Genomic DNA, 114,065 nt, shown 5'->3' with positions numbered 1-114,065 from the left:
TCGGTGCTGTCGCTGGACGACCTGGTGGCCATGATCCGCTACCTCGTTGCACTGCACGCAGGCGAGAAGACTGTCCAGGGTACCCGCAAGGGCGAGATCGTCGATATTCCTGTGAACGTCGACGACATCGACCACTTCGGCAACCGCCGCATCCGCGCCGTGGGCGAACTGATCGAGAACCAGGTCCGCACCGGCCTGTCCCGCATGGAGCGTGTTGTGCGCGAGCGCATGACCACGCAGGACGTCGAGGCGATCACACCGCAGACCCTGATCAACATCCGCCCTGTCGTGGCTGCGATCAAGGAGTTCTTCGGTACTTCGCAGCTCTCGCAGTTCATGGACCAGAACAACCCGCTGGCCGGCCTGACCCACAAGCGCCGCCTGTCGGCTCTGGGCCCGGGCGGCCTGTCCCGCGACCGCGCAGGCATGGAAGTCCGAGACGTGCACCCTTCGCACTACGGACGCATGTGCCCGATTGAAACCCCCGAAGGCCCGAACATCGGCCTGATCGGTTCGTTGGCTACCTACGGCCGCATCAACGCCTTCGGCTTCATCGAGACCCCGTACCGCAAGGTTTCCAACGGCCTGGTGTCCAATGAGGTCGAATACCTGACCGCGGACGACGAGCTGCAGCACTACATCGCGCAGGCCAACGCGCCGCTGGATGAGAACGGCCGCTTCGTTGAAGAGACCGTACTGGTTCGCGAAAAGGGCGGTGGCGGCGAGCCTGTCATCGTCGACGCCGCTGAAGTGACCTTCATGGACGTTTCGCCTCGCCAGATGGTGTCGGTTGCAACTGCGCTGATTCCATTCCTCGAGCACGACGACGCCAACCGAGCACTGATGGGCGCCAACATGCAGCGCCAGGCTGTGCCGCTGCTGAAGTCCGAGCGCCCGCTGGTGGGTACCGGCATGGAGAAGTTCGCCGCAGTTGACGCCGGCGACTCCGTGGTCGCATCCAAGCCTGGCGTGGTCACCGAGGTTTCGGCTGACCTGGTTGTCGTCATGAACGATGACGGCACCGAGTCGATGTACCCGATCATGAAGTTCGCCCGCTCCAACCAGGGCAACGCCTACAACCAGCGCGTGCGCGTTTCGGAAGGCGACCGCCTGGAGTACCAGTCGATCATCGCCGACGGTCCGTCGACCGACTCGGGCGAGCTCTCGCTGGGCAAGAACCTGCTCGTGGCATTCATGTCCTGGGAAGGCTACAACTACGAGGATGCGATCATCCTCTCCCAGCGCATGATCTTCGACGACGTGCTCACCTCGATCCACATCGAAGAGCACGAGGTCGACGCCCGCGATACCAAGCTGGGTGCCGAGGAAATCACCCGCGACATCCCGAATGTCTCGGAAGACATCCTCTCCCAGCTCGATGACCGCGGCATCGTCTACATCGGTGCAGAGGTCGAGGCCGGCGACGTGCTGGTTGGCCGTGTCACCCCTAAGGGCGAGACCGAGCTGACCCCGGAAGAACGCCTGCTGCGTGCCATCTTCGGCGAGAAGTCCCGCGAAGTGCGCGACACCTCGCTGAAGGTTCCGCACGGCGAGTCCGGCACCGTGATCGGCGTGCGCATCTTCGACCGCGACAACGACGACGACCTGTCGCCTGGTGTCAACCAGCTGGTCCGCGTTTACGTTGCGCAGAAGCGCAAGATCTCCATTGGCGACAAGCTTGCAGGCCGCCACGGCAACAAGGGCGTCATCTCGCGCATCATGCCGCTGGAGGACATGCCATTCCTCGAAGACGGCACCCCGCTGGATGTCATCCTGAACCCGCTGGGTGTTCCAGGCCGCATGAACGTCGGCCAGGTAATGGAAATCCACCTGGGCTGGGCTGCCAAGCAGGGCTGGAAGATCGAGGGCGAGCCTGAATGGGTCAGCGCGCTGCCGAACCTGCCTCGCGAAACCGGTTCCACCACCGTGGCAACCCCGGTCTTCGATGGCGCTTCGGAAGAAGAGATCCGCGGCATCCTGGATTCGACCAACAAGACCCGTGACGGCGTGCGCCTGATTGGCAACTCCGGCAAGGCGAAGTTGTTCGACGGCCGCTCCGGCGACCCGCTGCCGGATCCGGTATCCGTGGGCTACATGTACATCTTGAAGCTGCACCACCTGGTGGACGACAAGATCCACGCCCGTTCCACCGGTCCATACTCCATGATCACCCAGCAGCCGCTGGGCGGTAAGGCCCAGTTCGGTGGCCAGCGCTTCGGTGAAATGGAAGTTTGGGCACTGGAAGCATACGGTGCCGCTTACACGCTGCAGGAAATCCTGACCATCAAGTCGGATGACATCCACGGCCGCGTGAAGGTCTACGAAGCTATCGTCAAGGGCGAGAACGTTCCAGAGCCTGGTGTTCCAGAATCGTTCAAGGTGCTCATCAAGGAAATGCAGTCGCTGTGCTTGAACGTCGAGGTACTCGGTACCGACGGCAACACTATCGAAATGCGTGAGTCGGACGAGGAATCGTTCCGCGCCGCTGAAGAGCTGGGCATCGACCTTTCACGGTCGGAGCCGAACTCCGTAGAGGAAGTGTAATCTGGCGCCCTGCCTGCAGGACCTGCAGGCAGCGGCGGCACATTTCCAACCTCATTCGTATCGACTTCAGACACCACAGAAGAGAGAAAAGGACCATATGTCCAGCGATTCCTCATTCGGCCTCATGCGAATCAACCTTGCCACCGCGGATGAAATCCGTGGCTGGAGCTACGGCGAGGTCAAGAAGCCGGAAACCATCAACTACCGCACCCTGAAGCCGGAGAAGGACGGTCTTTTCTGCGAAAAGATCTTCGGCCCTTCCCGCGACTGGGAATGCTACTGCGGCAAGTACAAGCGCGTGCGCTTCAAGGGCATCATCTGCGAGCGTTGCGGCGTCGAGGTGACCCGCGCGAACGTACGCCGTGAGCGCATGGGCCACATCGAGCTTGCAGCCCCAGTGACCCACATCTGGTACTTCAAGGGCGTTCCATCGCGCTTGGGCTACCTGCTTGATCTGGCTCCGAAGGACCTCGAAAAGGTCATCTACTTCGCTGCCTACATGATCACCAGCGTGAACGAGGAACGTCGTCACGCCGAGATGCCGAACCTGCAGGCCCAGCACGACCTGGAGCTGCGCAACCTTGCGAACAACGCGGAAGCCGACAAGAAGGCTGTTGCAGCCGACCTGGAAGCCGAGCTGGAGCGCATGGAAGCAGAAGGCGCCAAGAACGCCGAGCTGAACAAGGCACGCACCCTGGCCGAGAAGACTGTTCTGCAGATCGACAAGCGCGCCAAGGCCGAGGCCGAGCGCCTGCGTGCGGTTTGGGAGCGCTTCAAGAACCTGAAGGTCGCCGACCTGGAAGGCGACGAAGGCCTGTACCGCACCATGCGTGAGAAGTACGGACTGTTCTTCGAGGGCTCCATGGGTGCAGAAGCCATCCAGAAGCGCCTGGAGAACTTCGACCTGGCGGCCGAAGCTGAAGAGCTGAAGACCGTGATCGAGAACGGCAAGGGCCAGAAGAAGGCCCGCGCCCTCAAGCGACTCAAGGTCGTCAACGCGTTCCTGGCCAACGGCAACTCGCCCAAGGGCATGGTCCTCGACGCTGTTCCGGTGATCCCGCCAGAACTGCGCCCAATGGTCCAGCTCGACGGTGGCCGTTTCGCCACCTCGGACCTGAACGACCTGTACCGCCGCGTGATCAACCGCAACAACCGCCTCAAGCGCCTGCTTGATCTCGGCGCGCCTGAGATCATCGTGAACAACGAAAAGCGCATGATGCAGGAAGCTGTTGACTCGCTGTTCGACAACGGCCGCCGCGGCCGTCCGGTCACCGGTCCAGGCAACCGTCCGCTCAAGTCCCTGAGCGACATGCTCAAGGGCAAGCAGGGCCGCTTCCGCCAGAACCTGCTGGGCAAGCGCGTCGACTACTCGGGCCGTTCGGTCATCGTGGTCGGCCCGCAGCTGAAGCTGCACCAGTGCGGCCTGCCGAAGCAGATGGCGCTGGAGCTGTTCAAGCCGTTCGTGATGAAGCGCCTGGTTGACCTCAACCACGCACAGAACATCAAGTCGGCCAAGCGCATGGTTGAGCGCTACCGTCCGCAGGTGTGGGATGTCCTTGAAGAGATCATCACCGAGCACCCGGTACTGCTGAACCGTGCACCGACCCTGCACCGCTTGGGCATCCAGGCCTTCGAACCACAGCTGATCGAAGGCAAGGCCCTGCAGCTGCACCCATTGGTCTGCGGCGCGTTCAACGCCGACTTCGACGGCGACCAGATGGCAGTGCACCTGCCGCTGAGCCCAGAAGCCCAGGCTGAAGCACGCATCTTGATGCTGTCCTCGCACAACATCTTGAAGCCTTCCGATGGCCGCCCAGTGGCACAGCCTTCGCAGGATATGATCATCGGCTTGCACCACTTGACCACCAAGCGTCCAAACGAAAAGGGCGCCGGCCGAGTATTCGCCACCGTTTCCGAGGCCATCATGGCCAAGGATCTGGGCGAGCTGCACCTGAACGCACCGATCAAGGTCCGCGTGGAGAACTTCGTTCCTTCCGCAGACCAGCCAGCCCCTGAGGGTTGGGAGCCAGGTACCCCGGCACTGCTGGAGACCTCGCTCGGCCAGGTGCTGTTCAACGACACCCTGCCTGCGGACTACCCATGGGTTGCCACCGTGGCCGGCAAGGATGCGCTTTCGGAGATCGTGAACGATTTGGCAGAGCGCTACCCGAAGATCGTTGCAGCTGCCACCCTGGACAACCTGAAGGACGCCGGTTTCTACTGGTCGACCCGTTCGGGTGTCACCGTGGCGATCTCGGACATCACCTCGAACATGGACAAGACCGCAATTCTTGCTCCATACGAGGAGAAGGCCGCCAAGGTCCAGGCTTCCTACGACAAGGGCCTGATTGCCGATACCGAACGCCGCCAGGACCTGATCGACATCTGGACCAAGGCTACCGACGAGGTTGCCGAGGCGATGAAGAACGGCATGGAAGAGCTGAACACCATTAACCGAATGGTGACTTCCAAGGCTCGCGGTAACTACCTGCAGCTGCGTCAGATCGCGGGTATCCGTGGTCTGGTGTCCAACCCCAAGGGCGAGATCATCCCGCGCCCGATCAAGTCCTCGTACCGCGAAGGCTTGTCGGTTCTGGAGTACTTCATCGCTACCCACGGCGCCCGCAAGGGCCTGGCGGATACCGCGCTGAAGACCGCGAACTCGGGCTACCTGACCCGTCGCCTGGTCGACGTTTCGCAGGATGTCATCGTTCGCGAAGAGGACTGCGGCACCAAGCGCGGCCTGACCGTTGCCATCGCGGACAACTCCGCCGGCATCCGTGTCAAGCACGAGACCGTGGAGAACTCGGCGTACACCCGTACGCTGGCTGCCGACGTGAAGGACGCCGAAGGCAACGTGCTGGCTACCGCCGGCTCGGATGTCGGAGACGTGCTGATCGACGAGCTGTACGCTGCAGGCGTGGACGAGATCCGCGTCCGCTCCGTGCTGACCTGCGACTCGGCTGTTGGAACGTGCGCGCTGTGCTACGGCCGTTCGCTGGCCAGCGGCAAGACCGTGGACATCGGCGAGGCTGTGGGCATCATCGCCGCGCAGTCCATCGGCGAGCCTGGTACCCAGCTGACCATGCGTACCTTCCACACCGGTGGTGTGGCATCGGCTGACGACATCACCCAGGGTCTGCCTCGTATCCAGGAATTGTTCGAAGCCCGTACCCCTAAGGGTGTGGCTCCGATGTCCGAGGTCGCCGGTCGCGTGTCGATCGAAGACGACGAGAAGCAGCTGCGTGTTGTGGTCACCCCGGACAACGGCGACGAGAAGCAGGCCTACCCGGTTCTGCGTCGAGCCCGCCTACTGGTTGAAGAGGGCGAAAGCATTGCTGCCGGTACCCAGCTGACCAGCGGTACCCTGGATCCGAAGCAGGTTCTTCGAGTCCTCGGCCCGCGTGAGGCACAGAAGTTCCTGGTCCGCGAGGTCCAGGATGTGTACCAGTCGCAGGGTGTAGGCATCCACGATAAGCACGTGGAAGTCATCGTCCGCCAGATGCTGCGCCGCGTCACCGTCATCGAGTCCGGCGACACCGACCTGCTTCCAGCCGAGCTGGCCGATCGTTCGCGCTTCACCGCTGCGAACCGCAAGGCTGTCTCGGAAGGCAAGCGTCCTGCTGCCGGCCGTGACGAGATGATGGGCATTACCAAGGCCTCGCTGGCCACCGATTCGTGGCTGTCGGCTGCTTCCTTCCAGGAAACCACTCGCGTCCTCACCCAGGCCGCGATGGAAGGCAAGGAAGATCCGCTGCGCGGCCTGAAGGAGAACGTGATCATCGGTAAGCTGATCCCGGCCGGTACCGGTCTGGACCGCTACACCCAGGTCAACGTCGAGCCAACCGATGAAGCAAAGGCAACTTTGTTCACCGGCACCTCGGCCTTCTCCTCCGGCCTGTACGACGATGCACTGGAAGGCGGGCTGTCGCCTGAATTCCGTGCCATCTCGATGGACGACTACGACCACGGCTCGGACTTCCGCTAAGCCGGAAGCCGGGACGCCGTAAGGTAGCCTGAACCAATGCCTGCCCGCACACTGTGCGGGCAGGCATTGGGCGTTTAACCGAGACTGCAGCCGTCTACTGGGGGAGAAGTGGTGGGCTGCTGGCAGCGCAGATAATCAGGTGATGAATCTTCTGGATGATTTGACTACCGGTTTACCGTGACGATAAAACCGGCGGCCGGTAGCAGGTGGTCAACAAGCAGTGGCCAGCGCCGGGTTCAGGTAGTTTTCACCTGGCGGCCCAGTGGCGTTCAGCTACGGCAGATAGCGTGGTCACTGCCCAAACAGGCTCGATGGCGTAAGGGCGAGCGGGGCCTTCGCGGTGAGTTAGCTTACTGTACATGGTGGCTCGGTGGATTAATGCTAGACTGAGATCAATTGTTTTATGTGTGGCAAAATGGACTCCGTCCGGGTTGCGGGTAGGTTGCGCAACGAATGCCACACTTTCGCACGCCTAGGGACTTTTGATTCTGAGTGCGCGGTAAAGCAAGCAGCTAGCTACATTGCGAAGCGCTAAAACTTTTCTAGGCTTAGGCGTTTTCGTCGTGTTGCCGAAGAACTTAGACAATGGAAGGACACGAAAGTGCCTACTATTCAGCAGCTGGTCCGCAAGGGCCGCTCGCCTAAGGTCGTCAAGACCAAGGCCCCTGCCCTTAAGGGCAACCCAATGCGCCGTGGCGTGTGCACCCGTGTGTACACCACCACCCCGAAGAAGCCAAACTCGGCTCTGCGTAAGGTCGCACGTGTGCGCCTTGCCGGTGGCGTCGAAGTTACCGCTTACATTCCAGGTGTCGGACACAACCTGCAGGAACACTCCATCGTGCTCGTTCGCGGTGGTCGTGTGAAGGACCTTCCAGGTGTCCGCTACAAGATTGTTCGTGGTGCTCTGGATACCCAGGGTGTGAAGGATCGTAAGCAGGCTCGTTCCCGCTACGGTGCAAAGAAGGATGGTAAGTAATGCCTCGTAAGGGTCCGGCGCCAAAGCGCCCACTAGTTTCTGATCCAGTCTTCGATTCCCCATTGGTCACCCAGTTGATCAACAAGGTTCTCGTAGACGGCAAGAAGTCCACTGCAGAGCGCATTGTTTATGGTGCACTCGAAGGTGCCGCGGCAAAGTCCGGCACCGATGCTGTTTCGACCCTCAAGAAGGCCATGGACAACATCCGTCCAGCCCTCGAGGTTCGTTCCCGCCGTGTCGGTGGCGCTACCTACCAGGTTCCTGTTGAGGTCAAGCCAGGCCGTGCAACCGCACTGGCTCTGCGCTGGCTGGTTGGCTACTCGAAGGCTCGCCGCGAGAAGACCATGATCGAACGTTTGATGAACGAGATCCTGGACGCATCGAACGGTCTGGGTGCCGCTGTGAAGCGTCGCGAAGACACTCACAAGATGGCTGAGTCCAACAAGGCCTTCGCCCACTACCGCTGGTAAGAACCGCTCGGAAAAGCTGGGCATCAACCGATGCCCAGCGATTCCGGCCTCACCTTATAGGGAGACAACGTGGCACAGGACGTGCTTACTGACCTTAACAAGGTCCGCAATATCGGCATCATGGCTCACATTGACGCCGGTAAGACCACTACCACTGAGCGCATCCTTTTCTACACGGGTGTGAACCACAAGCTCGGTGAAACCCACGACGGTGCTTCGACCACCGACTGGATGGAGCAGGAAAAGGAACGCGGTATCACCATTACCTCCGCGGCCGTGACCTGCTTCTGGAACAAGAACCAGATCAACATCATCGATACCCCGGGCCACGTTGACTTCACCGTTGAGGTGGAGCGCTCGCTGCGCGTGCTCGATGGCGCCGTTGCCGTCTTCGATGGCAAGGAAGGCGTTGAGCCTCAGTCCGAGACCGTTTGGCGCCAGGCTGACAAGTACAACGTTCCACGTATCTGCTTCGTCAACAAGATGGACAAGCTGGGTGCTGACTTCTACTTCACCGTAGACACCATCATCAACCGCCTGGGTGCCAAGCCGCTGGTCATGCAGCTGCCAATCGGTTCCGAGTCGGACTTCATCGGTGTTGTCGACCTGCTGACCATGAAGGCTTTCGTTTGGGAAGGCGACGCCAAGGGCGACGTTTCGCTGGGCGCCGCTTACGAGACCCGCGAAATCCCTGCAGACCTGCAGGAAAAGGCTGAAGAGTACCGCGCCAAGCTGGTTGAAGATGTCGCTGAGGCATCCGAAGAGCTCATGGAGAAGTACCTCGAAGGCGAAGAGATCTCCCTCGAGGAACTGAAGGCTGGCATCCGCAAGCTGACCGTGAACTCGGAAGCTTACCCGGTATTCTGTGGTTCGGCGTTCAAGAACCGCGGCGTGCAGCCAATGCTCGACGCTGTTGTCGACTTCCTGCCAAGCCCGCTCGACGTGGGCGCAATGGTCGGTCACGATCCTAAGAACGAAGAAATCGAGCTCACTCGCGAGCCTTCCGAGGATGCACCATTCTCGGCACTGGCATTCAAGATTGCCGCTCACCCATTCTTCGGCCAGTTGAACTTCATCCGCGTTTACTCCGGCAAGGTAGAGTCCGGCGCGCAGCTGCTGAACTCCACCAAGCAGAAGAAGGAGCGCGTTGGCAAGCTCTTCCAGATGCACTCCAACAAGGAGCAGCCGGTAGATGAGATCCACGCAGGTCACATCTACGCTGTGATCGGCCTGAAGGACACCACCACCGGTGACACCCTGTGCGATCCGCAGAACCCAATCGTCCTCGAATCGATGACCTTCCCGGATCCAGTGATCTTCGTGGCCATCGAACCAAAGACCAAGGGTGACCAGGAAAAGCTGTCGACCGCTATCCAGAAGCTGTCCGCAGAAGACCCAACCTTCACCGTGTCCCTGAACGAAGACACCGGCCAGACCGAAATCGGCGGCATGGGCGAGCTTCACCTGGACATCCTCGTTGACCGCATGAAGCGCGAATTCCGCGTTGAGGCCAACGTTGGCAAGCCGCAGGTTGCATACCGCGAAACCATCAAGAAGGCTGTGGAGAAGGTCGACTTCACCCACAAGAAGCAGACCGGTGGTTCGGGCCAGTTCGCAAAGGTCCAGGTCTCGTTCGAGCCTCTGGAAGTTGTCGACGGCGTAACCTACGAGTTCAAGAACGCTGTTACCGGTGGTCGCGTTCCTCGCGAGTACATTCCTTCGGTCGACGCAGGTATCCAGGACGCAATGCAGTACGGTATCCTCGCAGGCTACCCACTGGTTGGCGTCAAGGCTACCCTCATCGATGGTGCTTACCACGATGTCGACTCCTCGGAAATGGCCTTCAAGATCGCTGGTTCCCAGGTATTCAAGGAAGGCGCACGCCGCGCTAACCCTGTTCTGCTTGAACCACTGATGAGCGTTGAAGTCCGTACCCCAGAAGAGTACATGGGCGACGTTATCGGTGACTTGAACTCCCGCCGTGGTTCCATCCAGGAGATGTCCGACGCTGCTGGCGTCAAGGTCATCCGCGCTGGTGTGCCGCTGTCCGAGATGTTCGGTTACATTGGTGACCTGCGTTCCAAGACCCAGGGTCGCGCAGTTTACTCGATGACCTTCGACAGCTACTCTGAGGTTCCGAAGGCAGTAGCCGACGAGATCATCCAGAAGTCCCGCGGCGAGTAATCGTCTCGGAATAAAACCTGGCCGTGACCCCCATTGCGGGGAAGTGGCCGATCGCGGGCCGGTTCCGTTGGGAAACGGAGCCGGCGCCGCAAACGGCCAACGAGGGATTTGCATCACAATGCAGGTCCCGCAGAGGACCGGAATTTCCTAAATTATCCAAGCCCCCAGTAGACTATTTCTAGTTCGTTTGCGAACCGCGCAGACGAAGAATGTCTTCTGTAAATGTTTCTAGGAGGAACTTGTGGCAAAGGCAAAGTTCGAGCGCAACAAGCCGCACGTCAACATTGGTACCATCGGTCACGTTGACCACGGTAAGACCACTCTGACCGCGGCTATCTCCAAGGTTCTGGCTGACAAGTACCCAGACCTGAACGAACAGCGCGACTTCGCTAACATCGACTCGGCACCGGAAGAGCGCCAGCGCGGTATTACCATCAACATCTCGCACATCGAGTACCAGACCGAGAAGCGCCACTACGCACACGTAGACGCTCCAGGTCACGCTGACTATGTCAAGAACATGATCACCGGTGCTGCACAGATGGACGGCGCAATCCTCGTTGTTGCCGCCACCGATGGCCCAATGGCTCAGACCCGCGAGCACGTTCTGCTGGCCCGCCAGGTTGGTGTTCCAACCCTGATGGTCGCACTGAACAAGTCGGACATGGTTGAGGACGAAGAGCTGCTCGAGCTCGTGGAGATGGAAGTTCGCGAACTTCTGTCCTCGCAGGGCTTCGATGGCGACGACGCTCCAGTGATCCGCGTTTCGGGCCTGAAGGCTCTGGAAGGCGATCCAAAGTGGGTTGCAGCAGTTGAGGAACTGATGGACGCTGCTGACAGCTTCATCCCGGATCCAGTTCGCGACCGCGACAAGCCATTCCTGATGCCAATTGAAGATGTCTTCACCATCACCGGCCGCGGTACCGTTGTTACCGGTCGCGCCGAGCGTGGCACCCTGGCAATCAACTCGGAAGTTGAGATTGTCGGCATCCGCCCAATCCAGAAGACCACCGTTACCGGTATCGAGATGTTCCACAAGCAGCTCGACGAAGCATGGGCAGGCGAGAACTGTGGTCTGCTGCTTCGCGGTCTGAAGCGCGACGATGTTGAGCGCGGCCAGGTTGTCGTAGCCCCAGGCTCGATCACCCCGCACACCAACTTCGAAGCTAACGTCTACATCCTGTCGAAGGACGAAGGCGGACGTCACAACCCGTTCTACTCGAACTACCGTCCGCAGTTCTACTTCCGCACCACCGACGTTACCGGCGTTATCACCCTCCCAGAGGGCACCGAAATGGTTATGCCAGGCGACAACACCGAAATGTCGGTTGAGCTGATCCAGCCAATCGCTATGGAAGAGGGCCTCGGCTTCGCAATTCGCGAAGGCGGCCGCACCGTTGGTTCGGGCAAGGTTACCTCCATCACCAAGTAGTCATTACTTGACGGTGTAGTTCCCTAGCGGACTGAGAAAATCCCCCAGCACTTATGTGCTGGGGGATTTTTTTGGTTAATTGAGAGCGTCAGCTAGTGAATATATCTAGAAGGTGGTCTAATTGGAGAGCGCACCAATTCATTAACTGGGGGAGTGGCTTCAATGATCGGCTGGGTCATCGTATCTATCATCTTGATCCTGCTGGCCTTCGGCCTTGGCCGACGCCGAGGAAAACGGGCTGCTTCGCACAGCCCGCAACAGCTGGATGCTCTGGGTGAAGCCTGGCAGAGAGGCTACGACGAGGCCGTCAGATACTTGGGGCAATCCGGTGGGAAGGCTCCCGCGGAGCCAGCCGTCGACGAAGCCCTGGGGGCCCCGGGGGGCCCGGTACCGCCGGATAATGCGCAACCCGCGCAGCCGCAACCAGCAGCCGTCAACGACGCCGCGCCGGTCGTATCAGGGGCCGAGGCGGTTCGTGGCAGCCAGCCGTACCTCCAGCGAGTTCCTGCTAATGCAGCTTCCGCCTACCGCGCTCCTGCCCCCGCGGCGGCGACCGGGTCTGCGGTGCCGGCAAAGCCGATGAAGGCCCTGACCAAGCGCGAGCGCGAATTGCGCAATATCAATATCACGCTCTACGTCGCGGCTCTGATGATCGTTGCTGCCGGCGCGCTATTCCTGAGCTTCGCGTTGCCACCGCTCTCCAAGCTCATTGCCCTCTTCCTGCTCTCGGCTGCGTTCTACGGCGGCGGTCTGATCACCTATTCTGTAAAGCCTTCCTTGCGGCCAGCGGGTGCCGCTTTCGCCGGCACCGGTTTGGCCTTGCTGCCGTTGTGCGCCATCGCCACGCATAGCACGCTGGAGCTCTCCGGGCCAGCGACCTGGCTGATATTCTCGGCCATCGGCACGGTAGCAGTGGGCTATGCGACGCTGGCGCTCAAGTCCCGTGTTTTGGCCTGGGTGGCCGTGCTGATTCTGGTCAGCACCGCCATGGCAGGCGCGGCCACCATGCAGCGCGGAGTCCTCTACTACATGCTGATCCTGCTGGTGCTCTCGATCGTGCTGATGCTTCTCGCCGCACGCAGCGAAAGGATCCGCGCGTCGATCTTCTTCCAAGCGCTGATCGGCACCGCGCAGCTGCTGCCTGCGTTCGTCTTCGTGCTGGCGGCGATCCTTGTCGAGATGCTCACCAGCCGGGATCTGTTCTGGATCTTCGCCTTGCTCACCGCCCAGTTGCTGATCAGTGTCAGGCTGCTCGCCAACCGGCGTTTGCTTCGCACGTATGCTGCCCGCGCCTCGTTCATGGCCATGCTCGTGTCCGGCTGCAACTATCTTGGCTTGACCGCAACGAGCACCTGGCTGGTGCTTGCCTGCGCATTGGGACTCCAGGCCGTGGCAGTCCTGCGCTGGGCTACCGGCTATCGGCAGAGATTGGGATTGGCACTCAAGCACTTGCAAATTGAACGCGCGGTGCTGTGGAGCGCCGGGATTGCGTCCGTCTTCTTCGCGTACTTTGCCGCAGAGGGCTTCGAAGCCTTCATGCTCAGCTGCATCGCGGTCCCCGTCTTCATGGCGTTGGCAGTCCCGGGCCTGCTGCGCGGAACCAAGCTGGAAATTGGTGCCATTGCGGTACTTCCGCTCGTGACGCTGGTGGATCTGCAGAATTACAGCTGGCGTCCGCTGCCGGCTTTCGTGCTGGCACTGGTCGGTCTTTCGCTGGCGCATCGCCGCACACGCAGCCTGCTTAAGGAAATCACCGGCCACGTGCGCTGGGTACTGGAGCTGATTGGCGCAGGAGTGCTCGGCGCGGCGCTCCAGGAGCTCACGACCGATGGTGACGGATCTGCGAATGGCACCGCCTCGTTGATTGCAGTGCTCCTGGTGATGTTCATCTTGTGGGTGGCGAATCTGGCGAGCCGATCCTTGCTGGAAGGAGGATTGGCGCAGGCGCACCGGCTGGGGCGTGTGGGTGCTTCGGCGCTGCTCGGCGTGGTACTGCTGCTCGGCCTGAGAATCCTGTCAACCAGGGGCGAAGACGGCTACGGTGCAAGTTCCATGGCGTTCCTCGGGCTCAGCTCGCTGGCTTGGTTCATCGTCGGCTTGGTGGTTGCAGCGGGCCTGGTCATTGCCTCGGGGTGGCGGCTTCGAGACCTTGCTGTCCAGCGACCCGAGCTGGGACAGTCGATCAGCCTGGGGGCAGCAGGACTGCTGCTGGGGCTCTATGCGCTCAGCTTCGGCAGGCATTTCTGGCCGCTGGCGATTTTCATCGGGGCGGCTTCCTTGGGTTACTTCATCTGGTGCCTGCGCCGTAGCATCAATCAGCGGTGGAAGGTCATCTACGCCGCGTTGGCCCAAGTGCTCTTCAGCTCCATGGTGTGGTGGCTTGCCTACAGCATGGAATTCGATATCCACGGCCGGTTCTGCCTGCTGCTGGTTTCGGTGGCCATCCCGCAATTGGTCCGGTTGCTGGCCAGCATCCGCAGAGGCAATGCGCTGCGTAGCGAATTGCGGTGGATGGCAGTTGGCCTGCTGGCGGGCATTCCAGCGGCAACGTTGGCTTACGGGCAGCTCGCCGGCGGCTTGGATCGGGGAGCGGTTCTCCTTGCCTGCTTGTTCTTCGGGCTGCACGGACTGGCTGCATTCAAGGCTGAGACCGGTCTGGCGATAGTGAAGCGGCAGCTCTATCTGCTGGCCCCGATTCTGTCGCTGATCCTGCTGATCAGCATTCCGGCGCTGGCGATGCCCGATGCGACCGGGTGGGTCCGCACCATCTGGTGGAGTTCGCAAGCTGCTTGCGCCATGCTGCTGGCGGTGGGCCTCGGCGCCCTCATCCTTGAATGGCGTTTGCGTGCCAAGAAGCAGTATTCGCTGGCCGTGGCGCTGGCAATCTTCCTTCCTGCGGTATGGGCCGCCGCATGGCAGGCAGGTTCTTGGTGGGCAGTTGCTGCGCACTTGTTAATGGCTTGCGCGCTCATCCTCATGGTGCACACGCGTTCGAGTGCCTGGTATGCCGCCGGATCGAGCATCATGCTGGCTGTGGCAATCCTGCGTGCGGTCTTCGAAGTGCGGCAAGCTGGTGGCGCCTTGATGATGGAACTGATGGATGCCGCATGGGCGCTGGCGGGCACGGGCATGGTGCTGTATCTGCTTGCCATCTTCCATGGGCGAATGAAGGAACCAACACCGGGATATCCTCGCTTCGGCTGCCTTCATGCGGATCCGCCCGGTGCTGCTTCGCGATTGTATTTTGCTGGCATGCTCTTCGCGTTGCTGCTGGCAGGTGGGATCGGCCACCTCGACGCTGGCGCAACATGGCAGGTGGTCGGCGGTGCGCTGCTCATCTTCGGTGTTGCGGTGCTGGTGCGGCTCTACGAGCTTCCCCAGGCGCTGGTGATTTTCGGAGTGGACGGCTTCATTCTCCTCGGGGCCCTGCTCTCGCTCAGCAGCTATGCGCAGATCGCCGGCGCACCGCGGGCCAGCAGCGTGGCAGCCTATGCCTGCATTGTTGCAGTAGTGCTGGTGGTGTGGCGCAATGTCAGAGCCGATGCGCGATTGCAGAAGATCTACCTGCTGGCTGCATCGGCCGCCGGCAGCCTGGCTTTGCTGACGGCGCTGGTCGAATCCAATGGTGCAGCCCAGGTGATCGGCCTGGTCTTCTTCGGCGCACTGGTGGCGTGGGGGCTGAAGCTGGGGGAGCGGCTATTCATCTGGTGGGGTGCGGCAGCCATCACCCTGGCAGTCTTGTGGTTCCTGCGTGACCTGGCGTTCCTCTGGCTGGTGGTCATCGGCCTGGGGCTGATTGCCGCCGCGGTCTTCAAGCTGGTGAAGGTTGACAAGCAGGAATCCGTGCCGGCGAAGCAGGGGAGCCTGGCAGATCCACCGATGCCTGCGGGGCCGGAGCGGACCGGACAGGATGGGCCAGAGCCGTCGTGAGGTCAAGATCACGGGCACGGATAGGCATAAAAGATTTGCGCGATCGTGGCCGACCTGTCAGACTAGATAAGTTGCTTCAGTGCAACCCGGTCCCCATTTATGGGGTAACCGGATCTGGTTTGAACGACCGGGATCGACTCTCACGCAGGATAATGCCTGGGGTTCGGGATCGATACAACTGCTTCAAATTATAAGGCCCCTCGATAAGGTGAAAACTTTGTGGGTGTTTTGTGACTGAAATTTTCACGACACGCCCGAGCGCGGGGGTCGGAGCCTCCTGCGGGTGAGGAACCCGGATCTGATCCGGATTCAGCCGCAGAGCAAGGCGTGCCGGTCCGGAAGGACCCGTATATAGGCACAGAAACTTTAGATAGTGCTAACAGAAAGAGGCATGACGCCATGGCGGGACAGAAAATCCGCATCCGGCTGAAGTCGTATGACCACGAGGTCATTGACGTTTCGGCCCGGAAGATCGTTGAGACGGTCACGCGCGCAGGCGCAACCGTAGTCGGCCCAGTGCCGCTGCCAACGGAGAAGAACGTGTACTGCGTTATCCGTTCGCCACACAAGTACAAGGACAGCCGTGAGCACTTCGAAATGCGCACGCACAAGCGTCTGATCGACATCGTTGATCCGACCCCGAAGGCTGTTGATTCGCTGATGCGTCTCGACCTGCCAGCGGATGTCAACATCGAAATCAAGCTTTAAGGGGAGGTGGCGAGAAAACTATGACCGCAACCCGTAATTTCAAGGGCCTGCTGGGCACGAAGCTCGGCATGACCCAGGTTTGGGATTCGAACAACAACCTGATCCCTGTCACCGTCGTGCAGGCTGACAGCAACGTTGTCACCAAGCTCATCACTGAAGAGCGCGATGGCTACACCGCAGTTCAGATCGGCTACGGCCAGATCGATCCTCGCAAGGTCACCAAGCCAATGGCTGGCCACTTCGAGGCTGCTGGCGTTACCCCACGTCGCCACCTGGTAGAACTGCGCACCGCAGACGCTGCCGAGTACACCGCAGGCCAGGAGCTCTCCGTAGAGGTCTTCGAAGCCGGCCAGAAGGTCGACGTCGTAGGCACCTCGAAGGGTAAGGGCTTCGCCGGCGTTATGAAGCGCCACAACTTCTCCGGTGTTGGCGCATCGCACGGTGCTCACAAGAACCACCGTAAGCCAGGTTCCATCGGCGGCGCATCGACCCCAGGTCGCGTATTCCGCGGACAGAAGATGGCCGGTCGCATGGGTGCTGAGCGTGTTACCACTCAGAACCTGACCATTCACGCTATCGACGTTGAGAAGAACCTCCTGCTGATCAAGGGTGCCGTTCCAGGCGCCCGCGGCCGCGTCGTTCTCGTACGCAACGCCGTGAAGGGAGCATAAGTAAATGACTAAGGCACTTAACGTCGAACTGCCTGCAGAGATCTTCGACGTACAGACCAACGTCCCGCTGCTGCACCAGGTTGTCGTCGCACAGCTTGCTGCTGCCCGCCAGGGTACCCACAAGACCAAGGACCGCTCCGAGGTTTCGGGTGCAGGTCGCAAGCCGTTCAAGCAGAAGGGTACCGGCCGCGCCCGCCAGGGTTCGATCCGTGCTCCGCACATGACCGGCGGTGGCATTGTCCACGGTCCAACCCCACGTGACTACTCGCAGCGTACCCCGAAGAAGATGAAGGCTGCTGCACTGCGCGGCGCCCTGTCTGATCGCGCACGCTTCGATCGCGTCCACGTGATTGAGAACCTGGTTGCTGGCGAAACGCCTTCGACCAAGGAAGCTCTGGCTACCTTGCGTTCGCTCACCGAGCGCAAGAACCTGCTTGTCGTCATCGATCGCGCCAACGATGTTGCTGCCCTCTCGGTTCGCAACCTCGTCAATGTGCACGTTCTGTACGTCGACCAGCTGAACACCTACGATGTTCTGGTTTCGGATGACGTAGTCTTCACCAAGGCTGCCTTCGATGCCCTGGTCCAGAAGGAGGAAGCCAAGTGAGCGCGTTCTCAAAGGCTCCACACGACGTGGTCATCGCACCTGTCGTATCGGAAAAGAGCTACGGTCTGATCGACGAAGGTCAGTACACCTTCGAGGTGGCACCAGGCTCCAACAAGTCGGAAATCAAGTACGCCGTTGAAGCCATCTTCAACGTCAAGGTTGACTCCGTTAACACCATCAACCGAGCTGGCAAGCGCAAGCGCACCCGCTTCGGGTGGGGTGCGCGCAAGAACACCAAGCGCGCCATCGTCACCTTGAAGGACGGCTCGATTGACATCTTCGGCGGTCCGCTTTCCTAAGCGGAGACCACTTTAACGAGGAATATAAATAATGGGAATTCGTAAGTACAAGCCGACTACCCCGGGCCTTCGCGGCTCGTCGGTAGCCGACTTCGCAGAAATCACCCGATCGACTCCGGAAAAGTCGTTGGTTCGTCCACTGACCAAGTCAGGCGGCCGTAACAACTCCGGTAAGATCACCACCCGTCACAAGGGTGGCGGACACAAGCGCGCCTACCGCGTGATCGACTTCCGTCGTCACGACAAGGACGGCGTTCCGGCAAAGGTCGCTCACATCGAGTACGACCCGAACCGTACCGCACGCATTGCGCTGCTCCACTACGTGGACGGCACCAAGCGCTACATCATCGCACCGAACAACCTGAAGCAGGGCGATGCCATTGAGGCCGGCGCAAACGCCGACATCAAGCCAGGCAACAACCTGCCACTGCGTAACATCCCGGTTGGTACCGTGATCCACGCTGTTGAGCTCCGCCCAGGCGGCGGCGCCAAGATGGCTCGTTCCGCTGGTGCATCGATCCAGCTGGTAGCCCGCGAGGGCCGCTACGCTCAGCTGCGTTTGCCTTCGGGCGAAATCCGCAACGTTGATGTGCGCTGCCGCGCAACCATCGGCGAAGTTGGCAACGCTGAGCAGATCAACATCAACTGGGGCAAGGCCGGCCGTATGCGCTGGAAGGGCGTACGCCCAACCGTTCGCGGTGTTGTCATGAACCCAGTTGACCACCCACATGGTGGCGGTGAAGGCAAGACCTCCGGTGGTCGTCACCCGGTCAACCCTAACGGTAAGCGTGAGGGACGCACCCGTCGTCCAAACAAGGAAAGCGACAAGCTCATTGTGCGTCGCCGCAAGACCGGCAAGAACAAGCGATAGGAGCCTGGAAACATGCCACGCAGCCTGAAGAAAGGCCCCTTCGTCGATCAGCACCTGTTCCTGAAGGTCGTTGCTGAAAACGAAAAGGGCACCAAGAACGTCATCAAGACGTGGTCCCGCCGTTCGATGATCATCCCGGACATGCTGGGACACACCATCGCCGTACACGACGGTCGCAAGCACATCCCAGTGTTCGTCACCGAATCGATGGTTGGACACAAGCTCGGAGAGTTTGCCCCAACCCGTACGTTCCGTGGCCACGTGAAGGACGACAAGAAGGGCAAGCGCCGCTAGGCCCCGCGAGGGTACTAGTATCGCTTAGCACTTCTTCGATAGACGAGAGAAGGATAGCAATGGAAGCCAAGGCAATTGCGCGTCACATCCGCGTAACGCCTATGAAGGCCCGGCGCGTCGTCAACCTTGTTCGTGGTCTGCAGACCAACGAGGCACTGGCCATCTTGAAGTTTGCCCCACAGGCAGCTTCGGAGCCGGTATACAAGGTTGTCGCATCGGCAGTGGCTAACGCCCGTGCCGCCGCGGACCGCGCAGGTGAAGCATTCAATGAGGACGAGCTGTTTATCAGCGAAGCGTTTGTTGACGAAGGTCCGACCATGAAGCGGTTCCAGCCGCGTGCACAGGGTCGCGCATTCCAGATCAAGAAGCGCACCAGCCACGTGACTGTGGTTGTTTCAACCACGCAGAAGGGTGGGGAGAACTAAATGGGACAGAAGATTAACCCGAACGGTTTCCGTCTCGGCATCACCACCGATCACGTTTCCCACTGGTTCGCTGATTCCAGCAAGCCAGGCCAGCGCTACGCTGACTACGTGAAGGAAGATGTCCAGATCCGCGCCCTGCTGTCTAACGGCATGGACCGCGCTGGCATCGCCCGCGTCGAGATCGAGCGTACCCGTGACCGCGTACGTGTGGATATCCACACTGCACGTCCAGGTATCGTCATTGGTCGTCGCGGCGCAGAAGCTGACCGCATTCGCGGCGAGCTGGAAAAGCTCACCAAGAAGCAGGTTCAGCTGAACATCCTCGAGGTCAAGAACCCTGACATGGAGGCCATGCTGGTCGCCCAGGGCATTGCCGAGCAGCTTGCTTCCCGCGTGGCTTTCCGCCGTGCGATGAAGAAGGCAATGCAGTCGGCAATGCGCGCTGGTGCCAAGGGCATCCGCGTTCAGTGCTCCGGTCGACTTGGCGGCGCAGAAATGTCCCGCAAGGAGTTCTACCGCGAAGGCCGTGTGCCGCTGCACACCCTGCGCGCGAACATCGACTTCGGCAAGTTCGAAGCCAAGACCACCTTCGGCCGCATCGGCGTGAAGGTCTGGATCTACAAGGGTGACGTTACCGCCAAGGAACTGGCTGCACAGCAGGCTGCTGCTCCAGCTCGTGGCGGCCGTGGCGGCAACGACCGTCCACGTGGCGGCGAACGCCGTCGTCGCAACGATCGCAAGGGCGCTGCAGCTCCGGCTGCGGAAGGAGGACAGGCTTAAATGCTTATCCCACGTCGTGTGAAGTTCCGCAAGCAGCACCACCCGAAGCGTTCGGGCGCTGCTAAGGGCGGCACCACCGTAGCATTCGGTGAGTTCGGTATCCAGGCGTTGACCCCGGCTTACGTGACTAACCGTCAGATCGAAGCCGCTCGTATCGCCATGACCCGTTACATCAAGCGTGGCGGTAAGGTCTGGATCAACATCTACCCAGACCGTCCGCTGACCAAGAAGCCTGCCGAAACCCGCATGGGTTCCGGTAAGGGTTCGCCGGAGTGGTGGGTCGCCAACGTCAAGCCAGGACGAGTCATGTTTGAACTCGGTGGCGTCAGTGAAGAGGTAGCTAAAGAGGCATTGCGTCTTGCAATCCACAAGCTGCCAATGAAGGCACGCATCGTGCGTCGTGAAGGTGGTGAATAGGGATGTCTATCGGTTCGAAGGACCTTAGCATTGAGTCCCTGGACGGCTTCGATACCGCTCGTTTGAACGAGGAATTGAAGAAGGCCAAGGCAGAACTGTTCAACCTGCGTTTCCAGTCGGCTACCGGCCAGCTGGAATCCCACGGGAACCTGAAGGCAATCAAGCGCGATATCGCCCGCATCTACACTGTGCTGCGCGAGCGCGAGCTGGGCATTCGTGAGGATGTCGTTGTTCCGGTTGAAGAAACCAAGAAGGATTCCAAGTAATGAGCGAGAAGGAGAACGGTGTGGATAACGCTACCGAGCGTAACGACCGCAAGACCCTCCGTGGTTACGTGGTATCCGACAAGATGCAGAAGACCATCGTCGTAGACGTTGAGGACCGTGTGAAGCACGCCCTCTACGGCAAGGTTATGCGTCGCAACAAGAACGTAAAGGCTCACGACGAGAACAACGAAGCCGGCATCGGCGACTTGGTTGTCATCGCTGAGACCCGCCCGCTGTCCGCTGACAAGCGCTGGCGTCTCGTTGAGATCGTAGAGAAGGCTAAGTAAGCTTCCCCGCGATTTCACGGATCTCGTGATTGACGAAACGCCCCGGACTTTTCGCAAGAAGAGTCCGGGGCGTTTCTGTATTCAATGCCGTGAATGGCATCTGGCACCGACCCACAGAACGGGACGTGCACTAATTGACCGCAGCTGACGGCTACCTGACCGCTAATAGTAACTGCGGTGTTGGCAGGCTAGATTCTGCCCTGCCGATAAGTTCGAGGGGAATAACCCAGCACCTTCCGGAAATCGGCAGCGAGATGGGCTTGATCTGAATATCCCAGCTCCGCGGCAATGCCAGCGATGGAGGCCCCAGGGTCATCGCGCAGCCTACGGGCTGCTTCTTGCAAGCGATAGCGCCGAATCACTGCCAGCGGTCCCAGACCCAAATACCGTTCCGACATCCGTTGCAGGCTGCGCGAACTGAGCGACAGGTGTTGGGCCAAGTGGGAAACCCTCACGATCCCGCGTTCCATGGCGACGGCGTCGAGCAATTCATTGGCACGCAGGCCTTCGCGCGACACGTGTGGAAGATGGGCGTTGAACCACGAGCTGAAGGCATCAGCACAGGCGGCCCCGTTGCTTTCGTGGGAGCCCCGCGTTTTGATCTCGGTGATCGCGGCCAGCAGCTCAGGCGCGTTGAACTGGATTTCCTGGTCCAGCAGCTGCACAGGCTCCACGCCCAGAGCCTGAGCAGCTGCGGGCCGGAGCAAGGCTGCAACGGCCCATCCGCTGCCGGACAAGTCGCGGTGCGATGCTCCGCTGGCCGGGCCGGAAAGCGTTACCCCCTCTGCCTGAACGACCAGATTCATTTGCGGAAAGGGTAGCAATTCCTGCCTTGAGGTGCGTCCCGGGGCAACATCCCATTCCACTAGCCAAAACCACGAGACCAACTGTCTGAGGCACGGATCGGGCGAGTAGCGCTCGATTGCCGGTAGGCGGGCGGGATACAAAACGCCGCGCGGATCTGCTGCAGCTTCCTCCATGGCCTACCACCCGTACAAGTTGTCGCATATTTACAAGATCCAGCGTGCCACACACTCCTAGGCTGAAGATATGGAAAATCTCGAAGAAGCCACGCACGGCGTGACAGGAAGGCATACCACTGCTGGCGTGCCGCATGGGGTCACCAGCTTGACGCCATTCTTGGCGGTACCCAACGCAAGGGCAGCCCTGGAATTCTATGCAGAAGTCTTTGGCGCCACCGTATTGGATTCGACCGAAATGGGCGGGGCAGTAGTCCACGCGGAGATAGATTTCGGCAATGGCCACTTGCAGATTGGCGAACCGTCACCTGCCTATGGATTGGTCGGGCCACCGGCCGCCCCGAACGCCTGCTATTCCTTGGGATACTACTGCGAAAATGCAGATGCGGTAGTGGCCAGGGCCAAGGCCGCAGGTGCCGCGATTCGAGAGCCACTGAGCAACTTCGTCTCGGGGGACCGCTTTGCATCAATCCTCGATCCCTTTGGCGTCCGCTGGTCCATCATGTCAAGGGTTCAGGATCTGTCGACGGAAGAGAGCGCACGGCGTGTAGCGCAGTGGGCATCGCAGCAATCGTAAATTGGACAAAGGCTTAGCTGGACGCGAACCGACCAGCAACGAACGGATGGGAAAGCGTCCTGACCGGAATCACAATTCGGATCGCGTAGGCTCGGGGCGTGATGATTCGACGACGAATGCCGTACTTTCGGTGGTCTGCCGGTGCGGTTCTGGTTCTCGCCCTGGCTATTGGAGCCCTGCCGTATCTGGGTTTCCTCGGCGGCGGATGGATTCCCAAGCTCCAGGCCTTCCAGCCTTACCTCCTGCTCCTTCCGGCAGCGGGCCTCGTTATGGGCCTGCTGCGCAAGAAGTGGATGATCAGCGGATGCCTGTTCGTGCTCCTGCTTTGCGGGACAGTGCCCAACGTGCAACTGAACGCTGTCGAGGGGCAGTCGGGAAACGACAACTCCGAGCTGGTCGTCTTATCGTTCAATGCGTTGAAAGCCGGAGCGGACCCTGAACAGCTCGCGGAAGTGATCAGCAGGACGGAACCGCAGATTCTCGTCCTGGTGGAAACCAGCGAACCATTGCACCGGCAGCTCGCAGGTCGCGGCGCCCTGGACGACCTCGGCTATCGGAGCCACGAGGCGCCCAGTGGGGGAGAACGGGATACCGTGATCTTTTCAAAGTATCCATTGCAGGAACGCGCCACCGATCTGGATGCAGAAGCCACGGGTTGGTATTCCTTGCCTGTCGTCGATGTGCAGGCACCTGGCGGCCTCGTGAGCGTGGCCGGCATCCATATCTATCCGCCAGTCGGCGATGCGCAAAGGTGGGAGCGGGGCTTGGCTTCAGTCATCGACTGGTCGGAACAGCAGAAGAACAATCCGGTGATCCTTGCCGGCGACTTCAACTCCGTTCGCTCGCATCCTGCATTCCGGGCCCTGGGGGAAGGATTCGTGCAGGCTGACGGCTTCTTGCCCAGCCCGACCTGGCCAGCTGGCCGGAGCTTCCCGCCGCTGATCGGCATTGACCATATATTGGCGAAGGAACTCACTGTTACGGGGTCTTCTTCCCATGCGGTCGGAGGTTCGGATCACCTGGCGGTAAGCGCAACGTTCGAGTTCTTGGATTGAACCGAAAAATAATCCCACTTATGGCAATCTGCCCGACTTTCGTCCGCGAGAGCGCTCGGAGGGAACTCGAAAGGCAGACGGAAGCCGCTGCAAGCGGCGTGCTGCCTCAACCGATGCCAGCACCAAAACCCCGGAATTCAGGGATTCTGGAGTGCCAACGGTGTGACGAACGACGCTCGCCTTTCTCATACCACACCATTTCGGATTCGCGCCACTCTAGGCTAGACTTAAGAATCTGTGCGCATGATGTTCGAGGACTATCCACCTTCGGCATAATGCAGTGCGGTCCAAATCCGTTTGGCCGCGCAAGCGCAGCCTCGATATTTTACGCCTCGGCCCTGCCGGCAATTGGGATCAGCATTCGGTGCGCCCGCGCCAGTGGGGGTAAGCGATACGTATCGTGGAGACCATATCCGTTCCGCAAGGCTCATTCATGAGAACCAGCGAGACGACAGGAGTAAGAAGTGATTCAGCAGGAGTCGCGACTGAAGGTTGCCGATAACACCGGTGCCAAGGAAATCCTTGCCATTCGTGTTCTTGGCGGCTCGAAGCGTCGCTACGCAAGCATTGGCGACACCATTGTCGCTACCGTCAAGGATGCAATTCCTGGCGGCAACGTGAAGAAGGGCGACGTCGTCAAGGCAGTCGTCGTTCGCACCAAGAAGGAAATCCGTCGTGCAGACGGTTCCTACATCAAGTTCGACGAGAACGCTGCAGTGATCCTCAAGGGTGACGCTGCCGATCCTCGTGGCACTCGTATTTTCGGCCCAGTGGGCCGCGAGCTTCGTGACAAGAAGTTCATGAAGATCGTTTCCCTGGCTCCGGAGGTGCTGTAACCATGGGCGCAAAGATCAAGAAGGGTGACTTGGTCCAGGTCATCGCTGGCAAGGATCGTGGCCTGCAGGGCAAGGTCCTGAAGGTCATCACCGAGACCAACCGCGTGCTGGTCGAAGGCGTCAACCGCGTCACCAAGCACACCAAGGCTGGTCAGACCGAATCCGGTTCGGCCACCGGCGGCATCGAGGTTGTCGAGGCACCAGTGCACGTTTCCAACGTTGCAGTGGTTGACCCAGAGACCAAGAAGCCAACCCGCGTCGGCTTCCGCGAGGAAACCGTTGAAAAGAACGGCGTGTCCAAGACTGTACGCGTCCGTTACGCCAAGGCTTCCGGAAAGGATCTGTAATGACTGAAGCAGCCACCAAGATCCAGCCACGTCTGAAGGCTAAGTACGCAGCTGACATCCGCCCTGCCCTGCAGGAGCAGTTCAACTACGCCAACCCAATGCAGGTACCATCCCTGACCAAGGTTGTCGTGAACATGGGTGTTGGCGAAGCGGCCAAGGACTCGAAGCTCATTGAAGGCGCCGTACGCGACCTGACCGCAATTACCGGTCAGAAGCCAGTGGTTACCAAGGCCCGCAAGTCGATCGCTCAGTTCAAGCTGCGCGAAGGCATGCCAATCGGTACCCACACCACCCTGCGTAACGATCGCATGTGGGAATTCGTCGACCGCCTGATCACCCTGGCACTGCCTCGTATCCGCGACTTCCGCGGCCTGAGCGACCGCCAGTTCGATGGCAATGGCAACTACACTTTCGGTCTGACCGAACAGTCGATGTTCCATGAAATCGATGTGGACAAGGTTGACCGCGTACGTGGTATGGACATCACCGTCGTTACCACCGCCAAGACTGATGACGAAGGCCGTGCCTTGCTCAAGGCTCTGGGCTTCCCATTCAAGACCAACAACTAATCTCACTACGTTACAGGTCCGCTAAGGAAACCGTAACGAGGAAGGGCTGAAGCCCACATGTCTATGACAGATCCAGTCGCAGATATGCTGACTCGTCTGCGCAACGCCAACTCGGCTTACCACGACACTGTGTCGATGCCGTCGAGCAAGCTGAAAGTGCGCATTGCAAACATCCTCAAGGAACAGGGCTACATCGCCTCGTTCGAGGAAGTAGCAGCAGAAGTCGGCAAGACTCTGACTATCACTTTGAAGTACGGCCCATCGCGTGAGCGTTCGATCGCTGGCGTACGCCGTATCTCCAAGCCAGGTCTTCGCGTTTACGCAAAGTCCACCAACCTGCCTCACGTGCTCGGTGGCCTTGGCATCGCTATCCTGTCCACCTCCTCCGGTCTGCTTACCGACCGTCAGGCTGCAAAGAAGGGCGTGGGTGGGGAAGTCCTCGCCTACGTCTGGTAACGGGAAAGGGGAAACATACAATGTCACGTATTGGACGTCTTCCGATTTCCGTACCTGCCAACGTTGAGTTGAATGTCGACGGCCAGCTGGTCGCCGTCAAGGGTCCCAAGGGTGAACTTTCGATCACCGTCAAGGCTCCAATCACCGTTGCCAAGGACGAGAACACTGTTACCGTCAGCCGCCCGAACGACTCCCGCGAGGCTCGTTCGCTGCACGGTCTGACCCGCACCCTGATCAACAACATGATCGTTGGTGTGACCGAGGGTTACGAGAAGAAGCTCGAAATCCACGGTACCGGTTACCGCGTACAGGCTAAGGGTGCCGACCTGGAGCTTGCTCTGGGCTACTCGCACCCAGTGAAGGTTGCTGCCGTTGACGGCATCACCTTCTCGGTCGAGGGCAACAACAAGATCACCGTTGCTGGTATCGACAAGCAGCACGTCGGTGAGGTTGCCGCTAACATCCGCAAGCTGCGCAAGACCGAGCCTTACAAGGGCAAGGGCATTCGCTACGCTGGCGAGATCATCCGCCGCAAGGTCGGAAAGGCTGGTAAGTAAACATGGCTATCGGAATCAAGGGCAAGAGCAAGTCCGCTCAGCGCGGTCGTCGTCACCAGCGTTTGCGCAAGCACATCGTTGGTACCTCCGTTCGTCCACGCCTGGTTGTCAACCGCTCGGCTCGTCACATCTTCGTACAGATCGTAGACGACTCGCAGGGCATCACCCTGGCCAGCGCATCGACCATGGAAGCAGATCTTCGCGCAAGCGATGCCGACAAGACCGCAAAGTCCAAGCGCATTGGCGAGCTCGTTGCAGAGCGCGCCAAGGCTGCTGGCATCGAAGCAGTTGTCTTCGACCGCGGTGGCAACAAGTACCACGGTCGCGTGGCTGCTGTTGCTGAAGGCGCACGTGAAGGTGGGCTGGCACTGTGAGCGAAGCAACTAACAAGAAGGAAACTCAGGTGTCTGAAGCTACTGAAGCAGTCGAGACTGCATCGGCTCCCGCTACCGAGAACGCAGGATCCCGTCGCGGCGAAGGCCGCGGTCGTGGTGAAGGCCGTGGACGTGGCGAAGGCCGCGGTCGTGGTCGCGACCAGAAGGATAACCGCAACGAAGACAAGGACAAGTTCCTTGAGCGCGTTGTAGCTATCAACCGCGTCTCCAAGGTCGTCAAGGGTGGTCGTCGCTTCAGCTTCACCGCACTTGTGGTCGTTGGCGACGGCAACGGTCTGGTTGGCGTTGGCTACGGTAAGGCCAAGGAAGTTCCTGCTGCTATCGCCAAGGGCGTTGAAGAGGCCAAGAAGTCCTTCTTCCGCGTTCCACGCGTTGGCACTACCATTCCACACCTGGTCAAGGGTGAGGCCGCCGCTGGCGTCGTCTTGCTCCGCCCAGCAGCTCCTGGTACCGGTGTTATCGCCGGCGGTCCAGTGCGCGCCGTGTTGGAGTGCGCAGGCATCCACGACATCCTGTCGAAGTCGATGGGTTCGCAGAACCAGATCAACATCGTTCAGGGCACCATTGCTGCACTGAAGGCTCTGGAAGAGCCCCAGGCTGTTGCTGCTCGCCGCGGTCTTCCGCTGGACGAGGTTGCACCAGCAGCAATGCTGCGTCACATCCAGTCCCAGAAGGCAGGTGCTTAATCAATGGCTAAGAACATTGTTCCAAGCGACGCCAAGCTGGCAATCACCCAGGTCAAGTCCATCATTGGTGGTAACCAGGGCCAGCGCGACGTTGTTCGCTCGCTGGGTCTGAAGCGCATCGGTCACACCGTTGTCCGCACCGCCGATCCTGTGACTGTTGGCATGGTCAACAAGGTCCCACACCTGCTGAAGGTCGAGGAGGCGAAGTAGAGATGGCTGAAGAAAAAGCACTTAAGGTTCACCACCTGCGCCCAGCTGAGGGTGCCAAGACCGCTAAGACCCGCGTGGGTCGCGGTGAGGGCTCGAAGGGCAAGACCGCAGGTCGCGGTACCAAGGGTACCAAGGCTCGTTACCAGGTGAAGGCAGGCTTCGCAGGTGGTCAGCTTCCGCTGCACATGCGTCTGCCAAAGCTGCGCGGCTTCAAGAACCCATTCCGCGTCGAGTTCCAGGTTGTAAACCTGGACAAGATCTCGGAGCTGTTCCCAGAAGGCGGCGAAGTCACCGTCGAGGCACTAGTTGCCAAGGGCGCCGTTCGCAAGAACCAGCCTGTCAAGGTCCTGGGCACCGGCGACATCACGGTCAAGGTTGACGTGAAGGTTGACGCCTTCTCGACTTCCGCAGCCGAGAAAATTGCTGCTGCTGGCGGCTCGGCAAACACCCTCTAATACAGGGTCAAGCCTTTGAATAGTCCCGGTTCGGGTTGAGCAATCAACGCGAACCGGGACTTTCTTTTACTCTCGGCGAAACATTCTAAGATTTCTAATAATTGCTTGGCTGATTAGTCAGTTTAGTCCCAATTCTGCAAACATTCCTGCGCTTTTCGTGTGGCGCATTTGGCAGGATTGCCTAACTGACCGCTAGAATCGTTAGGTCTGGGAAGAATCTCTTCCCCAGACTCAAGCACTTACTTCAGGAGGACGCTTGTTCAGCGCCATAGCCCGAGTTTTTCGGACGCCTGATCTGCGCAACAAGTTGCTGTTCACGCTTGGGATCATTGCGATCTATCGTGTGGGCGTATTCATTCCCGCACCGGGCATTGATTACAGCAACGTTCAGCAGTGTCTGGCAATGGGTGAAACCACCGGTGGACTTTATTCATTCGTGAACCTGTTCAGCGGCGGAGCCCTGTTGCAGGTATCGGTTTTCGCAATGGGAATCATGCCGTATATTACTGCGGCAATTATCGTCCAGTTGCTGCGTGTGGTGATACCGCACTTCGAGGCACTGCACAAGGAAGGCCAAGCCGGCCAGGCCAAGATGACGCAGTACACGCGTTACTTGACCATCGCCCTGGCACTGCTGCAGGGAACCACCTTGGTCACCCTGGCGCGCACCGGCAGCCTGTTCCCAAGCTGCACCCTTCCGCTGATCCCGGATGACTCGCTGATCGTCATCTTGCTGATGATCATCACCCTCACGGCAGGCACCGGCCTGATCATGTGGATGGGCGAGCTGATCACCGAACGCGGCATCGGCAACGGCATGTCCATCTTGATCTTCATCTCCATCGCTTCGGGCTTCCCATCCTCGATGGGCGCGATCTTCCAGGCACAGGGCATCATGACCTTCATCGGCGTACTGCTGGTGGGCCTGCTGATTGTGGCCCTGGTGGTCTTCGTTGAGCAGTCCCAGCGCCGTGTCCCGGTGCAGTACGCCAAGCGCACTGTGGGACGCCGTACCGTGGGCGGCACCTCCACCTATATTCCACTGAAGCTGAACATGGCGAACGTGATCCCAGTGATCTTCGCCAGCTCCATCCTGGCGCTGCCGCAGATGATCGTCCAGTTCAACCAGAACGACGACGGCACCCTGCCCGAGTGGGCGATGTGGCTGCAGGAGCACTCGGCGACGTCCTCGCCGTGGTACATGCTGGTGTACACCCTGCTGATCATCGGCTTCACCTACTTCTACGTAGCGATTACCTTCAACCCTGAAGAGGTCGCAGACAACATGAAGAAGTACGGCGGATTCATCCCGGGCATTCGCGCAGGTCGTCCGACCGCGCAGTACCTGCAGTACGTGATTTCCCGTATTACCTTCCCGGGCGCCCTGTATCTAGCGTTCGTTGCGTTGATTCCACTGATTGCCTTCGTGCTGTTCAACGCTGATCAAAGCTTCCCATTTGGCGGTACATCGATCCTGATTATGGTTGGTGTGGGTTTGGAAACCGTCAAGCAAATCAATGCTCAAATGCAGCAACGGAACTATGAAGGGCTTCTGCGATGAGTCGACTGCTAATTATTGGACCTCCCGGTGCCGGCAAAGGCACCCAGGCCGTAAAGATCTCCGAGCGCTTGGACATTGTTGCCATCTCGACCGGTGACATCTTCCGTGCCAACGTCAAGGGCGGCACCCCGCTGGGCCTCGAAGCCAGCAAGTACATTGACAACGGGGACTTCGTCCCTGATTCGGTCACCAACAACATGGTTGAAGACCGCCTGAACCAGGACGACGTAGCCAACGGCTTCCTGCTGGACGGCTACCCGCGCACCAGTGCGCAGGTCGATGCACTGGATGCGATGCTGGCCAACAAGGGCATCGCCCTGGACGCAGTGCTGCAGCTGACCGCCGATGATGACGAGCTGGTTGCCCGCCTGCTGAAGCGTGCCGAAATCGAAGGCCGCGCCGATGACACCGAAGAGGTCATCCGCCACCGCCTGAGCCTGTACAACGAAGAGACTCGCGTCGTTGTAGAGCGCTACGAGGAACGCGGCATCGTGCGCAAGGTCGACGGCCTGGGCGCTATCGACGAAGTCACCGAACGTGTTCTTGCGGCGTTGAACGTCAACGCCTAGACACAAGCGTTACAACGCGCAGGGACCGTGCAGCAACAATGGATGTTGCAGCCCGGTCCCTGCGCACTTTTTGCATTGATGGACCTTGCCGAAGCCGGCAACGGCACAGGGCGGGACATCACACTTTAAGGCAGGGGAATCACATTGGCATTAGGACAGCCGAAAATCGAGTACAAGTCCAACTCCGAGATCTTGAAAATGCGCAAGGCCGGGTTGGTTCTGGCTGAAGCACTGGACGAAGCTGTCGCGATGGCCCGCCCGGGCGTGCGGACCGAAGCTATCAACGAGGTTTTCGGCAAGGTGCTGGAACGCCACAGCGCAACCAGCAACTTCCTCGGCTACCACGGTTTCCCGGCCAACATCTGCGCGTCGGTCAACCATGAGGTAGTCCACGGCTTCCCGTCCGACTACGAGCTGAAGGACGGCGATGTGCTGAAGATCGATGGCGGCGCCGTCGTGGAGGGCTGGCACGCCGACTCGGCCCGCACCGTTCTGGTCGGGGAAAACATCGACCCGGCTGACCAGCGCCTGAGCGATATCACCGAGCAGGCCATGTGGGCCGGCATTGCTGCCGCTGCCAACGCACGCTTCGTCGGCCAGATCGGGCAGGCCATCGATGACTACGTCGCCAGCCAGCCAGGCGACGAGCTTGGCATCCTCGAAGACTACTGCGGCCACGGCATCGGCTCGCAGATGCACATGGCACCGGACGTGCTCAACTACAACTCCGGACACCGCGGCCCACGGATCAAGCCAGGTATGTGCTTGGCCATTGAACCAATGCTCGTACGCGGCGGCATCGAGACCTCCGTGCTGGAAGATGACTGGACGGTAGTCACTAACGACAAGTCCAACGCTTCGCAGTGGGAGCACACCGTAGCCTTCCACATGGGCGGCATCTGGGTATTGACCGCGCACGACGGGGGAGCGGCGGGCCTGGCCCCATTCGGCGTGACCCCATCGCCGATCCAGGGCTAACGCCACCCCGGAATCCAAGGGATCCAGTACGCCACCGCGTTGTGGCGTGCTGGATCTAACATTTTAAATATCGATGAACGATTGGCACTGCGAGAACTAATGCCGTATCGTTGTTTGTTGGTTCTTGATTTAATTGCGCCTAAAACCCTTAGGTTTTCGGTACAGGGATCAAGAGCCGGAACCAATTACTTGTTGGTGGGAATTGCCAACAAAAAAAGTTAGCGGGGAAAATGGGCAAGAAGGAAGGCGTCATCCAGGTAGAGGGCACCGTCTCGGAGGCACTGCCGAACGCGATGTTCCGCGTGGAGCTGCCAAATGGACACGTAGTGCTCGCCACTATCTCGGGTAAGATGCGTCAGCACTACATTCGAATCCTCCCAGAGGACCGAGTGCAGGTTGAAATGAGCCCATACGACCTCAACCGAGGTCGCATCGTCTACCGCTACAAGTAAATCTGCACAACCCAAGACTTTCCCAGCAGGCCAAAGCGCAGTCATGCGCAATAACCGCTAGATGATTGTTCTTGGGCGAAGCTATTTACTGCTCCACATTTAACTGCAACCGCAAAAGGACAAAGCCTTGAAGGTTAACCCTAGCGTGAAGCCGATCTGCGACAAGTGCAAGGTGATCCGTCGTAACGGCGTGGTCATGGTGATCTGCGAGAACCCACGCCACAAGCAGCGTCAGGGCTAATTCCGTTCTTACGGGATTCCCACGCGTAGTCAATTAGGCAGTATCAGCCAGGACGGAAGTTCTGGTGCACCCCCGGATTCGGAGGCCGGGGCCGTGAGCAATCACGGAAGATGCTGCTCCAGACCTCCGTTCGTTGAAAGGTAGCCACTTGGCTCGTTTAGCAGGCGTGGATATTCCACGCGAGAAGCGCGTAATCATCGCGCTGACTTACATCTACGGCGTGGGCAAGACCCGTGCAGAAGAGACCATCGCAGCGACCGGTATCAACCCGGACACTCGCGTCAAGGATCTCACCGATGACCAGCTCGTGCAGCTGCGCGACTTCGTCGAAGGCACCTACAAGGTAGAAGGTGACCTGCGCCGCGAGGTTCAGGCCGACATTCGCCGCAAGGTAGAGATCGGATCCTACGAAGGTATTCGTCACCGTAAGGGCCTGCCGGTCCGCGGTCAGCGCACCAAGACCAACGCACGTACCCGCAAGGGCCCGAAGCGTACCGTCGCCGGTAAGAAGAAGACTCGCTAAATCTTAGCGATCTAGTTCAAATACTTTTTTCGTAGGAGAAGAAATGCCCCCAAAGACTCGTGGAGCGGTACGTAAGCCGCGTCGCAAGGACAAAAAGAATATTGCGCAGGGACAGGCGCATATCAAGAGCACCTTCAACAACACCATCGTATCGATCACCGATCCGACTGGCGCTGTGATCTCGTGGGCTTCGGCCGGCGAGGTAGGCATGAAGGGTTCGCGCAAGTCGACCCCATACGCTGCCCAGATGGCTGCCGAGTCCGCTGCAAAGCGCGCTCAGGAGCACGGCATGCGCAAGGTTGACGTTTTCGTCAAGGGCCCAGGCTCGGGACGCGAAACCGCGATCCGTTCGCTGCAGGCTGCTGGCCTTGAGGTTGGATCCATCCAGGATGTTTCCCCAAGCGCTCACAACGGTTGCCGCCCATCGAAGCGTCGCCGCGTCTAATTGATTCGCTAGGCTTAGCCTAAGAAGTCACCGAAGCATTCACTCGTGGGTGCTTTGGTGACTATCTTGGACTTATTAGCCTGCAAAAGACGAACGGCCACCTCAGGCTACCGTCGTTTCCACCCCCGTGAGGCGTCATATAGCGGACGCTCGCTGAAAGGAAATGTAAGTGCTCATTACGCAGCGCCCAACCCTGACCGAAGAAGTAGTTGCCGAAAACCGCTCCCGGTTCGTTATCGAACCACTGGAGCCAGGCTTTGGCTACACCCTTGGTAACTCGCTCCGCCGTACCCTGCTCTCTTCGATTCCTGGTGCTTCCGTCACCAGCATTCGAATTGACGGTGTACTGCACGAGTTCACCACCGTAGCCGGTGTCAAGGAAGATGTCACCGAACTGGTCTTGAACATCAAGAACCTGTCGGTATCTTCCGAGCACGACGAGCCAGTCGTTGCCTACCTGCGCAAGCAGGGCCCGGGCATCGTTACTGCAGCGGACATCACCCCTCCAGCAGGTGTGGAGTTCCACAACCCTGATCTGCACATCGCCACCCTCAACGCCAATGGCAAGTTCGACATGGAACTGACCATTGAGCGCGGCCGTGGCTACGTGTCTGCCGCTCAGAACAAGAACATCGATGGCGAGATTGGCCGAATCCCAGTTGATTCGATCTACTCCCCAGTTCTGAAGGTGACCTTCCGCGTGGAAGCAACCCGTGTTGAGCAGCGCACCGACTTCGATCGCCTGATCGTTGACGTGGAGACCAAGGAATCGATCACCCCGCGCGATGCAGTTGCATCCGCAGGTACCACCCTGGTTGAGCTGTTCGGTTTGTTCCGCGAACTGAACACTCAGGCTGAAGGTATCGAAATCGGTCCATCGCCAACCGATGCAGCCATGGCTGCTGACATGGCGCTGCCGATCGAGGATCTGGAACTCACCGTTCGTTCGTACAACTGCTTGAAGCGTGAGGGCATCCACTCCGTGGGTGAACTCGTTACCCGCTCCGAGGCCGACTTGATGGACATCCGCAACTTCGGTGCAAAGTCCATTGACGAAGTCAAGGCCAAGCTGGTTGAACTGGGTCTGGCCCTGAAGGATTCCCCTCCAGGCTTCGATCTGGCCGCTCGTAGCGCCATCGACGATGGCGACGAATACGACGAGGGTCTGTAAGACACGCGTCTAGCGACACACTACTTCATCCGACTGGACGACAGATTCGTCCAGTACGGGTTATTCATCTAGGAGAACTACCATGCCTACCCCTACCAAGGGTCCGCGTCTCGGCGGCAGTGCAGCACATGAGCGATTGATTTTCGCTAACATGTCGGCACAGCTCTTCGAGAACAAGAAGATCACCACCACCCTGACCCGTGCCAAGCGTCTGCGTCCACACGCAGAGCGCCTGATCACCTTCGCAAAGCGCGGAGACCTGGCTTCGCGTCGCCGCGTCCAGGCCGTCATCGCTTCGCGTTCGCGCACCAACAAGTCGATCGTTCACGAACTGTTCGAGAACATCGCACCAGCAATGGCAAACCGCGAGGGTGGCTACACCCGCATCACCAAGATCGGCAACCGCAAGGGCGACAACGCTCCTATGGCTGTTATCGAGCTCGTGATGGAGCCAGTTTCGCCAAAGCAGGCTGTCGTCAAGGAAGCCACCCAGGCTGCCGAGAAGGCTGCTGAGACCGAAGAGGCCTAAGCTTCTTCGAGCTGAAGCTCCCTCGCCTGCAAGGGCAAAAAGAGTCCCGTTGGATCCGCAAGGAACCAACGGGAATCTTTTGTTTAAGCCTGTTCAGTGATGAATGCCGGAGCGCGTGCCCGTCAGATGGCGGGTCTCGAGCATCCGCAACGTGGAATTTCCTAGCTGAACGAATCCATGTCCGGGCATGCCGTATTCAGGTATTCAGTAGCCTCTGAGGCTTCGGCAGTCTCGAGCTCGGCGACTTTTTGCGAAATCTCCATCATATTGGTGCCGTCTGCTTCAGCCAACAAGTCTGCCATTTCCTTGTTCTGCCCGGCAGCTGCGTTCAAGGACGTGGCAAGCTTGCTGTCCTTGGTATTTTCCGCGGCTTCACCCAAAATGGCATTGAACTCATGCATGACCTCGACGTATGCCGAAGTTTCGCTCACCATGAGTTTTGCGCTGGAATCATCCGCCTTCTTTTGCAGATCGCGCTGGACTATCTGCTCATTGATAAAGGAGCAGGTGTCCTCGGTGGACATTTTTCCAGCACCGCAACCAGTGAGCATGAGTGAAGCGAGCGCGAGCGCAGCGGCAGGTGCCGCGAACTTTTTCAGCATGGAGATCCTTAGATGATGAACCGCTGGTCTAGCAGGGTAGCCATTGATGACTACTTGATTATTCTATAGTCAGGATTTACTGCAGGCGGTGTGTGACGTGCTTGGGTCTGCGGACGAATCGTATTTACGGTTCGACCGTGCCGGATTCCTCACCGGAAATTGGGCAGGTCCGATCCACATAGTCCGAATATTGATCTGTCAGATCGACCGCGGCCGCTTCAAGGTCTGCCCCGAACGTTGGATCATCGAAAGCGCGGCCCTCAATGAGGTCGACGAAGTCTTGGAACTTGCTGATTTCTGAGTCCAATGCAGTGCGCAGTTTCCCATTGCTGGTCTGCTCGGAAACTTCTTGGTAGATGCCGATGGTGGCTTCCATGACATCTACGACAGGTTGCGTGTCTTGCTCAATAGCGCCCATATATGCCAGCCCCCACTTGTCCCCGATCGATTGATCGATAGCCAATTCATGAAGCAGGTCGCATGACTGCTCGGTGTTCAGCTGGCCGGAACTGCAGCCACTCAAGCAAAACCCAAAGGCGGTTGATGCTCCAATGATGCTTGCGGTAGTCCTTCGCATGGGAAGTCCTTAGAACGGTGATGATGGCTTTGCCGCCTAAGCGGCAGGACGTTGGATGCACACAGGCTACCTCCGCGGGAGTCCCGCGTTTTTGCGCCTGTGGATAACCGGCCGGAAGGCGGCCATTGATTCGACGTTTGCGCAGGTCCTTACGCATAATTGAATGCATGAGTATCCAGCCAGAGAGCATCGATCCCATGGGCACCAACGCATTGGGGGCTACTGCCGCACCAGCGTGGATCCGGATGCGCATGGTCCTCGGATACGACGGCGCCGCCTACAGCGGTTGGGCGCGCCAGCCCAATGTCCTAGGCGTGCAGCAGCTGGTTGAGGAAGCATTGGAAATGCTGGTCCGCCGCCGTGTGCGAGTAGTTGTCGCCGGCCGCACCGACGCAGGCGTGCATGCGCGCCACCAGGTGGTGCATTTCGACCTGACAGATGACGAATACGCGGGCCTGCCGCGCAAGGCGCCCCTGGCTCCCGGCCCAGCGCTCGTACGCCGCATCAATGGCATTCTTGGCCGCCAAGAGGGTGCCGTGTGGGTCCATGAAGCCGAGCGTGCTCCAGAAGGCTTCGACGCCCGGTTCTCGGCGCTGGCCCGCCGCTATTCCTACCGGATCGCCGATGGCCAGCAGCGCTGGGATCCGCTGACCCGACACCTGACCGCATGGCACCGCGAAGAGCTCGATGTCGAGGCCATGAATCGCGAGGCGCAAAGCGTGCTGGGCCGCCATGACTTCTTGTCCTACTGCAAGCCTCGTCCGCACGCCACGACCATTCGCACCTTGCAGGAATTCTCCTTCACCCGCGGTGCCGACGGCCTGGTGCTGGCGCACCTGAAGGCCGATGCCTTCTGCCACAATATGGTCCGTGCGCTGATTGGCGCCGCAATGATGGTGGGGGACGGGCGTGAGCAGCCGGGCTTCTTGGCCCAGCGGCTGGAGCAGATGGTCCGTGACTCGAAGACCAAGCTTTCGCACCCGCGGGCGCTGGTTCTCGAAGAGGTCTATTATCCGGAAGCGGGAGAGCTGGCAGAGCGGGCACTTAGAACCCGCGCGCTGCGCACCGATGATGAAGCAGATACGGCCCGCTCGGAAGGCTGATTGGCGTTGAGCCCCGGAATCTTAAGGGTGTTGTTGCTCACGGCATACATCCTTTTTTGGCCGGAAACACTTTAATCCGCTAAACTTTTATGAGTTGTGTATGTCCACGTTCGACACTACACGCCCAAGCGTGACGGCTTAGTTGCATAGTCGCTGGTCTGCTGGGTGTGCGAACAGCATATGGACGGCCGGTTATCATCAGTCCTCACCTGACGTACTGGTCTAAACACAAGAACAACACGACAGTGCCTGTCACTGGGGGATCTCACCGCCTTCAGCCAAGCGACTGTTTGACCAGAAACGAATCAACGTAAGGCAATTACTGTGCGTACGTACACCCCAAAGCCGGCTGACCAGACTCGTCAGTGGTATGTCATTGACGCCACCGACGTAGTGCTCGGCCGTCTCGCCGTCCAGGCCGCAACCCTGCTGCGCGGCAAGCACAAGCCAACCTATGCTGCACACATGGACATGGGCGACCATGTCATCATCATCAATGCAGACAAGGTTGCACTGACCGGTAAGAAGCTGCTGAACAAGCGCGCTTACCGCCACTCCGGTTTCCCAGGTGGCCTGAAGAGCATCAACTACGCAGACCTGCTGGAAAAGAACCCAGTACTGGCTGTTGAGAAGGCTATCAAGGGCATGCTGCCTAAGAACAAGCTTTCGGATGCCCAGCTGTCGAAGCTGAAGGTATACCGCGGCGCAGAGCACCCACACGCTGCTCAGTCGCCGAAGGCACTGGAAATCACCCAGGTCGCTCAGTAGTCCTGGCCCCGAGAAGAAATACTTAATAGGAGATTATCGTGGCTCAGAACGCTGAAGAAACCACTGAATTCGAGGGTGAGACCCCTTCGACCTACACTACCGAGACCGCAGCTTCGACTGTTGTTGCTGACACCGAGCGCGCTCCACTGACCGTGCCAGGTGCGGCTGTTGGCCGTCGCAAGCAGGCTATCGCCCGCGTTCGCCTGGTACCAGGCTCCGGCAAGTGGACCGTAAACGGTCGCGAGCTGGACAACTTCTTCCCAAACAAGCTGCACCAGCAGGATGTTAACGAACCATTCAAGGTTCTGGGTCTGGAAGGCGCATACGACGTTATCGCACGCATCAACGGCGGCGGCATCTCCGGTCAGGCTGGCGCACTGCGCCTGGGCATCGCCCGCGCCCTGAACGAGATCGACCGCGACGCGAACCGCGCCACCCTGAAGAAGGCCGGTTACCTGACCCGCGACGCACGCGTCATCGAGCGTAAGAAGGCTGGTCTGAAGAAGGCACGCAAGGCTTCGCAGTTCTCGAAGCGCTAAACCTTACTTCAAGGTCTTTCCAAGGGCCCTGTCATCCTGCAAAGGATGCCAGGGCCCTTGGGCATTTAACGCCGAGGAACGCAAAATGCTATTAAACTTTTCTCATATCACTGTTATTCCGGGGCTTTGAGCCATTTAAATCAATGCAGAGGGCATATGATTGAATGCGATGGCAAGGTTATTTGGGACCGATGGGGTCCGAGGAAAAGCAAACGAACTGTTAACTCCCGAGCTCGCGCTGGAACTGGCGCAGGCGGCATCCGTGGTGCTGGGCTTGAGCCAACCAGAGGACGGCTACAAGCCAGTCGCAGTGGTTGCCAAGGATCCGCGCATCAGCGGTGACTTCCTGTCCGCCGCAATCGAGGCCGGCCTGGCTGCCTCCGGCGTCGACGTGATGGATGCCGGCACGCTGCCCACTCCCGCGGCGGCATTCCTGGTAGGGGACTTGAACGCTGACTTCGGCGTCATGATTTCCGCCTCGCACAACGCGGCTCCGGATAACGGTATTAAGTTCTTGGCCCGTGGCGGCAAGAAGCTGGACGATGCGTTGGAAGACGCCATCGAAGCCTGCTTGAAGATGCCAAAGCCACGCCCAACCGGCGGCGAAGTAGGACGTGTCTCGCGTTTCGCCGACGCTGAAGACCGCTACATCATGCACCTGCTGCAGGCACTGCCTAACCGGCTCGAGGGCTTGAAGGTAGTCCTGGACTGCGCCCACGGCGCTGCTTCGGGATGCTCCCCGGAGGTCTTCAAGGCTGCCGGCGCCGAAACCATCGTCATCGGCGCAGATCCGGATGGCATCAACATCAATGACGGCTACGGCTCCACCCATCTGGAGAAGCTGCAGGCCGCTGTGCTGGAGCACGGAGCGGACTTGGGCATCGCCCACGACGGCGACGCCGACCGCTGCCTGGCCGTTGACCATGAAGGCACGATCGTTGACGGCGACCAGATCATGGCCATCATGGCACTGGACATGAAGGACCGCGGCGAGCTGAAGGACAACACCCTCGTTGCCACCGTGATGAGCAACCTCGGCCTGACCCTGGCCATGGAAGCTGCAGGCATCACCGTCAAGCAGACCGGCGTGGGTGACCGCTACGTGCTCGAAGGCATGCGTGAAGGCGACTTCTCCCTGGGCGGCGAGCAGTCCGGCCACGTGATCTTCTCCAAGCACGCCACCACCGGCGACGGTGTCCTGACCGGCCTGATGATCGCGGCTCGTGTGAAGGCTACCGGCAAGACCTTGAAGGAACTTGCTGCTGTGCTGACAGTCCTGCCGCAGGTCCTGATCAATGTACGCGGCGTCGACAAGGCCGGAGTTCCGGACTGCGATCCGCTGCAGGACGCTGTTGCCGCCGCCGAGGCCCGCTTGGGGACCACCGGTCGAGTGCTCTTGCGCCCATCGGGGACCGAACCTGTAGTCCGCGTCATGGTCGAGGCGGCTACCCACGACCAGGCCCAGACAGAAGCTGAAACCCTGGCCGAGGCGGTCAAGGAGCACCTGTCCCTCTAGGCTCTGCAACTGCCCAGCAACCACTACGTAAATATCAAGAAAACTCACACCCCCGCAGCGCGTTCCATACCGGAACACGTTGCGGGGGTGTGGCATGCTAACTAGTAGGAACCGATCTGGGTTCGCGTTCTCGGAGAGAAGGACTTTCGTGACTCTACGCATCAGCGTGATCGGCACCGGCTACCTCGGTGCAACCCATGCCGCCTGCATGGCTGAACTGGGCTATGAAGTCATTGGACTGGACGTGGACACGGCCAAGCTCGAAGCCTTGGCCGCTGGTGTTCTGCCTTTCCACGAGCCAGGCCTGCCCGAGCTGGTGCGCAAGCACGTGGCCTCCGGGCGCCTGCGGTTCACCGACAGTTACGCAGAAGTCGCTGCCGGCGCGGATATCCACTTCATCACCGTGGGAACGCCGCAGCGTGCTGATTCGCAGTCCGCAGACATGTCCTACGTCGATGGTTCCGTGGACTCCCTGCTGGAGCATATCACCGGCGAAGCGCTGATTGTCGGCAAGTCCACCGTCCCGGTAGGCACCGCACGACGGCTGAGCGAGAAGATTGCCCAATCTGCCAAGCAGGGAAGCGACATAGCGCTGGCCTGGAATCCAGAATTCCTGCGTGAGGGTTTTGCTGTCCAGGACACCCTGCGCCCCGACCGGCTGGTCTATGGATTGCAGGATGGGCGAGGCCTGGAACTGCTGCGCAAAGTCTATGCTCCGATCCTCGCCTTGGACACGCCGGAGATCGCCACGGATCTGGAAACCGCGGAACTGGTCAAGGTCGCGGCCAACGCCTTCCTGGCTACCAAGATTTCCTTCATCAATGCTTTTGCCGAAGTCACGGAGACCGTGGGTGGCGACATCAAGGTTCTTGCCGACGCGATTGGCCACGATAAGCGCATTGGACGCCGCTTCCTGAACGCCGGGGTGGGGTTTGGCGGTGGATGCCTGCCGAAGGACATCCGCGCCCTACAAGCCCGCGTCAGCGAACTTGGCCTGAGCCAGACCATGGGCTTCTTGGCTGAAGTCGACCAGATCAACTTGCGCCGCCGCGACCGCGTGGTCTCGCTCGCGTCGCACATGCTTGGAAACGAGCTGGCAGGCAAACATGTGTGCGTACTCGGCGTGACATTCAAGCCGGACAGCGATGACGTGCGCGACTCGCCAGCGTTGGATATCGCCGTACGCCTGTACAACGAAGGCGCTGAAGTCTCGGTCTACGACCCAGAAGGCAACGCCAACGCCGCCCGGCGCTTCCCGCGCTTGAACTATGTGGACTCCTGCAAGGAAGCTGCGCAGAACGCCGATTTGACCTTGGTGCTGACCGAGTGGAACGCGTTCCGGGAAATGGCCCCTTCGGACCTTGCCGACGTGGTGGCAAGCAAGCAGCTGATCGACGGACGCAATGTCCTCGACCGCCCAGAATGGCGGAAGCAAGGCTGGACCATCACCGGCCCGGGAGAGTACTTCGAGCTGGGCAACATGGCTCCGGCGACCACCTCGATTCCGGCGCAGGCCTGAACGGTGTAGCCGGACATGGAAGGGGCGGTTCTCCGCATTAGGAGAACCGCCCCTTCTACGTGTTGCCTACGCAGGCTAGAAGCCGAACTGCTTCATGACCTTGGGAAGATTATCGATCAGGCGAGAAGCATTCACGGTGCCGTCCGCGGCGGTCACCCGGCCCAGATGGCCGTGGATGTACGCCGCGCACGCAGTCAACTCCATCATGCGGCGGTTGGGCACTGTTCGCAGGCCTTCAGTGCCCGTCAGCGAGCTGTCGGAGAGCATGTAGCCGAGGATGCCGGTCAAGACATCTCCGCTGCCCGCAGTGGCCAGTTCCGGTGCCGAGTGGCTCACCATCAGGCTGTCGCCATTAGGCGCAACAATGTAGCTGGTGGGGCCCTTGAGCAGGACTACAGCGTTGTAAGCCAGGGCGGCCCAACGGGTCCAGCGAATCGGGTCCTGGGAAAGCTCATCAGGAGTGATCTTCACACCCGCGCGGCCAAGCAACATGCGCAATTCCTTGGCGTGGGGCGTCAGCACGCGGGGCTGCTCGCTGGGCCCGGCAGGAACCACATCCAGGCCGGATGCGTCGATGACAGCTGGCTGGGGGCTGGCGAAGACATCAGCGATGGCACCAGTCGGGGGAGTGCGTCCGTCCAATCCCGGTCCAATAGCCCACGCCTTGATCTTGGCGCTCTTGCCGTGGATCTGGCGGCGCGAGAATGACAGCGCTTCCTTGATCTGCTCATCATCCAACGGCACGGACTCCGGCACGGAGACTGCCATAAGCGGCTGGATGGAATCGGGTACGTGCGTGCGAAGCAGCCCGACCCCGCAAGCCACGGCGGCCTTGGCAGTCAGCTGGGCAGCTCCGGGATACAGGTCGGAACCGGCGATGAGGCCAAGGACTCCACGCTGGTATTTGTGGCGTCCGGCATCCCGCCAGGAGCGGTGCTGGTCCAGCAGCTCGCGGGCAGCCTGCTCGTCCACTAGCTGGGTGCCGGGCTGGACGGAAGAAAAGTCGAATTCCAGATCAGCCACGGTGATCTCGCCGGTAACCAGCGGTCCATCCACGGACAGCAGGCCGGCCTTCATGGCGCCGAAGGTCACCGTGCGTTCAGCTCGGAGAACCGAGTCCTGCGCAACGCCGGTTTCAGGGTCCAACCCTGAGGGAACATCGCAAGCCAGCACCCGTACGCCAGCCGGAACCGACGGCACGTCGGAACCGGCTCGATATCCAAGACCATAGATGGCGTCGATAACGAGCGAGGCATTCGCTAGTTCGCCGTCGCCATCTGACAGATCCAGTATGGTGCCGCCGGCGGCTTGGTACGCTGCAGCAGCCTCTGCGTTAATCTGCTCGTGGCATTGCAGAGCCAGCGTGGAAATCTTCTGCTGCTGAAGCTCTGCCAGTGCATACAAGCCATCGCCACCGTTGTTGCCCGGGCCGATCAGTCCGACCACGAACGCCGGTTCGGTGCTGTGTCCTTCGGCCAGCATGGCGACAGCCGTTGAAGCCAAATGGGCGGCGGCTTGCTTCATTAAGCTGGTCTCGCCCCGCTTGGATTTCTCCTGGGCTTCAACCGCACGAATTTGCGCAACACTGTAGACAGGAATCATAAGACAAACAATACTCAAGGCTTCTGTGCGATGCCCTATTTAATGAGATACGTGTCGTTATTCCTTCGTCGTGGCGTTGGTGCTCAGCGTTCGGCAACCACCATTGCGATCGCCATGTCGCCATCGTGGGACATGGTCAGGTGCCAGGATTTGATGCCGCGCAGCTCGCTGGCTGCGGCCACTGAGCCGGTGTTGTGAATCTGGGGATCACCGGCTTCGTCCTTGCGGATGGTGCAGTCCTGCCAGTTCATCCCGGCAGGAGCGCCCAGTGCTTTGGCGATTGCTTCCTTGGCTGCGAAACGGGCTGCAAGAGAACGCAGGGGCAGGTCCCGTTCTTCTTCGGTGAAGAGCCGGTCGCGCAACCGTGGAGTCTTCTCGAGCTGACGACCGAAACGTGGCACATCAACGATGTCCACTCCAATACCTGCAATCATGCGTATCAGTTTATCCAGTGCCTGCAAGGCAAAAAAATTGCGGGCACTCCCGAAAGGGAATGCCCGCAATGATTCATGCTGGGTGGATTACTCCACGGTCACAGACTTGGCCAGGTTACGCGGCTGGTCAACATCGAAACCCTTCGCGGATGCCAGCTCGCAAGCGAAGATCTGCAGTGGCACGGTGGCCAGCAGCGGCATCAGCAGGGTTGGGGTTTCTGGTACGTAGAAGACCCACTCGGAGAAGTCCTTGACGGCGGAATCGCCGTCTTCGGCAATAACCAAGGTCTTGGCGCCACGGGCGCGGACTTCCTGGATATTGGAGACAACCTTGGAGTGCAGCGAGTCGCGGCCACGAGGGGAAGGCACTACCACGAACACCGGCTGGCCGTCGTCGATCAGCGCGATAGGACCGTGCTTCAGCTCGCCGGCGGCGAAGCCTTCGGCGTGGATGTAGGCGATTTCCTTGAGCTTCAAGGCGCCTTCCATTGCCACCGGGTAGCCGACGTGGCGGCCCAGGAACAGCACGGAGTTGGCTTCCGACATGTTGCGTGCCAGATCCTTGATCTCGTCCGCACGGTCCAGGATGTCCTGGATCTTGGAAGGGATCTTGCCCAGGTCGGCAAGGATGTCCTTGATCTGGCCCTGGAACAGGTTGCCGCGCAACTGCGCCAGGTACAGGCCCAGCAGGTAGGTCGCGGTGATCTGCGCCAGGAATGCCTTGGTGGAAGCCACAGCGATTTCTGGACCCGCGTGGGTGTACAGCACTGCATCCGACTCGCGTGGGATGGTCGATCCGTTGGTGTTGCAGATCGACATGGTCTTGGCGCCCTGCTCCTTGGCGTAACGCACGGCCATCAGGGTGTCCATGGTTTCGCCGGACTGGGAGATCGAAACGATCAGGGTCTTGTCGTCAACGATTGGCTCGCGGTAGCGGAACTCGTGGGAGAGCTCGACCTCGACCGGGATACGGCACCAGGACTCGATCGCGTACTTGGCAACGGAGCCGGCGTAGGCCGAAGTGCCGCAAGCAAGAACCACGATCTTGGAGATGGCAGCCAGCTCTTCCGGAGCGATTCGCAGTTCGTCCAGGGTCAGACGGCCATCGGCGTCCGAGCGGCCCAGCAGGGTATCGGCAACAGCTGCCGGCTGGTCGAAGATTTCCTTCTCCATGAAGGATGGGAAGCCGCCCTTTTCAGCGCTGGCTGCGTCCCAGTCAACGGTGAATTCCTTGCCTTCGGCAGGGTTGCCTTCGAAATCGGTGATGGAGTGGGTATCCGGGGTGATGGTAACGATCTGGTCCTGGCCCAGCTCGACGGCGCGACGGGTGAAGTCGATGAAGCCGGAGACGTCCGAACCCAGGAAGTTCTCGCCTTCGCCCAGGCCCAGAACGAGAGGGGAATTGCGGCGGGCCGCGACGACAACGCCTGGGTGGTCCTGGTGAACGGCCAAGAGGGTGAAAGCACCTTCCAGCTGCTGAACAGCAAGCTGCATGGCGCGGGTCAAATCGCCCTCCGCCTCGGTGCTGTAGAGCTTGCCCAGCAGAGCAGCGGCAACCTCGGTATCGGTATCCGAGAGGAATTCAACGCCCTCGGCTGCCAAACCGGCCTTGATGCCGGCGAAGTTTTCAATAATTCCGTTGTGGATCATGGCAAGCTTGCCACCATCGGCCAGGTGAGGGTGAGCGTTCTGATCGCTCGGTCCACCGTGGGTTGCCCAACGGGTATGCCCAATGCCGGTCATCGACTGAGGCAAAGGGGACTCGGCAATTTCATTTTCAAGGTTGACCAGCTTGCCGGCCTTCTTCCGAGAATGAATGGCGCCATCGGCAACTACCGCGACTCCAGCCGAGTCGTAGCCTCGGTATTCCAAACGACGCAAACCTTCAATTAGAACGTCGAGGGCGCCGTGCTCGGCGATCTGGCTCGAGGTTCCTGCATATCCAACAATTCCGCACATGGGAAAAATCCTACCGGTTCAATCCCCATCGATGGGAATAATCGTGGCACAGCACTCAAAATTACCTATGTCTTAGCTCACCAGGCCGCCGTATTTCACCAAAACTAATTGCCTTGTTGATTTTGTTAATTGGGATGTGGAGCATATTCTTGGCAGAATTTACCCTCGTGGAACCACACGGAACACTAGAATCATCCATCTCGCCGTTTGTTGAACTTGAACGAGAGACATGGGCGCGACTGTCCAACAAGATGGAACAGCCGCTGAACTACTCCGACATCGAACGTCTTCGCGGCCTCGGCGATCAGCTGGACCTCCAGGAGGTCCGCGACGTCTACCTGCCACTGAGCCGCCTGCTGTCGCTGTACGTGGAGGGAGCCGGTGCAACGCATCAGGCGACTACTACCTTCCTGGGTGAGCAGACCAATCGGACGCCTTTTGTCATTGGCGTCGCCGGATCCGTTGCCGTGGGAAAATCCACGACCGCTCGTGTATTGCAGGAAATGCTGCGCCGCTGGCCGCATACTCCTGATGTCCAGCTCATCACCACTGACGGTTTTCTGTACCCCAATGCGGAGCTTGAGCGCCGCGGCATCATGCACCGCAAGGGTTTCCCTGAATCCTATGACCGTCGTGCATTGCTGCGCTTCGTCTCGGCAGTGAAGTCTGGTGCCCCAGAAGTCAGTGCCCCGGTGTATTCGCACCTGACCTACGACATCATCCCGGGGGAGCGCAATGTAATCCGCTCGCCGCAGGTGCTCATTGTCGAGGGATTGAACGTGCTGCAGCCGGCGCGAACTCGTTCCGATGGAACCGTGGGACTCGCGCTGAGCGATTTCTTCGACTTCTCCGTATATGTCGATGCACGTACGGCGGATATCGAAGAGTGGTACATCAAAAGATTCATGCGCCTGCGCTCGGGAGCCTTCTCCGACCCGGCGAGCTACTTCCATCGCTATTCCCAGCTCACCGATGTGGAAGCGCGGGAAACCGCGCACGGCATTTGGAAGCGCATCAATGAACCGAATCTCAAGGAGAACGTCTTGCCCACGCGAGGTCGGGCGCAATTGGTACTGCGCAAATCAGCCGATCATTCGGTGCGGCGAATGCTGTTGCGGAAAATCTAGGCTTCTTCAGCTGATTTTTAAGCAAACGAATTCTGTGAATTTGCCGAACTATTGGAAATCGCTCCACAAAATCGTAGTGGTGCTGTGATTTTCCTGTGTATGCTCTAACCATGCTAAAAGGTTTCCGCGATTTTATTATGAAGGGCAACGTTGTCGATTTGGCCGTTGCCGTTGTTATCGGCGCTGCCTTCGGCGCCGTAGTTACCGCCTTGGTCGACAATGTGCTGATGCCGTTGATTGCCGCCCTGGTTGGTTCACCAAGCTTCGACGACTTCCTGTTGCTAACTATTAACGGGGTAGAGATCAAGTTCGGCGTCTTCCTGACCGCGCTGGTCAACTTCCTGCTGATTGCCGCAGCCGTTTACTTCGCGTTGGTTCTGCCAATGACCAAGCTGAACGAGCGCATCGCAGCGCGCCGTGCTGCAGGTGCAGAAGAGCCTGAGGAAGAAGTAGATCCACAGCTGGAGCTGCTTGCCCAGATCCGCGATGAGCTGAAGACTCTTCGCTAACCCCCGATAATACATCCGTCTTCAAGGAGCGGGTTCGAACAGCAAAGTTGTTCGTACCCGCTCCTTCCGGCTTTAACCAGCATCATGTGCCGAACTGCGCATGGGTGAACAAGGCAAGTGGTTCAGAAAAGTGCGAAGATGAATGGGTGAACTCTGAAGCGCTTGAAGAAAGCAACCTGACAAACAGCACCAGCAGTGCACAGGCGATCGGCTTTGAACGCCGCGCAGTCATTGACCTGTCGGCCATCCGCAACAACGTCAAGCAGATTTCTGATGTTGTGGCCCCAGCTGCAGTCATGGCCGTCGTCAAAGCTGACGCGTACGGGCACGGTGCCATCCCGGTAGCCAAGGCTGCCTTGGAAGGCGGAGCCCGGTGGATAGGTTGCGCCCATGTCACTGAAGCACTCGCCCTGCGCGACGCGGGAGTCGATGCGCCCATGATGGCTTGGCTGCATACCGAAGACACCCCGTTCGAGGCCGCCATTGACGCCGGTCTTGACCTCGGTGTTTCAGGCTGGGAACTTGAATACGTTGCCGCCGCGGCTCGTGCTGTGCAGACTCCGGCACGGATCCATATCAAGGTAGATACCGGGCTTGGCCGCAATGGCTCCACCATGGATGCCCTGCCGGATCTGCTGAACCGCGCCAGCGATTTCCAGGAAGAAGGGTTATTGCGTGTAGTTGGCATCTTCTCCCACCTGGCGGTGGCAGATGAACCTGAACGCCCGGAAACCGATGAGCAGCTGGAAGTCTTCGACAGGGCCATAGAACTGGTGGAAGCTGCTGGCTTCGATTTGGAAGTGCGTCATATCGCCAACACTCCTGGCATCCTTTCTCGACCGGATTCACATCACGAAATGGTGCGCCTGGGTCTGGGCCTGTATGGACTTAGCCCGTTTGACGGTGAATCGCCAGAGAGCTTCGGGCTGCGCCCAGCCATGACAGTGAAGACCCGGGTTGCGAATGTCAAGAAGGTTCACCCGGGGCAGGGTGTTTCCTATGGCCTGAATTACAAGACCGAAGGGGAAACCTACCTCGGCCTGATCCCCATGGGTTATGCCGATGGACTGCCAAGGATCGCAACCGGTGCCCCAGTGACTGTCAATGGGCGCACCTATCCAGTACGTGGTCGCATTGCCATGGACCAGTGCGTCATCGATTTGGGATCAGATATCAACCCAGAAGAATTCCTGGGAGCTGAAGCAATTATCTTCGGTGACGGCGGGCAGTCGGTCAACACCTGGGCTTACGCAGCGAACACCATCAACTACGAAGTGGTAACCCGCATCTCGCCACGTGTACCTCGCTACTACATTGAAGGCAGCTGGGGTGAGGCCGGTGAATAACCCGGTATCGGAGTTCTCCTGCCAGCTCGATGACCTCACCGTCACCGAAGCAATGGGCGAAGCCTTGGGTGCTCAGCTCAAAGCCGGCGACCTCGTCATCCTTACCGGTGCCCTTGGCGCTGGCAAGACCACGCTGACCCAGTCGCTGGGCGTGGGACTGAACGTCCGTGAAGGAATCATCTCCCCGACGTTCGTACTGGCTCGCCAGCACCCATCACTTGGGGATGGACCCGGTCTGATCCACGTAGATGCCTACCGTCTCAAGGACCATGATGACGTGGACACCCTGGATCTTGAATCCACGCTGGCAGATTCAGTTACCGTCGTGGAATGGGGCTTGGGGAAGGTCGAACACCTTACCGATTCACGCTTGGAAATCCAGCTGGATCGCGAAGCCCTGGCCGCACCAGTCGGCAATCCATGGGAAGAAGCTGAAGAGGAACTGGATGAGCCGCGGTTGTTCAGCCTGAAAGCTATCGGCCCGCGCTGGGACGAAGATGCCTTTGCCCAGCTGAAAGATTCATTGCTGTCTGCGGTTTCTGTACAGCGCACGGAAGAAAAACATGTCTAATTACTTAGCAATCGACACCTCTGCCAACGCATCGGTGGCACTAGTTGACGAAACCACCGGTTTACTTGTCGACAAGCGTGTTTCCTCCAAGGGAAACGACCAGACCGAAACCTTGTCGGCATACGTCAAGGAGCTATTGGACACCCACGGCCAGAAGGGCCAAGACCTTGCGGGAATCATCGTCGGCGTTGGCCCGGGTCCTTTCACCGGCCTGCGCGTTGGCTTGGTGGCCGCGCGTACCTTCGGATTCGTATGGCAAGTACCTGTGCACGGAGTGATGTCGTTGCATGCGCTCGCCGAACAGGTGCTGGAGTCCAGCGATGTTCCTGCTGAATTCGTTGTCGCCTCGGACGCACGACGCAAAGAAGTCTACTGGGCACGCTACGACAATTCCGGAACCATGGTTGGAGGGCCGCACGTTTCAGCAGCGTCAGCTCTTCCAGCGATGCCAGTTTTCGGTGTCGGGGCCGGCATCTACGCCGAGCAGCTTGAGGAAGCCGGTGCCAAGCCAATGCCTGAGTCCTTCGAATGGATTGCCGACGCCGGCTTCCTGGCCCGTCGGGCATTGAGCGACCTCGCTGGAGGCAAGGACCTCTCAGATACTTCGCCTCAGTATCTGCGCGAATCCGATGCCCAGATTCCTGCCTTCATGAAGCAGGCCAAGGCGTGAGCGAGCAGCACGAGGTTCTCCTGCGCCGCATGCAGCCGGATGATCTGAAAGCCGTCCATGATCTGGAGCAGCAGCTTTTTCCCGAGGATGCATGGCCGCTTGCCGGTTTCGAATCGGAGCTGGCGCAGCGCGATACCCGCACCTACTGGGTCTATGAGGACGCTGGTCGAGTTGTCGGCTATGCAGGGCTTTGCGTGGTTTTGCCGATAGCCGATGTCCAGACCATTGCCCTTCACCCTGATTACCAAGGCCGGGGCTTGGGACGCAAGCTGTTGTCATTGCTTGTCCAGACGGCGGGCGAGAAAAACGCGCTGGATGTGATGCTCGAAGTTCGCTTTGACAACCCCACCGCCATTGGCCTGTATGAATCCTTTGGATTCACCACCATCCATCGCCGCAAGAGGTACTACAAGGGCGGGGTCGATGCACTAATTATGAGACTCCCGCTGGATGCACAGCAGGGACAAGAGGAAGAACGCAACGCATGAGCTTCAACGAACCCGTAGTACTAGGCATTGAGTCCTCTTGCGACGAAACCGGCGTAGGCATCGTGCGCGGCAACAAGCTTCTGGCCAACGCTGTCTCCAGCTCCATGGATGAGCACGTGCGCTTTGGCGGTGTCATTCCCGAGATCGCGGCCCGTGCACACTTGGAAGCATTCGTGCCAACCTTGCAGTCCGCGTTGGACACAGCCGAGCTGACTCTTGACGATATTGATGCCATCGCCGTAACCAGTGGTCCGGGCCTGGCCGGTGCCCTAATGGTAGGCGTTTCAGCGGCCAAAGCCTTGGCCCTGGCAACAGGCAAACCGCTCTACGGCATCAATCACCTGGTTGCCCACGTTGGCGTAGGTGTTCTCGAAGGAACCGTATTGCCACCGACATTCGGCGCTTTGCTGGTCTCGGGCGGGCATACCGAAATCTTGAAAGTCACCTCGCTGACCAACGATGTGCAGCTGCTGGGCTCCACGATTGATGATGCGGCCGGCGAAGCCTATGACAAGACTGCTCGTCTGCTGGGCCTGGGGTATCCTGGCGGGCCAGCCATCGACAAAGCGGCCAAAGACGGAGATCGCAAGGCATTCCGCTTCCCGCGCGGCTTGTCCTTGCCGAAGTTCGTCGGCAGCGCCGCGAATCCTGGCAAGCACCGCAACAACTTCTCATTCTCGGGACTCAAGACTGCTGTAGCCCGCTGCGTAGAGCACTTCGAGGCCAATGGCGAAGAAGTCCCAGTCGCCGACATTGCTGCGTCCTTCCAGGAAGCAGTCGTGGATGTCATCACCTCGAAGGCCGTGCGTGCCATGCAAGAACAAGGCCTGAAGACCTTGCTTTTGGGCGGGGGAGTGGCAGCTAATACCCGCTTGCGCGAACTGCTGGCAGCGCGTTGCACCTCGGCGGGAATCGAACTCGTGGTTCCGCCGTTCAGCCTCTGCACGGATAATGGCGGCATGGTCGCGGCGCTCGGCGCACAGTTGGTCGCTGATGGTGTGGCTCCGTCGGGCCTGGATTTCGCTACTGACTCGTCGCAGCCGGTAACGCAGATCACCTTGCGGTAAGCGCAGATCTGCATTTCTTAGAACCGGATACTCGTACTGGTCCTCTAGTCCCTGGGAGGCTTAGGCAAATACCGGAACGCCATTATGCCTGTGCTTTTCGGTTCAGATGGCCTGCTGCACGCTGGTTATTCAGCGTCCAGCAGGCCTCACTGCTATGGAAGAGGAAGCGGCTCGTCGATCGGCTGGGCCTTGGTGCCCATATCGATGCCCAGATCCTTGGCAAAGATGGTGCGGGTTCCGGTATAGACCCCGTCCCTACTCTCGTCGAGTTCGAAGACGCGGGCGCCACGAAGCTCGTGGTTCTCGGTACCGCCTAATCCGTAGGTGCCGAATCCGGTACCTGGCGCGTAGCCCAGCTCGATGCCGTAGTAGTCGCCCTTGAAGGTGTTGATGTGGTCGTGGCCGCAGTACACGCCACGCACATCTCCGCGTTCCTGCAGGGCAGTGAACATGCCCGAGTTGAACGCTGCGGTGTAGATGCCCTCGTTCTTGACTCCCTCGATGGAGTGCTTCTTGACGGCCTTCTCATGGTCGGCATCATTCGAAGTGAACTGGGCTCCGTACCACATGTGGTGGTGCTCCCACAGCGGGATGTGGAAGAACATCAATGACTGGACCTTGCCGTAGCGTAATTCGGTGGCCTTGGACGCGTCGCGGTACCACGCGATCTGCTCCGGACGGATCCAGTCGTAGGACATGAGCCCTTCGAAATCCTGGCCTCCAATGGCATCTGGCGCGTAGCGATTCGAGTCGAGCAGCCAAATGCCGAAGGCGGGCTTGGCGTTCTTGGACGAAGCGATCAAAAGCTGGGAGTTCGACTCGCCCTGGATCTTGTCATTCTTCGCGTTGACATTGAACTCGTACCCGCGAATGAAATCGAGGATCTTGGCATCGGACATATTCGTGCCGTTGGGCATCGAATCCTCGTCATGGTTGCCAAAAGTCAAAGCCCAGGGGATGCCCCGCGATTCCATTGGCTGCACCACGTTGTTGATAGCTTGCTTGACCTCAGTGACGGTTTTCGGCGAACCGTTGATGACGTCGCCGTTGATGAGTGCGAAGCCCGGCTTCTCGGTATCGAGCACCTTGTTCATCAGTTCAAGCGTGCGTCGGTCGGTGCGTGGCCCATCCTGGGTGTCATTGAACTGGACGATCTTGAATTTGCCGTCGGCAGCGAACTTGAGCTTCGGGGCAGATGCCGTGGACTTCTTGGCTGGAGCAGCAGCTGCTGCGGTGCCGCTGGCGGCGAACAGACCGGTAATCGCGGCAGCGGTGCTGCCAATCAATACTCCACGACGGGGGACAGGAGACGAAGTGCTCAAAGAACTGCCTTTCACATGAAATTAGTAGCCAGCTGCAAAGTGGACCGGCTGATAACTCCTAGAGCGTATGGATGTCTAGTGACCGGTTGGTGAACATTGGTAGTCCGCAGGCATTGTTGTGCATAAATAAAATGGGCGAACTTGCGTCTTTCGCGCTTGTGCCGGTCAGAACGTGGAACGAGTCACATGATTCGCTAAGCTAAACATCAAACGTCTAATGTTTAAACGTGATCGACAACTCCTCTGAATCAGTTCTTCCGCCAGGGGCCAACCTTCCGCGCAAATCCCCATGGCTGGCTGGTGCACTCGCTGTAGCAGCCGTTATTCTCGTGGGCCTGAACCTGCGCATGGGCATTGCCTCGGCATCGCCGCTATTCCATGACCTGCAGGAGATGATGGGGTACGGGACATTCGTCGCTTCGTTGCTGCCCACCATCCCGGTTTTGTGCTTTGCCGTAGCTGGCGCGGCAACGAGCCTGGTGATCCGCTGGACCGGCCTGGAACTGGGCATAGCGCTGTCCTTGCTGCTGCTCACCGCAGGCCTCGCCCTGCGTGTTGTCGATTCAACCTGGGCTTTGCTGGCCGGCACCGTTGTGGGCATGTGCGGCTTGGCCATCTGCAATGTGGCGATGCCATCGTTCATCCGTGAACACCACAGGAATCGTGCTGCGTCGATGACTGCTGCCTACACGACAACCATGTCCATTGGCGCGACGCTGGCCTCGGCGGTCAGCGTTCCACTGGCGGTCCAGGCAGGTTCTCCGACAACCGCCTTGGCCTTGTGGGCTATTCCCGCATGCATGGCTTTGCTGGTCATGGTGCCGCTTTCCATTTCAGGGAAGGGGCCTGCCGTTGAAAAAGGCGCGCATGTTTCCCCATGGCCGTTGCTGGCTACGCGCAAGGGCTTGCTGTTCACCACCGTTTTCGCCCTCCAGTCGCTGCTGGTCTACACCGTGGTCAGCTGGCTGCCGCACATTCTCATTTCGCGCGGGTTGGAGCCAGTTGATGCCGGATTGATGCTGGGCATCGTGCAGGGCGTCAGCATTCCGGCAGTCATGATCATGCTCTGGATGGCGTCGAAGCCGACCTTGCTGCGCAGTGCCTTCCTGCTGACGACCAGTTGCTCTGTCCTTGGCTTTATCGCGTTGCTGCTGTTGCCAGTGGAGCTGTCCTTGATCAGCTCGATCCTCATCGGCCTGGGTTTCGGGGTGTTCCCGCTGGTGATGCTCATGATCAGCCGCAGCGGCGGCAGCGCAGCGGAAACCACTGCACTGTCCACCGTGGCCCAATCTGTCGGCTACCTGCTTGCGGCCATCGGCCCTTTCGCACTGGGACTCATGCAAGGTGCTTTGGGGTCGTGGACGGCTGGCCTGGTGATCATCCTTGGCTTCTCCGTGATGCAGCTGTTGTTCTGCTTCAAGCTCGGCGGCTTGCGTACCGAAACCGATGACCACCAGCTGATTGAAGTCGACAGCGATGCCGAAGTGGAGCGATCATGAGCAAGACCCCGTTGCGTCCGCCATTGTCCGAAGAGGTCGGAGCGAAGTTGCAAGCCGCCGTAGCCCAAGGCCGCTGGAAGGTCGGGGAACGGATACCAGCAGAGCCCGCGCTGATGGCTGAAATGGGTGTCTCCCGGGGAACCTTGCGCGAAGCTATCAAGGCGTTGGCCAGTACTGGCATCTTCGAGGTTCGCCGCGGTGATGGGACCTATGTGCGGGCGACCAGCGAGATCAGCGGCACCGCTCAACGCGTGTTCCGAGACCACTCAGACCAGGACGTGCTCCAAGTGCGCTTCGCCCTCGATACCCAGTCGGCCCGGCTCGCAGCGAAAGCTGGTGATGCGAAAGTCATCGAAAAGCTGCGAACGCTGCTGAGCCAGCGAAGCGAGGCGTGGGAATCCCGGGACTTTCCGGCCTGGGCGCAAGCCGATTGGAAGTTCCATTTGGAAGTGGCGCGGGCATCCGGAGTTCCGCTGATGAGCGAGATCTATGAGAGCTTCGGGGATGTCTTCCACGGAACCAAAATGGTCCAGCGGCTTTCCGACGGATTCGATGGCTGCCTGCACGAGGGCCACGAATCATTGGTGGACGCAATCCAGGCAGGCGACTCTGAAGCCGCCGCCAGAACCGTCATCAAGAACCTCGACTACTGCATGAGCTGGATGCCATAATTTTTACAATTTAAACCTGAAGTCACACAGTTTGATTTGAGGATAAATGCAAAGCAAATCAGTGTTCCCGGAAATTTACTGTGTCGTCCCTCAGCTCAACTACGATCCCATAGTGCGACTAATTCTTGTTTTGAACTGATCGACTCTTAGCGTGAAACGCTTCGACAATGAGGTATTTGTCTTTATCTGCAACACTGTAGATTTGGTAATGAACACTCTAATGATACGAAAAATTGGGAACCGTTTTGGCAAAGTACACTGTAAATCAATTGCCCGTGAGCACCTTGCTGTCACAGGTGCAGAGCGAACAAATCGCAATACCAGAGCTTCAACGACCATTTGTTTGGGACAGCGTCAAAGTTCGCGATCTCATGGACTCGCTCTACCGTGGGTATCCGGTTGGATATCTCATCACCTGGCAATCTGTTGGCGCGCATTTGAAGGGCGGGGGCATCGCAGCCCATCAACAAATCTTGATTGACGGGCAGCAACGCGTAACGGCAATTCAAGCGGCTATTGCGGGCATGACAGTCATGACCAAGAAGTACAGTCGGAAGCGTATAACAATTGCTTTCAATCCCATGACAGAAGAATTTGCCACTCTAACTCCAGTGATTCGAAGAGACCCGCAGTGGATTTCTGATATTAGTGAGATTTTTAAGAGTGCAGCCGCTTTTAAGTTTGTCGGCACCTATCTCCAGCACAATCCTGGTGTGGATCAAGATGTAGCCGCCGAGAATATTGCCCATCTTGCTGAGATTAGGAATGCTCAAATCGGAGTCATTGCATTGAGCGATGATCTCGACGTTGAAACCGTCTCTGAAATTTTCATTCGAATCAATTCAAAAGGCGTCCCATTGTCCAGCGCGGACTTTGCAATGAGCAAGATAGCCACGTATGGCGATCGAGGCCGCAACCTTCGAAAGTTGATTGATTATTTTTGTCACTTGTCTGTTGCTCCTCACGCATACGAAGATATAGCGGAAAATGATACAGAGTTTGCTCAATCAGGGTTTTTATCAAGGATCAGTTGGTTGAAAGAAGACGCGGAAGATCTATATGACCCAAGCTATAACGACATCGTTCGAGTGGCTGGTCTAGTTGGGTTCAATCGCGGAAAGGCTTCGTCCATCGTAAGCGAACTATCTGGTCGAGATCCGGAAACTCGTAAAATCGATGAATCCCGTATCCCGGTAGCCTACGACAAACTCGAGTCTGCATTGATCGAAATCACGTCGAAATATCAGTTTGAGAATTTTGTAATGCTCATCAAATCGGCAGGGTTCATATCGTCGAAGCTCATAAATTCTAAGAACGCATTGAACTTCGCATATGGTTTGTACCTTAAATTGCGTCAAGACAAGCAGATGAGCGAAGGCGAGCGAAAGAGGATAACGCGTCGATGGTTCGTGATGTCTGCGCTGACCGGTCGTCATTCTGGAAGCTTCGAATCAACCTGGGAACAGGACATGCGCAGAATCACCCAACACGGCGCTGCTGAATACCTAGAGCAGATCGAGAAGTCCGAACTTAGCGAAGGCTTCTGGGCCGTGAACCTGCCCCAGAATCTGGAGACAACAAGTACTAATAGTCCGTATTTCCAGACGTTTATTGCTTCTCAAGTTGCGAGCGGAGCCAGAGGTTTTCTTTCCAAGCACATTTCCGTGGCAACGATGCAGGAGCACTCAGGGGATATCCATCATATCGTTCCAAAAAACTACTTGATAACTTCCGGTCTTACGGACCGATCAGATTATAACCAAGTCGCAAACTATGCGTTGACCGAAACCGCAGTTAATATAGCGATTAATGATGCATCGCCTGCCCAATACTTGGCGCGAATACATCAACAAATTGAAACCAAGATTCTGGACCTAGGGGAAATCAAAGATAGGGCTGACCTATTGCAAAACTTCCAAGAAAATGCCTTGCCGGAAGGTCTTGAGCAAGTCGATGCGACTAACTACTTTGAGTTCCTAGCGAAACGCCGAGTACTAATGGCTGCCGCAATTAAGGACTATTATGAGGCGCTTTAGAGCTGAATTTATCTAATTAGCCATAATAAAGCTTGGGTATGTTGGAGTTTCATTTATATGGAACGCTAGGTAGTCCCGGTCCGCGAATTATGGAAGGTAGTTGTCTCTAGACAGCCTTCATTCGGCTCACGTTTTCCTGCACCACGGCCTTGAAGTCCCCGCCCGCAGCCGCAAAAGTATTGCGCTGCAGCTGGTATTCGGCACCGCGCTCGATCAAGCGGATGATGCCCTGCAATTCTTCGGAGCACCCCAGCTGCTCGGCGATCGGCGCCAGTCGCTTGACCTCTGAGCGCAGGTGGTCGGTCACCAGCATCTCATCGCCCTGCGCATTGAGGATGATGATGGCATCCAGTCCGTAGCGGGCGGCGCGCCACTTGTTCTCCACACGGAACCAGGCCGGCATGACCGGAATCTTGTAGCCGGCTTCGATGGACAGCGACATGTCGTGCACCAGGCACTGGGTCAGCGCGGTGATCGCGGCAATGTCCTCCAGCGAGCTGACGCCATCGCAGATGCGCATTTCCACGGTGCCCAAACGCGGCACCGGTCGCACATCCCAACGGATTTCCGAGACATCGTCAATGACCCCGGTGTGCAGCATGTCTGCCACGTGGGCTTCGTACTCGGACCATGAATCGAAGTGGAAAGGAATCCCTGCCGCCGGCAGCTGCTGGAACATCAGCGAACGCTGCGACGCGTAGCCGGTGTCTTCCCCGCCCCAGTAGGGGCTGGAAGCGCTGAGGGCTTGGAAATGCGGCTGGTAGTTGATCAGCCCGTCGGTGATGGGCAGAGCCTTCTCGCGGTCATCGAGTCCCACATGTACGTGCACGCCGTAGATCACCATCTGCCGTCCCCACCACTGGGTACGGTCAATCAGCTTGGCGTAGCGGTCTTTGTCCGTCACCGGCTGCAAGGTCGGTGCGGCAAACGGATGCGAACCTGCAGAGTACAAGTCCACCCCGTGATTGCCCGCCACCTCGTTGAGCATGCGCACATTGGTGCGCAGTTCCTCGGCCGCATCGGCCACGGTGGTGTGGACGCCGGTGACTACCTCGACGGTATTCATCAGCAGCTCCGGCTTCACCGTGGGATGCTCTTCATCATGGGTGAGGCCGGCCTCGTCCTTAAGCTGGTTGAGAATGTTCTCGGCAACCGAGCACAAGTCCGCACTTTCGCGATTGACCAAGGCAATTTCCCACTCGACACCGATGGTGGATTGGGAAGACTGGGCGAACTCGATTTTCTGCACGGCGCTCCTATTGATGACATCTCGGACGGACTGCTCCGGAGCCGAACCAAACGGATGGAGTACGCACCGATTGCCCGGTGATTCTCCATAATTATTGTATGTATTGCGCCGCTCCCGCCAGGGCAATGTTCCGGTGGGACCTGCGTCACCCTAGATTAGTGCGGGATGACCTCGAATGCTACGCGCTTGTCTCCCAGACGGGCCAGGATCAGCGTGGCCTTGTTCTTGGCGCTCTTGGGAGTGCCCGCTAGCAGAATGCGCCGCAGTTCTTCCGGAGTGACGTCGACTCCGCGCTTCTTGATATCCAGCGTGCCGATGCCGTTTGATTTCACCCAGCTGCGCAGCTTCTTGACGTTGTAGTCGTGGACTGCCAGGACTTTGTAGCCGCGCGCAAACGGCGTGGAAATCTGCTGCTCATGGGTGAAGTAGGCAATATGCTCATCGAGCAGATGACCGCCAGTCTGCTCCAGCAACGTCGAAATCAGGTGGGAGCGGATCACTGCGCCATCTGGTTCGTAGATGTGCGCTTGCAAGTCGCCTACCGGTGCTGGCTGGTCATTCTCTGCAGTTTCAGCACTGGACAATTCGTGGGCGCCGTCCTTGTCGATCACCAGCGCGGCGCGGGCAATGTCCTTGCGCTTCAGCTTGCCGAACCAGAGGCAGGCCTCGATGACCGAGCCATGGTCCGAGATCCAGACCGCCTCGGCATTCTCCGGGATCGCTTCATGAGGAAGGCCAGGGCCCAGCTTCACTCCGACATCCAGCCCCGAGTCCACCAGTTTCTCCACGAAAGACAGCGGAGGGGAGAACGCCTCGGGGTCGAAGAGCCGACGGGTGCTCCCTTTCACGTCGGTGCGCCGCGCAGGATCCAGCCAGACACCATCAATGCCGGTCAGGTCCGTATCCTCGGCACTGCCGTGGATTACTTTGGCGTTGTCAAAGGGCATCAGGTTCAAGGTTGTGGCGGCCGCAGTCGTTTCATCCAGCTCAACGGCGGTGACCTGCAGTCCTGCGCTGGCAAGCGCAATCGAATCGGTGCCGATGCCGCATCCGAGGTCTGCCACATGGGTGGATCCGGCATTCGTGTAGCGGCGTGCATGCAGCCCGGCAATGGTCAGGCGGGTCGCTTGCTCCAATCCGGCCGGGGTCAGGACCAGCGAATCGGCGAATGGGCCGAATTTCACCCGAGCCCTGAATCGCAGCTCGGCCTGGGCCATGACAGCGCGGACCACCTTGGGGTCGTGGCCCTCCTTGCGCAGCTTCTCGTTCAGCGTCCAGGCGGCATCCTTTGAAGCCACCATGGATGGATCGATGGTGGAAAGCAGCTTCCAGCCATCTTCCGAAAGCAGAGCGGCGAATTGTTCAATCAGCGTGGAGTCATTTGAAGCCTGGGCCATGAACCAAGACTATCGTCGATGAGCCTCGGGCATGTGCGGGCATCGTGGTGCGTCCAGGCCGCAAAGAACGTGATCTATGTGACAAAAGCGCGTCATATTCGGAATTCACAGAATCACCGAGAAGGCATTGCCGCGACTTGGTACGCGGGCCGGGAGCACCCTGGAAAGAAGCATCTTGAAGCCGGAGGATCTGAAATCCGAAACGCGCTAGAGAAAGGGATGCTTTTTCATGAGCATCAAATTAGTTAGAAAGCGTAATCCTTATTGCCATCTGGTGCATCCGACTAACAAGTAGAGCTCTCGCTGTTCTACAGTTCACCGTCGCCGTGCACCGGTTATCTGGACCGTGGAGAAGTATTGCCGGCAAGCGGGCAAACGCCTTCCGCAAAACGTGAAGTGATCCGCGTCGCATTCCGTCGCGCGACTGGTGTTGTATGGCACCTGTGATGAAACCTATGCAGCGAACGACAACGACGTCGACTATCGACCAAAAGACCGCGGCCGCTACGCCGGGGGATCCGGCGCCTCTGGCGCAGAACCAGCTCAAGCGCGGCATGAGCAGCCGGCACTTGCAGATGATCGCCATTGGCGGTTCCATCGGCACCGGGCTGTTCGTGGCCTCGGGCGGCACGATTGCCCAGGCGGGACCCGGCGGCGCATTGCTGGCCTATGCGGCCGTAGGACTCATGGTGTACCTGCTCATGCAGTCCCTGGGCGAGATGACCGCGAAGATCCCGGTGGCAGGATCCTTCCAGACCTTCGCCACCCGCTTCGTCTCTCCGTCCTTCGGATTCGCCATTGGCTGGAACTACTGGTTCAACTGGGCCATCACCGTCGCGGCGGAACTGGTCGCAGCCGGCATTGTGATGAGCTTCTGGCTGCCCGATGTTCCCGGTTGGGTCTGGGCCGGAGTCTTCCTGGTTGCGCTGACCGCCTTGAACGCGCTGTCTGCCAAGGCCTTCGGCGAGGGCGAGTTCTGGCTCGCCCTGATCAAGGTGGCCACCGTCATCGCCTTCCTGGCCGCCGGCGTGCTGATGATTTTCGGCGTCCTCGGATCGCACGCCGATCCCCTGGCGAACTGGCGCGAAGGCAGGGATGTTTTCCATGGCGGCTGGCTGTCCATCGTCTCGGTCTTCATGATTGCCGGTTTCTCCTTCCAGGGCACCGAGCTGGTGGGTGTAGCCGCCGGCGAGGCCAAGGATCCGCGCCGCGAAGTGCCCAAGGCCATCCGCCGGGTGTTCTGGCGCATCATGCTCTTCTACATTGGCGCCATCTTCATCATCGGCTGCCTGATTCCCTTCACCGACCCGAGCCTGCTGGCCAGCGGCGAAGCGGATGTGGCGTCCTCGCCGTTCACCCTGGTCTTCGAGCGGGCCGGCATCGCCTTTGCCGCGGCTGCCATGAATGCCGTCATCCTCACCGCCATCCTGTCAGCCGGCAATTCCGGGCTCTACGCGTCGACCCGCATGCTCTATGCCATGGCCCATGACGGCAAGGCACCGAAAATCTTCGGGCGCACCAACTCTCGCGGCGTGCCGATCATGGCGCTGCTGGCCACCGCCGCGGTCGGCCTGTTCGGATTCCTCACCGCGCTGGTTGGCCAGGGTGCGGCCTATACCTGGCTGCTGAACGTCTCGGGCCTGTGCGGGTTCATCGTCTGGGTGGGCATCGCCGTCTCCCATTACCGGTTCCGCCGCGGCTACCTCGCGCAGGGCTACAGCGCAAAGGACCTGCCCTATGTGGCCCCGCTCTTCCCACTGGGGCCGATAGTCGCGTTCCTGATGCTCATCGCAGTGATCATCGGGCAGAACTACCAAGCGGTGCTCGCAGGCCATGCCCTGGAAGTGCTCTCGGCCTATATCGGCTTGCCGCTGTTCCTCGGGCTGTGGCTGGTGCATCGCATGGTGACCAAGTCCAAGCTGGTCAAGCTCACCGAGATGGACCTGAATGCTCCGGAGGACATCGAGGAGTCCGCGGCTGTGCGCTCTGCGCGAACCGGTATGAAGAACTAGGGCAATGATTAGCACTCACCTTGACCGAGTGCTAAAGCTCGTCCTAAAGTCATGTGTGGGTGTCGCATTGGAAGTTGCATCTGCAGCTTGCAGCGTGGCACACCGCCTGACTGGATACCACCAACTGGCACCGCGACGACGGTTGGTCCAATGCCATAGGGCGCACCCCTACAACCATTGGTTCATACACGAAAAGGAGAGACCATGTCTGTCTCCATCAAGCCGCTCGAAGACCGCATTGTCATCAAGCAGGTCGAAGCCGTAACCACCACCGCTTCGGGCCTGGTCATCCCAGACTCCGCTAAGGAAAAGCCGCAGGAAGGCACCGTAGTTGCAGTAGGCCCAGGCCGCATCGACGACAACGGCAACCGCATTCCTCTGGACGTCGCAGAAGGCGACGTAGTCCTGTACTCGAAGTACGGCGGAACCGAGGTCAAGGTCGGCAACGAAGAGTACCTGGTGCTCTCGGCTCGCGACGTACTGGCAGTCGTCGTAAAGTAACGCCAACCTCTCTAAAGTTTCAGGAGAAAATGCATGGCTAAGCAGCTAGCATTCAACGAGGATGCACGACGCGCCCTCGAAGCGGGCATCGATAAGCTCGCAAACACGGTGAAGGTCACCCTCGGCCCACGCGGCCGCAACGTGGTGCTTGCCAAGACCTGGGGCGCCCCGACCATCACCAACGACGGTGTCACCATTGCGCGTGAGATCGATCTGGAAGATTCATACGAGAACCTTGGCGCGCAGCTGGCCAAGGAAGTAGCCACCAAGACCAATGACGTAGCAGGCGACGGCACCACCACCGCCACCGTGCTCGCCCAGGCCCTGGTCAAGGAAGGCCTGAAGAACGTCGCCGCTGGCGCCGCTCCGGGCGATGTCCGCAAGGGCATTGAACTGGCTGTCGAGATCGTCTCTGACGCACTGGCAGCAAACGCCGTGGCCGTCGAGGACAAGGTTGCCAACGTTGCCGCGATCTCCGCGCAGTCGGATGAAATCGGCGAACTGCTGGCCAAGGCCTTCAAGACCGTGGGCACCGATGGCGTAATCACCATCGAAGAGTCCTCGACTACCGCCACCGAGCTGGTCCTGACCGAAGGCATGCAGTTCGACAAGGGCTACCTCTCGCCGCAGTTCATCACCGACCAGGAGCGCCAGGAAGTTGTCCTGGAAGACGCACTGATCCTGATCAACCCGGGCAAGATCTCCACCGTGGCAGAATTCCTGCCGCTGCTGGAAAAGGTCCTGGAAGCGAAGAAGCCGCTGCTGATCATCGCCGAGGACGTCGAGGGCGAAGCCCTGTCCACCCTGGTGGTCAACAAGCTGCGTGGCCTGCTGAACGTGGTAGCCGTCAAGGCTCCAGGCTTCGGCGACCGCCGCAAGGCCATGATGCAGGATCTGGCCATCCTCACCGGTGCCCAGGTTGTCTCCTCGGAACTGGGCCTGTCCCTGGACCAGGTCGGCACCGAGGTGCTCGGCTCGGCACGCCGCGTGACCATCACCAAGGATTCCACCACCATCGTTGATGGCGCTGGCACCGACGAGGATGTGGCAGAGCGCGTAGCCCAGCTGAAGGCTGAGCTGAACCGCACCGATTCGGAGTGGGACCGCGAGAAGCTCTCCGAGCGACTGGCCAAGCTGTCCGGCGGCATCGGCGTAATCAAGGTGGGCGCTTCCACCGAGGTCGAGCTGAAGGAACGCAAGCACCGCATCGAGGACGCAGTGTCCTCGACCCGTGCGGCGCTGGAAGAAGGCATCGTTGCCGGTGGCGGTACCGCCCTGGTTGACGCGCTGGCTTCGCTGGATACCGATGCCCGCATCGCGGCCACCGAAGGCGACGTAGCAGCAGGAGTAGCGATTGTTCGCCGCGCCCTGGTACAGCCGCTGTTCTGGATCGCTACCAACGCAGGCTTCGACGGTTCGGTAGTTGCCTCCAAGGTCGCAGAGTCCGGCGCCAACGAAGGCTTCAACGCCAAGACCGGTGTCTACGAGAACCTGCTGCACGCAGGCGTCATCGACCCGGTCAAGGTCACCCGTTCGGCACTGCGCAACGCAGCGTCGATCGCGGCCTTGGTGCTGACCACCGAGACCCTGGTGGCAGAGAAGGCCGAAGAAGCAGACGAAGAAGCGCACAGCCACTAAGGCCAAGCGTGAAGCATGGGCATAGTGCCCGTGCGCGAAAGCCGCCGCCGGGACCAACCTCAAGCTGGTTCCGGTGGCGGCTTTCTCCATGCTGCCTTCAGATAGCGAGACAGGTTGGAAAGCATGGAACCGGAAAAGCACGCCGGGTCCAAGCTGTGGCCAGGTAGTACCCTTGGCCAAGCTTCGAGCGGAGCGCCATGCATCTGGCAGAGTACATGCATCTTCCTGTCCTGAGCCGTAGCAACTGCCTTTTCGGCATCCCAATTGCGCCGTGTCGGGCCCAAGGCAAATTGCGCCATTGCATGTTGGAATAGCACGAGATGCATGGTTTTGAGCATGAACCGCCGGAATTCCGGTGACATTTTTCCAAGGAGCCGCAACTAAACCATCACAAGTCAGCACTATGGGAGCTTTCTGCATTCGAGGCAGAACAGTTGTGGAAAGCGCTAGATGGGGAAGAACGCGTGGTGCGGATTGATAAGATGGTTGGTTGTCTGACGTGATTCGAGAAGAAAGCGCCGAGGACCATTTCTTGTTCCCGACGAAAGCGCAGCCAGTGACCCATACCTTGGATCAGCCTCGGAAAACCACGGAACGTGCCGGTTTCCGAGTTGATTTGCAGGGACTTCGCGCCCTCGCAGTCCTGCTGGTGATGTGCTATCACATCTGGTTCTCCCGGGTCTCCGGCGGTGTGGACATCTTCTTGATGCTCTCCGCTTTTTTCCTGACTTCCTCCACTGCCCGGCGCATTGCCCGCGGGCAGCGCCCGCCCCTGCTGGACGGCTGGCTGCATCGATTTTCCCGCCTGATCCCGCAAGCCGCGGTGGTCATCATAGGCGTGGTCATCGCTGCGTGGATCATCCTGCCAAGCACCCGTTGGCTGGAACTGATTGACCAGTCCAATGCCTCCCTGTTCTATTGGCAGAACTGGTACCTCTCGAACCACCAGGTGGACTACTACGCATTCAACACCGCTGCCGCCTCGCCGCTTCAGCATTTCTGGTCCTTGTCGGTCCAGGGCCAGATCTTCATCATCTGGCCGCTGGTGCTCGCCGGCAGCGCACTGGTCTGGAAGAAGTTCTTCTCCCGCCGCAGCTTCGCGCTGGTAGCCGGCAGCGCCTTCGGTGCCATCTTCGTAGGCTCGCTGGCATATTCCATCCACATCACCGCCACCAACCAGCAGGTCGCGTATTTCCACACTGGCGCGCGACTGTGGGAATTCGCGCTCGGCTCGCTGCTGGCTTTGGCCCTGCCATGGCTGTCCACCCTGCCGGAGAAGATCCGCCGCATTGGCGGCTGGGCAGGACTGGTCACCGTGATCGGCAGCGGTGCCGTGCTCGATGTGCAGGGACAGTTCCCGGGCTTCATGGCGCTGGTTCCCACCGTCGCCGCCGCGCTGGTGATTGCCGCCCCGGCTCCGCGCAGCTGGGCCAACCCATCCGGCCTGCTTTCACTGCCCCCGCTGGTCAAGCTGGGCGACCTGTCCTACGGCATGTACCTGTGGCACTGGCCCATGCTGGTCTTCTACCTTGAGGTCTCCGGCAATGAGAAGGCCTCCTTCCTGGCTGGTGCCATCCTCATCGCGGCATCCATCGGCGCCTCGTGGTGCACCACCAAGTTCATTGAGAAGCCGGCCATCGCCTGGCAGGCCAGCCCAAGCTTCTCGCGCTTGATACCGCAGGCCGGCTTCAAGCTGATCGCCCAGTTCGCGGTTGTTGCATTGGGAATTGGCGTAGCCAGCCTCCCTGTACTGGCATGGGAGAACAATGTCGAGCACCGCCGTGCCCTGGCTGCGGCGCAGACCGATACCGACAACCCCGGTGCCAACGCGACCGAGGACTGGGATCCATCGCCTGCTGCCTTGACCTTGCCGCTGGCCACCGAACTGGATGGCGAGTGGCAGACCCCGGGCATCGCCTGCGAAGGGCCCAACGCCCCCGAGGATAAGCGGATCCACTTCTGCGAGCAGGGCGGCGACTTTGACGGGGGAGCACCGGACCTGGTGCTGCTCGGCGATTCCCACATGCAGCACTGGTCTGCGGCGGCATCGGCAATGATCGAGGAAGCCGGCGGAAGCTGGATCCTGGTCTACGAGCCAGGATGCCGCTACGGTTCCGATGCGGATCGCGTGGATAAAACCTGCTCCGACTTCCAGGATGCCGCGCAGGACTATGTCGCGGATTTGGCGCCGCAAATGGTGCTGACCACCGCCAGCAAAACCGTTGCTGCCCCGGATGCCATGCTGCGCAGCCCGGGAGAGCAGGAAACCTTGGTGGACAACTACGCCGAGATGATCCAGCCGCTGCTGGATGCGGGAAGCCGCGTCATCGCGATGCGCGATACCCCGCGCTACACCTACTCCATTCCCGAATGCGTGGATTCCAACAAGGGCGAATTGGACAACTGCGATGGCTCGGCCGGCTACGCCTTGAATAGCGTGAACCCTGTAGAGCAGTTCCTGGATTCGAAGGATTACGGGAACCAGGTTGTTTCCCTCGACATGACGGGGTTGCTCTGCCCCGACGGGGTCTGCAAAGCTGTCATTGGAAATGTCCTGACGTATCTGGACGATTCGCACCTGTCCAAGACCTTCGTGCTCAGCGCCAAGCGCCAGTTCGCCACCTCCTTCAAAGAAGCAACAAACTGGGAATAAGTCACCATGGATACGGTGCGAAGCATGAGCTTGAACACAGTGCGCCACGAAGGAATAACTGGAACGCCAAAAGAGCTCTACCATTTAACCAACCTCCGCTGTCGCCCCGAAAGGTTTCCACGTGACTGAGTTCAACCCCTTTGCTTTTGAAGGACTCACCTACGACGACGTTCTGCTGTTGCCTGGCCCGACGGATGTGATTCCTTCGGAGGCGGACACCACCACTCGCTTCACCAAGCGCATCAACATCCAGGTGCCAATCAGCTCCGCCGCCATGGACACCGTGACCGAGGCTCCAATGGCCATTGCGCTGGCACGCCAGGGCGGCATCGGCGTGATCCACCGCAACCTGTCCATCGAGGACCAGGCTAAGCAGGTTGACCAGGTCAAGCGCAGCGAATCGGGCATGATCACCGACCCGGTCACCGTCCACCCGGGTGCCACCTTGGCCGACTGGGATGAGCTGTGCGCGCAGTACCGCGTCTCCGGCCTGCCGGTAGTCGACGAGAACCGCAAGCTGATGGGCATCATCACCAACCGCGACACCCGTTTTGTTCCACGCGAGCAGTACATGACCACCAAGGTCTACGAAGTCATGACCGGCATGCCGCTGATCACCGCCAAGGAAGGCGTATCGCGCGAGACCGTTATCGAGCTGCTGTCCAAGAACCGCATCGAGAAGCTGCCGCTGATCGATGACGAGGGCAAGCTGACCGGCCTGATCACCGTCAAGGACTTCGACAAGGCAGAGCAGTACCCGTTGGCCACCAAGGACGAGGACGGCCGCCTGCGCGTAGCCGCAGCCGTGGGCTTCTTCGGCGAAGGCTACGAGCGCGCCATGACCCTGATCGACGCCGGCGTTGACGCACTGGTTGTCGACACCGCCAATGGCCACTCGCAGGGCGTGCTCGACATGATCGCCCGTCTGAAGAAGGACCCAGCCGCTGCGCACGTAGATGTCATCGGCGGCCAGGCAGCAACCTACGACGGTGCCAAGGCGCTGATCGATGCTGGTGCCGACGCGATCAAGGTCGGCGTTGGCCCAGGCTCCATCTGCACCACCCGCATTGTTGCCGGCGTGGGCGTCCCGCAGGTAACCGCGATCTACGAAGCAGCCAAGGCCGCGATTCCAGCTGGCGTGCCAGTGATCGCCGACGGCGGTCTGCAGCACTCGGGCGACATCGGCAAGGCACTGGTTGCCGGCGCCGACTCGGTCATGCTCGGCTCCCTGCTGGCAGGTACCGCAGAATCCCCGGGCGATCTGGTCTTCATGGGCGGCAAGCAGTTCAAGGCCTACCGCGGTATGGGTTCGCTGGGCGCCATGGAAACCCGCGGCAAGAACACCTCATACTCCAAGGACCGCTACTTCCAGGCGGATGCCCCATCGAACGAGAAGCTGATTCCTGAAGGCATCGAAGGCCAGGTGCCATACCGCGGCCCGCTGTCCGCAGTCACCCACCAGCTGGTTGGCGGCCTGCGCCAGACCATGTTCTACGTTGGCGGCCGCACCGTTCCGGAGCTGAAGGCACGCGGCAAGTTCGTCCGCATCACTGCTGCAGGTCTGAAGGAATCCCACCCGCACGACATCATGATGACCGTTGAGGCTCCGAACTACCGTTCGCGCTAAACGCATCTGATAGGGAAACCCCACCAAGCAAAGAGTTCTGCTTGGTGGGGTTTTTCGTTGCAACTTTCGCCGGGGTTCTCACGTCAACAGCCCAGCGTGACAGTGGCAGCTAGGAGGTCGGTTGCCCAATGCCAGGAGCAATACGGTTCGCGGCGGGGCACGAGCCGAGGTGCCCACGGGCGCAACGCCGCAGGCAATGCGTTCAGAAACGAATCAGGCTAGGGATGATCGAGTTTCCTAGAGGTCTGGTGGCCGATGGGGTTCGTCTTCAGCTTTCGAATGGAGGCCAATCTTCACGAGTTGCCACGTATTTGAATTCTCCATCTTGTGTAACCACTGTGACAGAGCGAAGGTTCTTGTCCTGTTCTCCGACCCGAAGCATCGTGTTGCTGCCTACATAGGCCAAATCGGACCGGGCGTCGACTTCCCACTCATAGGGTTCAAGGGTAATCAGCAATTCACCGTATTCGGGCGCTTCAAAGGGAAGCATATGCCCATGTGGATCCGTTGGGTACCACTTCAGTAAATCCTCCGGTTCATCGATGTCCATGACAACGTCCTCCCAGCCCTCATTGATTTCGTCCATCCATTGCTGCATCTTTTCATCGGCCCAGTCCTGCAGCTCTTTGTCCGAATAGTCCTCGGGTGCTTTCGAAGCCGTCGGTTCTACAAGTGCTGGCAGTTCGGATGTTTCCTGTTGCCCAGGAGCAGGCTCGACTGCAGTTGTAGAGGCCCGGACCTGCTCAAATCCGGTAGAAGTGCAAGATGCCAAAGCCAGAGCTGCGATGGCAAGCAGAGGCAAACAGGTCAGCGATTTGCGCACGGTTATCTTTCTGAAGACGAGGGGAGTGATCCTAGACGTCAGGCAAAGGGAACACAGGGACAAAGACGCCTCATCGCGATCTAGTGGACTCATGCGTGGGACTGACTTGTCCAGAAGCACAGTGCACAAGGCATCCAGTACCAGCGACCCCACGTAGAATGAAAGCTCGGCAATACCTCTCGGTGCGCGGGAACCACCCGCAAGTGAGCGAACGTCAACGAAGGACATCAATTTGGGCCAGCCAGCCAATCTGAAGAAGCAAACTCGCCAGCGAATGGAGCGCACGGGGGAGAGCTACACGACCGCGCGCAAGAACATCCTGGCCGGCAAGCCTGAAAGCCCGCGGGCAGCCCGCGCAGCGGCCGCACGCGACTACGCCAAGGAAGCACGCGAGAAGGCCAAGGCGCAAGCCAAGAAGGACAAGGAAGCTCCGGCAGCTTCGCCGGCTGACGAGTTGCCTGAATACCCGGCACCAGAAGATGTCATCCAATACGATGCCGCGCTGTGGCACCGCGTGCTGGTTCAAGCTGGCGTCACCAACAAGCACACCGGCCAACCGCTGAGCCAGGCGTTGCTGGCTGGCCTTGCTGGCGGCATTGGCTTCATGGCCTTCACCCACGAAGGCGGCGAAGAAACCGCAGTAACCCTGATGACCCGGCACAACCCGGAGCCGTACACCCAGAACCTGCTGGCCCGCTGCGGTGCCACGGTCACCGAACGCACCACCGGCTCAGCTGAACGCGCCGCCGAATACATGGACGCCGCCCTGGACGCAGGCCGCGCCGTCGTGGTTCGCGTGGCAATCAGCGCGCTGCCATGGATCGACGGCACTACGGTGGATGAAGCCGAGACCCTGGACCTCGCCGTGGTTGGCGAGCACAAGAAAGACCTGCTGGTCGATGACGGATCCGGTGCCCTGAACCTGATCAGCCCCAAGGAGTTGGCCATCGCCCGTGCGATGCGCAAGAAGGAAAAGCACTGGCAGGCGTGGATCCCGTCCTCGCGCTCGCCGAAGACCGAAACCCTGGCCGCCAACGCTGTGGAGGCTATCGAGGAAACCACCGCTCGGTTGCTGGGCACCAGCGAGCTGTCCGGGGTCCCGGTGCACTTCGCCAAGAATTTCGGCATTACCGGAATGCGCACTTTGGCCACGCGACTGCGCGATTCCGAGTCCAAGACCGGCTGGTCCCAGATCTTCGCAAGCCAGCAAGCGCTGGCCAATGGCCTGGACCAGCTGGCCGGGTTCTTCTCCGATACGCGCTTCAGCGGTGAAGGCGCATTGCGCGGGCTATACTCCGACTTCCTTGCCGAAGCAGCCGAACTTCCGGGTCTCTCGGCGCTGGCAGCGCACGTGGATGCGTATCAGCAGTTGTCTGCGCAATGGGACGAATTCGCTGACCTGATCGATCCAGAGATCGAATTCTCACAGCGCGCAGAGCACTTCGCATTACTGGCAGACGCGATAGAGCGGATCGCCGAAGCCGAGGAGCAGGCCGCGACCGCCTTGGCCGCAACAGCAAAGCAGCTGGCCGCCAAGACGGCGAAGTAAATCTGGCTCAACATTCGCCCCGGCATCGGGTGATATTGCTCACCGAATGCCGGGGCATTGTTGTCCCGGTGCGCATCCAGCCGCCGGATGCCTCGAAGCTGTCGACGCCGCATCATCTATGGCCAGCGCACTGCCAAAAGCGGGATTATCCCGGAATCTTGGTAACCTAGTTAGGTGAGTAACGAGATTGAGATCGGCCGCGGCAAGCGGGCAACTAAGGCATATTCCCTGGACGACGTAGCGATCGTACCGAATCGCCGTACCCGTGATCCGAAGGACGTATCGGTGTCCTGGCAGATCGACGCCTTCCAGTTCGACACCCCTATCCTGGGCGCACCAATGGATTCGGTGACCTCCCCGGCGACCGCCATTGCACTGGGCAAGCTCGGCGGACTGGGCGTGCTGAACCTCGAGGGCCTGTGGACCCGCTACGAGAATCCGGAAGCAGTGCTGGCTGAAATCGCCGGCCTGGAGTCCGAAGCGGCGACCCGCAACGACCCCAAGATCACCGCCAAGCTGCAGGAACTGTATGCGGCTCCAATCCAGCCAGAGCTGATCACCTCGCGCATCTCCGAGATCCGCGACTCGGGTGTTGTCGTTGCCGGCTCGCTGACTCCGCAGCGCACCCAGGAGCACTACAAAACCGTGGTCGCCGCTGGCGTTGACATCTTTGTCATCCGCGGCACGACCGTCTCGGCCGAGCACGTCTCTAAGACCACCGAACCGCTGAACCTGAAGCAGTTCATCTATGAACTCGACGTCCCAGTGATCGTCGGCGGCGCAGCTGGCTACACCCCGGCCATGCACCTGATGCGCACCGGCGCAGCAGGCGTGCTGGTCGGCTTCGGTGGCGGCGCATCCTCGACCACCCGCCGCACCCTGGGCATCCATGCCCCGATGGCTACAGCAATTGCCGACGTGGCAGCTGCCCGCCGCGACTACATCGAAGAGTCCGGCGGACGCTACGTCCATGTCATCGCCGACGGCGGCATGGGCAACTCCGGCGACATCGTCAAGGCCATCGCCATGGGCGCCGACGCAGTGATGCTTGGTACCGCGCTGGCCCGCGCCGATGAAGCGCCAGGCGCTGGCTACCACTGGGGCATGGAAGCTGTTCACGAAGCCAGCCCACGCGGCGACCGCGCCAAGGTCGGTACCGTCGGCTCGCTGGAGAAGGTACTGCACGGCCCATCGCATGAGACCAACGGCACCTCGAATCTGGTTGGCGCGCTGCGCCGCTCGATGGCCACCACCGGCTACTCGACGCTGAAGGAATTCCAGCGCGTCGATGTCGTGCTTTCCCCTTACGAATCGGATCGCTTCTAGCAGATCTCGATCTGGCCCCGTTCTTCTGCTGAAGGGCGGGGCCAGTGCCATGTGCACGCTGGGTCTCAACTAATGGATAAGCAAGTTGGTTCCACCAGCGGAAAATAAGGCAACAGGGCTAATCTCACGCCCTTGCATTTCGAGTTCTACGCCAAATAGAAGTACCGTTAGAGTGTGCTTAAAACCGCTCTGAAGCCCAAATGGATCGCCGCCCTGCTTGCCGCGCTAGCGATCGCCACCGGATTCGTCCTGCTCTCCGGATGGCAGTTTGGCGCCTCCGAAACCGAGCCGCCGGTCAAGATCGACAAGACCGAGAAGCCGGTTGCGCTGATCGAGCATCAGGAAGTCGGCAAGGAACTGCTGGGCATCAAGGCAGACCAGATCATCACCATGGAGGGCGAATTCGTCCCCGGCACCGATCAGCTGATTTCGCCGCGGCTCAATGGGGAACAGCGCGGTGTCTGGGTGGTCACCGAGTTCAAGGTCGAGGGCGCGGACAAGGACGCCGGCATCGCCGTGGTACGCGGCTGGCAGCCTGAAGCAACCAAGCCCGCACCGGCACCGGAGGGCGAACTGGAAATCACCGGCCGCCTGCTGCCAAGCGAAGGCCCGGAATTCCGTGTGGACCTGCGCAGCCCGACGCTGCCTACGGTCGCCTCGGCGCAGCTGGCGAACATCTGGGATTCGATCCTCTATGAAGGATTCGTCTCGGCCCACGAAATCACCACGGCCAAGGGCGAAGCTGTCATGCAGCCTGGCCTTGAGCTCGTCCACGTCGGTCCGCAGCCCCAGGAAGGCCAGATCAACTGGCTGAACGTCTTCTACGGCCTGGAATGGGTACTTTTCGCAGGCTTCGCCATCTTCCTCTGGTACCGCATGGTGCGCGATGACTACCAGCGAGACCTTGATGAGATTGCTCAGCGCGCCGCCGAAGCGCATCGCAAGGGCGGCAATGCCACCCAGGCTGACAACAGCAACGAATAGCATTTCACGCACACCGCACTTCTTACCGAAATCGGAAGGAACCACCAACGATGTCCAGCACCACCCCGGCACCGAAGCCCCGGAAATTCGGCGGCACCCCTAAGCAGATCCGTGCAGCCGCGAACTTCTACAAGGTCTTCGCCTACGTCACCGGCGTGATGCTGCTGCTGCTCGTGCTGGAAATGATCTTCAAGTACTTCTGGTCCTTGGAACTGTTCGTGGGCGGCACCCTGGTGGATGGCACCGCCAACGCCATCGGCATGTACAACCGCGCCGAGGTAGCCGGGGGACTGAACCTCTCGCTGGGCATCCTGATTGCGCACGGCTGGCTCTACGTGGTGTACCTGTTTGCAGACTTCCGCCTGTGGTCGCTGATGCGCTGGCCGTTCATGCGCTTCATAACGATTGCGCTCGGCGGTGTGGTTCCATTCCTGTCCTTCTGGACCGAAGCCAAGGTGCACGCTGAAGTTGATCGCGAGCTGGCGGCCCATCCGAAGGCGGCCAAGCGCTACTGACACTGCAGCGCAGTGCATTGCAAGGGCGGATCGGTTCATCCCAGATGAACCGATCCGCCCTTGCTTTTGCCAAAAATGCACTTGGTGACGCTGATGACATCACCTTGGCTGTTTCGCGCGCAGTGAACCGCGTAGACTGTAACGGTGACTACTGCTCCCCTCAATCCAGAACATAAGCCGGTTCTGGTCGTCGACTACGGGGCCCAATACGCGCAGCTCATTGCTCGCCGCGTACGCGAGGCCCGTGTGTACTCGGAGATCGTTCCGCACACCCTGTCCACCGAAGCCATCCTGGCCAAGAACCCTGCTGCGATCATCCTTTCCGGTGGTCCTTCCAGCGTCTATGCCGATGGCGCCCCTTCCGTAGGGGCCGACCTGTTCGAGGCCGGCGTCCCGGTCCTGGGCATCTGCTACGGCTTCCAGGCCATGGCCAACGCCCTGGGCGGCACCGTCGCCGAAACCGGCCTGCGCGAGTACGGCCGCACCGCAACCACCTTCGAGGGCGAAGCCCGCTCCATCCTGGCAGGCGCCGCACAGGCGCCTACCGTCTGGATGAGCCACGGCGACGCCGTCTCCCAGGCGCCGGAAGGCTTCGAGGTCCTGGCCACCACCGCTGGTGCTCCAGTGGCGGCGTTCGCCAACGAAGCCAAACGCCTGTACGGCGTGCAGTGGCACCCGGAGGTGAAGCACTGCGAGTACGGCCAGGACGTCCTGGAGAACTTCCTGTACAACGGTGCCGGCCTGAAGGGCGACTGGACCGCGGACAACATCGCTGACGAGCAGATCGAGCGCATCCGCGCCCAAGTCGGCACCGGCAAGGCCATCTGCGGCCTGTCCGGCGGCGTGGACTCCGCTGTGGCAGCTGCCCTGGTGCAGCGCGCCATCGGCGACCAGCTCACCTGCGTGTTCGTGAACCACGGCCTGCTGCGCGAAGGCGAAGCCGAGCAGGTTGAGAAGGACTTCGTCGCTTCCACCGGCGCCAAGCTGTACATTGCCGACGAGCGCGAGCGCTTCTTGACCGCTCTGGACGGTGTCACCGACCCGGAGACCAAGCGCAAAATCATTGGCCGCGAATTCATTCGCGCGTTCGAAGCAGCCGAAGCTGCGATCATCGCCGAGGCCGCTTCCGAGGGCGAGCCGGTGAAGTTCCTGGTCCAGGGCACCCTGTACCCGGACATCGTCGAGTCCGGCGGCGGCGAAGGCACCTCCAACATCAAGAGCCACCACAACGTGGGCGGCCTGCCAGAGGATCTGCAGTTCGAACTCGTCGAGCCGCTGCGCACCCTGTTCAAGGACGAAGTGCGCGCCGTGGGCCGCGAGCTGGGCTTGCCTGAGGAAATCGTTGGCCGCCAGCCGTTCCCCGGCCCGGGCCTGGGCATCCGCATCATCGGTGCGGTCAACGAGGAGCGCCTGACCATCCTGCGCAAGGCCGACGCGATTGCCCGCGCCGAGCTGACCGCCGCAGGCTTGGACGACGAGGTCTGGCAGATGCCGGTAGTGCTGCTCGCCGACGTGCGCTCGGTTGGCGTTCAGGGCGATCACCGCACCTACGGCCACCCGATCGTGCTGCGTCCGGTATCCTCCGAGGATGCCATGACCGCCGACTGGTCGCACCTGCCATACGATCTGCTCTCGAAGATCTCCAACCGCATCACCAATGAGGTCGATGGGGTGAACCGCGTGGTGCTGGACGTCACCTCCAAGCCACCAGGAACCATCGAGTGGGAGTAATCCCGTAGCCTGGAATTCCCCTGCCTGCTGCCGCGCTTGCGGCAACAGGCAGGGGAATTTTTTGCGTTCTGGCGCGCGGAACCCTCTTGAGGGTCAAGGCAGCGTCGCGAAGCAGACATCGTAGCTGGAAGGTGGCCGCAAGCGCATCATGGCCAATGGGCGCAGATCGTGCAAGAGAGCGCGGGCCACACGCCACGGCTTCATGAAATCGCGCATCCAACATCCGCAGTTTGCTGAGCGAGGCCCATAAGCGAACACCGCGAGCATGAGCTTGCGCATCCCGCGGTTAAAACGTGTTTCGCGCACCGGTTCTGCACTGTCGGTGCACTACGTTAGAAAGAGGCGTATCTGCACCTGTGGTGCGCCCGAATGTGGTCGGTTCAGTGAAGGGAATGACTGTCGTGACTAGTGGACAGAATGCTGCCGCCGAGCGTGTAGCTGCCTGGGTTAAATCGCTGGGGCAGAGTGCCGGGGCGGATACGACCCTGCGGTTTGCTCCGTCGACCTCCAATAGCATCGACATAACCCATGCCAATCCATCGGGCTTGGCCCAGTTCCTTGCCGGGCGGAGAACCCGCCTGTCCACCCTGCTGCATGATGCGGACCAGTACGCCACCGCGCGCCGCACCGCCCGTGCGCTGTCGGCCAAGATCAGTGAACTGTGGGAAGAACGCGGCATCGATGTCGGCTACCTGGCCGCCGGTGTCGCCAACTGGCGTGCCGTCCATGATGGCAAGAGCGAGCCGGTTTCCGCTCCCATCATGCTCGGACGCATCACCCTGGCCAAGCATGTGGACGCCGACGACTACGACCTGCAGCTCGTTGGACGCGCTACCGTATCCCCGGCGTTCGTGCGACAGTTCGAGGCCGACCACAACGCCAAGGTCGACGTCGACGCCGTTGATGCCGCCGCCTATTCCATCGCCCGCTTTGATCCGGTCCGGGGCATGGATGCCCTGCGCCACCAGATGGCAGAGGTCCCCGGCGTAGTCGTGGGCCACCGCCTGCTGCTCTCCACCTTCTCCGAACTGATGGACCCGGCAGACCCGGCCAAGCTCAACGGCTCCCACCCGGTTATCGAGGCACTGATCCGCTATGACACCGTGGTAAAGCAGGCAGGGAACAGCCAAAGCAGCAAGACTTCGGAGGCGCTGGCCAACCTGGTGGCTTCAAAGCCGGGCGCCGCGAAGCCCGAGGATTCGAAGGCCGAAGCATCGAAGCCCGAGGACGCCACCGAGGATCCTGCTGCAAAGAAGCAGGATGAGCAGCCAGCCGCGCAGGCTGCCGAGGCCAAGGGCAATGAAGGCTCCGGTTCGAGGCTGAGCCGCGTGAAGAACATCCTCAAGGAAAGCGCTCGCTCGCGGAAGCAGGGCGCAGTCTCCGAGGAATCGTCGGCCCGCAAGGTCCACACCGGAACCACGACCATCGCCAAGTCTTCCGATGATCGCGATCCGGAAGACGAGCTGTTCCTGCTGGACGCCGATGAATCCCAGTCCAAGATGCTCGACTACATCGCCGCTGGCGAATCGGTGGCCATCAATGCCGCCGCCGGCACCGGTGCCACCCAGACCGCATTGAATGCCGCCGCGCTGCTGGCAGCCCAGGGCAAGCGCGTGCTGGTTGTTGCCGAGCAGCGCTCCGCTGCCGAGGAATTCGTGTCTCGCTTCAACGAGCAGCTGGATGCCGGCAGCATGCTGCTGGAACCGAATGAGGATCCCGAAGCGCTGCGCGCCATGCTCACCAAGGCGATCCTGCGCAATGAACGCGCCGCCGAGCCGCAGCTGGGCTCCATGTTCAAGCGCCTGCGCGAATCCCGCCATGCGTTGCACGAGCATGTGAAGTCGCTGCATTCGGTCCGCAGCCGCTGGGGCTGCTCGCCATATCAGGCGATGCAGGAGCTGGCACGCCTCTCCGCACTGGAACCAGCGCCATCCACCACCGTGCGCCTGAAACGTTCGGTGCTCGATTCCATGGGCCAACGCGGACACGTTGCCGCGCAGCTCAAGCGCGCCGCCCAGCTCGGCGCCTTCTCCAAGGTGCACACCACGAGCCCTTGGCACGGTGCTCCGCTGCGCAACACCGAAGCCACCGAGAAGGCCCTGAACCTGGCCAGTGGCCTGGGTCGCGACCTGCCAATCCTGCATGACCACATGTTGCAGATTGCCGAGCGTTCGCAGATCAGGCTGGAAGAAAGCTACGACAAGTGGGGAGACCAGCTGCAGCTGCTGGTCGCCGTCCGCGGCTCGCTGGACAAATTCGAAGCCGATATCTTCGAGGGCGATATCGACGATTTGATCGCCGCCACCGCAACCAGCGCATGGCGCCGTGAACACGGTGTCGAGATGGGTTCGATTGTCCGTTCCCGGCTGCGCAAGATCGCCAAGGAATACGTCCGTCCAGGCATGCACGTCGCCGACCTGCAGTCCGCACTGCAAGCCGTATCGGTCCAGCGCGATGCGTGGCGAGCCATCGCCACAAGCCAGCGCAACCCCCAGGTCCCGGGCGGACTGCTGGATGTCGAGGCCGGCTACCATGACGCCGGTGCCCGCATCGACAAGCTGGCCGAAATGCTGCCATCCTCCCTGGGGTCGCGCCTGCGCGAAATGCCGATCAAGGAACTGCTCTCGGTGATCGCCTCGCTTGTTGAACGCCGCGAGGACCTGGGAGAGCTGCCCGAACGCACGCTGATCTCCGAGCAGCTGGCCGAAGCCGGTCTCGGCGATTTGCTCGATGACTTCGCCGAACGCGAGATCGATGCCGACCAGGTAGACAGTGAATTGGAACTTGCCTGGTGGCAGTCCGTGCTGGACGCCATGATCTCAGGCGATGACTTCCTTGCCATGAACGACGGATCCAAGCTGGAGAAGATCGAAGCGGACTACCGGCTGGCTGACGGTGCGCATATCGCCGCCGGACCGCAGCGCATCCGCTGGGCGCTGGCCCGGAACTGGAAGGCCGCGCTGGCTGACCACCGTGCCGGCTCGCGGGCGCTGCGCGAGATGCTCAAGGGCGGAACCCCGAGCATTGCAGGGTTGCTGGATCTTGGCGCGCCGCTGGCCAATTCGCTGACTCCTGTCATCGTTTCGGCTCCGCTGCTGCTGGGCAGCGCTCTGCCGGAGGACACGAAGTTCGATGCCGTCATCCTGCTTGAAGCCAACTACCTGACCCTGCGGGAAGTCCTGGATGCGATCCGCCGCTCCGAGCAGGTCATTGCCATCGGCGATGAAATGCTCGGTGGCCCGAAGCGCTTCGAAGTCTCCGTGGACCCCACCGCCCGTGTTCGCGAGCAGGGCGTGGACCGTTCCGCGCTGGAAGCGCTGAACAAGGTGCTGGTCACCGGTTCGCTGTCCACCGTGTACCGCGGAATCGACGAAGGCCTGGTGGAACAGCTGTCCACCACCTACTACGACGCTGCGCTCTCGCGCCTGCCAATGGCGGTGAACCTCACCGGCAACTCGTCGCTGCTGCGCGGCGAATATGTCCCGGATGCCACCGGATCGCTGTCCAGCAGCGAAGACGGCGTGCAGACCACCGCCGCTGAAGTGGCGCGGGTAGTGGATCTGGTCTTCGAGCATTTCAAGAACCACGGCGGAGAATCGCTGGCGGTCATTGCCTCGAACCGCAGCCATGCCTCGGCCATCGCCGAAGCGATCCGTGTCCAGCTGCCAAACCACAAGTACGCGATGGAGCACCTGCGCTCCAAGCGCGAACCGTTCGTGGTGACCACCATGGACCGGCTGATCGGCCTGCGCCGGGATTCGGTGATCTTCGCCTGGGGCTACGGACGTACCCCGCACGGCAAGACGCTGCACGAATTCGGCGCCTTGTCCCGCGAGGGCGGCGAGCAGCTGTTCGTCGCCGCGATGACCCGATCGCGCACCCGCATGACCCTGGTTTCCAGTCTGTTGCCGGAAGACGTCGACCTGAACCGCGTCTACCGCGGAGCCCGCCAGTTCTTCGAGCTGTTCGGACGCGTGCAGGCCGGGGATTCCGGAGTCAGCTCGATGCGCAACCCGCGCTTCGACCCATTGGTCTCGGATCTTGCCCGCCGCTTGCGCGAAAGCGGTGCGATCGTTTCCGAGGACTACCGTGGCGTGCTGGATTTGTCGGCACATGCCTACGACTCGGCGCACACCGGCATCCGCCCGCTGGCCGTGGTCTACGACGGCACCGAGCACTATGCGGGCCTGACCGTGCGTGAGCGCAGCCGCCTGCGCCCGGAATTCTTCGAGAAGCACGGTTGGCGTTATGTTCCGCTGTGGACCATCGATGTCTTCACCGACCCGGGTGCTGTCGCCGATCGCCTGGCCCATGCCCTGGGCCTGAAAAAGACGACGGCTGCTGAACAGCCATCGGCCCGCAGCGGCATGGCCGCCGCACGACCAGTCTCGGCCCGTGAAGTCACCACCGAGCCGGAGGCGCCGAAGGAAAAATCGAAACTGCTGAAGTCCACCAAGACGCGCCAGGAACCCAAGGCAGAGAGCAAGCAGGAAGCAGCGGTTGCAGACAGCGCGGCCAAGGCTGGAACCGAGTCGCCTGCCAAGGACGATGCAGGCAAGCCGGTGACCCCAGCACCTGTGCCAGCCACCAGCAAGATCGATGAATCGGAACCGAAGAAGCCATGACTTCTGAGCAAGAACCAACGCGCGGCCGCCGCAAGCGGCCGCGCGTTGTGGCACCGCCGCAGCATTTGGCTGCACGTGTCGAACTGACCGGCAGCTACACACCGGTGCCCCATTCAGAATCCGTCAACCGTGCGCTGGCGGGCCCGCAGAGTGCCGGTGCGCCCGAGAACACGATGGCGGCAGCAGCCAAGAAGCGCACCACCGATCCGCTGGCTGATTTGCTCGCCAAGGACCAGGACCCGCGAAATTGGGGCGACTCCAAGGAAGATCTTGCTGAAATGATGAAGCGCGAGAAGCCGCCGCACTGGGGCTGAACGCCTAATTCACCAAGACGGCTGAAACCTTGCCGCGCGATACCGCCCCTGCCAGATCATCCGAGAGGCTGTTGGCCGCCGCAACCACGACAATCCCCTCGCCGGTCGGGTCAGCACTGCTGAGCATGCCGAATTCAGAACCAGTGGCATTATCCGGAACCCAGAGCACCGGCACCGCTTTGGCGATGGTTTGCGAGCTGATTTCCTTCTCAAAACCGTCGCCGGTGGTCAATACAATATCCACCAATTGCCCTGGATGCAGCAGCGTCACCGTGGCCGGGTCGCTCAGACGCAGCGGAACAGCGACGGTACCTTCCGGTGATCCGTGCAAAAGCTGCGGCCCCACCAGCGAATAGTCGCGCAGCACCGTTCCTGCACGCAGGGCCACGGCCGCGCGTTGCCCTGCTACGGCCTCAATGCCTTCAAAGACCTCGGCATCATGCGGGTCGAGCCGCACAGTTTGCACCTGCAGCTGGTTGGCGGATATCCGGGAACCGGCAGGAATGTCGCTGAGCGCCACTACGACCTCGCGTTGGGCCAATTGCCCGGAAGAAAATACATTGAGCATGCCTGCCAAGGCGAGCAACGCGCAGGCAATGGACAATGGCTTTCGATAGCGGCGCAACAGCTCATTGCGATTACGGACCGGCCTGATTTTCGGCTTGGGAATCACCGGAGGACGAGGCGCGGCTTGGGTCCTGGAGAAGTAGCTCATATCCCCATGCAACCTGCCAGCACTGGAAACCGTGGCCCGCCGCCCGCGAGCTGTGGGTAAATCAGATGATCTGATGCACCTGCTGTGGCGTGAACACCAAGTCCACCGGCTGGTCATGTTCGTCGATCCGGAAAGCACCGGGTGGAACATACTCATGCTCGTACACCACCGCAGCTACCCGTACCGGGGCGTCTTCGATCAACGGCAGGAAGCGATCGTAATAGCCACCGCCCTGGCCCAGGCGCAATCCGTCCTCGTCGATGGAAAGGGCTGGCATGATCAATGTATTGATCTCGTCGAAGAGTTCCGTGCCGATCCGTTCGCCCACAGGTTCCATCACCGGGGCCAAAGCGCTCGGCGCGAATTCCATGCCGGGGGTGTACTCGACCCATGACAGCGCATAATCCGGTTCGCACACCGGCAGATAGACGTCAATGCCCTCATTGACCAGTGCATCCAACAACGCCTCGGTTGGCGGTTCATCCGGACCGGAGCAGTAGGCCGCGACCTTCTGGACGACTCCGGTGCTTTGGCTCAGGTAGCCGATCACCGTGCGGGCCAGATCCTGGCCGAGCTGCTCGCGCTGGATCGGATCAAGCGCCCTGCGCCAACTGCGGACGGCGGCACGTGCGGCCTTCTTGTCGGATCCAGGATGCTGGTCAGCGGTGAGGTTCATGCCTACAGCTTACGCGTACGCAATGAATCGCTGCCCGCTGGTGCCGTTGCCGGCTGCGGGCATGACGAAGTAATACGATGTGCACATGTTCATCTCTCGTCGGGCAAAGCACCTGGTTCCGGATCTGGCCTCGGAACGGCTGCTGCTGCGCCAGCTGACCGCGCGGGATGAGGCCGAGTGGATCAATCTGCGCTATGCCAATGCCAAATGGCTCAAGCCATGGGATCCCACGAGTCCCTTGGGCCCGCCGGAATCCATGACCTTTCGGGAGATGCTCAGGGCAAGGGACGAATCGGCAATTGACGGAAGCGGATACTCCTGGGCACTGGCCCTTCCCCAGCTGCATAGGGGGCGCCCGCCACTGATCGGGCAGGTTTCCGTGTCTTCCGTGCAATACGGGGCCGCACGCACAGCGTCCATCGGTTATTGGATTGACCGCAACCATGCCGGGTTCGGCCTGATGCCGGAAGCCTGCGCCTTGGTCATCGACCACTGCTTCGAGCAACTGCAGCTGCACCGCCTGGAAATCAATATCCGCCCGGAGAATGCCGCCAGCCTTCGCGTTGTGGACAAGCTCGGTTTCCGCGATGAGGGCCTGCGCAAGGGCTATCTGCACATCGACGGGCAGTGGCGGGATCACCGCACCTTCGCGCTGACCCGCGAAGAGCTGAAAACTCCGATGCTCGAACGCATCTACGAATACTGACCCGGAATCCGTGCCATTTCGATCAATCAAGCTCTGATATGAGCGAACCGGATCGAAAACATGCGGACACGCCTAGGGATGTGCGTGAGCGCGCACCCAAGGTTGCATAGTGTTGATTTGACGGAACCATATTTGGTTCCACAAGGATTTGACCGAATCAATCGGTGATGGAGGACCCACATGGCTGGCACGTCACAGAGCGCTCCGCAGGAAAGTGCTGCGACCAAACTCAAGATTCGTGTGCGCTATGGCCGGTTGTCCGTCGCACTCGTTGGTGCCTTGGCAGTCATCGCGACCGTTGTCGGTCTCATCCTGGCTCCGTTCACGGCCCTGACCTTTGGTGCCGTCGGCTTGTTCGCGCTGGTTGCCGTCGCTTCCTTCGCCACCCTGCGCGGCCTGGCTGTGCGCGACCGCAACCGCAAGCTGCTTGAGCACCTCGAAGCCACCCGGCAGAAGGCGCTGCAGACCCCGGCCTTCGACGACGCCGCCAATCAGGTCGTCTCGCGCAAGCATGAAAAGGACGAGGTCTTTGACGCCCGACCAGGTTCTTCCCGCCGTGCTCCAGCAATTACCGCTGAAGAGCTGCGTGCCGAAGCGCTGCGCGTGGCGCACGGCCACGGCGGCGTGAAGCAGCCAGAGACATGGGAGCCAACGCGTGTCCCGAAGCCTACCTATGTGGAAGCCACTGAGCGGATTGCCAAAACTGCGGAAAAAGCAGCTGAGCAGGGTGCACATCGTACCCACAAGCCTGCGCTTCCAGTCCAGCAGCAGTTGCGCCCGAGCAAGCAGATCAGCCTGAAGGCATCGGAGGACGCCAAGCGCCTGGCTGCCGAGGTATCAGCTGAAGAGCGCGCAGCAGTTCCATCGGTTGCTGCCAAGCGTTCCGAGAGCGCTCCGGCAGACAAGGAAGCCGTTGCTCCGGTGGCTCCGGCGCCAGAAGCCGCGCCGGCAGTTTCCGCAGCTTCCAAGCCACGGCTGAACCTCGATGCGGTCATGCAGCGCCGTCGCGCATAACATCCAAGCTCAAAGACGTGTGGCCCGGACCTTTCCCAAGGTCCGGGCCACACGTCTATGAATTGCCGTCAGCTGATCATGTCGTCGAATGGCAGCGGTCCGCGATTGCCGCGGTGATGAGCGAAGACCAAGGTGGTTTCGGTATGACCCACCGACTCATCGGTCGCCAGGTTATCAAGCACCCAATCCCGCAGCGCATCGGTGGAGCCAACCGCGATATGCAGCAGGTAGTCGGTGCCGCCGGATACATGGAACATGGAGAGGACCTCAGGCAGCTGCGGAATGCGTGCCACGAACGCATCGATTTTCTCGCGATCGTGCGCCCGCAGCTTGACCGAGATCAATGCCTGCACGGTACGGCCGACAGCTGCCAATGACACCTCGGCGTGGTAGCCGGTGAGGATGCCGCGTTCGACCAGGGAACGGGTACGCAGCAGCGCAGTGGATGGTGCGATGCCGGCACGCTGTGCGAGGGTCGCGTTGGAGATACGCGCATTCGCGACCAATTCGTCGATGATGATTCGATCGATTTCGTCCAGATCGACGTTTGATGAAAGCTCTGATTGCTGGGCCATAATAATATTTCATCATATTCGCAAGGCATCAGCGGGATCTTTGAGGTAAAAATCGGCGTATGCCGTCCGCGTACGAACAAATAATCGGTGAACAAACGGATATATTGGGGATATGACACGTCGTTCTGAGCACACCGGTGAATCCTTCGATACCAGGCTGGCAGCCTATTGCTTGGTGGAACACGAAGGAAAGGTACTGCTTACGCTCTGGGATATGCGTCATCGCGATCCGCGCTTCACGCCACGCTGGTCCCTTCCAGGTGGCGGTATCGACTTGGGGGAGCCTATCGAGGAAGGCGCCCGCCGTGAGGTCTATGAAGAGACCGGCTACGCCGTAGACGCATTGGAGCTCCTGGATGTCACCACGGGAGTTATTCCCGGTTCGAAACGCTACTCGGGCGCAGGCCACGCCATGCAAACGGTGGCCGTCACCTATCGCGCCAGGCTGACCGGTGGCGAATTGCGCCATGAAGTCAACGGCTCGACCAGCCAGGCGGCCTGGTTCACGCGCGAGGAGATTGCCAAGCTGAACTGCATTGAACGCGTCGAGAGCATTTTGCGACTGACCGCACCCGGCAAGTAGCAACGGATCGCAGGTGACCTGCCCTAGAATCAATAGGGACATGAACTTGCGAAATTCCATCACCGTCGGCACGCTCAGCGCAGCACTGCTGCTCACCCTGTCTGCGTGCACTGAAGACGAAACGCCAACAACAGAGCCGAGCAAGGAGATCACCTTGCGGATTGCTGCCGGCACCCAGCCGGCTGACCAGGCCCTGGCCCATGTCTACGCCAACGCCCTGAAAGCCGAAGGCTATAAGGCATCGCTGAACGAGCCAGCGGCGAATCCCTACCAGCAGGTTGTTGATGGAAAAGCCGACCTGGCGTTGGACCAAGCGGCCAAAGCACTGTCCCTCGCTGCTGACCCGGCAGCTATCAGCGGCGAAGACCAGCTGCTCAGTGCCGAGGAATCCCAAAGCCTGCGCAGTGCCATCAATGACGCTGAGGGTAAAGTGACTGCTTTGGAGCTCAGCCCTGCTGATGCCGGCAAGATCCTGGTCATGAGCCAAGCCCAGGCAACACTGCACAAGGTCGATTCCGTAGAAACCCTGATTGCTGCCTGCGCTGATCTGACGATCATCAGCGATGAAGCCAGCTCCGAATCCTTGAAAACTGCATTGAAGGATGCGGGCTGCGAGAAGCCAAAAGTCGTAGAAGAACAGACCGCGAACTTGGCAGGCAAGCTGCGCACTTCGGTGGACAGCGCGGTGGTGCTGAGCGCCGGAAACGCAGTCATCTCGGATGAGGGCTTCTACACCATTCCCGGAAGCGCAAGCTTCTTCAACGCGGAGAATTACATGCTGCTGGCCGATAACGACGTGGATGACAAAGCTCGGGCGCAGTTGGACAGCATCACCAGTGAATTCTCGCAACAGTCGCTCGTTGACCTGAATCGGATGGTCAGCCAAGAAGACGGCCTGAGCCCGGAACAAGCGGCCGCCCGTTGGGAATGGATCATCGAAGAGTAGGCCCTAGCCATCGCTCCCAAGATTTCGGCCGCTGACCATAGCGGTCGAGTAATAAGGTGTGTGCATCGCACCTGACGTGAGAAAGTGTAATCATGGCAGAATTCAAGCAATCAACGAAACTGCACAATGTCCTCTACGATATCCGTGGCCCGCTGTTGGAGCATGCCACGCGCATGGAGTCCGAAGGACACCGCATCCTGAAGCTGAACATCGGCAATCCCGCGCCGTTCGGCTTCGAGGCGCCTGATGCGGTGCTCGTTGACATGATTCGCAACCTGCCTAATGCCCAGGGCTACTCGGATTCCCGGGGTATTCTCTCGGCACGCACCGCCGTCTCCCAGTACTACCAGACCCGTGGCATCCAGACCATCGGCGTTGACGACATCTACTTGGGCAACGGCGTCTCCGAGCTGATCACCCTCTCGCTGAACGCGCTGCTGAACAACGGCGACGAGATCCTGATTCCAGCCCCCGACTACCCGCTGTGGACCGCATCGGTTTCGCTGGCTGGTGGCACCCCGGTGCACTACCTGAATACCGAAGAAGAAGGGTGGCTTCCAGATCTTGAAGATATGGAAGCGAAGATCACCGATCGCACCAAGGGCATCGTGATCATCAACCCGAATAACCCCACCGGTGCGGTGTACCCGAAGGAAACCCTGGAGGGCATCCTCGAACTGGCGCGCAAGCATGGGCTGATCGTGTTCTCTGACGAGATCTACGAAAAGATCCTCTACGACGACGCAGTGCACATCAATACCGCTTCGTTGGCAGATGACGTGCTGATCCTGACCTTCTCCGGCCTGTCTAAGGCCTACCGCGTGTGCGGCTTCCGTGCAGGCTGGATGGCGATCTCCGGGCCCAAGCACCAGGCCGGCGATTACATCGAAGGCATCAATCTGCTGACCAACATGCGACTTTGCGCCAACGTGCCGGCGCAGCACGCAATCCAAACCGCCTTGGGCGGCTACCAGTCGATCAACGACTTGATCCTGCCTGGCGGACGCCTGCTCGAACAGCGCGACGCGGCCTACAACTTGCTGACCGCAATTCCAGGAGTGAGCGTGCAGAAGGCCAAGGGTGCGCTCTACATGTTCCCAAAGCTGGATCCAGAGGTATACCCGATCCACAATGACGAGACTTTTGCCCTTGAACTGCTTAAAGCGCAGAAGATCCTGATTTCCCAGGGCACCGCCTTCAATTGGGTCCGTCCGGATCACTTCCGCTTGGTCACTTTGCCGAACGTGCGCGACCTGACTGATGCAGTTGGACGCATCGGACAGTTCCTGGAGGACTGGCGTACTCGCGCCTAACTTGCCTCGAACCGAACAGGCCCAGAATCGCTGACGTGATTCTGGGCCTGTTGTAATTAAAGGGAGCGCCAGGAGAGCAAGGCCCCGGGAGGTCCGGGGTGCTGCGTGGAGGCAACTGCGGCAGGGGGAGCGTTGGCCATTCCCTCTTCTCACCATGCCACCAGCGACAGTAGGCTGACTACAACGAAGAGCAGTACTTCCACACATGCCTGAGGAGTCATTGATGAGCGCTTACCCTGCAAACCTGATCGAAGCTTTGCGTGCAGAACCCGGCCTGAAGCTTTCTCAGCGTGCGACCAAGGATGCTCAGTGGTGGCCGGCGGATGCCCCGCAGGACAAGAAAGCTGCAGAGAAACGCATGGACGAGCTGGCACCGCTGCTCTCGGAATTGCAGGAACGGTTGTTTGCCGCCTCGGTATCTGGCGGGACGGCGCCTGCAGTGCTGCTCATGCTGCAAGGAATGGATACTTCGGGCAAGGGCGGGATTGTCCGCCATGTCCTGGGCATGCTGGATCCGCAGGGCGTCGAGCATCATGCCTTCAAGGCGCCTACCGAAGAAGAAGCGGCGCATGATTTCCTGTGGCGCATCACCAAGCAATTGCCTGCCGGGGGATTGGTAGGAGTCTTTGACCGTTCCCACTATGAAGACGTGCTGGTCGCCAAGGTGAAGGGTTACGCAAGCCCGGATGTGATCGAATCACGTTACGGGAAAATCGTCGACTTCGAGAAGCAGCTGCTTGAGCAGGAAATCCTTCCGATCAAGGTGATGCTGCACATCAGCCGCGAGGAACAATACGAGCGGCTCGCGGAGCGCTTGGAGCGTGCCGACAAGCATTGGAAGTATTCGCCCGGCGATGTCGATGACCGGCTCCTGTGGGATGATTTCCAGGCAGCATACGAGGTGGCGATCAACCGCACCGATAACCAGAATGCACCATGGCATATCGTTCCCGCTGACCAGAAGTGGAAGGCCCGCTTGTGCGTCGCCGAGCTGCTGCTGGCGGCCTTGGAGCGCGTGGCTCCGGACTGGCCTGCTGCCACCTTCGATGTGAAGCGCGAACAGGCCCGGCTCGAAGCGGCGAAGTAATCCGCAGCAATGCGACGCTACTCGCCGGCTGCCTGCTCGTGGTTGGCACGGGCCTGCTCCAGGCGCTGCGATACGCCGTTGAGCCAGTTCTCGCAGTGGGCGGCCAAGGCTTCGCCGCGCTCCCACAACGCCAACGAGGCTTCCAACGCCACGCCGCCGGTTTCCAGCTGGTTGACCACTGTCAGCAGTTCTTCGCGAGCCTGCTCGTAGGAAAGCTTGGCAATGTCTTCAGGGATCTGTGCAGTCATGATTACTCCAGTTTGGTATGTGGGGCGGCTAGTTTGCGTGCTCGCCGGCGGGGACGGATTCAAGGGTTTTCGCGACCAGTTGTCCTGATGCCAACCGGATGAACAGCTTGCTGTCCGCTGGTGCCTGGGCGGCTTCGCGTACGATGCTCCCGTCTTCCAGCTGGGTGACCGAATAGCCTCGGTCCAGGGTTTGCTGCGGGGAGAGCGCACGCATCTGGTTCTTCAGGTGGTTGATCTCGTCGCTGGCGCGCATCACGCGATGGCGCAGCAGATCCGTGGAACGCTGTTTCCAGCGCTCCAGATCTTCGGCGCGGGAGGAGACCATCACCTGGGGGTTGGCCAGAACGGGGCGTTCGCGTACCGATGCCAGCATCTGGGCCTCGCGTTGCAGCAGGTTGTTGATGGAACGGTCCAGGCGGCTGCGGGCCATATCCAAGCCGGCGAACTCCTCATGCAAATCAGGGACAATCCGCTTGGCCGCATCAGTAGGGGTCGAGGCGCGAAGATCAGCCACATCATCCAGGATCGGGCGGTCCGCTTCGTGCCCGATGGCCGAGACGACCGGTGTGGCAGCGGAGAAGACAGCACGTACCAGATCCTCATTGGAGAAGGGCAACAGGTCTTCCAACGCGCCGCCGCCGCGGGCGATCACGATGACATCGATCTCCGGGTCCGCATCCAGCTGCTGCAACGCGGCGATGACCTGGTTGGCGGCATCCACGCCCTGCACTGCGGTATTGATGACCTTGAACTGCACCGATGGGCAGCGCAGAGTGGCATTGCGCAGCACGTCCTTCTCCGCATCCGAATCCCGTCCGGTTATCAGGCCAATGCGGTTGGGAAGCACAGGCAACGGGCGCTTGTGCTCAGGGGAGAAGAGGCCTTCTGCCCCCAAGGCTTGCCGCAGGCGTTCCAGGCGCACCAGCAGCTCGCCCAAACCAACCGGGCGCAGATCCGTGGCATTCAAGGAAAGCCGGCCGGTTTTGGCGTAGAAGCTCGGTTTGACCTGGGCTACCACGCGCGATCCAACCTGCGGGGTGGATTCCAGCCGGCGCATTGTCGAGGCCCAAATGGTCACCGAGAAGGAGAAGTCCGCATCGACATCGCGCAGCGTGATGTACGCGTGCCCATTGCGCACATTGGCTTCAAGCAGCTGGCCCTCGACCCAAACCACCGGCGAGTTCTCAATGTGGATTTTCAGCTTCTCCGAGAGCAGGCGCAACGGCCAAGGATTGTCCGCCGTAGTTTGACCAGCGGTGGCTGGCAAACTGGCGGGGGCTTGGTGATCCATAGGGGCCGCTCCTTGGAAAATCGAATCTCTGGTGCATCTGTGAGATTACCGCATGGCACCGACGGCTTGCCGGATTGCCGGTAGCCGGGCCGGGTGCCAACAGGTGTAGAGCAGGTTTCGCTATGGAAGATTTTCAACACTGCTGGGCCTTGCCGGGCCCGGGGAAATGGGGTTTTCAACGATTCGGACAAGCCGGACTCAGGGCATTGCGAGGGGCACCGTGCGGGTGGACACTATTGAGCATCGGGGAAGATTTCGAGAAGGATTCATGGCCATGCTTGGGGCATTGGGGAATAGGACTATTGGACGTTCGGGGTGGATTTGGGTGGCAGCATTCAGCTTGCTTACCGGTTCCATTCCGTTGTCCGCCGCGGCCTCGGTGCCCGCACCGGTAGTTGCGGCGGTTCCCGCCGCAACGGTGTCGCTTGCCGGCGCCCTATCCATCGATTGGCCGGTGCGGGTGCGCACGACGGCGAACCTGAATCTGCGCACCGGTGCTTCGACCGCGTACCGGATCCTGGCGCAGATACCCAAAGGGATCTCGGTCCCGGTCTCGGGGCGTGCCTCCAACGGCTGGTACAAGGTCAGCTACAACGGGTACACCGGCTACGTGAGCGACTACTACGTGGTCGCTTCAACGGTGCGCACGCTCGATGACTTGAACCTGCGCACCGGACCATCCACCAGCTACCGGATCCTGCTGAGCATCCCGAAAGGCAAATCGGTGCCTGCCTACGCCCGCGCTTCCAACGGGTGGTACAAGGTCAGTTATGCAGGGTACACCGGCTGGGTCAGCGGCAGCTACATGACCAGTTATCCGAAGCCGCCGTCGGCACCGCAGTCCACCGGGCCAAACCGGACATCCAGGGTAGTGCTCACCTTCGATGACTGCCCGCGAACGCTCAGCTCCTTCACCTCGGTGGTGGACTACGCAGCCAGCAGCAATATCGGCCTGGTGATAGCTCCCACCGGCGATTGCCTCGGGTCGTTCAAATCGCGCTATGGTGTGGATTTGGCCGCCCTGGCCCGGGCCAAAGGCCAATGGGTGATCAACCATTCGGTCAGCCACCCGGACCTGCGTCCGCTGTCCTGCCAGCAAGCCGGCGCGCAGCTGGGCGGTTCAGGGGTGCACACTAACTTTGGGCGCCCGCCCTACGGGGCCATCGACGGTTCGGTGCGCTGCGGCTACGACAGCCGCGGCATGGCTATCTGGACCTGGTCGCGGGACACCCGGGACTGGGACGTGAAATCAAAGTCGATCACGGTGTCCCGGGCTTCGGCAGCGCTACCCGGGGATACCGTGCTGATGCACATGCAGTGGTACGGCTTCTCGCCCGATGCGCTGCGCCAGATCAAGGCGAACCTCGGCGCCCGTTCCGTGGGCGTTTGCCGGGCCTACCGCGGGTCCGATGGCACCGGAGCCGTGGTGCGCACCCCGGTGCTGCTGCCCAGTTCCCTGCCGTGCTGAACCGGCAGGTACGCTGCGGAGGCAGATCTCACAGTCGCCGGAGGGTGGCACGCATCATATGAGCATGGGCTAACTTGCATGCACTTCGTAGAATGGAGGCATGGCTACTTCCACTTCCACAACGGTTTCGCTGTCAATGCCTCGGATCCCGCGGGTGCGCCGCACCCCGGCCGAAATTGCAGCCGCCTCTCCGACGGTCACCGAGCGCAAGGTCCTGCTGGCCGCTCCTCGCGGCTACTGTGCAGGCGTGGACCGGGCAGTGGTTGCCGTTGAAAAGGCGTTGGAGCACTACGGTCCGCCGGTGTACGTGCGCAAGCAGATCGTGCACAACCTGCACGTCGTTTCCGAGCTGGAATCCCGCGGCGCAATCTTCGTCGAGGAGAACGAGGAAGTGCCCGAAGGCGCACTGGTGGTCTTCTCCGCCCACGGCGTTTCCCCGGCAGTGGTGCAGTCCGCCGCGGACCGCAACCTGCAGACCATTGACGCCACCTGCCCGCTGGTCACCAAGGTGCACCGCGAGGCCGTGCGCTTTGCCAAGAACGACTACGAGATCCTGCTCATCGGCCACGAAGGCCATGAAGAGGTCGAAGGCACCTACGGCGAGGCTCCGGAAGTCACCACCATCGTGAACAACCCCGAGGAAGCCGACACCGTCCAGGTGAAGAACCCGGACAAGCTGATCTGGCTCTCGCAGACCACGCTGAGCGTGGACGAGACCATGGAGACCGTGCGCCGATTGCGCGAGCGCTTCCCGAACCTGCAGGATCCGCCCAGCGACGACATCTGCTACGCCACCACCAACCGCCAGGCAGCGATCAAGAACATCGCGCCGCAGTCGGATCTGGTGATCGTGGTCGGTTCGGCGAACTCCTCGAACTCGGTGCGCCTGGTCGAGGTGGCGCTGGACCACGGTGCCAAGGCCGCCTACCGGGTGGACTTCGCCAATGAGGTGGACGAGGCCTGGTTCGAGGGCGTCTCCACCGTCGGCGTGACCTCCGGCGCCTCGGTGCCCGAGGTGCTGGTCCGCGAGGTCGTGGCGCTGCTGGCAGAGTACGGCTTCACCGACGTTTCCGAGGTCACCACCGCGCAGGAAGACATCATCTTCTCGCTGCCCAAGGAAATCCGCGGCAAGCTCAAGGAAGCCGGGGACGAGGATCGCGCCCTGGGCGGCCACGCTCGCCCGCAGGCCTGATTTCACCCTAAGAATTCAAGCGCCAGTACACCATTGCGCGCTCATCACTAGTAAAAGGTAGAATTTTCTCCCGTGGCTCTTACTATCGGAATCGTCGGACTGCCCAACGTCGGCAAGTCCACCATGTTCAACGCGCTGACCCGTGCCCAGGTGCTGGCAGCCAACTACCCGTTCGCAACCATTGAACCCAATGTCGGTGTCGTGCCGTTGCCCGACGAGCGCCTGAAGGTGCTCGCCGGAATCTTCAACTCGGAGCGCATCCTGCCGGCTACCGTGTCCTTCGTGGACATCGCCGGCATCGTCAAGGGCGCCTCGGAGGGCGAAGGCCTGGGCAACAAGTTCCTCGCGAATATCCGCGAAGCCGACGCGATCTGCCAGGTGACCCGCGCGTTCGTGAACGATGACGTGATCCACGTGAATGGCAAGGTCGATCCGGAGTCGGACATCGAGACCATCGCCACCGAGCTGATCCTCGCCGACCTGCAGACCATCGAGAACCAGCTGCCGCGCCTGGAGAAGGAACTGCGCAGCAAGAAGATCGAGAAGTCCTTCATGGACAACCTGCTCGCAGCCCAGAAGGTGCTCGAGGACGGCAAGACCCTGTTTGCCGCCGGCAAGGCCGCCGGCATCGACATGGACGAGCTGGCACCGATGCAGCTGATGACCACCAAGCCGTTCATCTATGTCTTCAACACCGACGAGGCCGGCCTGGCCGACAAGGACATGCAGGCCAAGCTCTCCGAGCTGGTGGCCCCTGCCGAGGCGATCTTCCTGGACGCCCAGTTCGAGGCCGAGCTGGCCGAGCTGGAAGAAGACGAGGCCGCCGAGATGCTGGAAGACGCCGGCATCGAGGAATCCGGCCTGGACAAGCTGGCCCGCGTCGGCTTCGACACCCTGGGACTGCAGACCTACCTGACCGCAGGTCCGAAGGAATCGCGCGCCTGGACCGTCCGCAAGGGCGCCACCGCCCCCGAGGCTGCCGGCGTCATCCACACCGACTTCCAGCGCGGCTTCATCAAGGCCGAGGTCATCGGCTTCGACGACCTGGTCGCCGCAGGTTCGGTGGCCAACGCCAAGTCCGCCGGCAAGGCCCGCATCGAAGGCAAGGACTACATCATGAAGGACGGCGACGTGGTTGAGTTTAGGTTTAACGTGTAGTCGAGTTTCGCTTTAACGTCTGGTTCAAGTGCCCGGATCTCCCTGTGTGAGATTCGGGCACTTGATTTATATGCCACAAGCAAGCAGCTCGCCGTCGCCAGGGCTAGCGGAATGTTCGGCTGATCGCGCTGCCAGTTTGGAACAGGGTGATCCACACCAGAAACTTTTGGATTGGACGTAGCGGCCATGCGACAAGTCCTCGCCACCCTTGGCGTCGCGACCAGGACCTGCTGATCCGCAGCTGTGTGCCACCGGTCGTGTTCACCAAGGTGAATTCCGTCAGAACCGAATTACTTTGTGCGACGTCGGGATATCCGAAGCTCCATGCGATCCTCTCCGGTTGGTGAATTGAGATGAGTTCAACGCTGCGTCGACGAAACTGAGGTTTGATCTTCACAGGCTTCCCGTCCGGGTAATTTGTGGGCGCAACGCCTTCCCAAACCGTACCTGGCGTCGCTTCTTGACTGGTCTGATCGAGGATGCCGATGCTCGGTTCCCACTCGGGGATACGTGCGGGGTCTGCGAGGAACGCCCACACCTCGTCCAGCGGTGCGGATACGAAAGTCTCAGTCGTTCCCATTGTCCGCCCCTTCACTTTCGCTGTGGCGGGCATGGACTTCGTGGAGGGCGAGTCTGCCCGATCGAGGCGGTCGATGAGCGCATCGGATGTCGTGCCAAGGCGGCCGAGAATATCCGTGATCAGACCGCTGGGTTCTGCGACGAGTTCCCGGAGAACGGCGGCTGCGTCGCCTGGCTTGCCTTTGCTGCTGGCCTTCGCGATGAGGTCCCGAGCACGAGCAGTCCACTCGTACCCATCTGTCTCGTGGAACACGATGCGCCCGGCCTCGGGGAACGACGCCTCTATGCCGAGCGAGGTCAGTTGTGCGTCACGTTGTTCCTCGACGGCGAGGCGGGCGCTATCAATGTCGATACCGAGCTCGCGCAGAGCGCGGCCGGCGGACTGGTCGTTGATGACCAATGCGAGGAACAGGTGGTCGATGTCGGCTTCGCGGAGCCCGAGCCGGGATGCTTCCTCCATAGCGGCCAGGGAAAGCGATTGGGTGGTTTGTGCAGCGCGGACGAGTTTGTTCATTTGTTCCTCCTGGGCGTCGAGATCGCGGGATCAATTCTTTTGGAGTGCTTCTTGTGGGCGGCTTGTCGCGTCACTCCGAGCGCGTCGGCGATCTCCTGCCAACTCATGCCTGAACGCAACGCGGCCTCGACCTGCCGAAGTTCCAAGGTGTCCGCGAGTACGCGCAAGGACGTTACGGCCCGCAATCCTGCTTTCGGGTCGCTGGTATCGGCTGCTACTGCTGCGATCCGCGGAGACTCCATGCCGTCAACCTACGTTGCTAAGTAATGGGTTGTCAACCTGGGTTGCTTCCTTGCTCGGCGGGCTCGATAATCGCAGGGCCAGGAAAAGGTCGGCACTTCGAGGGATTCGCCGGGTTCTCGGAGGTTGGTACGTGCGGCGACGCAGTTGAATTTAGGTTCAATGTCTAATACAGGCTTCTGACCCACCTACCTGCGCATCAGTCCCTGACACCGGGCACTCCCGTAACATTGAGGGTATGAATGGGGCGTTTTCAAGGAGCCGAGCGAAGGTGCCACCGGCACGAGCTGGCCGACTCGACTCCACGGACCGCCGGTACGAGCCTTTCGTGCGCCTCGTCCCTGCGCCAGTGCGGCGGGTGGCCTCGTCGTGGAGGTGGGATGCGCCGGACGGGGGTGGTTCGTGGGACCTGCACATCGAGCACGTGGGTGCCCCGGCGGCTTCGGTCCGAATGCTGCTGGTCCATGGAGCGGGAGGGAACGCGGCGGCGATGTGGCCCTACGCTGCGCACCTGAGTCGACTGGGCGCTCGGGTTACGGTGGTCGATCTGCCCGGTTACGGGCGAACGATCCGGGTGCGGCGTGGACGCCGCAGCGTTAGTTATGGTGACTGGCAGCAGCTGCTCGTCGATCTCGTGGGTCGCGAGCATGACGAGCGGCCACTGGTCCTCGTCGGGGCGAGCATGGGTGGTGCCCTCGCGGTCGACACCGCTGCAGTGACCGGACTGGCCAAGCGGGTCATCGCGACCTGCCTGCTCGACCCGACTCGGCCGGGCATTGCTGCCGCCATCGTGCGAGCCCCGTGGATAGCGCGGCTGGGATTGCCACTGCTGCAGTTCGCCCGGGGGCCAGCGGCGAATCTACGGATCCCGGTCCGCGTGCTGACCCCTATGTCTGCAATTTCGAACGACCCTGGCCTCAGTCATGCAGTGCTCACCGACCCGTGCGGCGGTGGTGGCTCGATGCCGGTGGGCTGGTACCGCTCGTTCCTCGAGGCAGGTCCGGCTATTCCACCCGAGCAATACCAAGGACCACCGGTCGTGCTGTTGCATCCGGCCGAGGATCGTTGGACTATGCCGGAGCTCAGCCTCGACTACCTCGGTCGGCTTCACGGCAAGACCCGGGTCGTGATGCTTCCTGGCTGCGGCCACTTCCCCCTCGAGGAGCCCGGCTTCCAGGTCCTCCTGGACGAGGTTTCGGATGAGATTGAACAGGTGCTGGATGACCATCGGAGAGGCAGCTGAGTCGGCCGTGCGAGGTGAGGGACCGTAGCCCTGAGACCGGTCTGGCCCGGTGAGGCGTGCATGCGTTCCTAGCTGTGGCGACGTGCTTGAGTTCCGCTTCAACGTCTAGAATCGCGTGAACTCAGCACTCCTCCTTCCGCCCTGAACCGCGGAAAGAGGAGTGTTCGTCTTTAATGCCAATCTCTTCAATAGGATGGTGGTTCGCGACCCGGAGATTCTTCCGGGACCTGCCTGTTATCCATCAAGGAGCCCTGAACCATGAGTTTCAACGTCTATCTCTCCGGCGAGATCCACACCGGCTGGCGCGACGAGATTCGGCGAGGCGCTGAAGCGGCCGGACTGGACATCGTTTTCACCGCGCCGGTGACCGACCACCCGGCTGGCGATGCCGCGGGCGACCATTTGGGCGAGACCGACACCGGGTTCTGGCGGGACCACCAGTCCGCCAAGATCAACGCCATCCGGACCCGCACCCTGATCGAGAAGGCGGACTTAGTCGTGGTGCGTTTCGGCGACAAATACAAGCGGTGGAACGCCGCGTTCGATGCCGGGTACTGCTCGGCGCTGGGCAAGCCCTATGTGACCCTGCACGACGAGGACATCGTCCACCCGCCCAAGGAAGTGGACGCCGATGCGCAGGGCTGGTGCAAGACCACCGTCCAGGTCGTCGAGACCCAGCGCTACGTGCTCCAGGGCTAAGCAAGGCCGGCCAGCCGGCCGCGCCGGCGAAGCATTGCCAAGGGAATCAGATCACGCACCGGCGCATGGAATTTCCCCGCTGTCCGCTGGTTGCGTGCCGTACGCACAGGGTGCGGCGGCCGCCGCGTTGCTATTATCGCTGCATGGAAGCTTCCCAGCAGAATCCGCGCTCCTGGCAGGAAATGCGCCAGTGGCAGGTCGAGCTGCTCGAACGCACCACCGGGCATTCCCTGGAGGCGTGGAACGAGCTGGTCCGCCGAGAGGGACCGGCCGCCGAAAAGGATCTGCGTGCCTGGCTGGCCGAACGCTCGGTCACCGGCTACAGCCAGATGCTGCTGGTCTTCGAGCGCTTCGGCTACCCGGACTTCTTCACCCGCAGTGCCGACGAACTGGTCCAGGGCCGCCGAAAGCCAATACGCCGACCGGCCTCAGCTGCGGGAAATCTACGACGCGGTGCTGGCTCTGCTGCCCCAGCTGGGGGAAGTGGCCATCCAGACGCGCAAGACCTACGTCGCCCTGCTCACCGCCCGCCGTGCCTTCGCGGTCATCGCGCCGGTGACGCGCACCCGGGTGGACCTGGGGCTGCGCTGGGAGGCCGCGCCGGACTCTCCGCGGCTTTCGGCACCCGGCAGCAGGCTGGGCAGTGCGGTGACCGTCAAAGCCGGGTTGCACTCTGCCGGGGACGTTGACGACGAGCTGATCGGTTGGTTGCAACAGGTCTACGACGCGAACCTGTGAGGTGCGCAGCATGGCAACCACCGCGTAATTAACCGCAAGGTTGACGCCCACCGCGTCCACCCGGCTTCGAGGTACCTGACAGTTTTTCTTTGGCACGCCACGAGAACACTTCGACATGAACATCTTTGCAGCGGCGTTCGTGCTGAATTGCAGTCGGTGCCGGTGATGCGTGTTGGAAAGTGCTTCCGCAAGGACAGTCGGAGTCTTGCCAGGCCAACACCAACGGTTCAAACAGCGGCGACCTGGCTTGGGATTAAATCCAGACCGCTTCGTGAGGGTGGCAGTGGAGCTTCTGCGACGGAACCAGCCCATTTTTTGCTACGTTGACGTGATGACCATACTTTCGTTTGCTGAGCAATCCGCATGGATGCGCTCGATGCGGCCGCTGGCCACTCGCATCGAGTTCGTTTTCAACGATGGAGACGAAGGGCATCCGCTCCTGGAACTGCTGGCGCACCTCGATTCGAAGAGAACGGTAGGTGTCGGGCCAGGCTATGGCTATTACGAGCGGGGTCGCCCAACCGTAGTAAAGCGCAGCTACGCATACGACAGGGGCATCATTCGAGCAATCGAAAGCCTCGGTTGCTTCTTCCCAGAAGCAGGGAACAACGAGCAATGGACCGAGCTGGGCGATGTCGATGTCATCTTCCTTGACCATCGCGGCAAGATGCTCGGTGCGACTGTGACCCACGAAGGCATGATCATCACGCCCGAAGACGAGGAACACATGACTCGCTGACCCTGGGAACGGCTTGTGCCCCAGTCATGTGGCGTTCGTGGTCAACGCGTAGGATTGTGCACAGTGTCCTGTGGCTGGACATGGTGCTGCACAATCTGTACGAGGTGCCCGTCCGGATCCTCGACCCACGCGATGAGCAAGCGATCGAGCCATGGAGACGGAGCCTTAATAGGCTTCGCACCGAAGCCGATGAGACGGCCATAGCCTGCCGGGACATCATCGGTCCAAAGTATCACCGCGGCGCGCTGGCCGTCGGCGACCGGGCTGAGCCCATGGTCTTTGCGGGTGCTGCTTTCGGTGGCTAGGCCGAGCCTGTACCCGTCGAGGGCGAGGTCAACATGGATTGGCGTTCCCGCTTCGGGCGTGCGGAACACTTCCCGAAAGCCCAGCGCACCATAGAATGCTGTCGCGCGGTCGATATCACGCGTGAATAGAACAACTTGAGGAGTCCGAAAGTGGCCCCTGCCCCAAGTGTGGTCCAACCCGACGCTTCCCGCAACGGATACGGCCTGTCTTTCGTATGCAGTTTTCGTTTGCCGGACCAATCAGTTGACCTGGGGCCTGATAGCTCAACGATCATCTTCTTGATGATCGAGTCCAGACCGAGCCTCGGCCGGACGGGCAGAGGCCGAACCCTTCCCGGGAATTTCGGCTGATGCATTCAGCATTCGAACGTGGAAGCGCCCAGTGCCTCATCCCGCAGAATCTGAAATGATCCACGGTATAGAGAAAATGATTGGAGAACTAATGCGGAGGCTTTCCAAAACTGCCTGGAAACGAGTCGCGGTGTACCTCGGCGTCTCGGTCGCGGGTCTGGCCTTGTTCCTTGCGGCCTATTGCCTCATTTCAGGTAGGCCAGTGCTTGAAGCTCTTGACAGTTTTTGGATCGCCATCGCGATTTCATTGGCCGTTTCAGCCGTTACTGCAGTTCGCGACCAACGGGAGGAGCCCGGAACGACGCCTGGCGATCAGGATCTTTAGCTTTCGCGTTTGGCTCACTTGGACGGCTTCGTCGCGATGCCGTCGAGCCACAGCACATCTGATTCGTCATTGTGCGTGCCGCCGGACCCAACATGTTTGCTGGAGATGCCAGGTCCCTTCTGGATGACATGCACCAATGCCATGCCATGTCCTCTTCCCAGTTCGTAGTCATCCTTGAGCCAAGCCAGGATTTCCCCGGCTTTGACACCTTCCTGGTCTAGTCCTTTTTCGTGGGCGATACCGACTAGCTGGCGCGGAGTAAGTCCGGTCTTTTTCTCGATGGTGTCCAGATAGGCCTGGAATGACATGGCGAATCCTCTCGAAGGCCCGAGTATGTGCCACGAATACTACTACCGAAGCGAAGCGCCGAACAATAGAGTTATCAGGCTCGTGCCGGCCAAGCCTTGTCGAGAAGGTTAGTTGCGTCCGACGAATTCCAACGTGTAATTTTCGGAAGTTGGCAGGTGCCCTGGGTCATCTTCAAAAGGCATGTAATCCACCGAGTGAAGGTATCCGTCAACAACCCAAAGAGTCAGTTGCCCAAGGTATTCCCCACCTTTTCCAACGTCAACGGTGGAGAACGGGCCATCGCCATGCCGGATACTGCGGCAATCCCGCTTGCTAATGAACGAAATCAAGAAGCACTCGCAGTCCTCGAACTCGTAGCAGCCCCAGCGTGCAAACTCCAGTTGCTGCCGGGCTAGAGCCGATTCAGCATCTTTGCCGCTGCAGAGCAAAGCCAGCAGCTCTAGTTCAGCAGGCCTAAGTTCTTCGCCTGGTGTCCGGGGCGGCCTATGGTCCATGAGGAAAGTCTATATTGGCCTGTGACTAGTGCTCGAATCGCTGCTTGCCTACAGGCGCAGCATTGAATCAGCAACCTGGGAGAAGGCAGAAGCAGGTATGGCAGTCGAAGCGTTTTCAAGCACGAGCAAGGAAGCGTTCGGTATCTCCCTGGCCAGCGCTTCGCCATTGCCGACGGGGAAGAACGGATCCTTGGCTCCGTGTACGACCAGTGTGGGGATAGCTAACTCGGGAAGCCGTTCGCGCCAGCGTGGAGTGCAGTCCAACTTGGAAAAGACAATCCCGATCTGGTTTGCCATGTGGACTTCTGGCTCTGCGCTCGCCGTACGGTCCCAGATGCGGGAGGCCAGATCCAGGGCGGCTTCCGGATCGTTGGCAAGGATTTGGGAGCCCTCGGCGGAGTGCTGGGCAACGGACTCGCGGTCTGCCCAATCTGGCATGGGGCGGGAAAACAGCTTGCCCATGGTTGCTTGGTCATGGTCTGGCAGATCATTGTCCACCGGTCCTGGCGCTACCGGCCGTGTGCCAACCAATGTCAGGGCGCTAAACTTTTCAGGATAATCCAGCGCCGCCACCTGGGCGATCATCCCGCTGACCCCGATACCCGCCACATGTGCTGGACGGTCATCCAGCAGTTCAGCCAATGCCGCGGCATCGGCAGCTAAATCACGCAGGTTGTAGGCGGGTTTCATCGGGTTCCCAGCGGTTGATTCTCCGCAATCCCGAAGGTCGTAGCGCACCACATGGCGCCCACCAGCAGCCAATGCCTCGCATAGGGCCTCGGGCCAGGCAAGCATGGTGGTGCCGCCAATGAGGAGAATCAATGGATCGTTTTCGTTTCCGAAGGATTCGACACCGAGGTCTACCTTGTTTGCCTTGACCGTTCCCATGCGCGACCTGTCCTTTGCTATCCGACTCCTAGAATGGCTTGCAGGCTGCCCTGCGGTCAACAGAAAACTGCGTGCTAGAAAAGCGGCCAGGGCACGGCAGGCATCTGCCCGCGATGCGCAGGGAATCGCCCTTCACTGAGCAGATCCGTGCAACGGTCGGCGAGCGCGGCGATTTCTTCACCGGTCAACAACGCGGCCAGTTCTTGCCCAAGATCCGCGTCCAGCGCATCGCTGACCCTCTGGACACCGGCCAGTTCGTCGTCGGTCAGCGGCTGGCCAACCCATCCCCAAAGCACGGTGCGCAGTTTGTGCTCTTCATTGAAGCAGAGGCCGTGGTCGACACCGTAGCGGTGGCCATCTGGCATTGCTAGCACGTGATCGCCTTTGCGGTCGGCATTGTTGACCAGCACATCGAAGACCGCCATGCGTCGCAGTGCAGGAGTATCTTCGTGAAGCAGAGCCATCTGATGCCCCGATTCGTCCTCTCCGTGCAGGACGGTCTTCCAGCCGTCTTCAGGCACCTTGTCCGCGGCTACGATGTCTACTGGGTGCTGTTCCCGATCAATGTCTTGCCATAGCTGCACCATGCCTTCGCCGAATCGCCCGTTGCGCAGCCACGTCTGGGGGACGAGGTTCCATCCCAGGGCTTCAGATACTCGAAAGGCGGCAACCTCGCGGTAGGCCAGTGATCCATGGGGAAAGTCCCAAAGGGGTTTCTCTCCAGCTACGGGCTTGTAGACAACGCTTTTTTCACCGATGCTGCCCAAGAACGTCGCGTTGGAAGCGGTGGCGATGCGGCCGGTCAGTTCCAGCTGCGCAGTCAGCAGATCGGGCGCATTCACTGTCCGTTCTCGTCCCTGCAGGTATGCCCATCCGGATCAATCGGATAACCGCAGTTGGCGCACATCGGCCGTCCAGCGGCCACGATCTCGTGGGTGCGCATCGCGAAAGCGCGTGCGGTGCCTACGGGCATGCGCACGCGCATGACTGCGCCCGGTCCATCCGGATCGAAGTTCTCGTCATCTTCGTCATTCAGGGAGAAAGCTTCCAGAACTACCTGCGCTACGGTTGCGTCCCATCCGAGATTCATGGATCCGACGCGGAATGATTCGTTCACTTCTTCCAGCGGATCGTTGTCGACCAGTTCCACCGGGGTATGTTCGGGAACGTTGAAGGGGTTGCCCTTGACGGTGGAAAGCTGATCCAGGATCTCGTCAATCATCTCTGCAACCACAGCGGCTTGCTGCTTTTCCAAGGCGATGCTGGAAAGCTCCGAGCCGGCTCTTGCCTGCAGGTAGAAGGTTCGGGACCCGGGCACGCCGATGGTGCCGATGACTACGCGATCCGGCCAGTTGAATTCGTTGACTGTTGCCGTCATTTCAGTCTCCTTAATGTCCTGCTCCGCCGCCGACCGGGGCATCGGTTGTCTTGAGGCCGGGGGCTAGCCACGAGAGGTCTCCGGCGTCGGTGTTGATGGAGTACACGCGGGGCGCGCCGGACCCGTAGTGCACAATCGATGCGGACGCCGGACCTACGTTAATGCGTTGGAACAGATCCAAATGCATGCCCAGCGCGTCAGCCAGTACCGACTTGATGATATCGCCATGGCTGAATGCCGCCCAGACTGCTTCAGCACCATGCTCGGCTTCGATCGCCGCGTCATGGCGCCTGATGGCTGCTACAGCCCGGGATTGCATTCCGGCCATGGATTCCCCGCCCGGGAAGGTCACCGCTGACGGCGCGGACTGCACTGTTTTCCAAAGTTCCTCGGCAGCCAAGTCCTGCAGCTTGCGGCCCTGCCACAGGCCGTAGTCGCATTCCGAGAGTTCTGGCTCAATCAGCAATTGTGCGGCTTTGCTTTGCTGTTGCATGGCGAATTCCGCTGTCTGCACGCAGCGTTCCAGCGGGCTTGAGACGATGCCAGCCAGGGGGATTGCCGCTAGCCGCTCGCCAGTGCGCATCGCCTGTTCTTCCCCAGTATCGTCGAGGAACACGGAGGGCGTGCGTCCAGTCAGTACGCCGGTGGCATTGGCGGTGGTACGTCCATGCCGTACAAGTATTACTGTTGCCATGAACCCAGCCTAGTCATCGAGAAGAAGCCAGGCGACTATTGGACCGGCATCCTTTGTGCTATTTCAAAGGGCCGCCAGGATCGGCAGTTGCTCCGCGCCATGTTCATCACGGCCTGATACCTCCTGAAGATTTTGTGAGTTCAGTCCTCTTGCCTGTTGTTTCACTCGTGCAGGATCACGGCATCGGGGTACGATGAAGGTTGGCCAATTCGGGGCGGCAGGCTCCCGGAAGTCCCTTGAGAATGACCCGCAGTGAGCGGCGACGCCATGATCCACTCATGGATGTGGCCCCTAAATGGAGTGATAGTTCTTGCCTGGAGTCTTCCAGCATCCAGCGGCAGAAGTGCGGTCTGATTCCCAGGCGCGCACCATTGTCATCGACGGCGAGCATGCAGGCCGGCGCATCGAAAAGTTCCTGAGATCCCGGCTCAAAACGGTCCCGGCAGGAGAACTGTTCCGGCTCATGCGCAAAGGGCACTTGCGCGTGAACGGCAAGAAAGTCCAAGAAGGCTACCGGCTAGCCGAAAATGACAAGATTACCTTGCCGGCGCTACTTGCGGCACCGGGCCAGGCACCAGAACCCGACGTCCCGGAGTACTTGGTCAGGCGGCTGCGCAACACCGTGGTGCACGAGGACCAGGATGTGCTGGTCATCGACAAGCCTGCCGGCATCGCCGTGCACCAAGGTACAGATAATCCTGCGGGCGTGATCGAAGTTTTCCGCCAGTTGCGCCCGGAACTGCCGGATCTGGAATTGACTCACCGTCTGGATCGCGACACTTCAGGGCTGCTGGTGCTGGCGAAGACCCCAAGCATGCTGCGCTATCTGCATGAGTTGCTCCGGGACCGGGAAGACGAAATTGAACGCCACTACCTGGCGCTCGTGGCAGGGCACTGGAAGCAGGGCATCGAATCGATCCACGCGCCGCTGCTGCGCCGCGCCGACAAGGTCGTGGTTGACCCGCACGGGCAACGAGCCGAGACCCGCGTCGTGGTCAGGCAACGCGTAGGACAGCGCGCCACCATCTTGGATGTGCAACTGATGACTGGACGCAAGCACCAGATCCGTGTCCACCTGCAAAGCCAAGGGCATCCGATTGCCGGTGATGACCGGTATGGTTTTGCGAAGTTCAATCGCCGTGTTGAACAGCTAGGAGGCCGCGGGCTCTTCTTGCATGCGACTAAGCTGGTGATTCCCAAGCCCGATGGCCAGGAACTGGTGGTCGAGGCACCCATGCCGCTGCGCTGGAAACAGTTGCTGAAGGCAGGACTCTAGCCAAGCAGAGCCGGCAGGACGGTCAATGATGATTGAAGGAATCTGGAACCAGGTAGCCCCGGGGGTATTCCAGAGGCGTTATGATCCGTTGGATATTTCCGTTGGTGCGGTGCTCGGCGGACACGGCGTGACGATTATCGATACCCGCAATAACGAACGCGAGGCACGAGAAATCATCGACGAGGCCGCAGCGCAGTTTGGTCTTCCAATAGTTGCGGTGATCAACACGCACGCCCACTACGACCACACCTTCGGCAATCAGCTCTTTGCCCAGCAGGGAATCCCGATTTACGGCCATCACCGTATCCCTGCGCATTTCGAGCAATTCGAGAAGCCCCGGCTTGAGTTGGTTCGGCGCTCGCCGGAACTCGAACCCGACATGGATTGGGACGGTGTGCAGCTGACACCGCCGAACCACCTGCTGGAAGATCGCTGCACGCTGAGCCTTGGCGGGCGGGATATCGAGGTAATCCCGCTGGGCGAAGGGCACACCGACACCGACCTGGCGATCCATATTCCTGATGCCAAGACCTGGTTCCTGGGCGATATCATCGAGCAGTCGGGCCCGCCGATGTTCGGGTCGGGCGCCCATCCAATGGGCTGGCCGGGAGTGCTCGAATTCCTGCTAAAGCACATCCAGCCCGGTGACGTGGTAGTTCCTGGCCACGGGGAACCTGTGGGAAGGGAATTCGTGATCCAGCAACTGCACTGCTTCGAGCAGCTCGCAGCGACCTTGGGTGCGGCGCTTCAGAACGGCACAGCCATCAAGGACATCGTGTTCCCGGCTGAAGTGCGCGCGTTGTGGCCTGCTGATTTCCTGCTAGAGGCAGCCAAGGATGCCTACGCGCAGTTGCCGGGTGCCCAGTAGGATCCACGAAAGCGCGGGGCAGCAGTCCATTCTTCGAAAGGTCAGTATTCGTTCTTGATCACGAAGTAGGAGCCGCGGATGGTTCCTGCCAGCTTGGACTTCTGCCGCGCGAACTTGAACTTCTCTTGCAGCTCGTCTGGCACCTCCATGCCGTCACTGAGCTTGAAGCCGACGGCGCGCTTCTCACCGGGTTCCAAGCCGTAGAGGACATTAATGGACAGGCCTGACTCGTAGAAGACGTAGGCGCGCTTGGCCCCGTCGGCCCCAAAGATGGTCGCCTGCAGCGGCGTGGATGCGATGTGCAGGTCGCGTTCTTCGGCAAGAATCTTGTTCACCCACGCAATGGTGTCCTGAGCGTCGGCCGCTTGCTCGACGGCAAAGTCGTGGTTGAACTTGTTCTTCAGATAACGCGCTTCGTTGGCGCGCAAGCCTGCGAGTGCATCGGCAACGGGCGAGGACTCAAGGCCCTGGGTGGAGACGTCCTTGAAATCGACTAGGTATGGCATGGGCAGTCCTTCGGTCGTTGGCCAAGCGGTAACGCAAGATTCATCATTATCGTACTCCGCGGATCTAGCTGAAGGCGCTGAAGCCGGTCAGATCCCTGCCGAGAATCAATGCCTGGACCGACTCCGTTCCCTCGTAGGTGTGCAGCGCCTCGATGTCCCCGACATGGCGAATGACATGATTTTCCAGCAGGATTCCATTGCCGCCCAGCAGATCGCGCGCGGTGGATGCGATCCTGCGGGCAGCGCGGGTGTTATGGAACTTCAGCAATGATGCCTGAGTGTCCTTCAACTGGCCGGCGGCCTGGATGCCGGCGACGGCGGCACACTGCAACTGCATGTTGGTGATTTCGGCCAGCATCTGCGCCAAGCGTTCCTGGATCATCTGGTGTGCGGCGAGCGGTTTGCCGAACTGCGTGCGCTGCTTGGCATACTGCAGTGCAGCTTCAAAGAGGAACTGCGCATGGCCCAGAGCCGACCAGCCGACATTCACCCGGGTATCAACCAGCGCCCGCGAGACATCCTTGAACGATTCCGCCCCGGTGAGACGGGCGGACTCCGGGACGCGAACATCCGTCAGCCGGATCTCTGCCTGCTCGATGGCGCGCAGCACGCCCTTGCCGCGCACAGGGGCGGCCTCGTAGCCGGGGGTGCCCTGGTCGATAATGAACCCCTTGACCTGCGAATCGGCAACATCCCGCGCCCACACGATGGTGATGCCGCCGGCAGCTCCATTGCCGATCCATTTCTTGTGCCCATTGATGATCCAGTGCTTCCCGTCGCGCCGGGCGCTGGATTCCAGGCCGACAGCGTCCGAACCATGGTGCGGTTCGGTCAGCGCGAAGCCACCGAGCAACTTACCTGAAGCCACCGGTTCCAGGTATTGCTCCTGCTGTTCGGGGCTGCCAAAGAATTTTAGGCTGCGCAAGACCAGGCCGCCCTGCACTGCAGCGGCCGCTGCCATCGAGCCATCGGCACGAGACAGCTCCATGGCTACCAGTCCTGCGGCCAGCGGGGAGAAGTGTGCGTGGCCGGGGATCCTCAGCCCGTCGGTGAACAGATCGAGCTCGCCCATGCGCCGGACCAGGTCCAGCGGGTAATGCCCGTTCTCCCAGTGCTCGTTGATGACCGGCAGGATCTCTTCGCCGTATTGCCGGGTGCGAGCCCAATGCCTGCGATCCTCGTCGGTGGCAGTCGCGAAAGCGGACAGGTAGTCGACATCCACCGCGGTGGCGAGCTCGTAGGGTGCCCACGGGTCGCGGTTCATTGGGCGCCGCCCGAAGCCGTGTTGCGTTCAGCGCGCGACTTGCGCTTGAGCAATTTGCCCGATTGGTTGCAGCGCATGAGCGCACCAATGGTGTTCGGGTCATCGGGTTTCATCGCCGTATCGGCGGGCAATGCGCTCATGGGTGGTTTCCTTCGTGGCCGGTGCCGGAAGCTAGAGGCGTTCGATGATGGTGACGTTGGCCTGTCCACCGCCTTCGCACATGGTCTGCAGGCCAAAGCGGGTATCGCTGTGTTCCAGCTCGTGCAGCAGGGAGGTCATCAGCCGTGCGCCGGTGGCACCAATCGGATGGCCCAAAGCAATGGCGCCGCCGTTGACATTGACCTTGGACATGTCGGCACCGGTTTCCTGCTGCCACGCAAGGACCACCGCGGCGAAGGCTTCGTTGATCTCAATGCGGTCCATGTCCTCGATGCGCATGCCAGCGCGGGCCAGAGCATGCTGGGTGGCGCGGATCGGCGCTGAAAGCATCATGACCGGGTCATCGCCTCGGGCAGAGATGTGGTGGATGCGGGCGCGGGGCTTGAGCCCATAGCGCTTGACCGCGGACTCCGAGGCAATGAGCAGCATGGCGGCGCCATCAGACATCTGCGATGCGGTAGCCGCTGTATGCACTCCTCCGTCGATGATCGGGGCCAGTGATTGCATCTTGGCGCGGTCCACAGGGCGCGGGCCCTCGTCGGCGGCCAAGCCATCCAGGGCCAGGATCTCGCGGTCGAAGTATCCCTGCGCTTGGGCGTTCAACGCGCGCTCATGGGAACGCACGGCAAAGTCCTCCAACTGGGTGCGGTCCAGGCCCCAGCGCTCCGCCATCTTTTCTGCACCGCGGAACTGGGAAATTTCCTGCTCGCCGTAGCGTGCCGCCCATCGCTTGGAGCCGGTGTAGGGGTCAGGGAACCCGAAGTCCTTGGCGGCGGAATTGGAATGGGACAGCGGGATGCTGGACATGGATTGGACGCCGCCGGCAACGACGAGGTCGCTGGTGCCGCTCATGACCGCTTGCGCCGCATAGGAGACTGCTTGCTGCCCGGAGCCGCACTGGCGTTCCACCGTGGTCCCGGGAACGTGTTCCGATAGGCCGGCGGCCAGCCAGGCGTTGCGGGCAATGTCCATGGCCTGGGGTCCCAGCTGGTCGATGCAGCCGAGGACGATTTCATCGTATTGCTCGGAATCGATATTGTTCCGGTTCACCAGTTCTCCCAGCGGCGCCGCGGCGAGATCAAGTGGATGGATCTGCGCCAGCGATTTCCCCCGGCGTCCAACCGGTGTACGCAGCGCATCAATGATGTAGGCCTCGGCCATGGAGCTCCTCCATTAGGGGTTTCGAGCAGACCGGAAACGTCTGTTGAACCAACAATGCCCAATTCACCATCAGTTGTCTAGGTCACAATTGATGTGGTTGGCTTGGGGATATGCATGTTGTGCCGGAGCGACTACTGATTAGTAGGAGCGGCTGGGGCAAAGTTCCATGCGAAGAATTATTGCGCGATTGGTGCGGACCATAGGATGCCTGACGGGACAGTGCATGCCGGCAGCGAAGCAACCGACAATGAGCCGGCTTCACCTAGGCAAGGCAAGAATTGTTGCGCACCCCGGCACCTCGACCGGAAACTCTGAGAACGGAATAGGACCATGTGAGCATGACCGACTATGATCCACGACTCACGGAACTCTACGACACGGATAATCCCGATGGACCGGATCATGATTATTACCGTGCACTCGCGGCTGAAACCCAAGCCGATCGGATCCTGGATCTAGGCTGCGGCACTGGGCTCTTGACGGTAACGCTTGTTGGCGAGCGAAGAACTGTTGTAGGAGTTGACCCCTCACCGGTAATGCTTTCCTACGCCAGGCGTCGGCCCGAAGCTGGGAGAGTCACCTGGATCGACGGCGATTCTTCGGCTATCGACGGCGGGCTCTTCGACTTGATGGTGATGACTGGGAACGTCGCCCAGCACATCCCTGGCCAGCAGTGGGAACGAACCTTGAAACAACTGCGCGAAGCTGCGAGGCCCGGAGCGGTGCTGGCTTTTGAAAGCAGGAACCCGTCGACGCGTGCCTGGGAAAAGTGGGATGCAGAAGAAGCCGCCACTCGGCAGACGCCATTCGGCCCGCTGACCGAATGGTTCGATGCCGACGAAAGCAGCCCGGGAGTCGTCCGCCTATTGTCCTACGCCAAGTTCGAGCAGTCGCAGGAAGTTGTGGTCGAAAAATTGGAGTTGGCCTTCCGCAGCGCCGAGCAGATCAGTAGAGATCTTTCCGCCGCAGGGTTCGAGGTTCGCGCTATCTGGGGCGGCTGGACGCGAGAACCATTCAACGGCGAGCAGCCGCTGATGATCTTCGAAGCTGAAGCGGCCAAGGGAAAAACCGGGGAGACGGCTCATGGATAAGCGGTCTTCGCAGCTCCAGTTAACCAGGCTTTCCATCGAACAGGCAGCCTGCTTGCAGCGGTTGATGGAAAGCAACCCGGGGCATTCGCAAAGTGTTACCGGCGCAGTTCCCGCAGCTGATGCCTCAATCGAGGCATTGACCGCCCTGCCGCCGACGGCGCGGGCCGAGCAGAAAATCGATCTTGGCCTTTGGCTGGATGCAGAACTCGTCGGATTCGCTGATCTGATTGTCGGCTGGCCGAGAACGGACACGGTCCACATCGGATTGCTCATGATTGACGGCGCAAGGCAAGCAGAGGGGTTGGGGAAGCAGCTCCATGAAGAGGTACTCGCGCTGGTGCAGGATTATCCGTCGATCACCACCTGCCGGATAACGATTGTCGATACGAACGCCGCCGAAGCGGAACCGTTCTGGACGAGCCTTGGCTACAGGCCTACCGGGGAGGCCAGCAACCATGCGGCAGGGGACCAGAATTCATGCGCCCGTACATGGACGCGTCCGGTGACAAGCACGAGAAAGGAATAGCCGGATGAGCAGATCCCCAGATAACATCCTGTTGCGCTTCTCGGCCGAGCAGGAGCAGCAAGTGCGGGAAATCTTTGCCCAGCTGGAAAAGCGAGGGTTTCCAGCACAACACCAGACTCCGCATATCACCATCACCTTTTCGCCCAGCATGAGCGATGCTGTAGCGCAGCGGGCCGCAGAGCTGCTCCCAGATCTCATCCCCGCCTGCTTCCACCGGGTGGGCACGATTGTTTTCGGTACCAAGCGCAAGCAGACGGTTGCCTGGCTGCTGGAAACGACCGACGCCCTGGAAATGGCGGCCCGGGAAATCAGCGCCGTGAATCCCGACGGACGAGGACCCAGATGGACCCCGCATCTGACCATGGGCCTGCGCCTTCCACGCGAGATCGTTCCCGACTATATCCGTGCACTGGATGAGCTGGCATCAGCGCAGCTCAGGGAACTGACTGCTTGCAGGGCAGCACTGTGGAAGCCCCGGCTGCAGGAATTGACGCTCCTGGCCGGCGACATGGAGCACAACGGCCGTGACTAGCTGGCCGAGGACCTCTGCGTTTCGGCCGAAGCACGCATAATGCGCAGATAGCCGAAGCCGACAAATAGATGCAGCACCGTGCCGGCTGCCAAAATGGCTACGCCCGGTGCGGCCAGCACCGTAAATTCGGGGATTCTGCCAAAGGCCACGCAGGCCAGGCCCAGCATCATGATGGCAGTGCGGATCTTTCCCAGCCATGTGGAAGCCGGCGGGGATTCAAGGCGCAAGAAGAAATAGGTGCACAGCAGAACCAGGTCAGTGACGAAAACGGCCAGGCCAACCCAGACCGGGATCGCTCCGCTAATTACCAGCGCGATAGCGATAGCCACGATGCCCAAGCGATCGGCAATGGGATCCAGCAGGATGCCAAGCTGCGAGACCTGGTTGAACTTGCGGGCGATAAACCCGTCAACCCAGTCACTGAGGCCGAAGGCAAGAAGCAGCACCGCAGTCAGCACCGGTTCGGTATCGGCCACCAGAAAGCCAACGATGGGAAGAACCAGGAGAAAACGAATGATCGTGATGGCGTTCGGAATCGTCGCCCATTCATGTTTGCGTACCGCGCGCGTTTCCACTGTTTTCCCCTTTCCCTTAGTTGAACGATGACGCACGGAGCCGCAATATACAAGGCTGCGAGCCAGCTGGCCCGGGAAAAAATATCCGTCAAGTTGGCCGAGGTAATTTGTTAAATAACTGCGGGGGCCGTCCCGAAGGACGACCCCCGCAGCCAAAGCTAAAGAGCAGGGTGCGGCATTAACCCTGTTCGAGAAGCTGGAAGCTCACGCCGCCCTGCTCGTCTACTGCCGCATCGAGTACTTTGCTATCCAGTGCGTCGGCGATCGCCTCGTCCACATAGACAGGGCTGCCTTCGGTATCCACCACGCCATCGGTGCTTTCGGGCGCGGGGACAATCTGCAATCCGAAAGCTGCATCTTCAGGGTGGGTGCTGTCTGCCTGCATGATGCGCAGGCCAGCGGTTTCTTCCTCGGCTTGGTTGGTGACGATCGCGGTCACGATCGATGCTGCTTGGTCGGTCAGTGCGAGCACGATGGCTCTCCTTCCGGTTGAGGACATGCCAAGTTCAAGGGCATGTGCGTGCCACGATTCCAAAAATGGCAATGAAACTCAACACCGCTTAACAGCTGCGCAACATGCTTGGACTTGGACCCAGCCAAGCGATAGGTTTCACCCCAATGCATTGATAGGAATTGAACCGCGAAGGAGAAAACGAATGAGCAACAATCCGCCAGCCCACGGCGTGACTACCACGGAGCCTGAATTGCGCTTGACTGACTTCCGTGCTCAAGACCTGTCTGCGGTGCACAACTTCGCTGCTGACCCACTGGTGTGCCGGTACTCGACGTGGGGCCCTAACCAGCTGGCCGATACCCAAAAATTCCTTGCCGATGCACTAATCGAGCAACCGCACCGTCGCTTGCGAGCGATCATGCTTGGCGATGTGCTCATTGGTTCTGCGTCAGTGTTGGCAACCGACCGGAATGCCAAGGCCGGAGAGCTTGGCTACACGCTGAATCGGGAATACTGGGGCAACGGATACGCCACGGCTGCCGTGGGACACCTGCTCCGACTGGGGTTCGAAGATCTTGGTTTGGAACGAATCAGCGCAACGTGCGATGCCAGGAATGCAGCTTCCATCCGCGTCCTTGAGAAATCCGGTTTCAAGCTCGAAGAGCGCAGCACCGAAGACCCGGAAAACAACAAAGGACGGGTTGAAACCCTGGTCTTCGGATTGCACCGAACCTAACTGTGGTCAAGCGCCTTGCAGGTACATTGGCAGTACTGCGATGAGCATGTCTAGAGACGAGGAAACCTGAATGAGACTCCATCACGTTCAGATATCAATGCCACGTGGTGAAGAATCTGAAGCTCGACGATTCTACGGTGAAGCGCTGGGACTTGCCGAAGTTCCCAAGCCTGCCTCCCTCGCCAGAAGGGGAGGATGCTGGTTTCGTGCTTTCAAAGCGGATGCCGTGGTGGCGGAAATCCATCTTGGCGTAGACGATTCATTCGTACCGGCCAAGAAAGCGCATCCGGGATTAGTTTGCGACTCGATCCACGAGCTGGAAACTCTCGCTGAACGCATCGGCTCCATGGGCTATGAACTGTCTTGGGCTGAGCGTGAAACCTTTGAAGGATATCTGCGGTTCCACGCGCGTGACGGATTCGGGAATCGATTGGAAATCATGACTCCGGCAAGCTAGCACAATCACATTACGTTCGGGAGGCCTTGTGGAACCGATGACTTTCGCAGCAACCAGGGATCAAGCCGTGCCAGATGATGTCGCGCGATTGCTTGCCTCTGTTCCCGAGTGGTTTGGCCAACCTGAATCCAACGCGGAGTACATCCAAGCCGCGCGGAGCAAGGAAACCTGGACCGTGCGCAATGCCGCCGGCACGGTACTCGGTGTTCTCTTGGTCGACCGGCACTACGCCCACAGCATCGAGATCCATCTAATGGTGGTCGACCGCGAACTCCATGGAACTGGAATCGGGTCGGCCTTATGCTCAGCCATTGAAGCCGACGCGCTCGCCGGGGGAGTTCAGCTGCTGCAGGTCAAGACCTTGGGGCCTTCGCACCCGGATGCAGGCTATGCGAAGACTCGTCGCTTCTATGAAAGCCAGGGATTCCTGCCGCTGGAGGAAACTGACCTCTGGGGACCCGAAACGCCCTGCCTGATTATGGTGAAACCACTAGCCGGCAAGCAGCGAGGGAAGCGAAATGGCGCATGATTTCCGGCCGCATGGGGGAAAGCTGGGAGTTCATCTTGCGGTTGTTTCGCTAGGGGAACTGGAGCCGTAGACTGGGCGCAATCCGCCACGACGTTAGGAGATCTCCTTGTCTGATATTTCAGCTCTTGCCCAGAACCTCGCCCAGCAGCATGCTTCAGGGAAGTTGCTGGTCATGCCCACCGTGTGGGATACCTTCAGCGCCAAGGTGGCGGTCGAAGCCGGGTTCGAATCCCTGACCATCGGCAGCCATCCGGTCGCAGATTCCATAGGCAGCGCTGACGGCGAGCAGATGGACTTCGCAGACTACTTGGCTGTGGTGCAACGCATCACCAGCAGCGTCGACGTGCCGGTCAGCGCCGACGTCGAGTCCGGCTACGGACTGGATCCCGAAGAACTCTTCGAACGCGTCGCCGCAGCGGGTGCAGTTGGAGTGAATATCGAAGATGTCCTCCATCGGGAAGGAGGCCGTGTGCGCGAACGCCAGGAGCATGCGGACTACATCCACGGCGTCCGCCAAGCGGCGGATGCTGCTGGCATCGACTTCGTGATCAATGGACGCACCGATGCTGTGAAGCTGGCTGACAAGTTCGCCGACCCGCTGGGTGAGGCTATCGAGCGCATCAAGCTGATGGAGCAGGCCGGTGCGCGCAGCGTGTATCCGGTGGCGCTGGCCGATGCGGATCAGGTAAGGCAGGCCGTGCAATCGGTTGGAATCCCGGTGAATGTCACTGCCCACCCGGTCACGGCGCACGCCGCCGGAGACTTGGCGGCCTTGCGAGAGCTGGGAGTTCGCCGGGTGAGCTTCGGACCGCTGTGGCAAATGTGGCTGGCGGAGGTCTCCGGCAGGCAGCTCGGGGAGTGGCTCTGAGCTCTTGCCAGATCGTGTAATTGCACCTCGCTGAGGCAACAGTCGTACGCTGGAGGCATGGACGATCGGCAAACCCCGCATGAAACGGCACCCTCCAGACCTCAGGTTTTCCGTGAGATCCTGGAGAACCTGTCGCCAGGGTATTTCGCCCTGACGATGGGCACTGGCATTGTTTCCATTGGCCTTCACGAAGCCGGATGGGACCTTCTCTCCGGGATCCTGCTGGCGTTTGCCGTGCTGTCGTATGCAGTGCTGTGGGTGCTGTACATCTGGCGGGCAATTGCCTTCAGCGGAGCCATGAGGGCTGAACTTCGCCGACCGGAAATGGCCTTCGGGTACTTCACAGTCGTTGCCGGCACCGATATTCTCGCGGTGCGGTTGGGAGCCGAAGGGTTCAGCGCGATCTCCATGGTGCTCGTGGCCCTGGCCGCCATTCTCTGGTTCATCTTCGGCTACGTGCTGCCGTGGCAGGTCTTCCTGAGCCGGGACGGAAAGCCGATCCTCTCCCGGGTCAACGGCACCTGGTTCATCTGGGCGGTGGCCAGCCAGTCCTTGGCCATCGGCCTGAGCGTTATCCAGCCGCATGTTGCGAACGGGCAATCACTGATCGGCTTGCTTGCCGTGCTGACCTGGTCGGTAGGCGTCGCGCTCTATGCCGGCATCGCCGTGCTGGTGCTGCTGCGGATCGTGCACTTCGGGATGACTCCGAAAGAATTCGAACCACCGTATTGGGTGGCCATGGGAGCCATGGCCATAGCCGTTGTTGCGGGCAGCAAGATTGTCGGCATGGAATCCACGCCAATGGTTGATGCCACCCGTGCGCTGATTGCGGGGACAGTGGCGGCTTTCTGGAGCTACTGCCTCTGGCTGATTCCAATCCTGGTGGGAGCTGGCGTGTGGCGGCATGTGGTGCACCGCGTTCCGCTGGTGTACGTGCCCACGCTATGGTCAATCGTCTTCCCTGTCGGAATGTTCGCGGTCGCCT

General features: G+C 60.2%; 118 protein-coding genes and 1 pseudogene (2 of these 119 running past the window's edge). 89 read left to right on the top strand and 30 right to left on the bottom strand.

The genetic code is table 11. From position 1 onward, the window contains the following. The 18 genes from F0M17_RS11605 to rpsQ form a co-directional block, all read left to right on the top strand. On the top strand, positions 1–2,544 hold the 3' portion of the coding sequence (locus F0M17_RS11605) for a DNA-directed RNA polymerase subunit beta (protein ID WP_073705896.1). 963 nt of this gene lie to the left of the window's left edge; the window shows 2,544 of its 3,507 coding nt (coding positions 964–3,507); the start codon falls outside the window, past its left edge; the stop codon is at positions 2,542–2,544. Positions 2,545–2,641: 97 nt separating this feature from the next. Next, on the top strand, positions 2,642–6,532 hold the full coding sequence (locus tag F0M17_RS11600) for a DNA-directed RNA polymerase subunit beta' (protein ID WP_038992206.1): 3,891 nt from the start codon (positions 2,642–2,644) through the stop codon (positions 6,530–6,532). Between the two features lie 601 nt (positions 6,533–7,133). Continuing rightward, the gene (rpsL, locus tag F0M17_RS11595; RefSeq protein ID WP_013349694.1) at positions 7,134–7,508 is read left to right on the top strand and encodes a 30S ribosomal protein S12; all 375 of its coding nucleotides are present in this window, start codon (positions 7,134–7,136) and stop codon (positions 7,506–7,508) included. Further along, the gene (gene rpsG, locus F0M17_RS11590) at positions 7,508–7,978 is read left to right on the top strand and encodes a 30S ribosomal protein S7 (RefSeq protein WP_038992204.1); all 471 of its coding nucleotides are present in this window, start codon (positions 7,508–7,510) and stop codon (positions 7,976–7,978) included. The genes rpsL and rpsG overlap by 1 nt, the downstream gene beginning before the upstream one ends. Before the next feature lie 69 nt (positions 7,979–8,047). After that, the gene (gene fusA, locus F0M17_RS11585; protein WP_038992202.1) at positions 8,048–10,162 is read left to right on the top strand and encodes an elongation factor G; all 2,115 of its coding nucleotides are present in this window, start codon (positions 8,048–8,050) and stop codon (positions 10,160–10,162) included. A gap of 241 nt (positions 10,163–10,403) precedes the next feature. Next, positions 10,404–11,594, top strand: coding sequence for an elongation factor Tu (gene tuf / locus F0M17_RS11580; RefSeq protein ID WP_038992200.1), 1,191 nt, complete (start codon positions 10,404–10,406; stop codon positions 11,592–11,594). A gap of 153 nt (positions 11,595–11,747) precedes the next feature. Next, positions 11,748–15,524 carry a hypothetical protein gene (locus tag F0M17_RS11575; RefSeq protein WP_149597140.1) on the top strand — a complete coding sequence of 1,259 codons (3,777 nt, stop codon included), beginning with the start codon at positions 11,748–11,750 and terminating at the stop codon, positions 15,522–15,524. Between the two features lie 399 nt (positions 15,525–15,923). Next, the gene (gene rpsJ, locus F0M17_RS11570) at positions 15,924–16,232 is read left to right on the top strand and encodes a 30S ribosomal protein S10 (protein ID WP_013349689.1); all 309 of its coding nucleotides are present in this window, start codon (positions 15,924–15,926) and stop codon (positions 16,230–16,232) included. A 20-nt stretch (positions 16,233–16,252) separates the two neighbouring features. Further along, positions 16,253–16,903: a 50S ribosomal protein L3 gene (rplC, locus tag F0M17_RS11565; protein ID WP_038992198.1), complete on the top strand. Its 651-nt coding sequence runs from the start codon at positions 16,253–16,255 to the stop codon at positions 16,901–16,903. A 4-nt stretch (positions 16,904–16,907) separates the two neighbouring features. Next, entirely contained in the window at positions 16,908–17,510 is a 603-nt protein-coding gene (rplD, locus tag F0M17_RS11560; RefSeq protein WP_038992197.1) for a 50S ribosomal protein L4, read from the top strand. Next, positions 17,507–17,809: a 50S ribosomal protein L23 gene (gene rplW / locus F0M17_RS11555; protein ID WP_038992196.1), complete on the top strand. Its 303-nt coding sequence runs from the start codon at positions 17,507–17,509 to the stop codon at positions 17,807–17,809. The genes rplD and rplW overlap by 4 nt, the downstream gene beginning before the upstream one ends. A 31-nt stretch (positions 17,810–17,840) precedes the next feature. Further along, positions 17,841–18,680 (top strand): 50S ribosomal protein L2, encoded by an 840-nt coding sequence (gene rplB, locus F0M17_RS11550; protein WP_038992195.1) that lies wholly within the window; start codon positions 17,841–17,843, stop codon positions 18,678–18,680. Positions 18,681–18,692: 12 nt separating this feature from the next. Then, positions 18,693–18,974 carry a 30S ribosomal protein S19 gene (rpsS, locus tag F0M17_RS11545; protein WP_022874134.1) on the top strand — a complete coding sequence of 94 codons (282 nt, stop codon included), beginning with the start codon at positions 18,693–18,695 and terminating at the stop codon, positions 18,972–18,974. 59 nt (positions 18,975–19,033) lie between these two features. Continuing rightward, entirely contained in the window at positions 19,034–19,399 is a 366-nt protein-coding gene (gene rplV, locus F0M17_RS11540; protein ID WP_013349683.1) for a 50S ribosomal protein L22, read from the top strand. Further along, a complete protein-coding gene (rpsC, locus tag F0M17_RS11535; RefSeq protein ID WP_038992194.1) occupies positions 19,400–20,179 on the top strand; it encodes a 30S ribosomal protein S3 in 780 nt (259 codons plus the stop codon). Beyond that, positions 20,180–20,596, top strand: a complete 417-nt coding sequence (rplP, locus tag F0M17_RS11530) for a 50S ribosomal protein L16 (RefSeq protein ID WP_022874131.1) — start codon at positions 20,180–20,182, stop codon at positions 20,594–20,596. 2 nt (positions 20,597–20,598) lie between these two features. Then, complete coding sequence (rpmC, locus tag F0M17_RS11525) at positions 20,599–20,862, top strand: 50S ribosomal protein L29 (protein ID WP_038992193.1); 264 nt, start codon at positions 20,599–20,601, stop codon at positions 20,860–20,862. Then, positions 20,862–21,149: a 30S ribosomal protein S17 gene (rpsQ, locus tag F0M17_RS11520; protein WP_013349679.1), complete on the top strand. Its 288-nt coding sequence runs from the start codon at positions 20,862–20,864 to the stop codon at positions 21,147–21,149. The genes rpmC and rpsQ overlap by 1 nt, the downstream gene beginning before the upstream one ends. 188 nt (positions 21,150–21,337) lie before the next feature. On the opposite strand, the gene F0M17_RS11515 is transcribed toward rpsQ, so the two are convergent. Further along, the gene (locus F0M17_RS11515; protein ID WP_121867127.1) at positions 21,338–22,129 is read right to left on the bottom strand and encodes a helix-turn-helix domain-containing protein; all 792 of its coding nucleotides are present in this window, start codon (positions 22,127–22,129) and stop codon (positions 21,338–21,340) included. Between the two features lie 70 nt (positions 22,130–22,199). On the opposite strand from F0M17_RS11515, the gene F0M17_RS11510 reads away from it, so the two are divergent. From F0M17_RS11510 to rplQ, 20 genes and pseudogenes are all read left to right on the top strand, one after another. After that, positions 22,200–22,706 (top strand): glyoxalase/bleomycin resistance/extradiol dioxygenase family protein, encoded by a 507-nt coding sequence (locus tag F0M17_RS11510; protein ID WP_073705899.1) that lies wholly within the window; start codon positions 22,200–22,202, stop codon positions 22,704–22,706. A 116-nt stretch (positions 22,707–22,822) separates the two neighbouring features. Then, a complete protein-coding gene (locus F0M17_RS11505; protein WP_162989322.1) occupies positions 22,823–23,761 on the top strand; it encodes an endonuclease/exonuclease/phosphatase family protein in 939 nt (312 codons plus the stop codon). Positions 23,762–24,225: 464 nt separating this feature from the next. Further along, the gene (gene rplN, locus F0M17_RS11500) at positions 24,226–24,597 is read left to right on the top strand and encodes a 50S ribosomal protein L14 (protein ID WP_038992191.1); all 372 of its coding nucleotides are present in this window, start codon (positions 24,226–24,228) and stop codon (positions 24,595–24,597) included. Between the two features lie 2 nt (positions 24,598–24,599). Continuing rightward, positions 24,600–24,944: a 50S ribosomal protein L24 gene (rplX, locus tag F0M17_RS11495; RefSeq protein ID WP_038992190.1), complete on the top strand. Its 345-nt coding sequence runs from the start codon at positions 24,600–24,602 to the stop codon at positions 24,942–24,944. After that, positions 24,944–25,513: a 50S ribosomal protein L5 gene (gene rplE / locus F0M17_RS11490; RefSeq protein WP_038992189.1), complete on the top strand. Its 570-nt coding sequence runs from the start codon at positions 24,944–24,946 to the stop codon at positions 25,511–25,513. The genes rplX and rplE overlap by 1 nt, the downstream gene beginning before the upstream one ends. Positions 25,514–25,570: 57 nt before the next feature. Beyond that, on the top strand, positions 25,571–25,969 hold the full coding sequence (gene rpsH, locus F0M17_RS11485; RefSeq protein WP_013349671.1) for a 30S ribosomal protein S8: 399 nt from the start codon (positions 25,571–25,573) through the stop codon (positions 25,967–25,969). A gap of 20 nt (positions 25,970–25,989) precedes the next feature. Then, the gene (gene rplF / locus F0M17_RS11480; RefSeq protein WP_038992188.1) at positions 25,990–26,526 is read left to right on the top strand and encodes a 50S ribosomal protein L6; all 537 of its coding nucleotides are present in this window, start codon (positions 25,990–25,992) and stop codon (positions 26,524–26,526) included. A 2-nt stretch (positions 26,527–26,528) separates the two neighbouring features. After that, positions 26,529–26,900 carry a 50S ribosomal protein L18 gene (gene rplR, locus F0M17_RS11475; protein ID WP_038992187.1) on the top strand — a complete coding sequence of 124 codons (372 nt, stop codon included), beginning with the start codon at positions 26,529–26,531 and terminating at the stop codon, positions 26,898–26,900. Positions 26,901–26,929: 29 nt separating this feature from the next. Continuing rightward, a complete protein-coding gene (gene rpsE / locus F0M17_RS11470) occupies positions 26,930–27,607 on the top strand; it encodes a 30S ribosomal protein S5 (RefSeq protein WP_174520608.1) in 678 nt (225 codons plus the stop codon). A 3-nt stretch (positions 27,608–27,610) separates the two neighbouring features. Beyond that, complete coding sequence (gene rpmD, locus F0M17_RS11465) at positions 27,611–27,817, top strand: 50S ribosomal protein L30 (protein WP_038992184.1); 207 nt, start codon at positions 27,611–27,613, stop codon at positions 27,815–27,817. A 2-nt stretch (positions 27,818–27,819) separates the two neighbouring features. Then, positions 27,820–28,272, top strand: a complete 453-nt coding sequence (gene rplO / locus F0M17_RS11460) for a 50S ribosomal protein L15 (protein ID WP_038992183.1) — start codon at positions 27,820–27,822, stop codon at positions 28,270–28,272. A gap of 256 nt (positions 28,273–28,528) precedes the next feature. Next, entirely contained in the window at positions 28,529–29,833 is a 1,305-nt protein-coding gene (gene secY, locus F0M17_RS11455) for a preprotein translocase subunit SecY (RefSeq protein WP_038992182.1), read from the top strand. Beyond that, positions 29,830–30,402, top strand: a complete 573-nt coding sequence (locus F0M17_RS11450; RefSeq protein ID WP_038992181.1) for an adenylate kinase — start codon at positions 29,830–29,832, stop codon at positions 30,400–30,402. The genes secY and F0M17_RS11450 overlap by 4 nt, the downstream gene beginning before the upstream one ends. A gap of 144 nt (positions 30,403–30,546) precedes the next feature. After that, positions 30,547–31,380, top strand: a complete 834-nt coding sequence (gene map / locus F0M17_RS11445) for a type I methionyl aminopeptidase (protein ID WP_149597139.1) — start codon at positions 30,547–30,549, stop codon at positions 31,378–31,380. A gap of 230 nt (positions 31,381–31,610) precedes the next feature. Further along, positions 31,611–31,832, top strand: coding sequence for a translation initiation factor IF-1 (gene infA / locus F0M17_RS11440; RefSeq protein ID WP_013349662.1), 222 nt, complete (start codon positions 31,611–31,613; stop codon positions 31,830–31,832). Between the two features lie 127 nt (positions 31,833–31,959). After that, on the top strand, positions 31,960–32,073 hold the full coding sequence (gene rpmJ, locus F0M17_RS11435; protein ID WP_013349661.1) for a 50S ribosomal protein L36: 114 nt from the start codon (positions 31,960–31,962) through the stop codon (positions 32,071–32,073). A gap of 148 nt (positions 32,074–32,221) precedes the next feature. After that, on the top strand, positions 32,222–32,596 hold the full coding sequence (rpsM, locus tag F0M17_RS11430; RefSeq protein ID WP_022874115.1) for a 30S ribosomal protein S13: 375 nt from the start codon (positions 32,222–32,224) through the stop codon (positions 32,594–32,596). A 43-nt stretch (positions 32,597–32,639) separates the two neighbouring features. After that, positions 32,640–33,041 carry a 30S ribosomal protein S11 gene (gene rpsK / locus F0M17_RS11425; protein ID WP_038992179.1) on the top strand — a complete coding sequence of 134 codons (402 nt, stop codon included), beginning with the start codon at positions 32,640–32,642 and terminating at the stop codon, positions 33,039–33,041. 169 nt (positions 33,042–33,210) lie between these two features. Then, the gene (locus tag F0M17_RS11420) at positions 33,211–34,212 is read left to right on the top strand and encodes a DNA-directed RNA polymerase subunit alpha (RefSeq protein ID WP_038992178.1); all 1,002 of its coding nucleotides are present in this window, start codon (positions 33,211–33,213) and stop codon (positions 34,210–34,212) included. Positions 34,213–34,294: 82 nt separating this feature from the next. Beyond that, positions 34,295–34,735 (top strand): annotated as a pseudogene (rplQ, locus tag F0M17_RS11415) (50S ribosomal protein L17); the annotation flags it as partial. A gap of 167 nt (positions 34,736–34,902) precedes the next feature. Here rplQ and F0M17_RS11410 read toward each other — a convergent pair. Beyond that, complete coding sequence (locus F0M17_RS11410) at positions 34,903–35,343, bottom strand: hypothetical protein (protein ID WP_149597138.1); 441 nt, start codon at positions 35,341–35,343, stop codon at positions 34,903–34,905. 124 nt (positions 35,344–35,467) lie between these two features. After that, positions 35,468–35,920 carry a hypothetical protein gene (locus tag F0M17_RS11405; RefSeq protein WP_210416638.1) on the bottom strand — a complete coding sequence of 151 codons (453 nt, stop codon included), beginning with the start codon at positions 35,918–35,920 and terminating at the stop codon, positions 35,468–35,470. A gap of 167 nt (positions 35,921–36,087) precedes the next feature. On the opposite strand from F0M17_RS11405, the gene truA reads away from it, so the two are divergent. The 5 genes from truA (at position 36,088) to F0M17_RS11380 (ending at position 41,365) form a co-directional block, all read left to right on the top strand. Further along, on the top strand, positions 36,088–37,023 hold the full coding sequence (gene truA / locus F0M17_RS11400) for a tRNA pseudouridine(38-40) synthase TruA (protein WP_246857054.1): 936 nt from the start codon (positions 36,088–36,090) through the stop codon (positions 37,021–37,023). Between the two features lie 324 nt (positions 37,024–37,347). Next, positions 37,348–37,791, top strand: a complete 444-nt coding sequence (gene rplM, locus F0M17_RS11395; protein ID WP_038992172.1) for a 50S ribosomal protein L13 — start codon at positions 37,348–37,350, stop codon at positions 37,789–37,791. A gap of 38 nt (positions 37,792–37,829) precedes the next feature. Continuing rightward, positions 37,830–38,330: a 30S ribosomal protein S9 gene (rpsI, locus tag F0M17_RS11390; protein WP_052253868.1), complete on the top strand. Its 501-nt coding sequence runs from the start codon at positions 37,830–37,832 to the stop codon at positions 38,328–38,330. 169 nt (positions 38,331–38,499) lie between these two features. Next, positions 38,500–39,846 (top strand): phosphoglucosamine mutase, encoded by a 1,347-nt coding sequence (gene glmM / locus F0M17_RS11385; protein ID WP_149597136.1) that lies wholly within the window; start codon positions 38,500–38,502, stop codon positions 39,844–39,846. Between the two features lie 148 nt (positions 39,847–39,994). Further along, on the top strand, positions 39,995–41,365 hold the full coding sequence (locus F0M17_RS11380) for a UDP-glucose/GDP-mannose dehydrogenase family protein (protein WP_149597135.1): 1,371 nt from the start codon (positions 39,995–39,997) through the stop codon (positions 41,363–41,365). Between the two features lie 75 nt (positions 41,366–41,440). Here F0M17_RS11380 and F0M17_RS11375 read toward each other — a convergent pair whose 3' ends face one another. The 3 genes from F0M17_RS11375 to glmS form a co-directional block, all read right to left on the bottom strand. After that, positions 41,441–42,889, bottom strand: a complete 1,449-nt coding sequence (locus tag F0M17_RS11375; protein ID WP_168202012.1) for an NAD(P)H-hydrate dehydratase — start codon at positions 42,887–42,889, stop codon at positions 41,441–41,443. A gap of 161 nt (positions 42,890–43,050) precedes the next feature. After that, positions 43,051–43,401: a holo-ACP synthase gene (locus F0M17_RS11370; RefSeq protein ID WP_066140694.1), complete on the bottom strand. Its 351-nt coding sequence runs from the start codon at positions 43,399–43,401 to the stop codon at positions 43,051–43,053. A gap of 87 nt (positions 43,402–43,488) precedes the next feature. Beyond that, positions 43,489–45,360, bottom strand: coding sequence for a glutamine--fructose-6-phosphate transaminase (isomerizing) (glmS, locus tag F0M17_RS11365; RefSeq protein ID WP_038992166.1), 1,872 nt, complete (start codon positions 45,358–45,360; stop codon positions 43,489–43,491). A 167-nt stretch (positions 45,361–45,527) separates the two neighbouring features. Between glmS and coaA the strand changes: the two genes are divergently transcribed. The 7 genes from coaA to tsaD all read left to right on the top strand — a co-directional run bounded on the left by coaA (position 45,528) and on the right by tsaD (position 51,138). Continuing rightward, positions 45,528–46,487 carry a type I pantothenate kinase gene (gene coaA, locus F0M17_RS11360; protein ID WP_038992165.1) on the top strand — a complete coding sequence of 320 codons (960 nt, stop codon included), beginning with the start codon at positions 45,528–45,530 and terminating at the stop codon, positions 46,485–46,487. A gap of 110 nt (positions 46,488–46,597) precedes the next feature. Further along, on the top strand, positions 46,598–46,996 hold the full coding sequence (gene mscL, locus F0M17_RS11355; RefSeq protein WP_038992164.1) for a large conductance mechanosensitive channel protein MscL: 399 nt from the start codon (positions 46,598–46,600) through the stop codon (positions 46,994–46,996). Between the two features lie 146 nt (positions 46,997–47,142). Continuing rightward, a complete protein-coding gene (gene alr, locus F0M17_RS11350; RefSeq protein WP_038992322.1) occupies positions 47,143–48,342 on the top strand; it encodes an alanine racemase in 1,200 nt (399 codons plus the stop codon). Beyond that, positions 48,335–48,913 carry a tRNA (adenosine(37)-N6)-threonylcarbamoyltransferase complex ATPase subunit type 1 TsaE gene (gene tsaE, locus F0M17_RS11345; protein ID WP_073705907.1) on the top strand — a complete coding sequence of 193 codons (579 nt, stop codon included), beginning with the start codon at positions 48,335–48,337 and terminating at the stop codon, positions 48,911–48,913. Before alr ends, tsaE begins: the two co-directional genes overlap by 8 nt. Continuing rightward, the gene (tsaB, locus tag F0M17_RS11340) at positions 48,906–49,583 is read left to right on the top strand and encodes a tRNA (adenosine(37)-N6)-threonylcarbamoyltransferase complex dimerization subunit type 1 TsaB (RefSeq protein ID WP_038992161.1); all 678 of its coding nucleotides are present in this window, start codon (positions 48,906–48,908) and stop codon (positions 49,581–49,583) included. Before tsaE ends, tsaB begins: the two co-directional genes overlap by 8 nt. Further along, on the top strand, positions 49,580–50,071 hold the full coding sequence (gene rimI, locus F0M17_RS11335) for a ribosomal protein S18-alanine N-acetyltransferase (protein ID WP_246857053.1): 492 nt from the start codon (positions 49,580–49,582) through the stop codon (positions 50,069–50,071). The genes tsaB and rimI overlap by 4 nt, the downstream gene beginning before the upstream one ends. Continuing rightward, positions 50,068–51,138 (top strand): tRNA (adenosine(37)-N6)-threonylcarbamoyltransferase complex transferase subunit TsaD, encoded by a 1,071-nt coding sequence (gene tsaD / locus F0M17_RS11330; protein WP_149597133.1) that lies wholly within the window; start codon positions 50,068–50,070, stop codon positions 51,136–51,138. Before rimI ends, tsaD begins: the two co-directional genes overlap by 4 nt. A 152-nt stretch (positions 51,139–51,290) precedes the next feature. Here the strand turns inward: tsaD and F0M17_RS11325 are convergent, their stop codons facing one another. After that, positions 51,291–52,460: a metallophosphoesterase family protein gene (locus tag F0M17_RS11325; protein ID WP_073705910.1), complete on the bottom strand. Its 1,170-nt coding sequence runs from the start codon at positions 52,458–52,460 to the stop codon at positions 51,291–51,293. 227 nt (positions 52,461–52,687) lie between these two features. Between F0M17_RS11325 and F0M17_RS11320 the strand changes: the two genes are divergently transcribed. From F0M17_RS11320 to F0M17_RS11310, 3 genes are all read left to right on the top strand, one after another. Next, the gene (locus F0M17_RS11320; RefSeq protein ID WP_073705911.1) at positions 52,688–53,959 is read left to right on the top strand and encodes a CynX/NimT family MFS transporter; all 1,272 of its coding nucleotides are present in this window, start codon (positions 52,688–52,690) and stop codon (positions 53,957–53,959) included. Further along, positions 53,956–54,630, top strand: coding sequence for a FadR/GntR family transcriptional regulator (locus F0M17_RS11315; protein WP_149597132.1), 675 nt, complete (start codon positions 53,956–53,958; stop codon positions 54,628–54,630). Before F0M17_RS11320 ends, F0M17_RS11315 begins: the two co-directional genes overlap by 4 nt. 275 nt (positions 54,631–54,905) lie before the next feature. Continuing rightward, positions 54,906–56,666 carry a DUF262 domain-containing protein gene (locus F0M17_RS11310; RefSeq protein ID WP_233125256.1) on the top strand — a complete coding sequence of 587 codons (1,761 nt, stop codon included), beginning with the start codon at positions 54,906–54,908 and terminating at the stop codon, positions 56,664–56,666. A gap of 106 nt (positions 56,667–56,772) precedes the next feature. Here F0M17_RS11310 and F0M17_RS11305 read toward each other — a convergent pair whose 3' ends face one another. Further along, entirely contained in the window at positions 56,773–57,915 is a 1,143-nt protein-coding gene (locus tag F0M17_RS11305; RefSeq protein ID WP_149597131.1) for a glutamate--cysteine ligase, read from the bottom strand. A 155-nt stretch (positions 57,916–58,070) separates the two neighbouring features. Next, positions 58,071–59,312 carry a class I SAM-dependent methyltransferase gene (locus F0M17_RS11300; RefSeq protein WP_149597130.1) on the bottom strand — a complete coding sequence of 414 codons (1,242 nt, stop codon included), beginning with the start codon at positions 59,310–59,312 and terminating at the stop codon, positions 58,071–58,073. A 455-nt stretch (positions 59,313–59,767) separates the two neighbouring features. Here F0M17_RS11300 and F0M17_RS11295 point away from each other — a divergent pair, with 455 nt between their 5' ends. From F0M17_RS11295 to guaB, 5 genes are all read left to right on the top strand, one after another. After that, the gene (locus F0M17_RS11295) at positions 59,768–61,324 is read left to right on the top strand and encodes an amino acid permease (RefSeq protein ID WP_371737269.1); all 1,557 of its coding nucleotides are present in this window, start codon (positions 59,768–59,770) and stop codon (positions 61,322–61,324) included. 204 nt (positions 61,325–61,528) lie between these two features. Further along, entirely contained in the window at positions 61,529–61,825 is a 297-nt protein-coding gene (groES, locus tag F0M17_RS11290) for a co-chaperone GroES (protein ID WP_013349608.1), read from the top strand. 33 nt (positions 61,826–61,858) lie between these two features. Continuing rightward, the gene (gene groL / locus F0M17_RS11285) at positions 61,859–63,463 is read left to right on the top strand and encodes a chaperonin GroEL (RefSeq protein ID WP_038990688.1); all 1,605 of its coding nucleotides are present in this window, start codon (positions 61,859–61,861) and stop codon (positions 63,461–63,463) included. A gap of 499 nt (positions 63,464–63,962) precedes the next feature. Next, positions 63,963–66,116: an acyltransferase family protein gene (locus F0M17_RS11280; RefSeq protein ID WP_210416637.1), complete on the top strand. Its 2,154-nt coding sequence runs from the start codon at positions 63,963–63,965 to the stop codon at positions 66,114–66,116. A gap of 121 nt (positions 66,117–66,237) precedes the next feature. Beyond that, positions 66,238–67,743: an IMP dehydrogenase gene (gene guaB / locus F0M17_RS11275; RefSeq protein ID WP_038990687.1), complete on the top strand. Its 1,506-nt coding sequence runs from the start codon at positions 66,238–66,240 to the stop codon at positions 67,741–67,743. Between the two features lie 268 nt (positions 67,744–68,011). Here the strand turns inward: guaB and F0M17_RS11270 are convergent, their stop codons facing one another. After that, a complete protein-coding gene (locus tag F0M17_RS11270; protein ID WP_149597128.1) occupies positions 68,012–68,566 on the bottom strand; it encodes a hypothetical protein in 555 nt (184 codons plus the stop codon). Positions 68,567–68,798: 232 nt separating this feature from the next. Here F0M17_RS11270 and F0M17_RS11265 point away from each other — a divergent pair, with 232 nt between their 5' ends. From F0M17_RS11265 to F0M17_RS11235, 7 genes are all read left to right on the top strand, one after another. Next, positions 68,799–70,115, top strand: a complete 1,317-nt coding sequence (locus F0M17_RS11265) for a BtrH N-terminal domain-containing protein (RefSeq protein WP_149597127.1) — start codon at positions 68,799–68,801, stop codon at positions 70,113–70,115. Positions 70,116–70,289: 174 nt separating this feature from the next. Beyond that, on the top strand, positions 70,290–71,441 hold the full coding sequence (locus tag F0M17_RS11260) for a GuaB3 family IMP dehydrogenase-related protein (RefSeq protein ID WP_066140656.1): 1,152 nt from the start codon (positions 70,290–70,292) through the stop codon (positions 71,439–71,441). Between the two features lie 174 nt (positions 71,442–71,615). Continuing rightward, complete coding sequence (locus F0M17_RS11255; protein WP_121867108.1) at positions 71,616–72,425, top strand: SURF1 family cytochrome oxidase biogenesis protein; 810 nt, start codon at positions 71,616–71,618, stop codon at positions 72,423–72,425. A 50-nt stretch (positions 72,426–72,475) separates the two neighbouring features. Further along, positions 72,476–72,940, top strand: coding sequence for a DUF3817 domain-containing protein (locus F0M17_RS11250; protein ID WP_038990681.1), 465 nt, complete (start codon positions 72,476–72,478; stop codon positions 72,938–72,940). A gap of 144 nt (positions 72,941–73,084) precedes the next feature. Further along, entirely contained in the window at positions 73,085–74,671 is a 1,587-nt protein-coding gene (gene guaA, locus F0M17_RS11245; RefSeq protein WP_038990680.1) for a glutamine-hydrolyzing GMP synthase, read from the top strand. A 392-nt stretch (positions 74,672–75,063) separates the two neighbouring features. Continuing rightward, complete coding sequence (locus F0M17_RS11240) at positions 75,064–79,296, top strand: DNA helicase (RefSeq protein WP_246857188.1); 4,233 nt, start codon at positions 75,064–75,066, stop codon at positions 79,294–79,296. After that, a complete protein-coding gene (locus F0M17_RS11235) occupies positions 79,293–79,610 on the top strand; it encodes a hypothetical protein (RefSeq protein WP_149597125.1) in 318 nt (105 codons plus the stop codon). The genes F0M17_RS11240 and F0M17_RS11235 overlap by 4 nt, the downstream gene beginning before the upstream one ends. Before the next feature lie 4 nt (positions 79,611–79,614). On the opposite strand, the gene F0M17_RS11230 is transcribed toward F0M17_RS11235, so the two are convergent. Both F0M17_RS11230 and F0M17_RS11225 read right to left on the bottom strand, forming a co-directional pair. Continuing rightward, positions 79,615–80,325: an RcpC/CpaB family pilus assembly protein gene (locus F0M17_RS11230; protein WP_168202010.1), complete on the bottom strand. Its 711-nt coding sequence runs from the start codon at positions 80,323–80,325 to the stop codon at positions 79,615–79,617. 61 nt (positions 80,326–80,386) lie between these two features. Beyond that, positions 80,387–81,001 carry a 5-formyltetrahydrofolate cyclo-ligase gene (locus F0M17_RS11225; protein ID WP_038990677.1) on the bottom strand — a complete coding sequence of 205 codons (615 nt, stop codon included), beginning with the start codon at positions 80,999–81,001 and terminating at the stop codon, positions 80,387–80,389. A gap of 85 nt (positions 81,002–81,086) precedes the next feature. Here F0M17_RS11225 and F0M17_RS11220 point away from each other — a divergent pair, with 85 nt between their 5' ends. Continuing rightward, a complete protein-coding gene (locus F0M17_RS11220) occupies positions 81,087–81,707 on the top strand; it encodes a GNAT family N-acetyltransferase (protein ID WP_073705921.1) in 621 nt (206 codons plus the stop codon). Positions 81,708–81,887: 180 nt separating this feature from the next. Next, positions 81,888–82,721 carry a hypothetical protein gene (locus F0M17_RS11215; protein ID WP_038990674.1) on the top strand — a complete coding sequence of 278 codons (834 nt, stop codon included), beginning with the start codon at positions 81,888–81,890 and terminating at the stop codon, positions 82,719–82,721. Positions 82,722–82,789: 68 nt separating this feature from the next. Here the strand turns inward: F0M17_RS11215 and F0M17_RS11210 are convergent, their stop codons facing one another. After that, a complete protein-coding gene (locus F0M17_RS11210; protein ID WP_038990673.1) occupies positions 82,790–83,296 on the bottom strand; it encodes an Lrp/AsnC family transcriptional regulator in 507 nt (168 codons plus the stop codon). 112 nt (positions 83,297–83,408) lie between these two features. Here F0M17_RS11210 and F0M17_RS11205 point away from each other — a divergent pair, with 112 nt between their 5' ends. The 4 genes from F0M17_RS11205 (at position 83,409) to F0M17_RS11190 (ending at position 87,225) form a co-directional block, all read left to right on the top strand. Then, positions 83,409–83,879 (top strand): NUDIX hydrolase, encoded by a 471-nt coding sequence (locus tag F0M17_RS11205; protein ID WP_073705923.1) that lies wholly within the window; start codon positions 83,409–83,411, stop codon positions 83,877–83,879. Between the two features lie 40 nt (positions 83,880–83,919). Further along, positions 83,920–84,825: a glycine betaine ABC transporter substrate-binding protein gene (locus F0M17_RS11200; RefSeq protein WP_073705924.1), complete on the top strand. Its 906-nt coding sequence runs from the start codon at positions 83,920–83,922 to the stop codon at positions 84,823–84,825. A 92-nt stretch (positions 84,826–84,917) separates the two neighbouring features. Continuing rightward, on the top strand, positions 84,918–86,138 hold the full coding sequence (locus F0M17_RS11195) for a pyridoxal phosphate-dependent aminotransferase (protein ID WP_038990670.1): 1,221 nt from the start codon (positions 84,918–84,920) through the stop codon (positions 86,136–86,138). 223 nt (positions 86,139–86,361) lie between these two features. After that, entirely contained in the window at positions 86,362–87,225 is an 864-nt protein-coding gene (locus tag F0M17_RS11190) for a PPK2 family polyphosphate kinase (RefSeq protein ID WP_038990669.1), read from the top strand. Between the two features lie 17 nt (positions 87,226–87,242). Here the strand turns inward: F0M17_RS11190 and F0M17_RS11185 are convergent, their stop codons facing one another. Both F0M17_RS11185 and xseA read right to left on the bottom strand, forming a co-directional pair. Beyond that, positions 87,243–87,473 carry an exodeoxyribonuclease VII small subunit gene (locus F0M17_RS11185; protein WP_038990668.1) on the bottom strand — a complete coding sequence of 77 codons (231 nt, stop codon included), beginning with the start codon at positions 87,471–87,473 and terminating at the stop codon, positions 87,243–87,245. A gap of 28 nt (positions 87,474–87,501) precedes the next feature. After that, entirely contained in the window at positions 87,502–88,764 is a 1,263-nt protein-coding gene (gene xseA, locus F0M17_RS11180) for an exodeoxyribonuclease VII large subunit (protein WP_149597123.1), read from the bottom strand. Positions 88,765–89,089: 325 nt separating this feature from the next. Here xseA and F0M17_RS11175 point away from each other — a divergent pair, with 325 nt between their 5' ends. From F0M17_RS11175 to ychF, 3 genes are all read left to right on the top strand, one after another. Continuing rightward, on the top strand, positions 89,090–90,232 hold the full coding sequence (locus tag F0M17_RS11175) for an SH3 domain-containing protein (RefSeq protein WP_168202009.1): 1,143 nt from the start codon (positions 89,090–89,092) through the stop codon (positions 90,230–90,232). Between the two features lie 100 nt (positions 90,233–90,332). Beyond that, positions 90,333–91,424 (top strand): 4-hydroxy-3-methylbut-2-enyl diphosphate reductase, encoded by a 1,092-nt coding sequence (locus tag F0M17_RS11170; RefSeq protein WP_038990665.1) that lies wholly within the window; start codon positions 90,333–90,335, stop codon positions 91,422–91,424. Between the two features lie 72 nt (positions 91,425–91,496). Continuing rightward, positions 91,497–92,582: a redox-regulated ATPase YchF gene (gene ychF / locus F0M17_RS11165; RefSeq protein ID WP_038990663.1), complete on the top strand. Its 1,086-nt coding sequence runs from the start codon at positions 91,497–91,499 to the stop codon at positions 92,580–92,582. A 103-nt stretch (positions 92,583–92,685) separates the two neighbouring features. On the opposite strand, the gene F0M17_RS11160 is transcribed toward ychF, so the two are convergent. Both F0M17_RS11160 and F0M17_RS17685 read right to left on the bottom strand, forming a co-directional pair. Further along, the gene (locus tag F0M17_RS11160; protein WP_073705928.1) at positions 92,686–93,675 is read right to left on the bottom strand and encodes a Clp protease N-terminal domain-containing protein; all 990 of its coding nucleotides are present in this window, start codon (positions 93,673–93,675) and stop codon (positions 92,686–92,688) included. Beyond that, positions 93,672–93,917, bottom strand: a complete 246-nt coding sequence (locus F0M17_RS17685; protein WP_073705929.1) for a hypothetical protein — start codon at positions 93,915–93,917, stop codon at positions 93,672–93,674. Before F0M17_RS17685 ends, F0M17_RS11160 begins: the two co-directional genes overlap by 4 nt. Positions 93,918–94,153: 236 nt before the next feature. Between F0M17_RS17685 and F0M17_RS11150 the strand changes: the two genes are divergently transcribed. The 4 genes from F0M17_RS11150 (at position 94,154) to F0M17_RS11135 (ending at position 97,334) form a co-directional block, all read left to right on the top strand. After that, entirely contained in the window at positions 94,154–95,158 is a 1,005-nt protein-coding gene (locus F0M17_RS11150) for an alpha/beta hydrolase (RefSeq protein WP_073705930.1), read from the top strand. A gap of 258 nt (positions 95,159–95,416) precedes the next feature. Next, positions 95,417–95,857: a YtoQ family protein gene (locus F0M17_RS11145; protein ID WP_073705931.1), complete on the top strand. Its 441-nt coding sequence runs from the start codon at positions 95,417–95,419 to the stop codon at positions 95,855–95,857. Positions 95,858–96,235: 378 nt separating this feature from the next. Further along, positions 96,236–96,595: a DUF5655 domain-containing protein gene (locus F0M17_RS11140; RefSeq protein WP_083586574.1), complete on the top strand. Its 360-nt coding sequence runs from the start codon at positions 96,236–96,238 to the stop codon at positions 96,593–96,595. A gap of 331 nt (positions 96,596–96,926) precedes the next feature. Continuing rightward, entirely contained in the window at positions 96,927–97,334 is a 408-nt protein-coding gene (locus F0M17_RS11135) for a hypothetical protein (RefSeq protein ID WP_143180991.1), read from the top strand. Between the two features lie 41 nt (positions 97,335–97,375). Here F0M17_RS11135 and F0M17_RS17850 read toward each other — a convergent pair whose 3' ends face one another. Beyond that, on the bottom strand, positions 97,376–97,816 hold the full coding sequence (locus F0M17_RS17850) for a glyoxalase/bleomycin resistance/extradiol dioxygenase family protein (protein WP_073705933.1): 441 nt from the start codon (positions 97,814–97,816) through the stop codon (positions 97,376–97,378). A 205-nt stretch (positions 97,817–98,021) separates the two neighbouring features. On the opposite strand from F0M17_RS17850, the gene F0M17_RS11125 reads away from it, so the two are divergent. Continuing rightward, complete coding sequence (locus F0M17_RS11125) at positions 98,022–98,315, top strand: hypothetical protein (protein WP_143180992.1); 294 nt, start codon at positions 98,022–98,024, stop codon at positions 98,313–98,315. 14 nt (positions 98,316–98,329) lie between these two features. Here the strand turns inward: F0M17_RS11125 and F0M17_RS11120 are convergent, their stop codons facing one another. The 6 genes from F0M17_RS11120 to F0M17_RS11095 all read right to left on the bottom strand — a co-directional run bounded on the left by F0M17_RS11120 (position 98,330) and on the right by F0M17_RS11095 (position 102,078). Continuing rightward, positions 98,330–98,623: a DUF4287 domain-containing protein gene (locus F0M17_RS11120; protein WP_038990654.1), complete on the bottom strand. Its 294-nt coding sequence runs from the start codon at positions 98,621–98,623 to the stop codon at positions 98,330–98,332. Between the two features lie 108 nt (positions 98,624–98,731). Beyond that, the gene (locus tag F0M17_RS11115) at positions 98,732–99,118 is read right to left on the bottom strand and encodes a hypothetical protein (RefSeq protein WP_149597121.1); all 387 of its coding nucleotides are present in this window, start codon (positions 99,116–99,118) and stop codon (positions 98,732–98,734) included. A 48-nt stretch (positions 99,119–99,166) separates the two neighbouring features. After that, positions 99,167–100,006, bottom strand: a complete 840-nt coding sequence (locus tag F0M17_RS11110) for an alpha/beta fold hydrolase (RefSeq protein WP_073705936.1) — start codon at positions 100,004–100,006, stop codon at positions 99,167–99,169. 74 nt (positions 100,007–100,080) lie between these two features. Next, positions 100,081–100,848: an SCO1664 family protein gene (locus tag F0M17_RS11105; RefSeq protein WP_073705937.1), complete on the bottom strand. Its 768-nt coding sequence runs from the start codon at positions 100,846–100,848 to the stop codon at positions 100,081–100,083. After that, the gene (locus F0M17_RS11100; protein ID WP_038990650.1) at positions 100,845–101,384 is read right to left on the bottom strand and encodes a DUF3090 domain-containing protein; all 540 of its coding nucleotides are present in this window, start codon (positions 101,382–101,384) and stop codon (positions 100,845–100,847) included. The genes F0M17_RS11105 and F0M17_RS11100 overlap by 4 nt, the downstream gene beginning before the upstream one ends. A gap of 10 nt (positions 101,385–101,394) precedes the next feature. Next, positions 101,395–102,078 (bottom strand): MSMEG_4193 family putative phosphomutase, encoded by a 684-nt coding sequence (locus F0M17_RS11095; RefSeq protein ID WP_149597120.1) that lies wholly within the window; start codon positions 102,076–102,078, stop codon positions 101,395–101,397. Positions 102,079–102,388: 310 nt separating this feature from the next. Between F0M17_RS11095 and F0M17_RS11090 the strand changes: the two genes are divergently transcribed. Together F0M17_RS11090 and F0M17_RS11085 are read left to right on the top strand one after the other, a co-directional pair. Beyond that, positions 102,389–103,354 carry an RluA family pseudouridine synthase gene (locus F0M17_RS11090; protein WP_083586576.1) on the top strand — a complete coding sequence of 322 codons (966 nt, stop codon included), beginning with the start codon at positions 102,389–102,391 and terminating at the stop codon, positions 103,352–103,354. Between the two features lie 25 nt (positions 103,355–103,379). Then, a complete protein-coding gene (locus tag F0M17_RS11085; RefSeq protein ID WP_073705939.1) occupies positions 103,380–104,222 on the top strand; it encodes an MBL fold metallo-hydrolase in 843 nt (280 codons plus the stop codon). A gap of 41 nt (positions 104,223–104,263) precedes the next feature. On the opposite strand, the gene F0M17_RS11080 is transcribed toward F0M17_RS11085, so the two are convergent. From F0M17_RS11080 to F0M17_RS11070, 4 genes are all read right to left on the bottom strand, one after another. After that, on the bottom strand, positions 104,264–104,728 hold the full coding sequence (locus F0M17_RS11080) for a phage tail protein (protein ID WP_149597119.1): 465 nt from the start codon (positions 104,726–104,728) through the stop codon (positions 104,264–104,266). A 64-nt stretch (positions 104,729–104,792) separates the two neighbouring features. Beyond that, complete coding sequence (locus F0M17_RS11075) at positions 104,793–105,992, bottom strand: acyl-CoA dehydrogenase family protein (RefSeq protein WP_073705940.1); 1,200 nt, start codon at positions 105,990–105,992, stop codon at positions 104,793–104,795. Beyond that, positions 105,989–106,132 carry a hypothetical protein gene (locus F0M17_RS17470; RefSeq protein ID WP_158024637.1) on the bottom strand — a complete coding sequence of 48 codons (144 nt, stop codon included), beginning with the start codon at positions 106,130–106,132 and terminating at the stop codon, positions 105,989–105,991. Before F0M17_RS17470 ends, F0M17_RS11075 begins: the two co-directional genes overlap by 4 nt. 31 nt (positions 106,133–106,163) lie before the next feature. Next, positions 106,164–107,312: an acetyl-CoA C-acetyltransferase gene (locus tag F0M17_RS11070; protein ID WP_073705941.1), complete on the bottom strand. Its 1,149-nt coding sequence runs from the start codon at positions 107,310–107,312 to the stop codon at positions 106,164–106,166. Positions 107,313–107,650: 338 nt separating this feature from the next. On the opposite strand from F0M17_RS11070, the gene F0M17_RS11065 reads away from it, so the two are divergent. Genes F0M17_RS11065 through F0M17_RS11055 form a run of 3 tightly spaced genes read left to right on the top strand, consistent with a single transcriptional unit; the run spans position 107,651 to position 109,461 of the window. Continuing rightward, positions 107,651–108,403 (top strand): bifunctional 2-polyprenyl-6-hydroxyphenol methylase/3-demethylubiquinol 3-O-methyltransferase UbiG, encoded by a 753-nt coding sequence (locus F0M17_RS11065; protein ID WP_149597118.1) that lies wholly within the window; start codon positions 107,651–107,653, stop codon positions 108,401–108,403. Continuing rightward, positions 108,396–108,929, top strand: a complete 534-nt coding sequence (locus tag F0M17_RS11060) for a GNAT family N-acetyltransferase (protein ID WP_073705942.1) — start codon at positions 108,396–108,398, stop codon at positions 108,927–108,929. The genes F0M17_RS11065 and F0M17_RS11060 overlap by 8 nt, the downstream gene beginning before the upstream one ends. 4 nt (positions 108,930–108,933) lie before the next feature. After that, on the top strand, positions 108,934–109,461 hold the full coding sequence (locus F0M17_RS11055) for a 2'-5' RNA ligase family protein (protein WP_038990643.1): 528 nt from the start codon (positions 108,934–108,936) through the stop codon (positions 109,459–109,461). Here F0M17_RS11055 and F0M17_RS11050 read toward each other — a convergent pair. Then, positions 109,458–110,036: a CDP-alcohol phosphatidyltransferase family protein gene (locus F0M17_RS11050; RefSeq protein ID WP_073705943.1), complete on the bottom strand. Its 579-nt coding sequence runs from the start codon at positions 110,034–110,036 to the stop codon at positions 109,458–109,460. The genes F0M17_RS11055 and F0M17_RS11050 overlap by 4 nt on opposite strands. 178 nt (positions 110,037–110,214) lie before the next feature. Beyond that, a complete protein-coding gene (locus tag F0M17_RS11045; protein WP_038990641.1) occupies positions 110,215–110,508 on the bottom strand; it encodes a hypothetical protein in 294 nt (97 codons plus the stop codon). 184 nt (positions 110,509–110,692) lie between these two features. Here F0M17_RS11045 and F0M17_RS11040 point away from each other — a divergent pair, with 184 nt between their 5' ends. The 5 genes from F0M17_RS11040 to F0M17_RS11020 form a co-directional block, all read left to right on the top strand. Further along, on the top strand, positions 110,693–111,226 hold the full coding sequence (locus F0M17_RS11040) for a GNAT family N-acetyltransferase (protein WP_073705944.1): 534 nt from the start codon (positions 110,693–110,695) through the stop codon (positions 111,224–111,226). A 70-nt stretch (positions 111,227–111,296) separates the two neighbouring features. Next, the gene (locus F0M17_RS11035; RefSeq protein WP_073705945.1) at positions 111,297–111,683 is read left to right on the top strand and encodes a VOC family protein; all 387 of its coding nucleotides are present in this window, start codon (positions 111,297–111,299) and stop codon (positions 111,681–111,683) included. A 67-nt stretch (positions 111,684–111,750) separates the two neighbouring features. Then, on the top strand, positions 111,751–112,212 hold the full coding sequence (locus tag F0M17_RS11030; protein ID WP_246857052.1) for an N-acetyltransferase: 462 nt from the start codon (positions 111,751–111,753) through the stop codon (positions 112,210–112,212). Between the two features lie 106 nt (positions 112,213–112,318). Beyond that, positions 112,319–113,080, top strand: a complete 762-nt coding sequence (locus F0M17_RS11025) for an isocitrate lyase/phosphoenolpyruvate mutase family protein (protein WP_073705946.1) — start codon at positions 112,319–112,321, stop codon at positions 113,078–113,080. A gap of 57 nt (positions 113,081–113,137) precedes the next feature. Beyond that, positions 113,138–114,065, top strand: partial view of a tellurite resistance/C4-dicarboxylate transporter family protein gene (locus F0M17_RS11020; protein WP_149597116.1) — the 5' portion only. 152 nt of this gene lie beyond the right edge of the window; only the first 928 of its 1,080 coding nucleotides appear in the window; its start codon is at positions 113,138–113,140; the stop codon falls past the right edge of the window.

This window comes from Glutamicibacter sp. ZJUTW (assembly GCF_008370855.1).
GTDB lineage: Bacteria > Actinomycetota > Actinomycetes > Actinomycetales > Micrococcaceae > Glutamicibacter > Glutamicibacter nicotianae.
Note: the sequence above shows the minus strand (reverse complement) of the source record. Positions and strands in the feature narration are given on the sequence as shown.

Bases quoted from the DNA above. Each gene is read 5' to 3' on its own strand.
- F0M17_RS11205 (WP_073705923.1), top strand. From the start codon at position 83,409: ATGACACGTCGTTCTGAGCACACCGGTGAATCCTTCGATACCAGGCTG.
- F0M17_RS11370 (WP_066140694.1), bottom strand. From the start codon at position 43,401: ATGATTGCAGGTATTGGAGTGGACATCGTTGATGTGCCACGTTTCGGT.
- rpmD (WP_038992184.1), top strand. From the start codon at position 27,611: ATGGCTAAGAACATTGTTCCAAGCGACGCCAAGCTGGCAATCACCCAG.
- F0M17_RS17685 (WP_073705929.1), bottom strand. From the start codon at position 93,917: ATGGAGTCTCCGCGGATCGCAGCAGTAGCAGCCGATACCAGCGACCCG.
- rpsC (WP_038992194.1), top strand. From the start codon at position 19,400: ATGGGACAGAAGATTAACCCGAACGGTTTCCGTCTCGGCATCACCACC.
- xseA (WP_149597123.1), bottom strand. From the start codon at position 88,764: ATGGATCACCAAGCCCCCGCCAGTTTGCCAGCCACCGCTGGTCAAACT.
- F0M17_RS11235 (WP_149597125.1), top strand. From the start codon at position 79,293: ATGACTTCTGAGCAAGAACCAACGCGCGGCCGCCGCAAGCGGCCGCGC.
- rplD (WP_038992197.1), top strand. From the start codon at position 16,908: ATGACTAAGGCACTTAACGTCGAACTGCCTGCAGAGATCTTCGACGTA.
- rpsK (WP_038992179.1), top strand. From the start codon at position 32,640: ATGCCCCCAAAGACTCGTGGAGCGGTACGTAAGCCGCGTCGCAAGGAC.
- infA (WP_013349662.1), top strand. From the start codon at position 31,611: ATGGGCAAGAAGGAAGGCGTCATCCAGGTAGAGGGCACCGTCTCGGAG.
- F0M17_RS11215 (WP_038990674.1), top strand. From the start codon at position 81,888: ATGGCTGGCACGTCACAGAGCGCTCCGCAGGAAAGTGCTGCGACCAAA.
- rplV (WP_013349683.1), top strand. From the start codon at position 19,034: ATGGAAGCCAAGGCAATTGCGCGTCACATCCGCGTAACGCCTATGAAG.
- F0M17_RS11095 (WP_149597120.1), bottom strand. From the start codon at position 102,078: ATGGCAACAGTAATACTTGTACGGCATGGACGTACCACCGCCAATGCC.
- F0M17_RS11070 (WP_073705941.1), bottom strand. From the start codon at position 107,312: ATGGCCGAGGCCTACATCATTGATGCGCTGCGTACACCGGTTGGACGC.
- F0M17_RS11240 (WP_246857188.1), top strand. From the start codon at position 75,064: ATGACTGTCGTGACTAGTGGACAGAATGCTGCCGCCGAGCGTGTAGCT.
- rpsG (WP_038992204.1), top strand. From the start codon at position 7,508: ATGCCTCGTAAGGGTCCGGCGCCAAAGCGCCCACTAGTTTCTGATCCA.
- rpsJ (WP_013349689.1), top strand. From the start codon at position 15,924: ATGGCGGGACAGAAAATCCGCATCCGGCTGAAGTCGTATGACCACGAG.
- F0M17_RS11410 (WP_149597138.1), bottom strand. From the start codon at position 35,343: ATGCTGAAAAAGTTCGCGGCACCTGCCGCTGCGCTCGCGCTCGCTTCA.
- F0M17_RS11315 (WP_149597132.1), top strand. From the start codon at position 53,956: ATGAGCAAGACCCCGTTGCGTCCGCCATTGTCCGAAGAGGTCGGAGCG.
- rpsQ (WP_013349679.1), top strand. From the start codon at position 20,862: ATGAGCGAGAAGGAGAACGGTGTGGATAACGCTACCGAGCGTAACGAC.
- F0M17_RS11055 (WP_038990643.1), top strand. From the start codon at position 108,934: ATGAGCAGATCCCCAGATAACATCCTGTTGCGCTTCTCGGCCGAGCAG.
- glmM (WP_149597136.1), top strand. From the start codon at position 38,500: ATGGCAAGGTTATTTGGGACCGATGGGGTCCGAGGAAAAGCAAACGAA.
- F0M17_RS11035 (WP_073705945.1), top strand. From the start codon at position 111,297: ATGAGACTCCATCACGTTCAGATATCAATGCCACGTGGTGAAGAATCT.
- rpmC (WP_038992193.1), top strand. From the start codon at position 20,599: ATGTCTATCGGTTCGAAGGACCTTAGCATTGAGTCCCTGGACGGCTTC.
- F0M17_RS11150 (WP_073705930.1), top strand. From the start codon at position 94,154: ATGAATGGGGCGTTTTCAAGGAGCCGAGCGAAGGTGCCACCGGCACGA.
- F0M17_RS11515 (WP_121867127.1), bottom strand. From the start codon at position 22,129: ATGGAGGAAGCTGCAGCAGATCCGCGCGGCGTTTTGTATCCCGCCCGC.
- rpsH (WP_013349671.1), top strand. From the start codon at position 25,571: ATGTCTATGACAGATCCAGTCGCAGATATGCTGACTCGTCTGCGCAAC.
- F0M17_RS11600 (WP_038992206.1), top strand. From the start codon at position 2,642: ATGTCCAGCGATTCCTCATTCGGCCTCATGCGAATCAACCTTGCCACC.
- F0M17_RS11100 (WP_038990650.1), bottom strand. From the start codon at position 101,384: ATGACGGCAACAGTCAACGAATTCAACTGGCCGGATCGCGTAGTCATC.
- F0M17_RS11250 (WP_038990681.1), top strand. From the start codon at position 72,476: ATGTCCAGCACCACCCCGGCACCGAAGCCCCGGAAATTCGGCGGCACC.
- F0M17_RS11145 (WP_073705931.1), top strand. From the start codon at position 95,417: ATGAGTTTCAACGTCTATCTCTCCGGCGAGATCCACACCGGCTGGCGC.
- rplO (WP_038992183.1), top strand. From the start codon at position 27,820: ATGGCTGAAGAAAAAGCACTTAAGGTTCACCACCTGCGCCCAGCTGAG.
- F0M17_RS11230 (WP_168202010.1), bottom strand. From the start codon at position 80,325: ATGAGCTACTTCTCCAGGACCCAAGCCGCGCCTCGTCCTCCGGTGATT.
- F0M17_RS11115 (WP_149597121.1), bottom strand. From the start codon at position 99,118: ATGGACCATAGGCCGCCCCGGACACCAGGCGAAGAACTTAGGCCTGCT.
- F0M17_RS11110 (WP_073705936.1), bottom strand. From the start codon at position 100,006: ATGGGAACGGTCAAGGCAAACAAGGTAGACCTCGGTGTCGAATCCTTC.
- F0M17_RS11075 (WP_073705940.1), bottom strand. From the start codon at position 105,992: ATGAACCGCGACCCGTGGGCACCCTACGAGCTCGCCACCGCGGTGGAT.
- F0M17_RS11080 (WP_149597119.1), bottom strand. From the start codon at position 104,728: ATGCCATACCTAGTCGATTTCAAGGACGTCTCCACCCAGGGCCTTGAG.
- F0M17_RS11135 (WP_143180991.1), top strand. From the start codon at position 96,927: ATGACCATACTTTCGTTTGCTGAGCAATCCGCATGGATGCGCTCGATG.
- rplC (WP_038992198.1), top strand. From the start codon at position 16,253: ATGACCGCAACCCGTAATTTCAAGGGCCTGCTGGGCACGAAGCTCGGC.
- rplB (WP_038992195.1), top strand. From the start codon at position 17,841: ATGGGAATTCGTAAGTACAAGCCGACTACCCCGGGCCTTCGCGGCTCG.
- rplF (WP_038992188.1), top strand. From the start codon at position 25,990: ATGTCACGTATTGGACGTCTTCCGATTTCCGTACCTGCCAACGTTGAG.
- F0M17_RS11185 (WP_038990668.1), bottom strand. From the start codon at position 87,473: ATGACTGCACAGATCCCTGAAGACATTGCCAAGCTTTCCTACGAGCAG.
- F0M17_RS11040 (WP_073705944.1), top strand. From the start codon at position 110,693: ATGAGCAACAATCCGCCAGCCCACGGCGTGACTACCACGGAGCCTGAA.
- F0M17_RS11170 (WP_038990665.1), top strand. From the start codon at position 90,333: ATGGCTACTTCCACTTCCACAACGGTTTCGCTGTCAATGCCTCGGATC.
- F0M17_RS11085 (WP_073705939.1), top strand. From the start codon at position 103,380: ATGATGATTGAAGGAATCTGGAACCAGGTAGCCCCGGGGGTATTCCAG.
- rpsS (WP_022874134.1), top strand. From the start codon at position 18,693: ATGCCACGCAGCCTGAAGAAAGGCCCCTTCGTCGATCAGCACCTGTTC.
- rplE (WP_038992189.1), top strand. From the start codon at position 24,944: ATGACTGAAGCAGCCACCAAGATCCAGCCACGTCTGAAGGCTAAGTAC.
- F0M17_RS11450 (WP_038992181.1), top strand. From the start codon at position 29,830: ATGAGTCGACTGCTAATTATTGGACCTCCCGGTGCCGGCAAAGGCACC.
- mscL (WP_038992164.1), top strand. From the start codon at position 46,598: ATGCTAAAAGGTTTCCGCGATTTTATTATGAAGGGCAACGTTGTCGAT.
- truA (WP_246857054.1), top strand. From the start codon at position 36,088: ATGAGTATCCAGCCAGAGAGCATCGATCCCATGGGCACCAACGCATTG.
- rplR (WP_038992187.1), top strand. From the start codon at position 26,529: ATGGCTATCGGAATCAAGGGCAAGAGCAAGTCCGCTCAGCGCGGTCGT.
- F0M17_RS11195 (WP_038990670.1), top strand. From the start codon at position 84,918: ATGGCAGAATTCAAGCAATCAACGAAACTGCACAATGTCCTCTACGAT.
- glmS (WP_038992166.1), bottom strand. From the start codon at position 45,360: ATGTGCGGAATTGTTGGATATGCAGGAACCTCGAGCCAGATCGCCGAG.
- F0M17_RS11220 (WP_073705921.1), top strand. From the start codon at position 81,087: ATGTTCATCTCTCGTCGGGCAAAGCACCTGGTTCCGGATCTGGCCTCG.
- F0M17_RS11300 (WP_149597130.1), bottom strand. From the start codon at position 59,312: ATGGCCCAGGCTTCAAATGACTCCACGCTGATTGAACAATTCGCCGCT.
- F0M17_RS11295 (WP_371737269.1), top strand. From the start codon at position 59,768: ATGCAGCGAACGACAACGACGTCGACTATCGACCAAAAGACCGCGGCC.
- F0M17_RS11200 (WP_073705924.1), top strand. From the start codon at position 83,920: ATGAACTTGCGAAATTCCATCACCGTCGGCACGCTCAGCGCAGCACTG.
- F0M17_RS11405 (WP_210416638.1), bottom strand. From the start codon at position 35,920: ATGCGAAGGACTACCGCAAGCATCATTGGAGCATCAACCGCCTTTGGG.
- F0M17_RS11210 (WP_038990673.1), bottom strand. From the start codon at position 83,296: ATGGCCCAGCAATCAGAGCTTTCATCAAACGTCGATCTGGACGAAATC.
- F0M17_RS17470 (WP_158024637.1), bottom strand. From the start codon at position 106,132: ATGAGCGCATTGCCCGCCGATACGGCGATGAAACCCGATGACCCGAAC.
- F0M17_RS11065 (WP_149597118.1), top strand. From the start codon at position 107,651: ATGACCGACTATGATCCACGACTCACGGAACTCTACGACACGGATAAT.
- F0M17_RS11120 (WP_038990654.1), bottom strand. From the start codon at position 98,623: ATGTCATTCCAGGCCTATCTGGACACCATCGAGAAAAAGACCGGACTT.
- F0M17_RS11160 (WP_073705928.1), bottom strand. From the start codon at position 93,675: ATGAACAAACTCGTCCGCGCTGCACAAACCACCCAATCGCTTTCCCTG.
- F0M17_RS11190 (WP_038990669.1), top strand. From the start codon at position 86,362: ATGAGCGCTTACCCTGCAAACCTGATCGAAGCTTTGCGTGCAGAACCC.
- F0M17_RS11060 (WP_073705942.1), top strand. From the start codon at position 108,396: ATGGATAAGCGGTCTTCGCAGCTCCAGTTAACCAGGCTTTCCATCGAA.
- tsaD (WP_149597133.1), top strand. From the start codon at position 50,068: ATGAGCTTCAACGAACCCGTAGTACTAGGCATTGAGTCCTCTTGCGAC.
- F0M17_RS11375 (WP_168202012.1), bottom strand. From the start codon at position 42,889: ATGAAGCAAGCCGCCGCCCATTTGGCTTCAACGGCTGTCGCCATGCTG.
- F0M17_RS11505 (WP_162989322.1), top strand. From the start codon at position 22,823: ATGCCGTACTTTCGGTGGTCTGCCGGTGCGGTTCTGGTTCTCGCCCTG.
- groL (WP_038990688.1), top strand. From the start codon at position 61,859: ATGGCTAAGCAGCTAGCATTCAACGAGGATGCACGACGCGCCCTCGAA.
- rplP (WP_022874131.1), top strand. From the start codon at position 20,180: ATGCTTATCCCACGTCGTGTGAAGTTCCGCAAGCAGCACCACCCGAAG.
- rplX (WP_038992190.1), top strand. From the start codon at position 24,600: ATGGGCGCAAAGATCAAGAAGGGTGACTTGGTCCAGGTCATCGCTGGC.
- groES (WP_013349608.1), top strand. From the start codon at position 61,529: ATGTCTGTCTCCATCAAGCCGCTCGAAGACCGCATTGTCATCAAGCAG.
- F0M17_RS11225 (WP_038990677.1), bottom strand. From the start codon at position 81,001: ATGAACCTCACCGCTGACCAGCATCCTGGATCCGACAAGAAGGCCGCA.
- tsaB (WP_038992161.1), top strand. From the start codon at position 48,906: ATGTCTAATTACTTAGCAATCGACACCTCTGCCAACGCATCGGTGGCA.
- F0M17_RS11510 (WP_073705899.1), top strand. From the start codon at position 22,200: ATGGAAAATCTCGAAGAAGCCACGCACGGCGTGACAGGAAGGCATACC.